The sequence below is a fragment of the Stenotrophomonas sp. 86156_Sma genome, assembly GCF_056481625.1.
Genome location: NZ_CM151157.1, coordinates 3956119 through 4069394, shown reverse-complemented (window position 1 = coordinate 4069394; position 113276 = coordinate 3956119). Strand labels below are relative to the sequence as shown.

101 protein-coding genes, 1 tRNA gene and 1 pseudogene (1 of these 103 running past the window's edge) are annotated in these 113276 nt (G+C 65.4%); 63 read left to right on the top strand and 40 right to left on the bottom strand.

The features are described from left to right. From tkt to ACZK33_RS18885, 3 genes are all read left to right on the top strand, one after another. Positions 1 to 807: the 3' end of a transketolase gene (gene tkt, locus ACZK33_RS18895; protein ID WP_423174853.1), read on the top strand. The gene continues 1191 nt to the left of window position 1, outside the view; only the last 807 of its 1998 coding nucleotides appear in the window; its start codon lies beyond the left edge, outside the window; it ends in the stop codon at positions 805 to 807. 306 nt (positions 808 to 1113) lie between these two features. Further along, a complete protein-coding gene (locus ACZK33_RS18890; RefSeq protein ID WP_423174852.1) occupies positions 1114 to 1392 on the top strand; it encodes a type II toxin-antitoxin system RelE/ParE family toxin in 279 nt (92 codons plus the stop codon). Between the two features lie 11 nt (positions 1393 to 1403). Continuing rightward, positions 1404 to 1709 carry a HigA family addiction module antitoxin gene (locus ACZK33_RS18885; protein ID WP_014038309.1) on the top strand — a complete coding sequence of 102 codons (306 nt, stop codon included), beginning with the start codon at positions 1404 to 1406 and terminating at the stop codon, positions 1707 to 1709. 88 nt (positions 1710 to 1797) lie between these two features. On the opposite strand, the gene ACZK33_RS18880 is transcribed toward ACZK33_RS18885, so the two are convergent. After that, the gene (locus ACZK33_RS18880) at positions 1798 to 3750 is read right to left on the bottom strand and encodes an acetyl-CoA hydrolase/transferase C-terminal domain-containing protein (protein ID WP_423174851.1); all 1953 of its coding nucleotides are present in this window, start codon (positions 3748 to 3750) and stop codon (positions 1798 to 1800) included. A 34-nt stretch (positions 3751 to 3784) separates the two neighbouring features. After that, the gene (locus ACZK33_RS18875; protein ID WP_285301627.1) at positions 3785 to 4342 is read right to left on the bottom strand and encodes a flavin reductase family protein; all 558 of its coding nucleotides are present in this window, start codon (positions 4340 to 4342) and stop codon (positions 3785 to 3787) included. Between the two features lie 118 nt (positions 4343 to 4460). On the opposite strand from ACZK33_RS18875, the gene ACZK33_RS18870 reads away from it, so the two are divergent. Genes ACZK33_RS18870 through ACZK33_RS18860 form a run of 3 tightly spaced genes read left to right on the top strand, consistent with a single transcriptional unit; the run spans position 4461 to position 6581 of the window. Further along, positions 4461 to 4826 carry a BlaI/MecI/CopY family transcriptional regulator gene (locus tag ACZK33_RS18870; protein WP_423174850.1) on the top strand — a complete coding sequence of 122 codons (366 nt, stop codon included), beginning with the start codon at positions 4461 to 4463 and terminating at the stop codon, positions 4824 to 4826. Beyond that, on the top strand, positions 4819 to 6021 hold the full coding sequence (locus tag ACZK33_RS18865) for a M56 family metallopeptidase (protein WP_423174849.1): 1203 nt from the start codon (positions 4819 to 4821) through the stop codon (positions 6019 to 6021). The genes ACZK33_RS18870 and ACZK33_RS18865 overlap by 8 nt, the downstream gene beginning before the upstream one ends. After that, positions 6018 to 6581, top strand: a complete 564-nt coding sequence (locus ACZK33_RS18860) for a hypothetical protein (protein ID WP_032127863.1) — start codon at positions 6018 to 6020, stop codon at positions 6579 to 6581. The genes ACZK33_RS18865 and ACZK33_RS18860 overlap by 4 nt, the downstream gene beginning before the upstream one ends. 57 nt (positions 6582 to 6638) lie before the next feature. On the opposite strand, the gene ACZK33_RS18855 is transcribed toward ACZK33_RS18860, so the two are convergent. The 4 genes from ACZK33_RS18855 to ACZK33_RS18840 all read right to left on the bottom strand — a co-directional run bounded on the left by ACZK33_RS18855 (position 6639) and on the right by ACZK33_RS18840 (position 10680). Further along, positions 6639 to 7439, bottom strand: coding sequence for an MBL fold metallo-hydrolase (locus ACZK33_RS18855; RefSeq protein ID WP_423174848.1), 801 nt, complete (start codon positions 7437 to 7439; stop codon positions 6639 to 6641). Positions 7440 to 7450: 11 nt separating this feature from the next. Next, positions 7451 to 8269 (bottom strand): S1/P1 nuclease, encoded by an 819-nt coding sequence (locus tag ACZK33_RS18850; RefSeq protein ID WP_329914732.1) that lies wholly within the window; start codon positions 8267 to 8269, stop codon positions 7451 to 7453. Between the two features lie 177 nt (positions 8270 to 8446). Continuing rightward, positions 8447 to 9856, bottom strand: a complete 1410-nt coding sequence (locus tag ACZK33_RS18845; protein WP_423174847.1) for a hypothetical protein — start codon at positions 9854 to 9856, stop codon at positions 8447 to 8449. Between the two features lie 194 nt (positions 9857 to 10050). After that, positions 10051 to 10680: an OmpW/AlkL family protein gene (locus ACZK33_RS18840; protein WP_019338734.1), complete on the bottom strand. Its 630-nt coding sequence runs from the start codon at positions 10678 to 10680 to the stop codon at positions 10051 to 10053. Between the two features lie 193 nt (positions 10681 to 10873). Here ACZK33_RS18840 and gap point away from each other — a divergent pair, with 193 nt between their 5' ends. The 8 genes and pseudogenes from gap to ACZK33_RS18800 all read left to right on the top strand — a co-directional run bounded on the left by gap (position 10874) and on the right by ACZK33_RS18800 (position 22697). Beyond that, positions 10874 to 11878: a type I glyceraldehyde-3-phosphate dehydrogenase gene (gene gap / locus ACZK33_RS18835; protein WP_032127866.1), complete on the top strand. Its 1005-nt coding sequence runs from the start codon at positions 10874 to 10876 to the stop codon at positions 11876 to 11878. 125 nt (positions 11879 to 12003) lie between these two features. Then, positions 12004 to 14678 (top strand): annotated as a pseudogene (locus ACZK33_RS18830) (DUF2339 domain-containing protein). Further along, a complete protein-coding gene (locus tag ACZK33_RS18825; protein WP_049422663.1) occupies positions 14675 to 16051 on the top strand; it encodes a DUF3999 domain-containing protein in 1377 nt (458 codons plus the stop codon). The pseudogene ACZK33_RS18830 and the gene ACZK33_RS18825 overlap by 4 nt, the downstream one beginning before the upstream one ends. Positions 16052 to 16711: 660 nt before the next feature. Further along, positions 16712 to 17887 carry a phosphoglycerate kinase gene (locus ACZK33_RS18820; protein ID WP_032127869.1) on the top strand — a complete coding sequence of 392 codons (1176 nt, stop codon included), beginning with the start codon at positions 16712 to 16714 and terminating at the stop codon, positions 17885 to 17887. Further along, complete coding sequence (locus tag ACZK33_RS18815; protein ID WP_049463104.1) at positions 17884 to 18537, top strand: HAD hydrolase-like protein; 654 nt, start codon at positions 17884 to 17886, stop codon at positions 18535 to 18537. Before ACZK33_RS18820 ends, ACZK33_RS18815 begins: the two co-directional genes overlap by 4 nt. A gap of 214 nt (positions 18538 to 18751) precedes the next feature. Continuing rightward, a complete protein-coding gene (pyk, locus tag ACZK33_RS18810; protein ID WP_423175819.1) occupies positions 18752 to 20218 on the top strand; it encodes a pyruvate kinase in 1467 nt (488 codons plus the stop codon). Positions 20219 to 20414: 196 nt separating this feature from the next. Beyond that, a complete protein-coding gene (locus ACZK33_RS18805; protein WP_010481439.1) occupies positions 20415 to 21419 on the top strand; it encodes a class I fructose-bisphosphate aldolase in 1005 nt (334 codons plus the stop codon). A gap of 129 nt (positions 21420 to 21548) precedes the next feature. Then, a complete protein-coding gene (locus ACZK33_RS18800; RefSeq protein WP_423175820.1) occupies positions 21549 to 22697 on the top strand; it encodes an ABC transporter substrate-binding protein in 1149 nt (382 codons plus the stop codon). A 91-nt stretch (positions 22698 to 22788) separates the two neighbouring features. On the opposite strand, the gene ACZK33_RS18795 is transcribed toward ACZK33_RS18800, so the two are convergent. Both ACZK33_RS18795 and cysK read right to left on the bottom strand, forming a co-directional pair. Further along, positions 22789 to 23388, bottom strand: a complete 600-nt coding sequence (locus ACZK33_RS18795; RefSeq protein ID WP_032127873.1) for an O-acetyl-ADP-ribose deacetylase — start codon at positions 23386 to 23388, stop codon at positions 22789 to 22791. Positions 23389 to 23680: 292 nt separating this feature from the next. After that, positions 23681 to 24640 (bottom strand): cysteine synthase A, encoded by a 960-nt coding sequence (cysK, locus tag ACZK33_RS18790; RefSeq protein WP_032127874.1) that lies wholly within the window; start codon positions 24638 to 24640, stop codon positions 23681 to 23683. A 207-nt stretch (positions 24641 to 24847) separates the two neighbouring features. On the opposite strand from cysK, the gene ACZK33_RS18785 reads away from it, so the two are divergent. The 10 genes from ACZK33_RS18785 (at position 24848) to ACZK33_RS18740 (ending at position 39251) form a co-directional block, all read left to right on the top strand. After that, positions 24848 to 25831, top strand: a complete 984-nt coding sequence (locus tag ACZK33_RS18785; RefSeq protein WP_043403003.1) for a LysR family transcriptional regulator — start codon at positions 24848 to 24850, stop codon at positions 25829 to 25831. 594 nt (positions 25832 to 26425) lie between these two features. Beyond that, positions 26426 to 26857 carry a DUF2946 family protein gene (locus ACZK33_RS18780; protein WP_423175758.1) on the top strand — a complete coding sequence of 144 codons (432 nt, stop codon included), beginning with the start codon at positions 26426 to 26428 and terminating at the stop codon, positions 26855 to 26857. 72 nt (positions 26858 to 26929) lie between these two features. After that, positions 26930 to 28993, top strand: a complete 2064-nt coding sequence (locus ACZK33_RS18775; RefSeq protein WP_423175757.1) for a TonB-dependent copper receptor — start codon at positions 26930 to 26932, stop codon at positions 28991 to 28993. A gap of 277 nt (positions 28994 to 29270) precedes the next feature. Continuing rightward, the gene (locus tag ACZK33_RS18770) at positions 29271 to 30377 is read left to right on the top strand and encodes an efflux RND transporter periplasmic adaptor subunit (RefSeq protein WP_423175755.1); all 1107 of its coding nucleotides are present in this window, start codon (positions 29271 to 29273) and stop codon (positions 30375 to 30377) included. After that, positions 30374 to 33499: an efflux RND transporter permease subunit gene (locus ACZK33_RS18765; RefSeq protein WP_423175753.1), complete on the top strand. Its 3126-nt coding sequence runs from the start codon at positions 30374 to 30376 to the stop codon at positions 33497 to 33499. The genes ACZK33_RS18770 and ACZK33_RS18765 overlap by 4 nt, the downstream gene beginning before the upstream one ends. Then, entirely contained in the window at positions 33492 to 34031 is a 540-nt protein-coding gene (locus ACZK33_RS18760) for a GNAT family N-acetyltransferase (RefSeq protein WP_107432154.1), read from the top strand. Before ACZK33_RS18765 ends, ACZK33_RS18760 begins: the two co-directional genes overlap by 8 nt. A gap of 178 nt (positions 34032 to 34209) precedes the next feature. Next, positions 34210 to 35730, top strand: coding sequence for an alanine/glycine:cation symporter family protein (locus ACZK33_RS18755; protein WP_071228526.1), 1521 nt, complete (start codon positions 34210 to 34212; stop codon positions 35728 to 35730). After that, positions 35723 to 36559 carry a TrmH family RNA methyltransferase gene (locus ACZK33_RS18750; protein WP_032130210.1) on the top strand — a complete coding sequence of 279 codons (837 nt, stop codon included), beginning with the start codon at positions 35723 to 35725 and terminating at the stop codon, positions 36557 to 36559. The genes ACZK33_RS18755 and ACZK33_RS18750 overlap by 8 nt, the downstream gene beginning before the upstream one ends. Before the next feature lie 237 nt (positions 36560 to 36796). Beyond that, entirely contained in the window at positions 36797 to 37789 is a 993-nt protein-coding gene (locus ACZK33_RS18745) for a hypothetical protein (protein WP_478453727.1), read from the top strand. A gap of 10 nt (positions 37790 to 37799) precedes the next feature. Continuing rightward, positions 37800 to 39251, top strand: a complete 1452-nt coding sequence (locus tag ACZK33_RS18740) for an alanine/glycine:cation symporter family protein (RefSeq protein ID WP_049399972.1) — start codon at positions 37800 to 37802, stop codon at positions 39249 to 39251. A 264-nt stretch (positions 39252 to 39515) separates the two neighbouring features. On the opposite strand, the gene ACZK33_RS18735 is transcribed toward ACZK33_RS18740, so the two are convergent. The 4 genes from ACZK33_RS18735 to ACZK33_RS18720 form a co-directional block, all read right to left on the bottom strand. Then, complete coding sequence (locus tag ACZK33_RS18735; protein WP_423175750.1) at positions 39516 to 40937, bottom strand: M28 family peptidase; 1422 nt, start codon at positions 40935 to 40937, stop codon at positions 39516 to 39518. 224 nt (positions 40938 to 41161) lie between these two features. Then, on the bottom strand, positions 41162 to 41566 hold the full coding sequence (gene mscL, locus ACZK33_RS18730; RefSeq protein WP_032130206.1) for a large-conductance mechanosensitive channel protein MscL: 405 nt from the start codon (positions 41564 to 41566) through the stop codon (positions 41162 to 41164). Positions 41567 to 41621: 55 nt separating this feature from the next. Beyond that, the gene (locus ACZK33_RS18725; RefSeq protein WP_006387611.1) at positions 41622 to 42338 is read right to left on the bottom strand and encodes a fumarylacetoacetate hydrolase family protein; all 717 of its coding nucleotides are present in this window, start codon (positions 42336 to 42338) and stop codon (positions 41622 to 41624) included. A gap of 75 nt (positions 42339 to 42413) precedes the next feature. Then, complete coding sequence (locus ACZK33_RS18720; protein WP_046985468.1) at positions 42414 to 42695, bottom strand: hypothetical protein; 282 nt, start codon at positions 42693 to 42695, stop codon at positions 42414 to 42416. A gap of 178 nt (positions 42696 to 42873) precedes the next feature. Here ACZK33_RS18720 and ACZK33_RS18715 point away from each other — a divergent pair, with 178 nt between their 5' ends. Continuing rightward, positions 42874 to 43209, top strand: coding sequence for a Rieske (2Fe-2S) protein (locus ACZK33_RS18715; RefSeq protein ID WP_012511947.1), 336 nt, complete (start codon positions 42874 to 42876; stop codon positions 43207 to 43209). A 408-nt stretch (positions 43210 to 43617) separates the two neighbouring features. On the opposite strand, the gene ACZK33_RS18710 is transcribed toward ACZK33_RS18715, so the two are convergent. The 4 genes from ACZK33_RS18710 to thiS form a co-directional block, all read right to left on the bottom strand. After that, the gene (locus ACZK33_RS18710; protein WP_010481466.1) at positions 43618 to 45465 is read right to left on the bottom strand and encodes an SLC13 family permease; all 1848 of its coding nucleotides are present in this window, start codon (positions 45463 to 45465) and stop codon (positions 43618 to 43620) included. A 27-nt stretch (positions 45466 to 45492) separates the two neighbouring features. Next, the gene (gene trmB / locus ACZK33_RS18705) at positions 45493 to 46227 is read right to left on the bottom strand and encodes a tRNA (guanosine(46)-N7)-methyltransferase TrmB (RefSeq protein ID WP_071229637.1); all 735 of its coding nucleotides are present in this window, start codon (positions 46225 to 46227) and stop codon (positions 45493 to 45495) included. Continuing rightward, on the bottom strand, positions 46227 to 47021 hold the full coding sequence (locus ACZK33_RS18700) for a thiazole synthase (protein WP_010481470.1): 795 nt from the start codon (positions 47019 to 47021) through the stop codon (positions 46227 to 46229). Before ACZK33_RS18700 ends, trmB begins: the two co-directional genes overlap by 1 nt. 153 nt (positions 47022 to 47174) lie before the next feature. Next, positions 47175 to 47375, bottom strand: a complete 201-nt coding sequence (gene thiS, locus ACZK33_RS18695) for a sulfur carrier protein ThiS (protein WP_008265079.1) — start codon at positions 47373 to 47375, stop codon at positions 47175 to 47177. Positions 47376 to 47582: 207 nt separating this feature from the next. Between thiS and ACZK33_RS18690 the strand changes: the two genes are divergently transcribed. Both ACZK33_RS18690 and ACZK33_RS18685 read left to right on the top strand, forming a co-directional pair. Further along, positions 47583 to 49436 carry an autotransporter domain-containing esterase gene (locus tag ACZK33_RS18690; protein WP_049401606.1) on the top strand — a complete coding sequence of 618 codons (1854 nt, stop codon included), beginning with the start codon at positions 47583 to 47585 and terminating at the stop codon, positions 49434 to 49436. 128 nt (positions 49437 to 49564) lie between these two features. Continuing rightward, positions 49565 to 49638, top strand: a tRNA-Gly gene (locus ACZK33_RS18685). A 137-nt stretch (positions 49639 to 49775) separates the two neighbouring features. Here ACZK33_RS18685 and ACZK33_RS18680 read toward each other — a convergent pair. Next, positions 49776 to 50513 carry a hypothetical protein gene (locus ACZK33_RS18680; protein WP_423175308.1) on the bottom strand — a complete coding sequence of 246 codons (738 nt, stop codon included), beginning with the start codon at positions 50511 to 50513 and terminating at the stop codon, positions 49776 to 49778. A gap of 296 nt (positions 50514 to 50809) precedes the next feature. Here ACZK33_RS18680 and ACZK33_RS18675 point away from each other — a divergent pair, with 296 nt between their 5' ends. Continuing rightward, positions 50810 to 51214 carry a DUF805 domain-containing protein gene (locus tag ACZK33_RS18675; protein ID WP_189719949.1) on the top strand — a complete coding sequence of 135 codons (405 nt, stop codon included), beginning with the start codon at positions 50810 to 50812 and terminating at the stop codon, positions 51212 to 51214. A 1-nt stretch (position 51215) separates the two neighbouring features. Here ACZK33_RS18675 and ACZK33_RS18670 read toward each other — a convergent pair whose 3' ends face one another. Beyond that, positions 51216 to 52190, bottom strand: a complete 975-nt coding sequence (locus tag ACZK33_RS18670; RefSeq protein WP_478453724.1) for a PoNe immunity protein domain-containing protein — start codon at positions 52188 to 52190, stop codon at positions 51216 to 51218. Between ACZK33_RS18670 and ACZK33_RS18665 the strand changes: the two genes are divergently transcribed. After that, complete coding sequence (locus ACZK33_RS18665; protein WP_423175306.1) at positions 52189 to 53370, top strand: hypothetical protein; 1182 nt, start codon at positions 52189 to 52191, stop codon at positions 53368 to 53370. The two genes, ACZK33_RS18670 and ACZK33_RS18665, sit on opposite strands and share 2 nt — an antisense overlap. Positions 53371 to 53495: 125 nt before the next feature. Here ACZK33_RS18665 and ACZK33_RS18660 read toward each other — a convergent pair whose 3' ends face one another. Together ACZK33_RS18660 and ACZK33_RS18655 are read right to left on the bottom strand one after the other, a co-directional pair. Further along, positions 53496 to 53918 (bottom strand): acyl-CoA thioesterase, encoded by a 423-nt coding sequence (locus ACZK33_RS18660; RefSeq protein ID WP_032128832.1) that lies wholly within the window; start codon positions 53916 to 53918, stop codon positions 53496 to 53498. 79 nt (positions 53919 to 53997) lie between these two features. Then, on the bottom strand, positions 53998 to 54363 hold the full coding sequence (locus ACZK33_RS18655) for a hypothetical protein (protein WP_223224661.1): 366 nt from the start codon (positions 54361 to 54363) through the stop codon (positions 53998 to 54000). A gap of 167 nt (positions 54364 to 54530) precedes the next feature. On the opposite strand from ACZK33_RS18655, the gene rimK reads away from it, so the two are divergent. The 5 genes from rimK to ACZK33_RS18630 all read left to right on the top strand — a co-directional run bounded on the left by rimK (position 54531) and on the right by ACZK33_RS18630 (position 58710). Continuing rightward, complete coding sequence (gene rimK, locus ACZK33_RS18650) at positions 54531 to 55409, top strand: 30S ribosomal protein S6--L-glutamate ligase (protein WP_005418651.1); 879 nt, start codon at positions 54531 to 54533, stop codon at positions 55407 to 55409. Positions 55410 to 55654: 245 nt separating this feature from the next. Continuing rightward, positions 55655 to 56131, top strand: coding sequence for a hypothetical protein (locus ACZK33_RS18645; protein ID WP_423175305.1), 477 nt, complete (start codon positions 55655 to 55657; stop codon positions 56129 to 56131). Between the two features lie 89 nt (positions 56132 to 56220). Then, positions 56221 to 56694: a hypothetical protein gene (locus tag ACZK33_RS18640; protein WP_071229642.1), complete on the top strand. Its 474-nt coding sequence runs from the start codon at positions 56221 to 56223 to the stop codon at positions 56692 to 56694. A gap of 8 nt (positions 56695 to 56702) precedes the next feature. Beyond that, the gene (locus ACZK33_RS18635) at positions 56703 to 57380 is read left to right on the top strand and encodes a response regulator transcription factor (protein WP_005410804.1); all 678 of its coding nucleotides are present in this window, start codon (positions 56703 to 56705) and stop codon (positions 57378 to 57380) included. Then, on the top strand, positions 57343 to 58710 hold the full coding sequence (locus ACZK33_RS18630; RefSeq protein ID WP_032128829.1) for a sensor histidine kinase: 1368 nt from the start codon (positions 57343 to 57345) through the stop codon (positions 58708 to 58710). Before ACZK33_RS18635 ends, ACZK33_RS18630 begins: the two co-directional genes overlap by 38 nt. Positions 58711 to 58883: 173 nt before the next feature. On the opposite strand, the gene coaE is transcribed toward ACZK33_RS18630, so the two are convergent. Genes coaE through ACZK33_RS18615 form a run of 3 tightly spaced genes read right to left on the bottom strand, consistent with a single transcriptional unit; the run spans position 58884 to position 61638 of the window. Continuing rightward, positions 58884 to 59495 (bottom strand): dephospho-CoA kinase, encoded by a 612-nt coding sequence (coaE, locus tag ACZK33_RS18625; protein WP_423175304.1) that lies wholly within the window; start codon positions 59493 to 59495, stop codon positions 58884 to 58886. Positions 59496 to 59506: 11 nt separating this feature from the next. After that, positions 59507 to 60370, bottom strand: a complete 864-nt coding sequence (locus ACZK33_RS18620; protein WP_032128827.1) for a prepilin peptidase — start codon at positions 60368 to 60370, stop codon at positions 59507 to 59509. Positions 60371 to 60378: 8 nt separating this feature from the next. After that, positions 60379 to 61638 (bottom strand): type II secretion system F family protein, encoded by a 1260-nt coding sequence (locus tag ACZK33_RS18615; RefSeq protein WP_049401613.1) that lies wholly within the window; start codon positions 61636 to 61638, stop codon positions 60379 to 60381. Between the two features lie 340 nt (positions 61639 to 61978). Here ACZK33_RS18615 and ACZK33_RS18610 point away from each other — a divergent pair, with 340 nt between their 5' ends. The 3 genes from ACZK33_RS18610 (at position 61979) to pilB (ending at position 64984) form a co-directional block, all read left to right on the top strand. Further along, the gene (locus ACZK33_RS18610; RefSeq protein ID WP_333581698.1) at positions 61979 to 62485 is read left to right on the top strand and encodes a pilin; all 507 of its coding nucleotides are present in this window, start codon (positions 61979 to 61981) and stop codon (positions 62483 to 62485) included. A 232-nt stretch (positions 62486 to 62717) separates the two neighbouring features. Further along, a complete protein-coding gene (locus ACZK33_RS18605; protein WP_080355120.1) occupies positions 62718 to 63128 on the top strand; it encodes a pilin in 411 nt (136 codons plus the stop codon). A gap of 128 nt (positions 63129 to 63256) precedes the next feature. Then, a complete protein-coding gene (pilB, locus tag ACZK33_RS18600; protein ID WP_279943325.1) occupies positions 63257 to 64984 on the top strand; it encodes a type IV-A pilus assembly ATPase PilB in 1728 nt (575 codons plus the stop codon). Between the two features lie 521 nt (positions 64985 to 65505). On the opposite strand, the gene ACZK33_RS18595 is transcribed toward pilB, so the two are convergent. Both ACZK33_RS18595 and ACZK33_RS18590 read right to left on the bottom strand, forming a co-directional pair. Further along, positions 65506 to 66879, bottom strand: coding sequence for a sigma-54-dependent transcriptional regulator (locus tag ACZK33_RS18595; protein ID WP_032128822.1), 1374 nt, complete (start codon positions 66877 to 66879; stop codon positions 65506 to 65508). Positions 66880 to 66939: 60 nt separating this feature from the next. After that, on the bottom strand, positions 66940 to 68553 hold the full coding sequence (locus tag ACZK33_RS18590; protein WP_049401617.1) for a sensor histidine kinase: 1614 nt from the start codon (positions 68551 to 68553) through the stop codon (positions 66940 to 66942). Between the two features lie 405 nt (positions 68554 to 68958). Between ACZK33_RS18590 and sucC the strand changes: the two genes are divergently transcribed. From sucC to ACZK33_RS18575, 3 genes are all read left to right on the top strand, one after another. After that, positions 68959 to 70128 (top strand): ADP-forming succinate--CoA ligase subunit beta, encoded by a 1170-nt coding sequence (sucC, locus tag ACZK33_RS18585; protein WP_004154430.1) that lies wholly within the window; start codon positions 68959 to 68961, stop codon positions 70126 to 70128. Positions 70129 to 70148: 20 nt separating this feature from the next. After that, a complete protein-coding gene (gene sucD, locus ACZK33_RS18580) occupies positions 70149 to 71024 on the top strand; it encodes a succinate--CoA ligase subunit alpha (protein WP_005410793.1) in 876 nt (291 codons plus the stop codon). 224 nt (positions 71025 to 71248) lie between these two features. Next, positions 71249 to 72883 (top strand): NAD+ synthase, encoded by a 1635-nt coding sequence (locus ACZK33_RS18575; protein WP_182266598.1) that lies wholly within the window; start codon positions 71249 to 71251, stop codon positions 72881 to 72883. A gap of 281 nt (positions 72884 to 73164) precedes the next feature. On the opposite strand, the gene ACZK33_RS18570 is transcribed toward ACZK33_RS18575, so the two are convergent. Next, entirely contained in the window at positions 73165 to 74367 is a 1203-nt protein-coding gene (locus tag ACZK33_RS18570) for a lipase family protein (RefSeq protein ID WP_423175303.1), read from the bottom strand. Between the two features lie 190 nt (positions 74368 to 74557). Then, positions 74558 to 75445: an outer membrane protein assembly factor BamD gene (locus ACZK33_RS18565; RefSeq protein WP_029379759.1), complete on the bottom strand. Its 888-nt coding sequence runs from the start codon at positions 75443 to 75445 to the stop codon at positions 74558 to 74560. Positions 75446 to 75558: 113 nt separating this feature from the next. On the opposite strand from ACZK33_RS18565, the gene rluD reads away from it, so the two are divergent. From rluD to ACZK33_RS18545, 4 genes are read left to right on the top strand one after another with little or no spacing between them, the layout of a single operon-like run. Next, a complete protein-coding gene (rluD, locus tag ACZK33_RS18560; protein ID WP_285302854.1) occupies positions 75559 to 76548 on the top strand; it encodes a 23S rRNA pseudouridine(1911/1915/1917) synthase RluD in 990 nt (329 codons plus the stop codon). Further along, complete coding sequence (pgeF, locus tag ACZK33_RS18555; RefSeq protein WP_032128817.1) at positions 76548 to 77318, top strand: peptidoglycan editing factor PgeF; 771 nt, start codon at positions 76548 to 76550, stop codon at positions 77316 to 77318. Before rluD ends, pgeF begins: the two co-directional genes overlap by 1 nt. Positions 77319 to 77332: 14 nt before the next feature. Then, entirely contained in the window at positions 77333 to 77845 is a 513-nt protein-coding gene (locus tag ACZK33_RS18550) for a DUF4166 domain-containing protein (RefSeq protein WP_423175302.1), read from the top strand. Then, positions 77820 to 78257 carry a thiol-disulfide oxidoreductase DCC family protein gene (locus tag ACZK33_RS18545; protein WP_423175301.1) on the top strand — a complete coding sequence of 146 codons (438 nt, stop codon included), beginning with the start codon at positions 77820 to 77822 and terminating at the stop codon, positions 78255 to 78257. The genes ACZK33_RS18550 and ACZK33_RS18545 overlap by 26 nt, the downstream gene beginning before the upstream one ends. 125 nt (positions 78258 to 78382) lie before the next feature. Here the strand turns inward: ACZK33_RS18545 and otsA are convergent, their stop codons facing one another. From otsA to ACZK33_RS18525, 4 genes are all read right to left on the bottom strand, one after another. Continuing rightward, positions 78383 to 79747: an alpha,alpha-trehalose-phosphate synthase (UDP-forming) gene (gene otsA, locus ACZK33_RS18540; RefSeq protein ID WP_032128815.1), complete on the bottom strand. Its 1365-nt coding sequence runs from the start codon at positions 79745 to 79747 to the stop codon at positions 78383 to 78385. Next, the gene (locus ACZK33_RS18535) at positions 79744 to 81525 is read right to left on the bottom strand and encodes a glycoside hydrolase family 15 protein (protein WP_423175300.1); all 1782 of its coding nucleotides are present in this window, start codon (positions 81523 to 81525) and stop codon (positions 79744 to 79746) included. The genes otsA and ACZK33_RS18535 overlap by 4 nt, the downstream gene beginning before the upstream one ends. Positions 81526 to 81564: 39 nt before the next feature. After that, positions 81565 to 82323 (bottom strand): trehalose-phosphatase, encoded by a 759-nt coding sequence (gene otsB, locus ACZK33_RS18530; RefSeq protein ID WP_154264247.1) that lies wholly within the window; start codon positions 82321 to 82323, stop codon positions 81565 to 81567. Positions 82324 to 82607: 284 nt separating this feature from the next. Further along, positions 82608 to 85043 carry a TonB-dependent receptor plug domain-containing protein gene (locus tag ACZK33_RS18525; protein WP_032128813.1) on the bottom strand — a complete coding sequence of 812 codons (2436 nt, stop codon included), beginning with the start codon at positions 85041 to 85043 and terminating at the stop codon, positions 82608 to 82610. 214 nt (positions 85044 to 85257) lie between these two features. Between ACZK33_RS18525 and ACZK33_RS18520 the strand changes: the two genes are divergently transcribed. From ACZK33_RS18520 to ACZK33_RS18505, 4 genes are all read left to right on the top strand, one after another. Further along, on the top strand, positions 85258 to 85740 hold the full coding sequence (locus ACZK33_RS18520) for a DUF3574 domain-containing protein (RefSeq protein WP_049463556.1): 483 nt from the start codon (positions 85258 to 85260) through the stop codon (positions 85738 to 85740). A gap of 36 nt (positions 85741 to 85776) precedes the next feature. Beyond that, positions 85777 to 86634 (top strand): XAC2610-related protein, encoded by an 858-nt coding sequence (locus ACZK33_RS18515; protein WP_423174894.1) that lies wholly within the window; start codon positions 85777 to 85779, stop codon positions 86632 to 86634. A 125-nt stretch (positions 86635 to 86759) separates the two neighbouring features. After that, entirely contained in the window at positions 86760 to 88478 is a 1719-nt protein-coding gene (locus ACZK33_RS18510) for a thiamine pyrophosphate-dependent enzyme (protein ID WP_423174893.1), read from the top strand. Between the two features lie 682 nt (positions 88479 to 89160). Then, complete coding sequence (locus ACZK33_RS18505) at positions 89161 to 90765, top strand: SulP family inorganic anion transporter (protein WP_423174892.1); 1605 nt, start codon at positions 89161 to 89163, stop codon at positions 90763 to 90765. A gap of 79 nt (positions 90766 to 90844) precedes the next feature. On the opposite strand, the gene ACZK33_RS18500 is transcribed toward ACZK33_RS18505, so the two are convergent. Together ACZK33_RS18500 and ACZK33_RS18495 are read right to left on the bottom strand one after the other, a co-directional pair. After that, complete coding sequence (locus tag ACZK33_RS18500) at positions 90845 to 91555, bottom strand: glutathione S-transferase (protein ID WP_423174891.1); 711 nt, start codon at positions 91553 to 91555, stop codon at positions 90845 to 90847. 95 nt (positions 91556 to 91650) lie between these two features. After that, positions 91651 to 92142, bottom strand: a complete 492-nt coding sequence (locus ACZK33_RS18495; protein WP_049422957.1) for a hypothetical protein — start codon at positions 92140 to 92142, stop codon at positions 91651 to 91653. A 154-nt stretch (positions 92143 to 92296) separates the two neighbouring features. Here ACZK33_RS18495 and ACZK33_RS18490 point away from each other — a divergent pair, with 154 nt between their 5' ends. Then, positions 92297 to 93118: a DUF3014 domain-containing protein gene (locus ACZK33_RS18490; RefSeq protein WP_423174890.1), complete on the top strand. Its 822-nt coding sequence runs from the start codon at positions 92297 to 92299 to the stop codon at positions 93116 to 93118. Between the two features lie 181 nt (positions 93119 to 93299). Next, entirely contained in the window at positions 93300 to 95885 is a 2586-nt protein-coding gene (gene clpB, locus ACZK33_RS18485) for an ATP-dependent chaperone ClpB (protein WP_110713319.1), read from the top strand. Positions 95886 to 95957: 72 nt separating this feature from the next. On the opposite strand, the gene ACZK33_RS18480 is transcribed toward clpB, so the two are convergent. From ACZK33_RS18480 to ACZK33_RS18470, 3 genes are all read right to left on the bottom strand, one after another. Next, positions 95958 to 96758, bottom strand: a complete 801-nt coding sequence (locus ACZK33_RS18480) for a MipA/OmpV family protein (RefSeq protein WP_423174889.1) — start codon at positions 96756 to 96758, stop codon at positions 95958 to 95960. 140 nt (positions 96759 to 96898) lie between these two features. Further along, complete coding sequence (locus tag ACZK33_RS18475; RefSeq protein WP_423174888.1) at positions 96899 to 98194, bottom strand: ATP-binding protein; 1296 nt, start codon at positions 98192 to 98194, stop codon at positions 96899 to 96901. Next, entirely contained in the window at positions 98191 to 98928 is a 738-nt protein-coding gene (locus ACZK33_RS18470; protein WP_032128544.1) for a winged helix-turn-helix domain-containing protein, read from the bottom strand. The genes ACZK33_RS18475 and ACZK33_RS18470 overlap by 4 nt, the downstream gene beginning before the upstream one ends. Positions 98929 to 99109: 181 nt before the next feature. On the opposite strand from ACZK33_RS18470, the gene ACZK33_RS18465 reads away from it, so the two are divergent. The 10 genes from ACZK33_RS18465 to ACZK33_RS18420 all read left to right on the top strand — a co-directional run bounded on the left by ACZK33_RS18465 (position 99110) and on the right by ACZK33_RS18420 (position 106036). Further along, entirely contained in the window at positions 99110 to 100396 is a 1287-nt protein-coding gene (locus ACZK33_RS18465; protein WP_423174887.1) for an O-acetylhomoserine aminocarboxypropyltransferase/cysteine synthase family protein, read from the top strand. 315 nt (positions 100397 to 100711) lie between these two features. After that, positions 100712 to 101911 carry a tyrosine-type recombinase/integrase gene (locus ACZK33_RS18460; protein WP_028240170.1) on the top strand — a complete coding sequence of 400 codons (1200 nt, stop codon included), beginning with the start codon at positions 100712 to 100714 and terminating at the stop codon, positions 101909 to 101911. Next, positions 101908 to 102207, top strand: a complete 300-nt coding sequence (locus ACZK33_RS18455) for a hypothetical protein (RefSeq protein ID WP_033045758.1) — start codon at positions 101908 to 101910, stop codon at positions 102205 to 102207. Before ACZK33_RS18460 ends, ACZK33_RS18455 begins: the two co-directional genes overlap by 4 nt. A 13-nt stretch (positions 102208 to 102220) precedes the next feature. Then, complete coding sequence (locus tag ACZK33_RS18450; protein WP_028240169.1) at positions 102221 to 102604, top strand: type II toxin-antitoxin system RelE/ParE family toxin; 384 nt, start codon at positions 102221 to 102223, stop codon at positions 102602 to 102604. Next, positions 102588 to 102890 carry a helix-turn-helix domain-containing protein gene (locus ACZK33_RS18445; RefSeq protein WP_028240168.1) on the top strand — a complete coding sequence of 101 codons (303 nt, stop codon included), beginning with the start codon at positions 102588 to 102590 and terminating at the stop codon, positions 102888 to 102890. The genes ACZK33_RS18450 and ACZK33_RS18445 overlap by 17 nt, the downstream gene beginning before the upstream one ends. Positions 102891 to 102969: 79 nt before the next feature. Then, positions 102970 to 103437: a TIR domain-containing protein gene (locus tag ACZK33_RS18440; protein WP_028240167.1), complete on the top strand. Its 468-nt coding sequence runs from the start codon at positions 102970 to 102972 to the stop codon at positions 103435 to 103437. Then, a complete protein-coding gene (locus tag ACZK33_RS18435; RefSeq protein WP_033045760.1) occupies positions 103437 to 104063 on the top strand; it encodes an Nmad2 family putative nucleotide modification protein in 627 nt (208 codons plus the stop codon). The genes ACZK33_RS18440 and ACZK33_RS18435 overlap by 1 nt, the downstream gene beginning before the upstream one ends. A gap of 3 nt (positions 104064 to 104066) precedes the next feature. Then, complete coding sequence (locus ACZK33_RS18430; RefSeq protein ID WP_028240166.1) at positions 104067 to 105197, top strand: nucleoside triphosphate pyrophosphohydrolase family protein; 1131 nt, start codon at positions 104067 to 104069, stop codon at positions 105195 to 105197. A 2-nt stretch (positions 105198 to 105199) separates the two neighbouring features. Then, complete coding sequence (locus ACZK33_RS18425; RefSeq protein ID WP_071534888.1) at positions 105200 to 105862, top strand: uracil-DNA glycosylase; 663 nt, start codon at positions 105200 to 105202, stop codon at positions 105860 to 105862. 66 nt (positions 105863 to 105928) lie between these two features. Continuing rightward, on the top strand, positions 105929 to 106036 hold the full coding sequence (locus ACZK33_RS18420) for a JAB domain-containing protein (protein ID WP_199770497.1): 108 nt from the start codon (positions 105929 to 105931) through the stop codon (positions 106034 to 106036). Positions 106037 to 106118: 82 nt separating this feature from the next. Here ACZK33_RS18420 and ACZK33_RS18415 read toward each other — a convergent pair whose 3' ends face one another. From ACZK33_RS18415 to ACZK33_RS18400, 4 genes are all read right to left on the bottom strand, one after another. After that, positions 106119 to 106688 carry an SLOG domain-containing protein gene (locus ACZK33_RS18415; RefSeq protein ID WP_033041349.1) on the bottom strand — a complete coding sequence of 190 codons (570 nt, stop codon included), beginning with the start codon at positions 106686 to 106688 and terminating at the stop codon, positions 106119 to 106121. Beyond that, entirely contained in the window at positions 106685 to 107872 is a 1188-nt protein-coding gene (locus ACZK33_RS18410) for a toll/interleukin-1 receptor domain-containing protein (RefSeq protein ID WP_033041350.1), read from the bottom strand. The genes ACZK33_RS18415 and ACZK33_RS18410 overlap by 4 nt, the downstream gene beginning before the upstream one ends. Beyond that, positions 107869 to 108471 (bottom strand): TIR domain-containing protein, encoded by a 603-nt coding sequence (locus ACZK33_RS18405; protein WP_033041352.1) that lies wholly within the window; start codon positions 108469 to 108471, stop codon positions 107869 to 107871. Before ACZK33_RS18405 ends, ACZK33_RS18410 begins: the two co-directional genes overlap by 4 nt. Before the next feature lie 105 nt (positions 108472 to 108576). Continuing rightward, positions 108577 to 109053 (bottom strand): TIR domain-containing protein, encoded by a 477-nt coding sequence (locus tag ACZK33_RS18400; protein WP_033041353.1) that lies wholly within the window; start codon positions 109051 to 109053, stop codon positions 108577 to 108579. A gap of 625 nt (positions 109054 to 109678) precedes the next feature. Here ACZK33_RS18400 and ACZK33_RS18395 point away from each other — a divergent pair. From ACZK33_RS18395 to ACZK33_RS18385, 3 genes are all read left to right on the top strand, one after another. Then, positions 109679 to 110506, top strand: a complete 828-nt coding sequence (locus tag ACZK33_RS18395) for a DUF932 domain-containing protein (RefSeq protein WP_028240164.1) — start codon at positions 109679 to 109681, stop codon at positions 110504 to 110506. A gap of 79 nt (positions 110507 to 110585) precedes the next feature. Next, complete coding sequence (locus ACZK33_RS18390; protein ID WP_028240163.1) at positions 110586 to 112649, top strand: ParB/RepB/Spo0J family partition protein; 2064 nt, start codon at positions 110586 to 110588, stop codon at positions 112647 to 112649. 61 nt (positions 112650 to 112710) lie between these two features. Then, complete coding sequence (locus ACZK33_RS18385) at positions 112711 to 112920, top strand: hypothetical protein (protein ID WP_028240162.1); 210 nt, start codon at positions 112711 to 112713, stop codon at positions 112918 to 112920. Positions 112921 to 113276: the final 356 nt, after the last annotated feature.

Below are 113276 nucleotides of genomic sequence, written 5' to 3'. Positions count from 1 at the left end.
GTTGCCAGCGACGACGCCAACGCCAACTACGTGTACTACGGCGTGCGCGAGTTCGGCATGACCGCCATTGCCAACGGCCTGGCCCTGCACGGCGGCTTCATTCCGTTCGACGCCACCTTCCTGGTGTTCAGCGATTACGCCCGCAACGGCGTGCGCATGAGCGCGCTGATTCCGGCCCACGCCATCCACGTCTACACCCACGATTCGATCGGCCTGGGCGAAGACGGCCCGACCCACCAGCCGGTGGAGCACCTGGCTTCGCTGCGTTACATCCCGAACAACGACGTGTGGCGTCCGTGCGATGCGGTCGAGTCGGCGGTGAGCTGGAAGGCCGCGATCACCCGTCAGGATGGTCCGAGCTGCCTGGTGTTCAGCCGCCAGAACCTGCCGCACCAGCCGCGCGACGCCGAGCAGATCGCCCAGATCGAGCGCGGTGGCTACGTGCTGGCCGATGCCGCCGGTACCCCGGACGTGATCCTGATCGCCACCGGTTCGGAAGTTTCGCTGGCGACCGAAGCCAAGGCCCAGCTTGACGCGGCCGGTATCAAGACCCGCGTGGTCTCGATGCCGTCCACCGACGTGTTCCTGCGCCAGGATGCGGCCTACCGTGAATCGGTGCTGCCGAACGCCGTGCGCAAGCGCGTGGCGGTGGAAGCCGGTGTCACCGGCTTCTGGCGCCAGTTTGTCGGCCTGGACGGTGCGGTGATCGGTATCGACACCTTCGGTGCCTCGGCCCCCGCCGACCAGCTGTACAAGCACTTCGGCATCACCACCGCCCACGTGGTGGAAGCGGCCAAGGCGCTGTAAGCAGCCTCGCGAAGCAGGAAGGGAAAGGCCGGCGCACGCCGGCCTTTTCTTTGCTCGAGAGAAAAGGGGACGGAGGGGATCAAGTCGTTTGTGCACAAACGACTTGATCCCCTCCGTCCCTTTTTTCGTCCGGCATGTTGCGCCCTGCGGCACCAGTGTCGCGTTGGCCTCTTCATCTAGCCTGCATTCCTTGCGAAAAGGAGGGCCTGCCGAGGTACCCCCGGAAGTAGTCATGGACAAGAAGAGCGGCGCAGAAACCCATGGTGGATTTGCGGGGTGTAAGGTGATGCCTTACACTGGCGCCGCATGATCGTCAGCTTCAGGCACAAGGGCCTGAAGGCGCTCTATGAGCGGGGCGACATGTCCGGAGTCCGTGCCGATCATGTGGCTCGGTTGCGGCGTTTGCTTCTGCAGCTGGATCAAGCCCGGCTGCCTGGAGACATGGGGCTGCCCGGAAATCGCCTGCACCCCCTGCGCGGGAGCTATAGCGGCTACTGGGCTGTAAGTGTCTCGGCAAGTTGGCGATTGGTGTTCCGCTTTCGTGGGCTGGACGTCGAACTGGTCGATTACCTTAATTACCACTAGGAGTCTGCTCGATGCCGTTGCATGATCCACCGCATCCCGGAGAGTCGCTGCGCGAAGACATCCTGCCGGCGATAAGCATGTCGATCAGTGCGCTGGCGCAGCATCTTGGCTATTCGCGCGGACAGCTGTCGACCATCATCAACGGGCACGCTGGCATCTCCGCGGAACTTGCATTCCGCCTTGAGCTTGCAGGTCTGGGCAATGCCCGCATGTGGCTGGCGATGCAGGCGGCATACGACCTGTGGCAGGTCGAGCATCGAGCGCATCCACCGATTGCCCGTCTGTATCTTGAGGATGCAGTGAGGATAGAGCGGTAGATCTACGCCATGCGTGGATGAGAAAAAGGGGACGGAGGGGATTAAGTCGTTTATGCACAAACGACTTAATCCCCTCCGTCCCCTTTTTTCAGGCGGTGCGTGCCAGTGCGAGGCGCAGCAGTCGCGCGTCCAGGCGTTCGGCGAAATCCTTCGGTGCCTGCAGGTCCATGCGCTGCAGGTACACCGCATCGCCGTCGCCAGCCGGTTGCCGCAGCGCTGCCCAGACGGTACGCAGCTTGTCGCCGCGGGTCTGCGTGTTGGCCTTCAGCCAGCCCAGCGCTTTCACCAGCACCTGCTCGATCTCGTTGAAGTCGCTGCCCAACGGATAGTCGGGCAGGCTGCCATCGACGCGGAACGGTGCCAGTGCCGCGGCCAGTGCCTGCGGCGTGTTGCGCTGCTGGCGCTCCGGATCCGGTTGCGTGGCCGCCAGCAGCTTGCGCGAGGCGTGTGCCTGCTGCAGCAGGCCGCCCTGGAACGGGGCCTCGGTGATTGCAGTCATCGCATGCACGCAGTCCTCGTCGGTCAGGCCGCGCAGGTCGGCGATGCCGTATTCGTTGAGGTAGATGTCGCGCAGGTGGCGTGGGATGGTGGTGTGCCCGTAGTTCCAGCGCACGTTGGATTCGCGCTGGCCCTTGTCATCGCGCGCGGCGCGGAACATCAGCACGCTGCGCGCTTCCGGCAGCGCATGTGCCATCGCCACGAAGTTGTACTGACCACCCACGCCGGACACCACACGTCCATCATCCAGCGCATCCGACACCGCTGCGCCCAGCGCGGTGGCCATCATGCAGGAGTTGAAGAAGCGCGCGTGCCGGCGCTGCAGGCGTTCCAGTGTCTCGTTGCCACCGTACAGCTGGTTGATCTCGCTGATGCGGCGCATGCCGATCGCACGGCATTCGTCTTCCGGCAGCGTGCGCAACCACTCGTAGAACTCCGGCGAGCCCAGGTAGAAGGCGCCATGCAGATACTCGCCCTCGGCAGCCAGGGTGGCGTGGTCGATGGACAGCGTGCTGCCGTTCTCGATGCGTTGCATCAGCGCCAGGTCATCGTGCACCTTGCGCTTGATCACGCCGGTCTGCACCAGCCGGCGGAAGCCCTCGTTGAGCATTTCGCTGCAGCCATACAGGCCGACCTCGAACGGATCCAGTCCGCCGATTTCCTGCACCAGCGGGTGGCTGGCCAGCTGCGGATCCAGCGCGTGCAGCACGCGGCGGTAGCGGGCGTTGTCGGTGTGGCGCAGCACCAGCGCATGGCTGAGCGCGTCGGCCAGCGTGCCGATGCCAATCTGCAGGGTGCCGCCGTCGCGCACCAGTGTGCTGGCATACAGGCCGATCGCGTAGTCGGCATCGCCGACCGGCTGCCGCGGCAGGCCGAACAACGCCGGGTACGGTGGTGGCGGGGTGATCACCAGATCGAAGAACGACACATCGACCGTGGCCGAGCCACCCAGGTAGGGTAGCTGCGGATCGATCTCGGCGATCAGCAGCGGGCGAGGCAGCCCGCGAGCGGTCATCGCATCCAGCGTGTCCTGGGTGATGTCGTTGTTGCACGACAGCGAGAGCCGGCGGTCGTTCGGCCGCATCGCCACCTTCTGCACGATCACCTGCGGCGCGCGCTGCGCCACCGCATCGGCGGCGTGGGTGTAGTTCAGGCTGGTATAGCTGGACTGCGCCTGCCGCGAGCCGAGCAGGGCGCCGGACTGCATGTAGAACTCTTCCACCTGCACATGTGCCGGCAACGCGTCGCGCGCGATCGCATCGGCATAGGCCAGGCGCGGGAAATCGTCGCCGAAATGGCGCTGCGCGAACGGCGCCATGAAGCGCGCTTCCAGGCCGTTGCCGCGCGCCTTCGGCGGGTTCAGCGACAGCGCGGTATACAGCTGCAGCGGCCGCGACGGATCGTGCTCGACGCGTGCGTAAAGGGCATTGAGCAGCCGATGCGGCTTGCCCAGTGCCAGCGGTGCCCCGATCCGCAGCGGCCCGTCCACGCGCGCAAACAACCAGTCGACGGCGGCGTCCAGGTCGGTGAGGTGTTCGGTCATGCGCGGCGGTCCTGCGTGTGGGGGAGTGCGGGCATTACAGCATGTCGGGCTTGAACCGCCGTCGACGGGAGACTTCGGCGCCAGACACCATGAACTGCCCATCGCCCCGGTAATGCATCGTGCGCGGTAGTTTCGGCCGGGGCGCAACATGGGCGCGTACGATTTCCCAGATGAACAGGTTGTTCGACGCCACCTGGCTGTCGTCGTACAAGCGGCATTCGAAGCACGAATGGCATTGCCCGACCAGCGGCGCGCCGACCTCGCGCGCGGGCAGCGCATCAAGCTCGAAACGGGTGAACTTGTCGACCTCGCGGCCGCTGCAGTTGCCGATGTCCACCACGGTATCGAGCAGTTCCACACCCGGCACATTGATCACGCACTCGCCGCTGCCACGCGCCAGCGCATGGCTGTGGTTTGCGTCCCACAGGTAGGTGGCGACCAGCGAAGGCGAGAAGCCCATCACCATGTGCCAGCCCATCGTCATCAGGTTGCGCTGGCCGCGCCAGGCGGTGCTGACCAGCACGACCGGCCCGGGTTCGAGGAAGCGGCGGGCCTGCTCGACCGGGAATTCCTTCTTGGGCAGCGCTTTCATCCGGGGCCTGGGGCGGGAGGAATCGATGCTGGCGCAGCCGGGATGAACCTGGAGTCGAGGGGCTTGACAGACGATTCGATTACGCGCGTAATCAGGTCGTCGATTACGGATGTAAACCATGACCCCGATCAGCGAAGCCGAAGCCGTTGTGATGGAGGTGCTATGGCAGCAGGCACCGCGTAGCGCCGATGACGTGGTCGCCGCACTGGCCCACCGCGACTGGGCCGAGCCGACCATCAAGACCCTGCTCAACCGCCTGCTGACCAAGGGCGCGATTACTGCCGAGCGCGATGGCCGGCGCTACCTGTACCGGCCGCTGCTGCAGCGGCAGGCCTGGGTGGAGGCGCAGAGCCAGGACTTCATTGGTCGTGTCTTCGAAGGGCGCGTTGCGCCGTTGGTTGCGCACTTCAGCGAACGCGGCCAGTTGAGTGCGCAGGACATCGCCGAACTGAAGAAACTGATCCAGGAGCTGGACCATGAGTGAGCTGCTCGATGGGCTGTGGCAGGCCAGCCTGTGGTTGGCGGTGGGCGTGGTCGTGCTGGCGGTGCTGCGACCCTTGCTGGTGCGGCTGGGGGGCGTGGCGTTGGCCTACCGCAGCTGGTGGCTGCTGCCGTTGCTGCTGCTGGCACTGATGCTGCCGTTGCCGCAGGTGGCACTTCTGGAGCATGTGCCAACGCTGCCGCTGAAAGTGGTACCCGGCGCCGTCGAAGGCATGGCAGGGCAGTCGTTGCCGTGGGCCGGGCTGTTGCTGCTGGCATGGATGCTGGGGGCGGTCCTTTGTCTGCTACGCGATCTACGTGCGCAGCGGCGCTTTGAACGTGGCATGGGCCAACTGTGTGCACGCGCCGATGGCAGCTGGCAGGCCAGCGCCGACCCGGGCCTGCCCGCGCTGGTCGGCCTGTGGCGTCCGCGCATTGTGGTAGGCCCGGATTTCGACCAGCAGTTCACCGCACAGGAGCAGGGCCTGATCCTGCAGCACGAGCGCAGCCACCGTCGCAATGGCGATCACTGGGCCAATGGGGCGCTGCTGATGGCACGCGCGGTGTTCTGGTTCCATCCGCTTCTGCCGTGGGCCTCCCGCCGATTCCTGCGTGACCAGGAGCTGGCCTGCGATGCCCGCACCATTGCCCCGCAGCCTGCGCTGCGCGGTCTCTACGCCAGCACGCTGCTGAAGGCGCAGCTGGTCCATCCGGTTGCGCCAGCGGTCTGCCATTGGCGCAGCCAACCCGTGTTGAAGGAGCGTATCGCCATGTTGAAGCAGTCCAAGCGGAAGGCATTGCCGTGGGTGTCGGGGCAGGTGCTGGTGGTCGGGTTGTGTCTGGGAATGGGTGCGGTGGCGTGGGCCAGCCAGGGCGGTGCAGCCGCAGACGGCCAGACAGGGGCCGCCATGGATCGGGAGATAGAGGTCGACAAGATGTCGCCGCCGACCTATCCGAAGTCCGCGTTCGAACAGCGACAGGTGGGCGTGGTGAACCTGCGCGTGGAAGTGGATGCCAAGGGCCATCCGACTGACGTCCAAGTGCTCAGCGCAACCAATCCGGGTGTGTTCGATGCGGTGTCGATCGCCGCTGCGCGGAGCTGGACCTATCGTCCGGCGATAAAGAACGGAAAGCCCGTTGCAGGGGCTGTGAAGATTCCGATCACCTATGCCATGGACAACACCGAGGACTCCCAGTGAAGACCGCGCCGCTGTTGATGATGGCGGCGCTGTTGGCAGGATGCGCGACCCAGGATCGCCTGACCACCGTTGATACCCGCAGCGAGAATGTCGGCCATCAGCGCCTGCAGCCGCAGGCCGGTGGCGGCAGCGGGCAAGTGCAGACGTATTCGCTGGGCGCGAGCGAGGGCTACCGGATGCCGCAGTTGTACGCGGCGCCGGATCCGGAGGTCGGTGATCGTGACCCGCGTGCGGAGCTGGCACCGACCACCATCTGCCTGCAGGTGGTGGTTGATGCACAGGGCAGTGTCGAACGCAGCGTGCCGCTGACCGATCGCCCTGAGTGCGCGGCAGGTGCTGCAGGCGAGAATGCGCCCCTGCTGCAGGCGGCGCAGGAAGCCGTGGCGATGTGGAAGTACTCGTCCGCAGCGGTCTGCCACTTCGCGGCTGGCAAGGTGCCTGCCGACCGTGGCGACTGTCGCGGCGCCGAGCGCGTCGAGCCGGTGGCGGTCACCCTGCAGTATGCCTTCACCTTCGAGATCGTGAAGGGACAGCACGTGGTGCGTACGCAGGGAAAATGACCGCTTGCGATGACCGGGGCAGCGCCGGGCCATGCCCGGCGAGCGCAGCGGCGTGGGTCAGGCCCCGCCCTGGATGTTGGCCTTCACCGCGGGCTGCATCAGCTTGGGTTCTTCCAGCGTAGCATCGCGTGCCTGGCGCACGCTTACGAACTCCGCCTCGGCCACGCCGTCATGCACGTGGATGTTGTGTGCGCGCTGTTCGCCGATGGTGGTTTCGTTGGCGAATGCACGACCACCCGGACCGTAGTCGTGGCAGACGAACACGCGGGTCGCATCGGGCAGGGCCAGCAGGCGCTGGATCGAACGGTACAACTGCGCGGCATCGCCACCCGGGAAGTCGCAGCGGGCGGTACCGCCGTCGGGCATGAACAGCGAGTCACCGGTGAACAGCGCATCGTCGATCAGGTAGGCGATGCTGTCGCTGGTATGGCCGGGCACGGCGATCACCTGACAGCGCAGTTCGCCCAGAGCAAAGGTTTCGCTATCGCTGAACAGGTGATCGAAGATGTCATCGGCCGCCGGAAGCTGCAGCCCATAGCGCGGTGCGAAGGTGGCCTGCACCGCGCGGATGCCTTCGCCGATGGCCAGCGTGGCCTCCGGGAAGCGCTCCTTCAGGCGGCGCCCGGCCGACACATGGTCGGCGTGGGCGTGGGTTTCCAGCAGCCAGCGCAGCTGCAGGTCCTGTTGTTCGATGGCCTGCAACGCGGCATGCAGCGGCGCTTCACTGCTGGCGTCGGTATCCGGGTCGTAGTCCAGGACCGGGTCGATCAGCGCTGCCTCGCCGCTGGCCGGGTCGCTGACCAGATAGCTGAAGGTGTTGCTGTCACGGTGGAAGAACGACTGCACCTGGACCGGCATCGGAACGCTCCTCAGCGCGTGCCGAGCACGCGGTTCAGCAACTGCGCCAGGTTCTCACCGGCCAGTCGCAGCTGCGCTTCGGCCAGCGGCCGGTAGCGCTCGGTGTATTCGTCACCGATTTTACGCGTGGCCGGATAAACGCCAGCTTGCATGGAAATGCGGCAGCTGGCTTCGGCCCACGTCTGCGGGTCGTGCTGCGGGTTGGACTGGCGCGCCAGCTTCGGCGCGCGCTGGCTCTGCAGCAGCGGGAGATAGCCGGCGTCGTCCAGCTTGCGGGTGTTGAGCATGCCGCTGTCCCACAGCGAGTGCAGGTTGGTACCGCGGTTGCCGAACTGCAGCTGGAAGTCGTTGCCGCCCTTGTCGTGGGCGTAACCGGCGTGCATCGGCTGGTGGATGTCGCCGACCAGGTGCACGACGAACTTCAGCGCCTGCAGGCGCTCGCCGTCGGTCAGGCTGCGGTCGCCGAGGATGGCGCTCTGTGCCTTCAGGGCCTCGACGATGCAGTTGCCGTTCTTGCAGTGCTTCGGTGCTTCGTAGTGGCAGTTGTCTTCGGCGATGTTGACGTAGTGCCAGCCGGCCGAGCGACGGCCCAGGCCCGGGTCTTTGGCGCGCAGCTGGTCGGCCCACGGCGCGATGCTGGCCAGCGTGGCATCCGGTTCGGTGGCCAGCAGGCGGTCCACTTCGGCGCGGGCGGTGGGGTTGAGGCGGGCGTCGGCGACTTCGGCGACCAGACGGTGGCCTTGCGCGCCCCAGGCATGGGCGGGGGCGGAGACGGACAGCAGGGCCGGCGCCAGGGCGGCGGCGAGGAACAGGGAGTGCAGGGCTTTCATGCGCACATTCTAGCGGGGCGCGAAGAGGAGGGGGCTGGCATGACGACCCATGGAGAGACAGTCACGTCCTCAGTGGCCTGTCTGGTCGAATTTGAGACTGGCACGGTCATCACTCTGTAAGCCGGGAGAGCGCTCCCACATGGCAAAGTTGACCATGCGGAAGGCGACGTTGAGGGATCAGTGCGTTAGTCGATAGAGCTCGAGAGGTATTGTGGTTATTTCGACGTCGACTTTGTTGGTCACGTTGCCAACGCGCTGCCATTTGCCGGTGTCAAAGTTCAGTTTCTCCACCTCCCGCCACCACTTGTTGAGGCCAATGATCCCGGATGCCGATTGCCGGGGGGCACGAGCAGTAACGACGAGATAGACCAGGGAACGATCGTCGCTGCCGTACTCGCCCACAAGGAATGATGAATTCGACAGCCAGCCTGAGACCTGGGCCGATGGAACGCCGAGATTGTTGTCGGCAAAACCCAGGTAGTTGACGTTTGCCAGTGCGGACTGGACCTGTCTCGTTACACCGAAAGTGCTTTGCTGATCCGAAGCCAGATTGCGAAGGTTGTTGCGTTTGTCGAGCAGTCCGAGCATGTCATTCCCATTCGGAACACTGGCGGCATTGCTGACATCGTGGGTAATGAAGTTCGCGAAGCCGTTGATGCCGAATGCAAAAGACCATCCGGCGAACCAGCGCAGATCATGGAAGTTGGCGTACTCGAAAGCGTCCTGGGCCAGCGAGGGATGTGCGGATTGCACATTCTGGAGGTAAGCGACGGCAGTTTGCCCCCTGGATCTGGCGAGATTCGAAATGATCGACATGTTCTCGGACATCAGAAGGTCCTTCGCCGTTGGACACTTCCTGAATGACGGGGTAAATGGATAAATGTCGAAGGCGAGGTAGTCAGGGCGCACCTCGTCAGATACCCGGCGCGCAAACGTCGAGTAGCGTGCCACCATCTGTGCGGTTCTTTCAGGTTGCGAAATACTCGCTTCCATGCAATCCACACCATAGTCAGTGGGTGACATGGCGCCGGCATGTTCAGTGCCCGCATAGGAGCCCGCGTTGGCATGCAATGGGAACAGGTTGATGAACACCTTCATGCCTGCGAGACGGTGGTCGCCTTTGACGCATCGGTTCATCTCTGCGAGTGGAGAAATGTCTTTTTCTGGTGGTTCATCCTTGAAATGAAGACCAGCAAAGCTCTTGCCAAACTCGGCACGGAGTTTGACTAGAACTGGATCAATCCGTTCCTGAGTGTAAGTCTGGCAGTTGAACTTCCCGGCTTGGGTTGCAGATTCGAACGTCCAACGTTCATACGTAAAGAACTCAAGCCCTCGCGTGCTGATCGGGGTCGCAATGGTACGCAGCTGACTCAACGTTGCCGATGGTACGAGAAAACGCGTGACGCCGATTGCCGCAAGTTGATCGACTACTTTCTCCGCGATGGCGGGATTGTCCAGATAGCAGTCCTGGGCAAAGTCATCGCAGGATCCTCCGGACATCATTGCGAACGTTCCATCTGCAACGTCAGTGGCATGTGCCGTCGGAGCTCCTAGAAGGAACGCGATTGTTAGCCAAGCCAACTTCATGGTTGAGCTCCTTCTCTTGTCGGTGGAGGCCTGAAGATTCTAGTCGTATCTGCGCTAGTGGTTTCTTAGCATGGCATGGTCGGGGTAGGGAAATTCAGAACAAAAAAGCCCCGGCAATCACCGGGGCAACATGCTGCGAGGGTTTTACGTGTAGCGGGGGAGCGGGGGCGAAGCCCCCGCGCTCAACACACCGCTTAGAACTTGAAGACGTACGAAGCGCCGTAGACCAGCGGATCGATGTTGACCGTGCCGATCTTCTCGCCATTCAACTTCACCTTGCTGTCGATGTCGATCCAGCGCATGTCCACGCGCAGTGCGCCCTTCTCGCCGATCGCGAAGTCCACGCCCGCATGCGCGGCCAGGCCCCACGAATCCTGCAGCTTCAGGCGGCTGTCCTTCAGCGCACCGGTGGTGTCTTCGCTGAAGAAGGTCGTGTAGTTCACGCCCGCACCGATGAACGGCGACACCTTGCCCTTGCTGTTGAAGTGGTACTGCACGGTCACCACCGGCGGCAGCTGCTTGGTGCTGCCCACGCGGCCCAGGCCGTTGATGTTGATGTCGTGCTTGAACGGCAGCGCGGCCAGCACTTCGATGCCCAGGTTGTCGGCAATGAAGTACTCACCGGTGATGGTCGGCTTGACGTCGTTGTCGACGTCGACCTTCAGGGTGTGGTTGGCCAGCCAGCCGTTGTTCGACTTCGGGGCCACCTGGTGCACGCCGGCGGAGAGGGTCCAGTCGCCCTTGGACTGGGCCATGGCCGGGGCGGCGGCGAGGGACAGGGCGGCGGCCAGGCTGGCCACGATCAGGGGGGAGGTCTTGCGCATGGGGGTGATCTCGTTGCTGGGTGGATGCAGCCAGTCTCGGCCTCACATCGCGCTAACGCTTTGATCCGGATCAAATCCTGTCCGCCGGCCTGCTGCCTGCCGGGGCTGGCCGGCGGTGGCCAGCCCCGGTTTGCTAGACTTGTGGGCCCTATCCATCCCGCCGCACCCGTCGCGGCCGCAGGAGCTTGAGAACATGGCAATCAAGGTTGGTATCAACGGTTTCGGTCGCATCGGGCGTAACGTCCTGCGCTCGGCGGTGCTGAACTTCGGCGACGACATCGAAATCGTGGCCATCAACGATCTGCTGGAGCCGGACTATCTGGCGTACATGCTCAAGTACGACTCCGTGCACGGCCGTTTCAAGGCTGACGTGGCGGTGCAGGGCAACGACCTGCTGGTCAACGGCAAGAAGATCCGCCTGACCCAGGAACGCGACCCGGCCAACCTGAAGTGGAACGAAGTGGACGTGGACGTGGTGATTGAATCCACCGGCCTGTTCCTGACCAAGGAAACCGCGCAGAAGCACATCGATGCCGGCGCCAAGAAGGTCATCATGTCGGCCCCGTCGAAGGACGACACGCCGATGTTCGTCTACGGCGTGAACGACAAGACCTACGCCGGCCAGGCGATCGTCTCCAACGCGTCGTGCACCACCAACTGCCTGGCCCCGCTGGCCAAGGTCATCAATGACAAGTGGGGCATCAAGCGTGGCCTGATGACCACCGTGCATGCGGCTACCGCTACCCAGAAGACCGTCGATGGCCCGTCCAACAAGGACTGGCGTGGTGGCCGCGGCATCCTGGAGAACATCATTCCGTCGTCCACCGGTGCGGCCAAGGCCGTCGGCGTGGTCATCCCGGAACTGAACAAGAAGCTGACCGGCATGAGCTTCCGTGTCCCGACCTCGGACGTGTCGGTGGTCGACCTGACCGTCGAGCTGGAAAAGGAAGCCACCTACGCCGAGATCTGCGCCGAAGTGAAGGCACAGAGCGAAGGCCCGCTGAAGGGCATCCTGGGCTACACCGAAGACAAGGTCGTGGCCACCGATTTCCGCGGCGAGACCTGCACCTCGGTGTTTGACGCCGAAGCCGGCATCGCCCTGGACGGCACCTTCGTCAAGCTGGTCACCTGGTACGACAACGAGTGGGGCTACTCGAACAAGTGCCTGGAAATGGCCAAGGTCGTCGCCGCCAAGTAAGGCTGGCCAAGATCGCACGCGGACCCCGGCCTGGCCGGGGTTCGTCGTTTATGGGGCCAGCCCTGTCGTAGCATGGGGCGGTCGACCGCTGCCGCTGGGGCGCGGGATTGCAATGGAAGCATGCAATGGAAGCATTGATAGCCCTGGTGGTACTGGTTCTGCTGGCCATCCCGCTGCTGCTGGTGGTAGCGCTGGTGATGATTGCCGGCCTGCGCCGCCGTGTGGCCGCGCTGGAAGGTGCCTTGGCCGCCGCGCCGGCCGCCCGCCCGGCTGCAGCCGAGCCTGCGCCGGAACGGGCTGCGCCCATGCCTGCGGCTGGCGCCGATCCGCCGTTCCTGCGGCCGGTGGCGGCTGCCGCGCCGCCTCCCCCCAGCCAACGCCGCCGCCGGTGCACGAACCGGTGCCTGCGGCAGTGGAGGCGCTGCGCCCGGTCACGCCACCGCCGGTGCCACCCGTGCCAGTGCAGCCGCCGTTGCCTTCCGAACCGACGCTGCCGAACTTCATCGAGCGCGGCATCGGAGCGGTCAAGCGCTGGTTCACCGAGGGCAACGTGCCGGTCAAGATCGGCATGCTGGTGCTGCTGGCAGGTGTTGCCGCGCTGTTGAAGTACGTCAGTGACCAGGGCTGGCTGGTGCTGCCGATCGAGCTGCGCCTGGCCGGTGTCACCGTGGGTGCGCTGGGCCTGCTGGCGTTCGGTTGGCATCAGCGCGAGCGCCGGCGCTTGTTCGCACTGGCGCTGCAGGGCGGTGCCATCGGCGTGCTGCTGCTGACCATCTTCGCCGCGTTCAAGCGGTTCGAGCTGCTCAACCCCGGGTTTGCCTTTGCCAGTTCGATCGCGCTGGTGGCCGGGCTGTGCGTGCTGGCGGTGGTGCAGAACTCGCGCACGCTGGCGGTGCTGGGCATCCTCGCAGGCTTCATGGCACCGCTGTGGCTGTCCACCGGCAGCGGCAACCACGTGGGGTTGTTCAGCTACTACGCGGTGCTCAACGCCGGCATCTTCGCCATTGCCTGGTTCCGGCCGTGGCGCGCGCTGAACCTGCTGGGCTTCGCCTTCACCTTCGGCATCGGTACGTTCTGGGGCGTGCTGCAGTACGCGCCGGACAAGTTCAGCAGCACCGAGCCGTTCCTGCTGCTGTTCTTCGCCTTCTACCTGCTGATCCCGCTGCTGTACGCACGCCGGCAGCCCGCCGGGCGGCGTGACCTGGTCGACGGCAGCCTGGTGTTCGGTACGCCCTTGGTCGCCTTCTCGCTGCAGGCCGGCATGCTGCACGAGCAGCCGATGACGCTGGCGCTGTGCGCACTGGGCCTGGCGGCGATCTACGCCGTACTGGCGCGGGCACTGATTGCGCGCGCGTCGTACACCGTGCTGGCGCAGTCGCATGCGGTGCTGGCGGTGGGCTTCGCCACGCTGGCGGTGCCGCTGGCCCTGTCGGCGCGTGCCACCGGCGCGGTGTTCGCGCTGGAAGGTGCAGGCCTGGCCTGGCTGGGCCTGCGCCAGAAACGCTGGCTGCCGCAGGTGTCCGGTGCGTTGTTGCAGATGGGCGCGGCGTTCGCTTTCGTGGCCGGTGGCGATCACTGGCATGAGGACCTGCGCTTCCTGCTCAACCCGACCGCGATCGGTGCACTGCTGCTGGCCGTTGCCGGCTTCGCGTCGGCCTGGAGCTACCAGCGCAGGCAGCGCCACGAGATTGCCCTGGTCTACTACCTGTGGGGCCTGCTGTGGTGGCTGGGTGGCCTGGTGCACGAGATCACCCGGTTCTTCCCGTACCGCACCGAAGTGGATGCACTGCTGGTGCTGGCTGCCGTTACCGCATGGCTGGCCGCCGAAGTACAGCGGCGCCAGCCGGCGCGCGCGCTGGGGATGACCGCGCTCGCGATGCTGGCGCTGGGCTTCCCACTGGCGCTGATACAGAGCGACGCGCACCATCAGCCGTTCGCCGGCTACGGCGCGCTGGCCTGGGCGGTGTTCGCGGTGCTGGGCGTGCGCACGCTGCTGTGCCTGCGCCAAGGCGGCAATACCGTGGCACGCATCGCGCAGTTCCTGTGGTGGCTGCTGTGGCCGTCGCTGCTTTCGCTGCTGGCCCTGTGGGGCGGTGGTGAAGCCGGGCTGGCACAGGGCTGGACCACGTTGCTGGTGACGCTGCCGTGGCTGTTGATGGCGGCGCTGTCGCTGTGGCGCTGGAATGCGCTGCGCTGGCCGCTGGGTGCAGCGTTCGACCGCGTGCGCCAGCCGCTGCAGTGCGTGCTGTTCGGCCTGTTGTCGATCGGCTGGCTGTCCGGCCAGCTGTTGCCGGGTGACGCAGCGCCGCTGCTGTGGCTGCCGGTGCTGAATCCGGCGGAGATCGGGCAGTGGCTGAGCCTGCTGCTGCTGGCGCGTTGGTTGTACAGCGATCAGGCGCCGCAGGCGCTGCTGGGTATCCGCATGCCGCTGCTGTCATTGGCAACCTTCGTCGCGCTGACCAGCGTTGTGCTGCATGGCGTGCATCAGTGGGGCGGCCTGTCGTGGAACGCGTCGATGATGCGCTTCAGCCTGGCGCAGACCAGCCTGACCGTGCTGTGGAGCGTGCTCGGCGTGATTGCCTGGGTGTGGGGCTCGCGCCGCGGCCAGCGCGTGTTGTGGATGGTCGGTGCCGTGCTGATGGGCGTGGTGCTGGCCAAGCTGGTCATCGTCGATCGCCAGCACCTGGGCAACCTGCTGGGCATCGCATCGTTCATCGCTTACGGCCTGCTGTGCACGGTCGTGGGTTATCTGGCACCGGCACCGCCGAGCGCGGCGCCGACCGTGGAGGAAAAACAATGAAGACGTGGAGCAGGGCGCTGCTGCCGGCGATGTTCGGCATGCTGGCCGCCGTCACCGCACAGGCCGCCGATTACCGTACCCAGTACGCCGAGCAGTGGCCGCTGACGTTGTCCAGCGCACAATCGGGCGCCTACCGTGTCGTGCTGGAACCGGCGATCTACCGTCGCGCCGGTAGTGCGGACCTGGGCGATGTGCAGGTGTTCAATGCCGCCGGCCAATCGTTGCCGTCGGCATTGCTGGCGCCGGACCAGCCGCTGGCACAGCCGCCGGTGCAGCGTGAGCTGCCGTGGTTCGCGTTGCCGCCGCTGGCCGAAGCGCAGCGCAACGACCTGCAGTTGCTGACCGAGCGCGATACCGATGGTCGCGTACGCCGGGTCGAGGCGCGTGTGGGTGGTGGTGCGGTAGCGAACGGGCAGGGCGGTTGGCTGATCGATGCCAGCGTGCTCGGCCAGCAACCATTGGCGGCACTGGTGCTGGATTGGGCGGACAGTGGCCAACCGTTGCAGGCACAGGTGCAGCTGGACGTCAGCGACGACCTGCAGCACTGGCGTGCGATTGGCCGCGACATTCCGCTGGTGGATCTGCAGCGCGCCGGCAAGCGCCTGCTGCAGCGCCGTCTGCAGGTGGATGGTGAAGCGCGCTATCTGCGTGTGCTGGCGCAGGGCGATGCCCGTCTGCCAACGTTGCGCAGCGTACTGGCCGAGCTGCCACCGGCACCGGCCACACTGCCGTGGGAGTGGTTGTCGCTGGAACCGACCTCGAAGCGCAAGGGCGAATACACCTTCGAGATGGATGGCCGCTTCCCGGCGGCGCGTGCTGACGTGGCCAGCACCGACAACAGCCTGGTGCAGTGGACATTGTTCAGCCGCGATGATGAGAGCGCGGAATGGCAGCGCCGTAGTGCACCGTGGATTGCCTATCAGCTGCAGCAGGGCGCGCAGGGCCAGCGTCAGCAATCGGCTGCGCAGCCGCTGGGCGGCGTGCATCGGGATCGTTACTGGAAGCTGGTAGCGAATCCGGCTGAAACGGCGACGGCTCCAACCCTGCGTCTGGGTTATCAGCCGGAAGTGCTGGTGTTCCTGAGCCAGGGCGCGGCGCCGTATGCCCTGGCGGTGGGCAGCTCGACTGCGCGCCGGATGGAGGCGCCGATCGGTGTGCTGATCGAGGAGCTGCGGCAGCGCAATGATCCGTCGTGGCAGCCGACGCTGGCGCGCCTGGAAGGCAGCCCGGAGCCGCTGGCCGGTGAGTCGGCACTGAAGCCGCAGCACGACTGGAAGTCGTGGCTGCTGTGGGCGTTGCTGGGGCTGGGTGTGTTGGTTGTTGGCGGCCTGGCGGTCAGCCTGCTTCGGCAGAAGCCGGCGCCTTCGGCGTAGGTTCCGGCGAACGGCGCAGCCCCTCGTGGGTGGGCGTAGCGTCGGTAGAGTCGAGCTTGCTCGACTGCAAAGCTGCGCTTGGCCGGGCGGGGTGGGTTCGCGGGGGACGCCGCAAGTACGTCCTTGTAGGCTTGGCAGCCGCATCCATGCGGCTGACACCCCCGCGAACCCACCCCGCCCGGCCTCTGACAGTTTCCGTGTGCGTCCACCCACGGAAGAGGAAAAAGAAAAGCAAGAGCGGAAGCGGGTCGCTTCGCTCGACGGCCATCGGGGTCAGATCCGTTTTCCGCAGGAAAACGGATCTGACCTCTTCGTTCTTCATCCGACACCACACACTGCTTGTGCCTTTGCCATCCGCTCCGCCTCATGAACCTTTCGAGGCCGGGTGGTGTGGGCTGGCAGGGGTATCCGCGCCATGGATGGCGCGGCTAAGCCCCCAAGGACGGGTTTACGGCGTCCCTTGCCAGCCCACACCACCCCGGCCCAGCCCCAGCATCACAAGGCGCCAGCGCTTTGGCTTCGGCCGTTGCTGTTGCCGTTGCCGTTGCCGTTGCTGTGCGCCTCTGCCTGCCGCAGGCATCGGCCCTCCCACCACCCGCACCCGATACAATGGCCGTCTGCCGTACCCCGGCATCCCGTCCCTGAGCCAAAGAGTTGCCCATGTCCATCGTCCGCATGACCGACCTCGACCTCTCCGGCAAGCGCGTGCTGATCCGCCAGGATCTGAACGTGCCGATCGAGAATGGCCGCATCACCTCCGAACAGCGCATCACCGCTTCGCTGCCGACGCTCAAGCGCGCGCTGGAGCAGGGCGCGGCGGTGATGGTCACCTCACACCTGGGGCGCCCGAAGGAAGGCGTGTGGAGCGAAGCCGATTCGCTGGCGCCGGTGGCCCAGCGCCTGTCCGAGCTGCTCGGTCGCGAGGTTCCGCTGGTGCGCGACTGGGTCGACGGTGTCGACGTGCAGCCGGGCCAGCTGGTGCTGCTGGAAAACTGCCGCATGAACGTCGGCGAGGGCAAGGACGATGAAGCCCTGTCGAAGAAGTACGCCGCCCTGTGCGATGTGTTCGTGATGGATGCCTTCGGCACTGCGCACCGTGCGCAGGCCTCGACCCATGGCGTCATCCGCTTCGCCCCGGTGGCGGCCGGTGGCCCGCTGCTGATGGCCGAACTGGACGCGCTGGCGCAGGCGCTGGATGCACCGGCCAAGCCGCTGCTGGCCATCGTCGCCGGCAGCAAGGTCAGCACCAAGCTGGAACTGCTGGCCAACCTGGTCGGCAAGGTCGATCAGCTGATCGTCGGTGGTGGCATCGCCAACACCTTCATCGCTGCCGCCGGCTACAACGTCGGCAAGTCGCTGTACGAGCCGGACCTGCTGGACACCGCGAAGAAGATCGTGGCCGATGCCAAGGCGCGTGGCGCCGATATCCCGCTGCCGGTGGACGTGGTCACCGCCAAGCAGTTCATGCCGGACGCGGTTGCCGAAGTGAAGGCGGTCGACGCCGTTGCCGAAGACGACCTGATCCTGGATATCGGCCCGCAGACCGCGGCGCAGTACGCGCAGCTGATCGGGAAGGCCGGTACCGTGGTCTGGAACGGTCCGGTCGGTGTGTTCGAATTCGAGGCCTTCAGCAAGGGCACCGAAGCGCTGGCCCGTGCCATCGCCAGTTCGCCGGCATTCTCCATCGCCGGTGGCGGCGACACCCTGGCCGCGGTCGACAAGTTCGATATCGCCCAGCAGGTCAGCTACATCTCCACCGGTGGCGGCGCGTTCCTGGAGTTCCTGGAAGGCAAGACCCTGCCGGCGGTGGCCGCACTCGACGCGCGCGGCGCATGAGTGCCGATCGCAGCAAGGATGTCCTGTTCTTCGACCTGGACGGCACGCTGATCGATTCGCAGGTGGGTATCACCGCCTGCATCGCCTATGCGCTGCAGAAGATGGACCATCCGGTGCCACCGCAGGAGACCCTGCTGGGCTGGATCGGTCCGTCGCTGCGCACCACCTTCGCGCCGCTGTTCGGTGAACCGGCGCGGGTGGAACAGGCGGTGGGCTACTACCGTGAGCGCTTCGACGTCGAGGGCTGGCGCGAGCACACGGTGTACCCGCAGGTGGAAGATACCCTTCGCACGCTGCATGGTCGTGGCCATCGCCTGGCGGTGGTCACTGCCAAGAATGAGCCGCACGCGCGCCGCATCCTTGCCCACCTGCCGTTCGGTGGGTTGTTCGAGGAGATCGTCGGCTCGACCCTGGATGGCTCGCGCAGCCACAAGCCGGAACTGGTCGGCGAGGCGCTGCGTCGGCTGCAGGTGCAGCCCGCGCAGTGCTGGATGATCGGCGACCGCCGCATGGACATTGAAGGCGCGCGTCACCATGGCCTGCGCAGCGTCGGTGTGTTGTGGGGCTTTGGCGGTGAGGCCGAACTCACCGAAGCCGGTGCCGGGCAGCTGGCCCGTGAACCGGCGCAGCTGGAAACGCTGCTGGCGTGATGCGCCGTTGATCGGTAACGCCGGGCCATGCCCGGCGGCTTAACCCAGCACCCGCCGGGCATGGCCCGGCGCTACCACCACCCTGCGCCAGCGTATGTCCGGGTGATGTCCGTTCCATGACCCGCGAAGTCAGGCGGCACAAGGCTGTAACCGTATACATGCGGCGTGAAGGATGTGCTAATTTCCGTTCTTTATCGGGAGAGGCCCATTCACCATGTTCGAGCGTCAGCGTCGCACCAAGATCCTTGCCACCCTCGGTCCGGCCACTGATCCGCCGGGCGTGCTGGAGGATCTGTTCCGCGCCGGCGTCAACGTGGTGCGCCTGAACTTCAGCCATGGCGATCCCTCCGGCCAGGCCAAGCGTGCTGCCGAAGTGCGCGCTGCCGCGGCCCGCGTGGGCGTGGAAGTCGGCATCCTGGCCGACCTGCCGGGCCCGAAGATCCGCATCGAGCGCTTCGCCGAAGGCAAGGTACAGCTGAAGGCGGGCAACCGCTTCGACCTGATCGCCAGCACCAGCGCCGGCCCGGGTGACGCCACCCAGGTGGGCGTGAGCTACCTCGGCCTGCCGCAGGACGTGGGTCCGGGCGATGTGCTGCTGCTCGACGACGGCCTGATGCAGCTGCAGGTGGTGGAAGTGCAGGGCGAACGCATCATCAACACCGTACTGAACGACGGTGTGCTGTCCGACCGCAAGGGCCTGAACAAGCAGGGCGGTGGCTTGTCGCTGGGCGCGCTGACCGAGCGCGACAAGGAACTGATCGGCATCGTCGCCAAGATCGGCGTCGACTTCATCGCCGTGTCGTTCTGCCGCAATGCGCAGGACATGAACGACGCGCGTGACATCGCCCGCTCGCACGGCTGCGATGCCGCGCTGGTGTCGAAGATCGAGCGCACCGAGGCGATCGAGAATCTTGAAGAGATCGTCGAGGCCAGCGACGTGGTGATGGTGGCCCGTGGCGACCTTGGCGTGGAAATCGGCGATGCCGAACTGCCGGGCCTGCAGAAGAAGATCATCAAGGCCTCGCTGGCGCAGAACAAGGTGGTGATCACCGCCACGCAGATGCTGCAGTCGATGGTCGAAAGCCCGATCCCGACCCGTGCCGAAGTGCTGGACGTGGCCAACTCGGTCATCGACGGTACCGACGCGGTGATGCTGTCGGCCGAGACCGCTGCCGGTGCCTGGCCGGTCAAGGCCGTGGAAGCGATGGCGCGCATCTGCCTGGGTGCAGAGCGCCAGTTCCAGACCGAGACCGACTTCAACGCTTCGCCGCGCAACCTGGAACGTGCCGACCAGGCCATTGCCATGGCCACCATGTTCCTGTCGCAGCACGTGGGCGTGCGCGCGATCGTGGCGATGACCGAATCCGGTGGCACTGCTCGCTACCTGTCGCGTTTCCGCGCCAAGGCGCCGGTGTTCGCGGTCACCCGCCACGACGGTGCACGCCGCCAGATGGCGCTGATGCGCGATGTCTACCCGATCAACTTCGACAGCCGTGGCCTGACCCCGCGTGAAGCCGCACGCGGCAGCATCCGTCTGCTGGTGGAAGCCGAACTGCTGCAGGCCGGTGACCGCGTCGTGTTCACCAGCGGTGAGCACATGGAAACCCTGGGCGCGACCAACACCCTGCGCCTGCTGGAAGTGGGCGAAGACGGCCGCGCCAGCGGCCTGGGCGATCTGTAAACCCAGTCGGCCTCGGGTCGGAGCCGCTGCGCGGGTCCGACCCGGAGTCAGATCCCCGAAGGGGTCGTGACCCGGCGCAACAGGACATCGCCTGTCCGGTGCGGACATTGGAATCGTTTCCAGACTGCCCTGCACGTCGGTGCAACGGGCGGCGGGGCTATACTTACGTTTTTCCCGCACCCGCCACAGGAAGTACATGAGCATCGAACAGCTGGCTGAAACCGCCCAGGCCATGGTTGCCCCGGGCAAGGGCATCATCGCGATCGACGAATCCACCGCTACCATCGCCAAGCGTTTCGCTGGCGTCGGTATCGAGAACACCGAGGAGAACCGTCGTGCCTACCGCGAACTGCTGCTGACCACGCCGAAGCTCAACGAGCACATTTCCGGCGCCATCCTGTTTGACGAAACCATCCGTCAGTCGACCAAGGACGGCGTGCCGTTCGCCAAGTACATGGCCGACCACGGCATGATTCCGGGCATCAAGGTGGACAAGGGTGCGCACCCGTTGGCCGGCTGCCCGGGCGAGCTGGTGACCGAAGGCCTGGACGGCCTGCGCGAGCGCCTGCAGGAGTACTACAAGCTGGGTGCGCGCTTCGCCAAGTGGCGTGCGGTGATCAACATCGGCGAAAGCATTCCGTCGGGCACCTGCATCGAGTCCAACGCCCACGCGCTGGCCCGCTATGCCGCCCTGTGCCAGGAATGCGGCCTGGTGCCGATGGTCGAGCCGGAAGTGATCATGGACGGCGACCACGACATCGAGACCTGCTACGAAGTCACCGAAGCCACCCTGCGTTCGCTGTTCGATGCCCTGTACCAGCAGAACGTGCTGCTGGAAGGCACCATCCTGAAGGCCTCGATGGTCATCTCGGGCAAGGGCTGCGATGAGCAGGCCGACGTCGAGGAAGTGGCCGAGTCGACCGTGATGTGCCTGAAGAGCACCGTGCCGGCCATCCTGCCGGGCGTGGTGTTCCTGTCCGGTGGCCAGAGCGACGAGCAGTCCACCGAGCATCTGAACGCGATGAACCAGCTGGGCAACCTGCCGTGGCCGCTGAGCTTCTCCTACGGCCGCGCCATGCAGCAGGCCGCGCTGAAGCTGTGGGCCAAGGACATGAAGGGCAACTACGCTGCCGCCCAGAAGACCGTGTACGAGCGCGCCAAGGACAACGGCCTGGCCGCGCTGGGCAAGTGGAACGGTTGATCCGTCCCATCGCAGGATGAACAGGGCAACGCCGGCATCACGCCGGCGTTTGCTTTTGCGGGTATCTTTTCCGCCCCCACGCACCGGGCCGGTGTGCGGGACATACATGGAAGGCCAAGGAGAAAAAACATGCGTTTGGCAGCAATCACACTGGCCGTCGCCACGGTCCTGATCGCCGGCGGTTGCAACCGCATCGGTGGCGGTGGTGACGCAGGCAAGGCCGCGTCGCTCGATTTCGACAAGCCGGTGTCCGGCGAGATCACCTCGCGCAGCGGCATCAACTTCAACGACGGCAGCCATCACCAGCTGTACCAGATCAAGCTGGAAGACAGGGAACTGGTCGGCCTGAAGCTCACCGGCGCACTGACCGGTTCGATCGCCGTGTTCAACAACGGCAGCCTGGTGTCCACCAGCAATACCGGTTACGAACGCGAAGGCGATGTCTCGCTGGCCTTCCGTGCCAACGGTAGCGGCACCTACCAGGTGGCGGTCAACGCCAACGGTCCCAGCGCCTTTGGTCCGTACCGCCTGCGCGCCGAGAAGCTGAAGCCGTACGACGGCAAGCCGCTGGTGGGCAGTGGTGAGATCGTCGATATGCTGGCCAGCAACTCGCAGGACTACACCCTGCAGGTGGAGAAGGCGGGCCTGTACGAGATCCGCCTCGTCTCGGATGTCTTCGATCCGGTGCTGAAGCTGTCCGGCCAGGGCGTGGATGCCGAGAACGATGATGGCGGCGACAGCACCAACTCGCGCCTGAACCTCTCGCTGAAGCCGGGCAAGTACACCCTGACTGCACGCGGCCTCGGCGACGGCGTCAATGGCATGTTCACCCTGTCGGCCACCCGCATTGAACTGCCAGGCAACCTGGTGGATCGCGATGGCACGGCACTGCCGAAGTCGGGCAGCGCGTACACCATGCTGGACAACGAAGGCCGCCGCCGCTTCCTGCTGACCCTGGATCGTCCGGCCGACGTGCGCCTGGATGCGATTTCCAGCCAGGTCGATACCGTGCTGCGCGTGGTCGGCGGCGCCGTCGAGCTGACCGACGACGACGGTGGCAATGGCACCAATGCACGCCTGGAAGAGACGCTGCCGGCCGGTCACTACACCGTCGACGTGTCCAGCCTGAACAACGGTGCGGGCCTGGTGGAAGTGCGCGTGCAGGTCGAAGGTGCCAGCGCCGACGGTGCTGCCGCCTCGGCCGCACGCGCCGCTGCGGATGCAGCTGCTGCCGTGGCCGATGACGCCGCTGCTGCGGTGGAAGCAGCCAGCCGTTGAGGTGATCCACACGTAGCGTGGATGACCTCAAGGCCGCAACGGGAAAGGCCGGGCAATGCCCGGCCTTTCCTTTTACCGGAAGCGCTGCGGTTCAGTGCGCAGCGGCGAAGCCCGCATCGCCCAGAGGCGGCAGCATCGACCCGCGCGGTTCGTTGTCCGTGCTTTGTCCCGCGGCGCTCAATGCCTGCTGGTAGGCCTTCGCCGTAGCAGTGTTGAACGCCACCAGCACGATGCGCATCGGCTGTGCATGGCTGCGCTGCCACGCCAGTGTTTCCGTCACTGCGATCTGCGCGGCCTGGTACAGCGGATAGCCATACACACCGCAGCTGATCGCCGGGAACGCGATCGACTTCACGCCCAGCGACTCGGCCAACTGCAGCGATTTCCAGTAGCAGTTGGCCAGCAATGCCGGTTCGTCGCGCTGGCCGTCGTGCCAGACCGGGCCCACCGTGTGCAGTACATGCCGCGCAGGCAATGCGTAAGCGTCGGTGGCGCGCACTTCGCCGGTCGGGCAACGCACGCCCGGACGCAGTTCCGGCAACTGCTCGCACTCGGCCAGCAATGCCGGCCCGGCCGCGCGATGGATCGCGCCGTCGACGCCGCCGCCGCCGAGCAGTGTTTCATTGGCCGCGTTGACGATCGCATCCACCGCCAGGGTCGTGATATCGCCCTGCCAAACTTCGATCTTCATGCGTCCGTCTCCTGCCTGTGAGGTGTTCCGCGCAGCATCTGCGCCGGCTGTTCCCACGGTAGGGGACAGGGCATCGATACTGCGTCATGACCGTCTCACGCGCTGCGATCCGACGGCCTTCACGCACGATGGCGGGCGACGCCTTCACGCAGGCTGAAGCAGAAAGGGGGAGGTGGCGAAACGGTAGCGCCGGGCCATGTCCGGCGGATGGTGAACGAAGCGAATGCCGGAAACAGCAACGCCGGGCATGGCCCGGCGCTACCTTGAACGAAAACGGGATCCGACCCTGAGCTCACGGCAGGCCGGCCAGCCAGTCGTCGTCGGAACCCTCATTCACATCGGCGAACAGCGGTGTGGAGAAATAGCGCTCGCCGGTATCGGGCAGCATTGCCAGGATCACCGAGCCCGGTTCAGCGCGGGCGGCCACGTCCAGCGCGCTGGCCACGGTGGCGCCGGCGGAGATGCCGACGAAGATGCCTTCCTCCGCAGCCAGGCGACGCGCGGTGGCGATCGCGCGGTCATCTTCGACCGAGACCAGTTCGTCCACCACATCGCGGTTGAGCACGTCCGGCACGAAGTCCGGGGTCCAGCCCTGGATCTTGTGCGGCTTCCAGTCATCGCCCTTCAGCAGCGCGGCACCGGCCGGTTCGGTGGCGATGATGCGGGTCTGCGGGCGCGCGACCTTCAGCACTTCGCCCACGCCGGTAAGCGTGCCACCCGTGCCCCAGCCACTGACGAAGTAGTCCAGCCGCTTGCCGGCGAAGTCGCGCAGGATCTCGGCGGCGGTGGTGTTGCGGTGGTAGGCCGGGTTGGCCGGGTTGGCGAACTGGCTGGCCAGGAACCAGCCGTGCTGCTCGGCCAGTTCGGCCGCCTTGCGCACCATGCCGCTGCCGCGCTCGGCGGCCGGGGTCAGGATCACCTTGGCACCATAGGCGCGCATCAGCTTGCGGCGCTCCACCGAGAAGGTCTCGACCATGGTGGCCACGAACTTGTAGCCGCGCGCGGCGGCGACCATCGCCAGTGCCACGCCAGTGTTGCCTGAAGTGGCTTCGACAATGGTGTCGCCCGGCTTGAGCAGGCCGCGTGCCTCGGCGTCGAGGATGATCGCCAGCGCCAGACGGTCCTTCACCGAACCGCCCGGGTTGAACGATTCGACCTTGGCGTAGACGCTGACCTGCGCGGGCGCCAGGCGCTGCAGCCTGACGATGGGGGTGTTGCCGACGGTATCGAGGATGGAGTCGTACAGGGCCATGGAAGCGCTCCGGAAACGGGGCCGCGCCGGGCTTCGGCGGGCGAAGGGGGAGGGCTGGCTGTTCAGGCCAGCGGCTGCCGGCTGACCGTAGCGCCGGCATATGACGCCCGGAAATGACCAGATACCTTTCTTAAACAACCTTTGGTTATAAGCTGGTGACGGCAATTGACCCTAGAGTGGACCTCCGCCCCACGCCGCCTGCCTCCCATGACGCTGACCCAGCTGCGCTACCTGGTTGCCATCGCCGACGCCGAGCTGAACATCACGCTGGCCGCCTCGCGCGTGCACGCCACCCAGCCCGGCCTGTCCAAGCAGCTCAAGCAGCTGGAGGACGAGCTGGGTTTCCTCTTGTTCGTGCGCAAGGGCCGCAGCCTGGAGTCGGTCACCCCGGCCGGCACCGAGGTGATCGCCCGCGCCCGCGCGGTGCTGGCCGAGGCCAACAACATCCGCACCTACGCGGCCAACCAGCGCCGCGAGAGCCAGGGCCAGCTGATCCTGACCACCACCCACACCCAGGCGCGCTTCGTGCTGCCGCCGGCGGTGGCAGCGATCAAGCAGGCCTACCCGCAGGTGAGCGTGCACCTGCAGCAGGCCGGCGAAGCCGACGCGCTTGACCGCTTGAACCAGGGTGATGCCGACATTGCGATCATCAGCACCGCTGGCGGTGAGCCCACCGATGGCATCGCGGTGCCGCTGTTCCGCTGGCGGCGCCTGGTGGTGGTACCGAAGGGCCACCCGCTGGACCGCGCCGGCCGCGCCCCAGACCTGGCCGCGCTGGCCCGGCAGCCATTGATCAGCTACGAATCCTCGACCCGGCCGAATTCCTCGTTGCAGCGCGCCTTCGCTGCGAACGGCCTGGTGCCGGATCTGGCGCTGACCGCGCTGGATGCCGACCTGATCAAGACCTACGTGCGTACCGGTCTGGGCGTGGGCCTGCTGGCGGAGATGGCGGTCAGTTCCAACGACGAAGACCTGAGGTCGTGGCCGGCCCCGGAGCCGATCACTGAGTGCATTGCCTGGGCGGTGCTGCCTCGCGATCGCGTGCTGCGTGATTACGCGCTGGAGCTGGTGCACGTGCTGGCACCGCAGATCGATCCGCGTGATCTGCGCAGGGTGCTGGATGGCAACCAGGCGGCGGCGTGGCCGGTGCCACCGACGTGGGAGTCACTGACCCAGACCATCACGGTGTGAGGTGGGTCGAGCAGGGCGTGCCGCCCTGCACCTGCTGTGGACAAAGGCAACAGCAACAGCAGAAGCGGCATTCCGTGGGTTGGCGGGGCGGTGTCGGAGTGCGGGGACGCTGCAAGTACGTCCCTGTAAGCTTGGCAGCCGCATCCATGCGGCTGACACCCCGCACTCCGACACCGCCCCACCTCTGACAGATTCCGGCGGCTGTTGGTAGGTGTCGACCTTGGTCGACACGGTAGATCCACGCCATGCGTGGATGCTTTTCGATTCGAGTTCGAAATGTTCGATTCCGATGGAGATTCATCCACGCATGGCGTGGATCTACTGCAGATCGCAGAAATCTGTCGAAGGCGGGGTGGGTCCGGTTGCGGGGGCGTGAGCCGCATGGATGCGGCGACCGAGCTTACATGGACGTACTTGCAGCGGCCCCCGCAACCGGACCCACCCCGCCTACCCACAGGAAGCCAGCTTTTGATGTTGCTTCGGCTCTTGCCGTGGACGTGGCCTCTGCGGGTGCAGGGCGCAGCCCTGCCGAAAAACCCCTCCTGCGACGGTTCGTCGCACGGACAACCCTGGACCCGGCTCTACACTAGCGGGGTGACCCGCCTGTCCCGCCCGCAGCGCCTTCTGCTCCAGCTCGCCGTCCTGGCGACGCTGTTGATGGTGCTTGCGCCGCTGGTCAGCCGCGCGCTGCAGGCGCAGCCGATGGAGCATGCCGCGATGGCAGGCATGGACCACGCCGCCATGGGCCATGACATGCACGACATGGCCATGGCCGGGCGCGATCAGCACGGCGCCGCGCCGGCCGCGCCCAGCCGTCCGCCCGACCCCCACGCCATGCACGGCGAAGCCTGCGAATACTGCGTGCTGGCCATGCGCCTGCTGCCGTGGCTGGCGGTGCTGGTGCTGCTGTTGCCGCTGCTGTGGCGGCCGCGGCTGGTGTTCCCGTGGTCGCAGCAGGTGCTGCCGGCGCTGCGTTGGCCGGCGCATGCCGCGCGCGGGCCGCCGCGCCTCTCCTTCGTCCGCTGATATCCCTATCGAATCTGCCGCACGACGCCTGACCCGGCGCCGTGCGCGCGTGCGTACTTTGGAGCTGTTCCGATGAAAATGACTTCCCGCCCCGCGGGCGCCTGCGCGCGCCTGCCGGTTGCCCTTGGCCTGGCCGTGGCCGCGTCACTGGCCCACGCTGCGCCTGCCGAAGAGGCACGTACCCTCGACACGATGGTGGTCACCGCCGCCGCACCGTCGTCCCCGTTGCACTGGGTGACCGATCCGCGCCTGCCGCGGCAGCCGGTGCCGGCCAGCGACGGTGCCGATTACCTGAAGACCGTTCCCGGTTTTTCGGCCATCCGCAACGGCGGCACCAACGGTGACCCGGTGCTGCGCGGCATGTTCGGTTCGCGCCTGAACCTCCTCAGCAACGATGGCAACCTGATCGGTGCCTGCCCGTCGCGCATGGACAATCCGCTGTCCTACATCGCGCCGGAAAGCTTCGACCGGCTGACCATCATCAAGGGCCCGCAGAGCGTGCGCTGGGGGGCGGGCGCGTCGGCCGGCACCGTGCGTTTCGAGCGCGATACGCCGCGCTTCGAGGAGCCGGGCCTGCGTGCCGATGCCAGTGCGCTGGTCGGTTCGCGCAACCGCAACGACCAGGTGCTGGACCTGACCCTGGGTAACCCGACCGGCTACGTACGCGCCAGCGGCAACCGTTCCGAAGCCGATGACTACAAGGACGGCCACGGTGACGTGGTGCCGTCGAAGTGGCGCAAGTGGAACGGTGACGTAGCCATCGGCTGGACGCCGGATGCCGACACGCTGCTGGAAATTTCCGCCGGTGCCGGTGATGCGATCGCGCGTTACGCGGGCCGTGGCATGGACGGTGCCGCGTTCGAACGCACCAGCTACGCGGCGCGTTTCGAGAAGCGCAACCTGCCGGGGGCATGGGACACGTTGCAGGCCAACGTGTACTACAACAACGCCGACCATGTGATGGACAACTACACGCTGCGCACGCCGAACCCGCACAGCATGATGCCGATGCCGATGGCGTCGAACGTGGATCGCCGTACCCAGGGCGGCCGGGTCAGTTCCGAGTGGCGCTGGCAGGATGTGCAGCTGGTGGCGGGTATGGATGGCGAAGACAGCCGCCATCGTGGGCGCATGGGCATGGGCCGCGACACCTACCGCCAGGCCGCCTGGGAAACCGATGCCAACTTCCGCCGCTATGGTGTGTTCACCGAGTTGACCCTCGGCGCCGGCACCGAGCAGCGCTGGATCAGCGGCCTGCGCATCGACCGCGCCAGCGTCCGCGATGAGCGGCAGTCGGTGCGCGGGATGATGGGCAACCGGCCGAACCCGACCGCTGGCCTGCAGCGCAAGGAATGGCTTGGCAGCGGCTTCCTGCGCTACGAGCAGGACCTGGCCGATGGCCTGACCTGGTACGCCGGCCTCGGCCACAGTGAACGCATGCCCGACTACTGGGAGCTGTTCTCGCCCAACCACGGCCCGGCCGGTGCGGTGAACGCGTTCAGCGGCGTGCAGCCCGAGCGCACCACCCAGCTTGATGTGGGCATGCAATACAAGGGGCCCCGTGTGCAGGCGTGGGTGTCGGCGTACGCCGGGCAGATCCAGGACTACATCCTGTTCACCTACCACGGCAGCGGCATGATGGGCATGAGCCAGGCCCGCAACGTTGATGCACGTATCGCTGGTGCCGAGGCGGGCCTGGAAGTGAGCGTGGCCGAGCAGTGGAAACTGGGCGGCACGCTGGCCTATGCCTGGGGCGAGAACCGCGACCAGCATCGCCCGTTGCCGCAGATGCCACCACTGGAAGCACGCCTGAGCGCGAACTGGGAAGGCCAGCGCTGGAGTGCCGGTGCGCTGCTGCGCGCTGTGACCCACCAGCATCGTGTCGCAAATGGCCAAGGCAATGTGGTCGCGCAGGACCTGGGGCCGAGTGCCGGCTTCGCCACCTTCGCGCTCAACGCTGCTTACCGCTTCAGTTCGCAGCTGCAGCTCAGCGCGGGCGTCGACAACCTGTTCGACCGTGTCTACAGCGAGCACCTGAATCTGGCCGGCAGCGCCGACTTCGGTTTTCCGGCTGACCCGGTGCGCATCAACGAGCCGGGCCGCAGCCTGTGGATGAAGGTGAACTACCGGTACTGATCCGCCGGGTGTAAAAAAAAAACCGGGGCCGGATCCCCGCCAGGATCCGCCCCCGCCCGACGCCCTCTGCCGGGCAGCTTCGACTCTACGATGGCAACGCCTGCGGTGCACGGCTGGATACACCTCGACACATGCCGACACCGCTGCGGTCAGCCTTGCACGGAACGGGTTCACGGCGCTATCGCGACGCCGGTTCCACGCCAGTAAACGCTTGGCACATATCGCTTCTGTGGGCGCTTGCCTACACTCGGCGGCCGTGGATCACTCAGGACCGTTCATGTTGGCTCGCATCGCTTCGACCCTGGCCCTTGGCCTCAGCCTGGCCGTGCTGGCCGGGTGCGCGGGCAAACAGGAGGCCGCCGCCCGTCGGCAGGGAGAAGCGGTGCCGGTCACCGCGCAGGTCGTGCAGTCCACGCAGTGGAATGACACGCTGCAGGCACTGGGTACGGCCAAGGCGCGCGAATCGATCAGCGTCACCGCCAAGGTCAGCGAGATCGTCGAGAAGGTGCACTTCGAAAGCGGCCAGCATGTTGCCGCTGGTGCACCGATCGTGACCCTGCGCGGGCAGGCCCAGGAGGCCGCGCTGGTGCAGGCGCAGGCCACCTTCCATGAGGCCGACCAGCTGTACAGGCGCCAGCGCGAGCTGGCCACGCAGCGGCTGGTGTCCAGCGCCACGCTGGATACGCAGAAATCGATCCGCGATGCCGCCGAGGCGCGTGTGGCGCAGATGCAGTCGGACATCGGTGACCGCCGCGTGCGTGCACCGTTCGCCGGTGTGCTCGGCATCCGCCAGGTCAGCCCGGGCACGTTGCTGACGCCGACCACGGTGATCGCCACGCTCGACGACATCGAACACATGCACATCGATTTCCAGGTGCCGGAAGTGGAACTGGCCGCGCTCGGCGTCGGTGACAAGGTCAGTGCCACCAGCGTGGCGTGGCCGGGCCGTACCTTCGAGGGCGTGGTCAGCACCATCGACGCACGCATCGATCCGGCCACCCGTGCGGTGACCGTACGTGCCGACTTCGCCAATGGTGACCATGCCCTGCGCCCGGGCATGCTGCTGGACGTGCGCCTGTTCCACCCCGAGCGCCCGGCGCTGGTGATTCCGGAAATCGCCGTGGTCCAGGTCGGTCGCGATACCTTCGTGTACCGCATCACCGCCGACGACAGCGTCGAGCGCGTGGATGTGGTCACCGGTGCGCGCCGTGCCGGCGTGGTCGAGATCAGGCAGGGGCTGGAAGCGGGCCAGCGCATCGTGGTCGATGGCACCGGCAAGCTGCGCCCGGGCCTGAAGGTCGCAGCCAAGGACGCGGCACCGGCCACGGGTGCCAAGTCGGCTGATGCACCGGCGCCGGTCGCGGCCGAGGGCCACGGCGGATGAAGCTGTCCGACATCTCCATCCAGCGGCCGGTGTTCGCCGTGGTGATGAGCCTGTTGCTGCTGGTGCTGGGCGTGATGTCCTTCACCCGCCTGACCCTGCGCGAACTGCCCGCCATCGATCCGCCGATCGTTTCGGTATCGGTGGACTACACCGGCGCTTCGGCCGCGGTCATCGAAAGCCGCATTACCCAGGTGCTGGAAGATGCGCTGGCCGGCATCGAAGGCATCGATACGATCAACGCGCGCAGCACCAACGGCCGCTCGCAGGTCAGCATCGAATTCACCTCCAACCGCGATATCGAAGCGGCGGCCAACGATGTGCGCGATGCGGTCAGCCGCGTCGCCGACCGCATGCCGGAGGAAGCGCGTCCGCCGGAGATCGCCAAGGTCGAGAGCGATGCCGACCCGATCATCTGGTTCAACATGGTCTCCTCGACCATGGACACGCTGGAGCTGAGCGACTACGCCGACCGCTACGTGGTCGATCGTTTCTCCAGTCTCGATGGCGTGGCCCAGGTCCGCATCGGCGGCCGCCAGCGCTATGCGATGCGGATCTGGCTGGACCGTGACCAGCTGGCGGCGCGCGGACTGACCACCGGCGACGTGGAAACCGCGCTGCGCAACGAGAACGTGGAACTGCCGGCCGGCCGCATCGAGTCGACCGACCGCGATTTCACCCTGCGCGTGGAGCGCAACTACATCAAGCCCGAAGACTTCGCGACCATCCCGCTGGGCAAGGGTCGCGATGGTTACGTGGTGCGCATGGGCGATGTGGCGAAGATCGAGCTGGCCTCGGCCGAGCGCCGCGCGTACTACCGCAGCAACGGCGAGCCGGGCATCGGCCTGGGCATCGTCAAGACCTCCACCGCCAACTCGCTGGACGTGGCGCGTACTGCGCGCGCTGAAGCCGAACGGGTCGCGCTGACCCTGCCCAAGGGCACGCAGATCTTCGTTGCCTTCGACAACACCACCTTCATCGAAGCCGCAGTGGACCGCGTCTACGCCACGCTGGTGGAGGCGATGATCCTGGTGCTGGCAGTGATCTGGCTGTTCCTCGGCAGCTTCCGCGCTGCGTTGATTCCGGCGGTGACGGTGCCGGTCTGCCTGGTCGCAGCGTTCATCGCACTGTACGCGTTCGACTTCTCGATCAACCTGCTGACCCTGCTTGCGCTGGTGCTGTGCATCGGCCTGGTGGTGGACGATGCGATCGTGGTGGTGGAGAACGTGCAGCGCCGCATCGACCTGGGCGAACCCCCGCTGGTGGCGTCCAAGCGCGGTACTGCGCAGGTCGCCTTCGCAGTGATCGCCACCACCGCGGTGCTGGTGGCGGTGTTCCTGCCGGTCGGGTTCCTGGAAGGCAATACCGGGCGCCTGTTCCGCGAACTGGCGGTGGCGCTGGCGGCGGCGGTGGCGTTGTCCGCCTTTGTGGCGCTGACGCTGACGCCGATGATGGCCTCCAAGCTGCTCAAGCCGCATACCGGGCGGGCACCGCGTGGCCTGCATGGCTTCATCAACCGCAACCTGGAACGCCTGGCCGGGGCCTATGGGCGGGTGCTCGACCACCACGTGGACCGCACCTGGATCTACCTGCTGGTGATGGTGGCCGCACTGGCCGCCAGCTGGGGCCTGCTCAAGCTGCTGCCGTCGGAACTGGCGCCGGCCGAAGACCGCGGTTCGTTCCAGATCATGATCGATGGCCCGGAAGGCGCCGGCTACGACTACACCGTGCAGCAGGTGCAGCAGGTGGAATCGCTGCTGGCACCGCATGTTGGCCCGGACAAACCGATCGTGCGCGCCAATCCACGCGTGCCCGGTGGTTGGGGTGCCAGCGAGGAAATGCACACCGGCCGCGTCAGCATCTTCCTGCAGCCGTGGCGCCAGCGCAGCGAAGGCACGCCGGAAGTGGCCAACGAACTGCAGAAGGAACTGGACACCATCCGCGGCGTGCGCGTGCGTACGCAGGTGGGCGGTGGCCTGGTGCGCAGCGGCGGGCAGCCGTTCCAGATCGTGCTGGGCGGCCCGGAATATGCCGAGATCGCGCAGTGGCGCGACCGTATCCTGCTGCGCATGGCCGACAACCCCGGCCTGGTCGGCCCGGACTCGGATTACAAGGAAACGCGGCCGCAGATGCGGGTCAACATCGACCGCCAGCGTGCGGCCGACCTCGGCGTGCCGGTCACCGCGATCGGTTCGGCACTGGAAACCATGATGGGCTCGCGCCGCGTCACCACCTTTGTCGACAACGGCGAAGAGTACGACGTGCTGGTGCAGGCCGGTCGCGATGGCCGTGCCAGCCCGGCCGACCTGGCCGCCATCCGCGTGCGCGCGACGTCCGGCGAACTGGTGCCGCTGTCCAACCTGGTCACGCTGACTGAGGTGGCCGAGGCCGGCACCCTGAACCGCTTCAACCGCCTGCGCTCGATCACCATCAATGCCGGCCTGGCGCCGGGCTATCCGCTGGGTGAGGCGATTGCCTGGGCGCAGCAGGTCACGCGCGAGGAGCTGCCGCAGTATGCGCAGGTGAACTGGAAGGGCGAATCGCGCGAATACCAGAGTGCCGGTGGCGCGGTGCTGCTGACCTTCGCCATGGCGCTGCTGGTGGTCTACCTGGTGTTGGCCGCGCAGTTCGAGAGCTTCATCCACCCGCTCACCATCATGCTGACCGTGCCGCTGGGCGTGCTCGGCGCGCTGGTCGGCCTGTGGGTGAGCGGTGGCACGGTGAACCTGTTCAGCCAGATCGGCATCGTCATGCTGGTCGGCCTGGCCGCGAAGAACGGCATCCTCATTGTTGAATTCGCCAACCAGCTGCGTGACGACGGAAGAACCGTGCGCGAGGCGATCATCGAATCGGCGATGGTGCGCCTGCGCCCGATCCTGATGACCTCGATCGCCACCGTGGTCGGTGCGATTCCGCTGGTGGTGGCCGGTGGCCCCGGTTCGGCCAGCCGTGGCACCATCGGCATCGTGATCATCTTCGGTGTGACCCTCTCGACGTTCCTGTCGCTGTTCGTGGTGCCGGCGTTCTACGCGCGGCTGGCGCCGTACACGCGCTCGCCGGAAGCGGTGAAGCGCGAGCTGGAGAAGCAGGAGGCGGAGTCGCCGTCGGTGGGTGGGCATGCCTGATCCGACCACCGTGCTGCGAGGCGACGGCTTCCAACTGCGCCCCTGGCGCCCGGATGATCTGGAATCGCTGCTGCGCCATGCCAACGACGCCGAGGTATCGCGGGGCCTGCGTGATCGTTTCCCGTACCCGTACACGCGCGAGGATGGCGAGGCCTTCCTCGCCGGTCGCGTGCTGGCCCCTGGCACCCTGAACCTGGCCATCGAGATCGACGGCCAGGCCTGCGGCAGCGTCGGGGCCCAGCAGGGCAGTGCCGAGCGCGGGCACATGGCGGAACTGGGCTACTGGCTGGGCCAGGCCTACTGGGGCCAGGGGCTGATGACCCGGGTGGTCGGCCTGTTCGCACCCTGGGTGATGGACGAGCTGCGCCTGTTCAGGCTGCAGGCCGGGGTGGTCGACTTCAACCTCGGCTCGGCCCGGGTGCTGGAAAAGAACGGTTTCCAGGAAGAAGGCGTGGACCGCTGCGCGGTCTACAAGCGCGGGGTGCTGCACGACCTGCGCCGCTTCGCCCGGGTGCGCACGCAGCTGCCCTGAACACGCGGGCCGGCCGCGGTAGAGCCGAGGCCGTGCCCGGCCGCCGTCATCACCACACCGAGCATGGGCTCGGCTCTACAACACAGCGCTACCGCAGCGGCCTTCGATCAGGGAGAATCGACCGGTCCCCTCCAGCCGACGGGACGTCCTCACAACCCGCCGACTGGAGAGAGCGCGCGTGGAAGCTACCGTACATTTCATCAACAGCATCATCTGGAGCAAGGCACTGATCTTCGTGTGCCTGGGCGCCGGCCTGTTCTTCAGCCTGCGCACGCGCTTCATGCAGATCCGCGGCTTCCTCGAGATGTGCCGCCTCACCGTCAAGGGTGAGAAATCCGACGCCGGTGTGTCGTCCTTCCAGGCCCTGGCCATGTCGATGGCCGGGCGCATGGGTATCGGCAACATCGCCGGCGTGGCCACCGCCATCGCCTTCGGCGGCCCCGGTGCGATCTTCTGGATGTGGGTGATGGGCTTCCTCGGCGCCTCCACCTCGTACGTGGAATGTACGCTGGCGCAGATCTACAAGACCAAGGATGCCGAAGGCCGTTACCGTGGCGGCCCGGCGTACTACATCGAAAAGGCCATGGGCCTGAAGTGGTACGCGCTGGTCTTCGCCATTGCCACGATCATTGCCGCCGGTTTCCTGATGCCGGGCGTGCAGGCCAACGCCATCGCCGACAGCATCATCAACGCCTGCCGTGGCACCGCGCTGTGTGGTCCGCTGGATGGCCAGACGATGGGCATGGAGTCGGTGCAGGCGCTGAAGCTGGGCATCGGCATCGTGGTGGCGCTGCTGCTGGGCGTGGTGATCTTCGGCGGCGTCAAGCGCATCGCCAACTTCGCCGAAGTGGTGGTGCCGTTCATGGCGGCAGCCTTCATCCTGACCGCCATCGTCATCATGATCATCAACTACGATCGCGTGCCGGAGATGTTCGGCATCATCTTCAGCAGCGCCTTCGGCACCCACGCCGCGTTCGGCGCGATGATGGGCCTGGCGGTGGAGTGGGGCATCAAGCGCGGCATCTACGCAAACGAAGCCGGCCAGGGCTCGGGCCCGCACGCGGCAGCCGCCTCGGAAGTCTCGCACCCGGCCAAGCAGGGCTACGTGCAGGCCTTCGCCATCTACTTCGACACCATGATGGTGTGCACCGCCACCGCGTTCCTGATCCTGGCCAGCGGCACCTACAACGTGTACTCGCCGGCAGGTGCCGGCGCCCCGCCGATCTTCCAGGGCCTGGCCGGCATTCCGGAAGGCGCGGGCTACGCCCAGGCGGGTGTGGAAGCCGTGCTGCCGGGCTGGGGCTCGGCGTTCGTGTCGATCGCGATCTTCTTCTTCGCCTTCACCACGATCATGGCCTATTACTACATGGCCGAAACCAACCTGACCTACGTCAACCACAACAAGAAGCGCCCGCTGACCGTGCTGGTGCTGCGCCTGGGCATCATCGGCATGGTGGTGTTCGGCGCGTTCCATAATGCAACCCTGGCCTGGGCGCTGGGTGACATCGGCGTGGGCCTGATGGCCTGGCTGAACATCATTGCCATCCTCATCATCCAGAAGCCGGCCATGCTGGCCCTGCGCGATTACGAGCGGCAGAAGAAGCTGGGCCTGGATCCGATTTTCGACCCCGATGCCCTGGGCATCAAGAACGCCGATTTCTGGCGTCAACGCAAGCTGGAGTTGTCCCGTAGTGAATGATCCCTGGAAGAATGCCCGCCGTCCGTCGTCGCGACCGCCGCGGGCCACCCCGCTGCCGCCGCGTGAGGGCGGCACCCCGCCACCGCCGGGGCGGGGCAACGACGAACTGCGCCTGTACGGCTGGAACGCCGTGCAGGCCCTGTTCGCCAAGCGCCCGCAGGCACTGCGCAAGCTGTACCTGGTGGATGCGCTGATTCCGCGCATGCAGCCTGTGTTGAAGTGGTGCGTGGCCAACCGTGTGGGCTACCGCGTGGTGGAGGAGGGCGACCTCAACAAGCTGGCCGCTACCACCCATCACGAAGGCCTGGTGGCCGACGTGCTGCGCGCGCCCGTCGTGCCGCTGGCGCAGTGGCTGGAGGATCTGGGCGAAGGCCCGGCGCTGGCGTTGTGGCTGGACGGTGTCGGTAATCCGCACAACTTCGGTGCGATCCTGCGCTCGGCCGCGCACTTCGGTGTCAAGGCGCTGCTGCTGCCGTCCGGCAGCACGCTGGCGCTGTCCGGTGCCGCCGCACGCGTGGCCGAAGGTGGCGCCGAATCGGTGCCGCTGGTGCAGTTGCCGGAGACCGCCCAGGCGATGGCGCAGCTGCGTGCAGCCGGCTTCGGGCTGGCTGCGACCCTCGTTGATGGTGGCGACGACGTGTTCCGTGCGTCGCTGCCGGAACGGTTGGTGTACGTGATGGGCGCCGAAGGCGAGGGCATGGACCGCGGGCTCGCCAGCGAATGCGACCTCCAGGTCTCGATTCCCGGCAGCGGCGCGGTGGAGAGCCTGAACGTGGCCTCGGCCACGGCCGTGTTGCTGGCACAGTGGGCGAGCCGCCGCCACGGATGATCCCGTCGTGCTGATGCTGTGTTGATCTCCTGACCCGGCCCTTGCGGCCGGGTTTTCTTTTGCGCGGCGCAAGAGCGCAAACGATGCACGCGCAGCAAACTGGGTCATCCGCGTCAGCTTGCGTTGCTTCAAACACGCTTGATGGACAGGTAAGCAATTTTAGTATTTGTCTCATTGCTGGGCCGTTTCCTGCATCGCACGGTGGAGTTCCTTCCGACGTCGTACAGGAGTGGTTCCATGCATCGAATCCAACGCCGCACACGTCGCACTTGCCTGGTGCTGGCACTCGCTGCGCTTGCCGCACCATCGCTACAGGCCGCGGAACGCAGTCTCGATGGTGTCAATTTCACCGGCCCATTGATCACGCCGAATCCGGCCGGCCTGCCGCAGGGCAACTGGTACATCGAGCCCTATCTGGTGCGGGTCGACAGCCGCGACCACTACGACAACAACGGTGATCGTCGCCGCAGTGCCGGGCACAGTGGCGCCTGGGCCACGGTGGTACCGATCATCTATGGCTTCAGTGACCGGGTGATGGGCCAGGTCAATCTCAGCGCCTCGCGCTCCGAATCCGGCAGTGCGCGCAGCAGCGGCTTCCGCGCCGGTGACACCACCGCACGCCTGCAGTACCTGCTGCAGGCGCCGAATGCCGATGGCACCCGTCCGGCCATCTCGGTCGCGCTGGTGCAGCGTTTCAGCACCGGCAGCCATGACCGTATCACCGGCAATCCGCTGGATGCACAGGGCGACGGCGTTCAGCGCACCACCGCGGCGCTGGGCGTGCAGCAGGTGGTGTGGCTGGGCAATGACCGCCCCGTGCGCTGGCGCGCCCAGCTCAGCGCCGGGCCGGCACCGTCGCGCACTGCCATTTCCGGCACCAGCGTGTACGGCACCGACGACAGCTTCCAGGGGCACATTTCGCGTGGCTCGGTACTGGGCCTGTCGGTCGGCGCCGAGTACAGCTTCAATTCGCGCTGGGTGGGGGTGATGGAAATCGCCGCCAGCCGCGAGACCGGCCAGCGTCTGAGCGGCTTCGCACGCAACGGCAGTGGTGCGATCGAGCGGATTGAAGAGCACCGTCCGGCCAGCCGCAACGTCAGCCTGGCGCCCGCGGTGGAGTATCACTTCAGCCCGTCGCTGGGCCTGATCGCCGGCGTCGAATTCACCGTGGCCGGGCGCAACACCGGCCGCATCATCAGCCCCCAGGTCGCCCTGGGCATGTTCTTCTGAGGGGCTGCCGATGAACATCGAATCCATCGTCAACACCATCCTCGGCATCGTCTGGAGCCCGTACCTGGTGGTGCTCTGCCTGCTCGCCGGCCTGTACTTCAGCGTGCGCACCCGCTTCATCCAGTTGCGCGCGCTGCCGGAGATGCTGCGCCTGATGTTCCGGCACGAGCGCTCCGAAGCCGGTGTGTCACCGTTCCAGGCCCTGTCGCTGTCGTTGTCCAGCCGCGTCGGCGTCGGCAACATCGCCGGCGTTGCCATGGCCATCGCCTTTGGTGGCCCGGGCGCGATCTTCTGGATGTGGATCGTCGCCTTCCTCGGCGCCTCCAGCGCCTTCATCGAATCCACGCTGGCACAGATCTATAAGGACCGCGATGCCAAGGGCCAGTACCGCGGTGGCCCCGCGTACTACATCGAAAAGGGCCTGGGCCAGCGCTGGTATGCAGTGCTGTTTGCGCTGGTCACCGTGCTGGCCGGTGCGATGCTGGCCGGCACCCAGTCCAATGCGATCACCAGTGCGGTGAACGAAGCCTGGGACGTGCCGGTGATGACCACCACGGCGGTTCTGCTGGTGGTGCTGGGCGCGATCCTGATCGGCGGTGTGCGCCGCATCGCGCGGGTTGCCGAGTGGGTCGTGCCGTTGATGGCCGTGGCGTATCTGCTGGTGGCGGCACTGGTGATGGTGCTCAATGCAGAGAAAGTGCCGGAGGTGATCATGCTGGTGCTGCGCAGTGCATTCGGTGTGGATGCAGCGTTCGGTGCAATGATCGGCACCGCCATCCAGTGGGGCGTGCGCCGTGGCGTGTTGTCCAACGAGGCCGGCATGGGCAGCGGTGCGCATCCAGCCGCCGCCGCCGAAGTCACTCATCCGGTCAAGCAGGGCCTGGTGCAGTCGTTCTCGGTCTACATCGACACGATGGTGGTGTGCAGCGCCACCGCGTTCCTGATCCTCTCCACCGGCCTGTACAACGTCTACGACCCGGCTGTGAACGGCATTCCGGATGAGGCGCGCCTGCTGCTGGGCAATCTGCCTGGCGTCGAAGCCGGGCCGCGCTTCGTGCAGCACGCGGTGGAGTCCGCGCTGCCGGGCTTCGGCCGCTCGTTCGTGGCGCTGGCGATCCTGCCGTTCGCGTTCACCACCATCCTGGCGCTGTACTACATGGCCGAGACCAATATCAGCTACCTGTGCCGTGATCGTCCCGCGCCGTGGGTGATGGGCGGGTTCCAGCTGCTGTTCCTGGCCGCGACCGGCTACTCAGCGGTGAACAGTGCAACGATCGCGTGGTCGCTGGGCGACATCGGCGTCGGCCTGATGAGCTGGCTGAACATCATCGCCATCCTGCTGCTGCAGAAGCCAGCGCTGGCGGCGCTGCGCGACTACGAACAGCATCGCCAGGCGGGCAAGGATCCGCTGTTCAACCCGAAGCTGCTGGGTGTGCGCAACACCAGCGTGTGGGAGGGCTGACAGGATCGGGGCAGATCCCTCGCCACGGCGAGGGCTCTGACCCACGCCATCGCCCGGTGGGTGCGCCACTACTCGGTGGATGCGCCCTTACCCGGTGGGGGCGCCCTTACCCGGTGGGTGCGAACCTTGGTTCGCACCGCCCTTCCCGCTGCTTTCGCCGGGCATGAACCCTTTTCAATGCCGAGCGGGAGGTTCCGCGCGCATTGCGATGCGCTCATTGCAATGGCGCCCACAGGTCATGGGGCGCGGCCCGGCGCTACCGCATCATTCGTTCGGCGGCGTGGTCGCCTTGGCCTCGCTGCCGAAGCTGCCATCGGCTTCCGCGGCCAGGTACGCGAACACGGTGTACGCGGCCACGTTCTGCGCCAGCGCCTTCGGGTCGATCTTGTCCAGCGTGTCGTCGGCGGTGTGGTGCAGGTGGAAGTAGTCCGAGCCGTCCTGCGCCAGCCATGCCCACGCGCCACCCTTGGCGGCCAACGGGCCGACGTCCGGGCCCGGGCCACCCTTGTCGGCCTGGTACTCGATGCCCAGCGGCTTCATCACTTCGGCAATCTGCTTCGTCGCTTCGCGCGAGCCTTCCGGGTTCGGCGAACCGGTATTGAAGGCATAGATGCGGCCGGCACCGAAGTCACTCTCGGCCGCCAGCTGGTGCAGGGCCACGTCCTTGGCATGCGCCTCGGCGTAGGCCTTGCCGCCATACAGGCCCTGTTCTTCGTTGGCGAAGGCGATCACGCGGATGGTGCGCTTCGGCGCCTGCTTGAGCTGGCCGATCAGATGGCCCGCAGCCATGGTGATGCCCACGCCCGCGCCGTCATCCACCGCGCCGGTGCCCAGATCCCATGAATCCAGGTGACCGCCGATCACCACCACTTCCTTCGGCAGGCTGCGGCCGGTGATCTCACCGATCACGTTGTACGAGGTGGCGGTGCCGTCCCAACCGCAGTCCAGCGCGACCTTCACCGTTGTCGCGCCGCGGGCCAGCAGGCGGGCCAGCTGGTCGGCGTCAGGCACCGACAGTGCTGCAGACGGCACCGGGGTCAGGCCGTCATCGAAACGGGTGATGCCGGTGTGCGGCACGCGGTGCGAGTCGGTACCGGCCGAGCGCATCAGGAAACCGACCGCGCCCTTGCGAATTGCTTCGGACGGGCCCTTGCTGCGGATCGCGCCACCACGGCCATAGTCGCGGCCATCGCGGAACGGCAGCATCTGGTAATCAACGAACGCGATCTTGCCCTTCAGCGAACCGACCGGTGCGGCCTGCAGTGCGGCCAGGTCGGCGAAGCGGACCACTTCGGCTTCAACGGTGCCGCCCGGGCTGCCACCCAGCGCCGTGATCTGCAGCGGCTGCGGGTTCCTGCCGGTCACCGCGGCGTGTTCACTGCGGCGCTCCCACTTCGGGAACGTCACTGGTTCCTTCCACACCTTGTCGAAGCCGAGGGCCTTGAACTTGGCTTCGGCCCAGGCCACGGCGCGGGCGTCGGCCTCGCTGCCGGCGATGCGCGGGCCGATTTCGGTGGTGAGCGATTCAACCACCTTCCAGCCGGTGTCATCGGCCAGCGCCTGGTCGCGCAGCTGCGCAGCGGTGGACAGCGACGCCGGGGGCAGGGTGGTGGTGTGCGGCGCCGCGAAGGCCGGGGCGGCCAGCAGGGCGAGGGAGGATGCGATGGCAAGGACGCGGCGACGCATGGACAGCTCCGGGAAGGGACCAAGCCTTGGAGCTTAACAGTCGTTCAGCCCGGCGCATGGGCGGGAGGTCATGGCTGCCGCGAACGCTGTTTTCCGCCACGTCCGGCAAAGCGAAAGCCCCGCCGGGGCGGGGCTTTCGTGCAGTCGCGGTAGTGCCGGCCGCTGGCCGGCTCCCGCATGTTCCGATGTTGCCGGCCAGCGGCCGGCACTACCGGTAGGCGGCCTTACTTCTTCAGGCTGTCGCGGATCTCGCGCAGCAGCACCACTTCCTCGGCCGGTGCGGCCGGGGCGGCTTCCTGCTTGCGCGACAGGCGGTTGATCGTCTTGACCACCAGGAAGATGGCGAAGGCCACGATCACGAACTGGATCAGCGTATTGATGAAGTCGCCGTAGCCGATCACCACGGCCGGGATTTCCTTGCCGTCGGCACCGATGCTGGCCGGTGACAACGTCCACGCCAACTGCGAGAAATCCACCTTGCCGATCAGCATGCCCAGCGGCGGCATGATGATCTTCTCGACCAGTGCGGTCACGATCTTGCCGAAGGCCGCGCCGATCACCACGCCGACGGCGAGGTCGATGACGTTGCCGCGCATCGCGAATTCCTTGAACTCGGTGAGCATTCCCATTGTTGTTTTTCTCCGGTGGGGGAAGTGGACAGCGCGCAGGGTAGCGCAGGTGATGTCAGCCGGCGATCACGCCGTGGCGCTCGGCCACGTTTTCCAGGCGGGCACTGAAGCGGTCGCCGGGCTTCAGCGCGGCCACTCCGGACGGGGTACCCATGAACACCAGGTCGCCGGCACGCAGCTGCCACAGCTTGGACAGCTCATGCAGGATCTCCGGCACGTTCCAGATCATCTGGTCCAGCAGCGCCTGCTGGCGCACCTCGCCGTTGACCTCCAGCGACAGGTTGAGCGCGGCCAGGTCGCCCACCTCAGCGGCATGGACGATCTCGCTGATCGGCGCCGAGGCATCGAAGCCCTTGGCCGCATCCCACGGATGGCCCTTGTCCTTGGCGGCGGCCTGCAGGTCGCGGCGGGTCAGATCCAGTCCCACCGCATAGCCGTAGACAAGCGCGTCGGCATCGGCGACGGCCAGTTCGCCGGCTGGCGCATCACGGCCGATCGCCACCACCAGCTCCACTTCGTGGTGCAGGTTGGCGGTTGCCGGGGGATAGGGGATGGCATCGTCGTGGCCGACCACGATCGCATCGGCCGGCTTGCTGAAGAACATCGGGCGGCCGCGATCGTCGGCCGCCGGCACTGCTGCGCCCATTTCGCGGGCATGGTCGGCGAAGTTGCGGCCGACGCAGTAGATGCGGTGCACGGGGAAGCTGCCGCCACCCACCACCGGCACACGCGGCAGGGCTACGGCAGGGATCACATCGGAGACATCGGACATGCGGGCATCCAGGAAGGGCGTGCCCGCAGTCTAGAACGCATGGCGCCCGCCGTCAGCGGGCGCGTAGGGCGTGGATCAACGCGAGGCCGGCAGCACCGGCTTGCGCACCACGCGGAACTCACCCTCGACCACGTTCGGGTCGAGCGGACGGGCAGTGCCCGGCTTGCGCGAAGCCAGCAGCTTCCACGCCAGGCCGACCAGGATCATCGCCGCACCGACGAACACGCCGATGAACACCATCGCGGCCAGGATCGCCAGGCCGAGCAGGCCCACGGCAACGCGCACCAGCGGGTGACGCGGCTTGCGCGGCGCGAACAGGGTGCGGAACTGGTTGAAGGCGGATGCGCGATTGAACATGGCGGCTCGATAGGCTGGGATCAGCGAAACCAGAGTATCGGGAGGTGCCACTGTCATTGAGTGAAAAACTCGTTAAATATAGCCTGTGCTTATTACGAATCAATGACTTGTGTTCATGTTGCAGCCAGTCACCTGAGCGGGCGTGCGACAATGCGCGTTTACTGTCCGAGCCTTCGCCATGACTGCCGCCGCTGCCCTGATCGCCCTTGATGCCATTGCCGATGGCGCGTTTGCCGAGGTCGAAGCGGTGGTTGATGGCGATGCCGAATCGCTGGTGCTGTACCGCGACGGCGCGCAGGTGCGTGCGTTCCTGAACATCTGCCCGCACGCCGGCCGTCGCCTGGACTGGGCGCCGGGCCAGTTCCTGAAGAGCCGCGAGGGCCACCTGGTGTGCGCCGCCCACGGTGCCTCGTTCGCGCTGGACAGCGGCGACTGCATCGCCGGCCCCTGCAAGGGCGACCGCCTGCGCGCCGTGCCGGTGGATGTGCGCGACGGGCAGGTTTATCTGGCCTGAGTCCAGGCCAGGGGCCGGATCCGTTTTCCGCAGGAAAGCGGCTCTGACCCCATCAGGCCAGAAGCAGTCGAGCATGGCTCGACTCTACAAAGGCATCCACGAGCATCCACGCATGGCGTGGATCTACTGTGTCGACCAAGGTCGACACCTACCAAAGCGGTGCACGACGCCAGCGGTGCACGACGCCGTTCCGACAGATCGCAGAAATCTGTCGAAGGCGGGGTGGGTCCGGTTGCGGGGGCGTGAGCCGCATGGATGCGGCGACCGAGCTTACAGGGACGTACTTGCAGCGTCCCCCGCAACCGGACCCACCCCGCCATCCCACGAAATGCACGCTTTTGCCGTTGCCGTTGCCGTTGCTTCGGCCTCTGCGGGTGCAGGGCGCAGCCCTGCCAACAAACCCAACCCTCAGAACATCAGGTTGATCATCAGCACCACCACGCAGGTGTAGATCAGCGACAGCGGGCCGCCGACCCGCCACATCTCGCGCGGGGTGTAGTTGGCCGGGCCGGTGATCATCGAAATTACCGGGTTGGAGGCCGTCATCAGATTGTTGGACGCCGACAGTGCCACGATCAGCGCGAACGCCGTCGGGTTGCCGCCCGCCGCCAGCGCAAGGTTCACCGCAATGGGCACCATCACGATGGTGGCGCCCACATGGCTGATCACCAGCGAGAACGCCGTGGTCAACAGCGCCAGCGCCACCTCCAGCACCCACACCGGGATGCCGGTGGGCAGCTTGTCGATGGTATGGCCGGCCACCCATGCCGCCGCACCACTGGAATCCATCGCCCAGCCGAGCGGGATCAGCCCGGCCATCATGAACACGGTCTTCCAGTTGATCGATGCATACGCCTCGTCCATGCGCAGCACGCCGGTCAGCAGCATGCCGGCCACGCCGGTCATCAGCGTCAGCGCCACCGGCAGCTTGCTGGTCAGCGCGATCAGGATGGTCAAGGCGAAGATCGCCATCGCGATCTTGAACTTGTGCGGGCGCTGCTCGCCGGTCGGGTAGTCGGTCACCACCACGAAGTCACGGCTGCGGGCGGCCTGCGCCAGGTCGGTCCAGATGCTGTGGAAGACCAGCATGTCGCCGGCACGCAGCTGCACGTCGCGCACGTCCTCGCGGATCACCTGCTTGTCGCGGTTGATCGCCAGCAGGCTGATGCCGCGCTCCTTGCGCAGGCGCAGATCGGCCGCGCTCTTGCCGATCACGTTCGAGGTAGGCGGCACCACCGCTTCGGAAATACCGGCACGGCTCGGGTTGAACAGGTCGCCCAGGTGCTTCAGTCGCGAAGACATGCGCAGGAACTGGTTCTGCGCGAAATCGTTGATCTGCTCACGCGGGCCCATCGCGCCGAGCACGCTGCCGACCCAGATGCGCATCTCCGCCGGTGGCGCCAGGCGGGTGTCATTGCCGGTTTTCAGGGCCAGCAGCAGCGGGGCATCGTGCAGGTTCTCGGCCTCGCCCAGGGTCATGCCCACCAGCGGGCTTTCGGCACTGACCACCAGCTCGAACACATCGCCTTCGATGCCATAGGTCTTGGCGAAGTAGCTCTCGGTGCGCGCGGGCGTGACCCCGTCGTTGACCAGGTTCTCTTCTTCGATCAGCTTGCGGTCGCCGTAGTAGCGGAAATACAGCAGCGAAGCGATCAGCAGCGCCACGCCGATCGGCAGCGGTGCGAACATGCGCAGCGGCTCGATGGTGGCCAGGCCGGAAGGCAGGTTGTTGTTGGCCGAGGCCAGCAGATCGTTCAGCAGGATCAGCGGTGAATTGCCGACCATGGTCAGCGCACCACCCATCACGATTGCCGCCGAAATGGGCAGCAGCAGGCGCTGCAGGGTCAACCCGGTGCGCGCGGCCAGTCGCGAGGCAACGGGCAGGTACAGCGCCATCACCGACGGGTTCTGCATGAAAGAGGAATTCAGGCCGGCAATGGCCGTGGTCATCATCAGCAGCCGCTGCTCGACACCATGGCCGCGCCGCAGCAGCCACGCGGCCAGCCGGTTCAGCGCCCCGGTGCGGTCCAGGCCCGCACCGAGGATGGTGGTGGCGATGATGCTCATCACCGCGTTACCGGAGAAGCCGCCGAAGATTTCCTCCGGCGCGATCAGCCCGGTGACACCGAGCACCACCAGGACCACCAGCGCGACCACGTCGGCGCGGATGCGCTCGAACAGGAACATCGCCATCGTGAAGCCGACCAGCCCGAGCACGAGCTTCATGTCGTTGGTCAGCGTCAGCGCGGTATCCATGTGGGGCGCGGTGTCCTCAGGCGATCGTCAGGTGCGGTCGTACAGCAGGTCCCAGACGCCGTGGCCGAGCTTCTGGCCGCGGGTCTCGAAGTGCGTCTGCGGCCGCCAGTCCGGGCGCGGCACGCTGCCACGCGGGCCGGCGCGGTTGACCAGGCCAGCGGTGGCGTCGAGCACGTCCCACATCTGCTCGGCGTAGTCTTCCCAGTCGGTGGCGCAGTGCAGGCGGCCGCCCGGGCGCAGCTTGCGCACCAGCAGCTCGGCAAATGCAGGCTGCAGCAGGCGGCGCTTGTTGTGGCGCTTCTTGTGCCACGGGTCCGGGAAGTAGATGCGCACTTCATCCAGCGCGCCATCGGCAATCTCGTTCTGCAGCACTTCCACCGCATCGTGGTGGTACAGGCGCACGTGGTCGGCGTTGTCGTCGGCCAGCGCGTTCAGCAGGCGACCCACGCCGGGCGCGTGCACTTCGATGCCGATGTAGTCACGCGACGGATCATGCTGGGCGGCGAAGCGCAGCGCGGCACCGTTGCCGAAGCCGATTTCCAGCACCTTGTGCGCCTGGCGGCCGAAGGTGGCGTCCAGATCACGCGGCTGGCCGTTGTAGTCGATGCCGAAGCGCGGCCAGCGCTCGTCGAACGCGCGCTGCTGGGCAGGCGTGAAGCGGCCCTGGCGCAACACGAAGCTGCGCACCTCGCGGCGGCCCTCGCTCACGGTGAAGGGCTTGGGCGGGGCCTTGGAACCGGCGCTGTCGAAGGGATTGGTCATCAGCCGATCAGCCCATCCACCGGGGAGGAGGCGCTGGCGTAGCGCTTGCGCGGGATGCGCCCGGCCAGGAAGGCCTCGCGGCCGGCCTCGACCGCCTTGCGCATGGCGCTGGCCATCAGCACCGGGCTGCGTGCACCGGCAATGGCGGTGTTCATCAGCACGCCGTCGCAGCCCAGCTCCATCGCGATCGCCGCATCCGACGCGGTGCCCACGCCGGCGTCGACGATGATCGGCACCTTGGCGTCTTCGATGATCTGCAGCAGGTTGTACTTGTTCTGGATGCCCAGGCCCGAACCGATCGGCGCAGCCAGCGGCATCACTGCAGCGCAGCCGATCTCTTCCAGGCGCTTGGCCAGGATCGGGTCGTCGGAGGTGTAGACCATCACCTCGAAGCCGTCCTTGACCAGCTGTTCGGCGGCCTTGAGGGTCTGCACCACGTCCGGGTACAGCGACTTCTGGTCGCCCAGCACTTCCAGCTTGGTCAGGTTGTGGCCGTCCAGCAGTTCGCGCGCCAGCCGGCAGGTGCGCACCGCGTCTTCGGCGGTGTAGCAGCCGGCGGTGTTGGGCAGGATGGTGTAGCGCTCCGGCGGCAGCACGTCGAGCAGGTTCGGCTCGCCCGGGTTCTGCCCGATGTTGGTGCGGCGGATGGCCACGGTGACGATCTGGGCGCCTGCAGCCTCGGTGGCCAGGCGGGTTTCTTCCAGATCCTTGAACTTGCCGGTGCCGGTGAGCAGCCGCGAGCCATAGGTCTTGCCGGCGATCACCAGCGAATCGGGGGAGACATGAACGTTCATGGCGCGATTATCGCTTATCCGCCTGAAGATGGGATCACGCAATGGCGTGCAGGCCGTGGATGGGTAGGGTTAGTGCCGGCCGCTGGCCGGCAGATGCAGGGTGCCTGACAGCGTCGGATTGCCGGCCAGCGGCCGGCACTACGCGGGACGGCCTCAGCCCCCACCCAGCGCGTGCACGATCTCCACGACGTCGCCTTCGGCCAGGACATGCTCGCCATGGCGGCTGCGGCTGACGATCTCGCCGTTGACCTCCACCGCCACCCGGCGCTGCAGCAGCTGCTCGGCCTCAAGCAGGTCGTGGAGGGTCGCCGAGGCGGGCAGGGTGCGGGGTTCGCCGTTGAGCTGGATGTTCATCCCTGCATTGTCGCTGATAGCCCGTCGGGATCGGAACGTTTGTAATTTGAACCGGGCGCCAGCTCCGGCACAGCAGGGTTCGACGTGGTCAGGCGACAATCCATGCGGCGGCGCAGCGTGAGCAAACGGCGGCGCGGTGAAACCATTGACCGTGCGCCGGCGTACGTGCGCCGGATTCCAACTTGTTTACCCCACAGGAGTTCCTAGATGCAGCTCAGCAAACACCCGATCCGCTCCCTCATGGCGGCTGCGATCGCACTGGCCGCGCTGCCGGCCATGGCAGGCGAAAATCCGTACTCCAAGGCAGTGTTCTTCGGTGACAGCCTCACCGACGCCGGCTACTTCCGCCCGCTGCTGCCCGAGGCCACGCAGGGGCTCTCCGGCCAGTTCACCACCAACCCGGGCTGGGTGTGGTCGCAGCAGGTCGCCAATTACTACGGCCTCAACAAGGACCCCAACGGCAACGGCCAGAACGGCGACAATTACGCTGTCGGCGGCGCCCGCGTGTCGGTCGAAGGCAGCGGTGCCCTCGGCGCGATCCCGTCGTTGAAGTCGCAGGCGGCCCGCTACCTGGCGGCAAACGGTGGCAAGGCTGACCGTAACGCCCTGTATACCGTCTGGGGTGGCGCAAACGACCTGTTTGCCGCCGCCGGCGCTGCCGGTGCGGGTGCGCCGCCGGCCCAGGTGCAGGGCATCATCGGCGCGGCGGTTACCGACCAGATCGCGCTGGTCGGTGCCCTGAAGCAGGCCGGTGCCCAGTACGTGCTGGTGCCGAACCTGCCGGACGTGGGCATCACCCCGCAGTTCCGCGGCCCCAATGCAGCGGCTGCCACCGCCATGTCGGTCGGCTACAACAAGGCGCTGTATGGCGGCCTGAAGCAGGCGGGCATCGAGTTCATTCCGCTCGATACCTTCAGCATCCTGCGTGAAGTGACCGCCAACCCGGGCATGTACGGCTTCACCAACGTCACCGGCACCGCCTGCAAGATCAACCCGGCCAACACCACGGGCAGCATCATCGGCTGCAACCCGACCACCTACGTCAGCCCCGATGCGTACCAGACCTATCTGTTCGCCGATGGCGTGCATCCGACCGTTACCGGTCACCAGCTGCTGGGCCAGTACGCCGTCTCGGTGCTGGAGGCTCCGCGCCTGCAGCAGGTGCTGAGCCACTCGGCACAGACCGTCGGCCGTTCGCGTGCCGACCAGGTCAGCAACCACCTGGGCGCCCGTCCGGCCGATGGCCTGTCGTGGTGGGGTGGCGTGCGCGGTGACCTGCAGCGCTATGACCACGCCGACCTGTACGACGGCGTGGCGCCGGCCGGCCTGTTCGGTGTCGACTGGGCACGCAACGGCGTGGTGGTCGGCGGCTTCGCCGGCTTCGGTCGCATGAGTGCCGACTTCGGCAACAGCCGTGGCGACTTCACCCAGAAGGACACCACCGCCGGCCTGTTCGCTGCCTGGTATGGCGACCGCGTCTGGGTCAACGGCCAGGTCAGCTACACCTGGTTGTCGTATGACGTGAACCGCAAGGTCCAGCTGGGCCCGGCTACCCGCGAACACGGTGGCTCGCCGGATGGCAGCAACCTGACCGCCGCACTGAATGCCGGTTACGAGTTCGGCACCGAGGGTGGCTTCCGCCACGGCCCGATCGCTGCGGTGATCTGGCAGAAGGTCAAGATCGACGGTTACAGCGAAAGCGCCGCTGCAGGCACGCTGGCCACCGCCCTGGGCTACGACCGCCAGAACGTCGACTCGACCGTTGGCCGCGTTGGCTGGCAGGCACGCTTCGATGGCGGCACCGTCAAGCCGTACGTGCAGGTGACCTACGACCACGAATTCGAGGACACCAAGCAGGCCAGCGCGTGGCTGCAGACCCTGCCGGAACTGGGCAGCTACCGCGTGCCGGGCCTGGACTTCGACAAGAACTACGCCACCGCTGTTCTGGGTGCGCGCATGGACCTGTTCGGCCTGCAGGGCAACGTTGGCCTGAGCACCACGGCCGCGCAGAAGCGTGCCCGTGACGCGACGATCTTCGCCACCGTGGGTGGCAGCTTCTGATGAATGCAACATCCCGGGCACCGCAAGGTGCCTGGGATGCCTGCACGGCAGCGCCGGGCCATGCCCGGCGGGTGCGGCGACCACCATTGCGCAACACCGGCCGCTCCGCATAGACTTTCACCCGCAATGCGGGCGTAGCTCAATGGTAGAGCTGTAGCTTCCCAAGCTACTGACGTGGGTTCGATTCCCATCGCCCGCTCCATGTCTCCAGGGTGTTCACCCCAGGCAGACGCGGCGCAATCGTTGAACCACACCCCAGTCCAGCGTGTGGCAACGGCGCCGGAACCTCATTCTTCAATGCGTCGGGCTGTGGCTCTTCCGAACCACAGCCCGGGTGGCTTATGCGCCCGCTTGCGCAGCCGCGTCCTTGGCCGCGGCAGTTACAGAGCTCCCGAAACCGGTATAGGTCGATCCGTTGCAGTGCAGGTATGCGCGGAAGACGACGCCATTCAACTCGGCGTTGTCAAAATAGCAGTGCGTACCGGTCTTGGATGATTTCTTCACAAGCCGCATTGCCATCGCGTTTGAATCGTCGACGCTGGAGCCAAGGCCGGCAACGCTCCAGGACTGGCCCGGGCGAGTGCAGCTGTAGGGATACTTATAGCCATGTGCCGACCCATAGTAGTAGTCGACATTGCACCGCGCCTGCGTCGCCGCCAGGGTGATGGCCAGCTCAAGCAGGTTCTGTCCCGCAGTGGTGGTCGTCATGCCATAGGCGGAAATCGGAGTGGAACTGCACTCTCCTTTGATGCCCACACCCGGTGCCGGGATGCTGACATAGGGATCGCGTGCGAAGACACTGCAGACGGGTCCTTCCTCGGCGACGGCAAGGAAGCCATTGGCGTTGGCCGTCGCAGCATCGATATTGCTGCCAACGCCAGCGACCGTTCCATTCGTGCCGCAGCGCCGGATCACCACCCCTCCGCCGTTCGGCAGCATGTCCATGCCGGGGTCGCAGATGCCAGGCCCGATCGAGGATGCCCCTGCCGGTCCGGTGTAATCACGTTCGGCGTTTGCGGCCATCGGGGCCTGCGCGGAAAGCAGTGCAAGCATCAGCGAAAAAGAAATCGCAGCCATTCAAAACCTCGAATCCATGAGTGAGCAGTGACGCTAGCAGAGGCGCCATTCTGGAAAACTGGAATTCGACCAATCCGCCACTGCTGCAAGCCAGTGATCCGATTCAGAATGCCCACGCCCATGGAAATGTGCGGTAGTTCGCGCTGCGTCTCCGGCTGCGCGGCTGCCGCGGCGGGCTCCTGCAACCTCCGCTGTCTGCCGGGCCCGCCGGGCCGCAGGGTTCAGTTGGTGCTGGGCTTGGGGATGCTAAAAGATTGTTAACCCTTGCCCCCCATCGTCCGCTGCCCGGAGCGCGAATGATCGCCGCACTTTTGCCCCTCAGGCGTTGCTTTGATTTTTCAGGGCGATCCAACCGGAAGGAGTTCTGGTCGTACTCCCTGTCTGCTGCCCTTGTGGTGGCAGTGGGCTACACCTTGATGGACGGCGGATACTGGCTGACGGGCACCGTGCTGCTCGATGGGGAGGCCTTCGAGCCATTCCGGACGCTGGGGTGGGTCATGACGGTCTGCGCGGTCATCGTCCTCCTTCCGCCGATGCTGGCCCTGGCCGTTCGACGACTGCACGACATCGACGAGTCCGGCTGGTACGTCGTGATCGCCTTCATCCCGTTGGGCGTGTTCGTCCTCTTCCCGGTCATGCTTCTGCCGGGCAACGAGGAAGAGAATCGATTCGGCGGTGTTTCCGGCCTGCCGGGTGCCTGACTCAACGCCGCGCGAAGTCCACCAGGTCGGAAGGGTAGTGGGGGCAGGTGCGTAGCGTGGCGTCGTCACCGCCATACAGCACCACCAGCGCAGCCACTTCAAATGCCCAGTAGCCCCACGCGTTCGGCCCGATCAGGCGCCGGGTCCGCTTCTGAGCCTTTGGCGGCAGCAGGAAGAAGTCGCGGTACTGCACCTGCAGGTAGCCGGCCAGCAGTGAAGGGTCGAACGCTTCACCGTCGCGCAGCGGCGCGAACAGCTCGGCGAACGGTCGCGGATGAAAGACCTCATCACTGGCTTCCACCAGGCCCAGCGCCGGCGCGCTGAGGTAGTCCAGCACGCGGTCGGTGTCGAAACAGAGCACCTTCTCCACCAGCGCCGGCAGGCGTTCCTGCGCATCCAGCAGCACGCCCAGTGACAACAGCTGCAGTGCGTACTCGTAGTGCTGCGTTGTACGTGATTGCAACGACGCCGCCAGCGCGATGTCGTGGCCTTGCTGTTGCAGGCTGTCCCGGGCAAGGGCCAGCAAACGCGCATGCTCGAGCCAGAGATCTGCTACGTCGGCATGCATCTGCTGCAATGCCGCGGGGGCGAAGCCGCGGTCGATGCCTTTCAGCAGCAGGTTGCTGCCGGTCTGTGCAACCGTCTCCCAGCCGTAGGCATGCTCCAGGGCTGCATGTCCCTGCAGCGTTTCCTCCACAGATTCACCGCCATTGCGCGCATGGCGTGCAAGCAAGGCCATGCCTGCGTTCCAGTCCGCCTGCCAATCCGGCAGGCGAAGCGTGCGGCGCGGCTGGCCCGGGGCCTTGGCCAGTGCTCTCCATCGCGGCAGCATGTCCTGCAGCAGATTCCGGTGATTCACGGCAGTCATCGATTCCATCATCAGCGAGAGTCTAGCGGCTTTGCCGGTTCGAACCCCATTGCCTGGCACAGCGTTGAAGGTTTGAATGGTGCACAGTCGCCGCCACCCAGCCTGCATGACCGTTGATCGAATCGCCCTCCGCCGTTTCACCCAGTGGCTGCCGTTCCTGATATGGGTAGCGATCTGCGTGGTGTGGTGGTCGCCTTGGGGCGTGGTCGTTGGCCTGGCCGCATGTCTTGCCCTGGGCGGCGTGCTGCAGCACTTCGATCTGGTCGGCGATGCTGTAGGGGGCGCACTGCTGCGCTCGCGGGCGAAGCTGCCCTTCGCCACCCGGCCGCCCACGCATGATGTGCTGTTGGATTGGGGCGAGCTGGGCATGGGCGGGCCGGCCTACGGCACCCTGATGCTGCGCGATGGCGCCATTGTCGAGGGCGTATCCACCGCAGGCAGCCACGATGCCAGCGGCGAGTGGCTGGCGCTGGCGGGCAGCGCGCTGCGTGTGGCCAGTGGCTACAGTGATCGCAGCGAAGCGGTGATCGTCTACGACGAAGTGGACAAGAGGGTGATGCACCTGCTGGCGATTGTTCCCAGCCTGTTCTGGCAGGAACTGCACGAGCGCCGGCAGCTTGGCGGGGATGCCGAAGCCGCGATGTGGTTGCGGGATATTCCCAGTCGATCGACCACGCTGCGCCCCTGCCGGGGTCTATGGCTGGAACAGGAGCATCCGGCGCTGGCCGCCGGGGTGCCGCAGGTGTTGCGGCATGTCCTGCCTGATGCCCGGGTGCTGCAGGCCATCCCGCTGCTTCCCGACGACCTGCGCCTGACTGCGCATCCGACCTTGTTCGCGCGCATCTGCCCGCACGCGCTCTGTCTTGATGGCGAGCCCAGTGACCGTCACGCCTGCGATCTGGAGACGGTCATTGCCAGCCCGTCCGGTCGATGCGTGGTGGTGGCGGGCAGCGTGCTTGATGGGGATCTGCGTCCCATCGAGGGCGTATGGCTCGTCCACTGGCAGGGGCGTTGGCAGGCCATTGGCCGCCGTGCGATGGGCGGCAGCGGCAAGACCCGGAGTGGGGCCTGGATCGATGTCATCGCGGTCGGCGATGACGGAACGCTTCGCTGCGAAGCCTATGAGGAACACTGGACGTTCGAGGCGATCACACGCATCCCCACGCCACATACGGCATTGGCGTTGCCTGTGGAATGGCGGGAAACCGCATTGGCCGTGCGTGTCCGCGATGGGGGCTTCTCGCTGCGCCTGCCCCGCGCGGATCAGCGGCCCTCAGTCACAGGTTAGACTGCGTCGAATCAAACAGGGAGGTTCCGGCATGCGTCGTCGATGCAGGCCGGGGAAGTGCTGGAAAAGCTGAAGAAATGGGCTGCGGGCAGTACCGGGTGCAGATGACCGGACTTCCGTATGGCTCATGCGCCTGCCGCCTGCACCTGTTGCGCATACTCCTCGGTAAACAGCCCTGACAACGCCCGGCGCTGCTCTGCATCGATGGCGCGCGAGGCGTTGGTTGTGTAGTCGAAATGCACCATCACGCAGCGCCCGCTGGCCACCAGGGCCTCGAACTGGAACGCCTGCTGCACGATCGACAGCGAGGAGCGGCCGATGTTTTCGATGCGGGTCTCGATGCGCACTTCGTGTCCCGGCTGTATCTGCTGCAGGAAGTCGATTTCGTAGCGGCGCAGGATCAGCGTCAGGTCGCGCATGCTGGCCTCGCGGCTGAAATGGCGGAAGATCTCCTGGCGACCTTCCTCGAACCAGACGGGCAGGGCGGTGTTGGTGACGTGGCCGAGTACATCCACTTCGGAGAAACGCGGAAGGATCGTCAACGGCATGAAGTCTCCGGGGTGTAGTGGGTGGGGTCTCCGGCGACGATGCTGCCATCGCCGGAGACAGTGCGGCGACTACCGGCTGTCAGTCTGAGTAGAAGCCGTTGCCGAGGGTGCCGGGCAGGCCGGGTTCCGGCCACGGCATCAGTGACGTGCAGGCGTCGTACAGCGTGCAGAAGTCCTGCCGCAGTTGTGCAGGCACCCAGCTGCCATAGGAAACGTCGGTCGAGTCGCCCTGGCAGGCGTAGGAAACATCGATCCAGCGGGTATTGGCGTGTGAGGCAACGCCCTGGTGCTGTGTCTTGCCCGTGCAGTAGCGCAGGCCCTGGCCGATCAGGGTGTTGTTGGCATCGAAGTAGAGCCGGGAGACTGCGTGGGTGGGCGCAGCCTGTACGTGTGCGGCGCTCCCCATCAGGCCAAACAGCAACAACAGCGGAATTCCCATTCGCATCTGTGGTTCTCCTTGGGTTGTGTAAGCCGGCCGTGTCCTGTCCTGTAGCCGGCAACAGCCATCTTCGCACAGCCCCGGCAGGCACGCAGATATGGCGGCCTGCAGGGCATCATCCACCCGCCACACGCCCGCGCTATGCTGCGCGCCTGCCGTCCGATCCTGCCGCGATGAAGCTCGCCATCCTGTCCCGCAACAGCTCCCTGTACTCCACCCGCCGGCTGGTCGAGGCGGCCCGCGCGCGCGGCCACACCGTTCGCATCCTCGACCCGCTGCGTTGCTACATGCGCATCGCCGCCGATGGTTTTTCGATGCACTACAAGGGCCGGCCGATGACCGGCGTGGACATGGTCATCCCGCGCATCGGCGCCTCGATCACCCGCTATGGCACCGCCGTGCTGCGCCAGTTCGAGCTGATGGGCGCGCGCACTCCCAACCCGTCCGATGCGATCCTGCGTTCGCGCGACAAGCTGCGCGCGCACCAGCTGCTGGCAGCCAAGGGCATCGACATGCCGGTCACCGTGTTCGGCGACAACCCCGATGACACCGTCGACCTGCTGTCGATGCTCGGTCCGCCGCCGCACGTGGTGAAGCTCAACGAGGGCACCCAGGGACGGGGCGTGATCCTCACCGAGAAGGCCAGCGCTTCGCGTGGCATCGTCGAGGCCCTGCGGGGCCTGTACGCCAACTTCCTGATGCAGGAGTTCATCGGCGAAGCCAAGGGCGCCGACCTGCGCTGCTTCGTGGTCGGTGACCAGGTGGTGGCGTCGATGCAGCGCCAGGCGCCGGAGGGTGACTTCCGCTCCAACCTGCATGCCGGCGGCACCGCGGTGGCGGCCAAGGCCAGCCGCGCCGAACAGCAGGTGGCGGTGCGTTCGGCCAAGGCGCTGGGCCTGTCGGTCTGTGGCGTGGACCTGATCCGCTCCGCGCGTGGCCCGCTGGTGCTGGAGGTCAACTCCACGCCAGGGTTGGAGGGCATCGAAGCCGCCTGCGGGGTGGATGTGGCTACGCGCATCATCGAGCACGTCGAGAAGATCAAAAAACCATGATTAATCAATGGCTTGAAATTCTCATGGGCAAATGAGGCCGGCTTTAACACGCCTTTAATCGGCGCCGGCGTAGCCTTCAGCGAACCGCAGCTCTGCCTCTCAGCAGGATCGGTATCGGGATACGACTTCAGACCCAGGCGGGGCACCGCCTGGGTCTTTTTTATGCCGCCGGAAGTCCCTTGTGGAGGCAGCGTGACGGCCGTAGAGTGGCGCCCATCGTTCCTGGATGGATCCGGAGGCTGGCGATGTACCGCATCACGATGATCGCGTTGTTGCTGGGGCTGTCTGGTGCTGCCTCCGCCAAGCAGGAGAAGACCGCCATACAGATGGATGGGCAGGCCCCGGTGGTCGAGCAGGTCCGGCGGGTTGAGAAGGCCCTCGATGACGGCGAGTACAGCGAGATTTCCGCCGATGACCGCGCCCAGGTGCAGCAGGCACTGGCGCGCATCACCCAGCGCATGGGCGACCACCGCACGCTTCGGGAGCTCCCGCCGCAGGTCCAGGCGGAGGTCTTCAACGACCAGGAGCGGATCAACACCGTTCTTGTCCGCGCCCACGAGGACAGCCGCCAGATCTGCCAGCACACCCGCACCACCGGCAGCAACATGCCTAAAAGCCGCTGCCTGACCGTGGCCGAGCGCCGCCGGATCGAGGAAAAGGGCAAGGCCCTGCTCAACGACCAGCGCACCTTCAACAACTTCAACCCCGCCACCAACCACTAGGCCGTCCGATGCCCCTGCGCATGGCACTTGCTGGCGTGAAGGTGGTGCGAATACAGTCAACACTCAACTCAAACAAGGATTCGTTTGTCATGAAGTCCCTCCTGATGTCGGCGGTCCTGATCTCGGGCCTGACCCTGGCCACCGCCGCCTCTGCATCGAACCAGTCCGGTGAGGTCTTTATCCCCGGCAAGCCGCTGCAGCAGCAGATCGAGCGCATCGAAATCGAACTCAACGATGGCGAGACCTACAGCGAACTGAAGCAGACCGACCGCAGCCGCGTACGCGAGGCGCTGGTGCGCATGCGCACGGCCGTCGAGCAGCATCCTGACCGCGATTCCATGCCTGAACAGGTACGAACCGATGTCTTCAACGACCAGCAGATCGTGAACACGGTTTTGACACAGGCACGTGAAGATAGTCGTCTAATATGCCAACGTGAAAAGGCCACGGGTTCGAACCGGTCCACGACGCAGTGCACTACCGTTGCCGAGCGCGCCCGGCGGAAGGACAAGGCACAGCGTGATATGGGCCAGGCCCAGCGCATCGGCAAATTCGTAAATTAGAGGTGACAGTGAGAATCCTGGTAATCGAAGACAACAGCGACATTGCGGCCAACCTGGGCGACTACCTGGAGGACCGGGGCCACACCGTGGACTTCGCGGCTGACGGGGTTACCGGTCTGCACCTGGCCGTGGTGCACGAGTTCGACGCGATCGTGCTGGATCTCAATCTGCCAGGCATGGACGGCATCGAGGTCTGCCGCAAGTTGCGCAATGAAGCGCGCAAGCAGACCCCGGTACTGATGCTCACCGCCCGCGATTCGCTGGACAACAAGCTGGCCGGCTTCGATTCCGGCGCGGACGACTACCTGATCAAGCCGTTCGCGCTGCAGGAAGTGGAAGTGCGACTGAACGCCCTGTCGCGACGCGGCAAGGGCGTGCAGACCCGCGTGCTGGAAACCGGCGATCTGGAATACAACCTGGATACGCTGGAAGTGCGCCGCCAGGGCAAGCTGCTGCAGCTCAACCCGACCGCGCTGAAGATCCTGCAGGCGCTGATGGAAGCGGCCCCGGCCGTGGTGACCCGCCAGGAGCTGGAAACCCGTGTGTGGGGTGAAGAATTGCCCGATTCGGATTCCCTGCGGGTGCACATCCATGGCCTGCGTGCGGTGGTCGACAAGCCGTTTGAAGTGCCGCTGATCCAGACCCGCCATGGCATCGGATACCGCATCGCCACCCCGGAAGCCTGATTCGGTGGCAACCAAGGGGGAGCGCCGGCGCACGCCTTATCGGCGGCGCCTGCGCAGCCGCATCATCGTTTCGTTCGTGTTGTTGGGCTTCTGCCTGACGACACTGTTTGCGTTCGCCACCAACTGGGCCCGCCTGCGCGTGGAAAACCAGCTGGTGGAAGAGCTGATGAACCGCAACATCGACGAGTATGCGCGCCGCTATTACGAGCACCCCGGGCATAACCCGGACGCACCGGTGCTGCAGATCAAGGCCTATGCCTATTCGAAGGACAAGTTCGACCGGGTGCGCGAAGAGCGCGCGCAGTGGGCGGGCTTTTCCGATGGCATCCACAGCGTCAGCGGCGATGAGCACGGCGAGCCGTACTCCTACAAGCTGGCCGTACGCAAGACGCCCGACGCCTGGTTCTTCCTCGCCTATGACATGACCGACAGCGTGCGCGGCGGCAAGCAGCTCAACCGCGCGCTGGTGCTGTCGGTGCTGGTGTTCAGCGTGCTGTCGCTGGTGCTGGGCTGGTGGTCGGCCTCGAAGGTGATGAAGCCGGTGTCGGATCTGGCCGCGCGGCTGCGTGCCTATCGCGGCGGCACCAGTGATCCCGAGCCGTTGGCGCCACGCTTCCCCGACGACGAAGTGGGGCAGCTGGCCCAGGCGCTGGACGACTATTCCTCGCGGCTGACCGAAGTGGTGCAGCGCGACCGTGAATTCAATGCAGACGTCAGCCATGAGCTGCGCACGCCGCTGGCAGTGATCCGTGGCGCCACCGAGCTGCTGCTGACCCGGCCCGGCCTGGACGAGAAGGTGCTGCAGCGCCTGCAGCGCATTCAGCGCGCCGAACAGCAGTGCAGCGATCTGATCGGCGCACTGCTGCTGCTGTCGCGCAACGAGCGCGGGCAGGGCACCAGCAACGTCGCCCGCGTGGCCGAGCAGCTGCTGGACGCACACCGTGCGCAGCTGGGGGGCAAGCCGCTGGAGCTGCTGCTGGAAGGTGAGCGCAATCTGGTGATCGACGCGCCCGAGGCGGCGCTGTCGGTGGCACTGGGCAACCTGATCGGCAACGCCGTGAAGTACTCGCAGGACGGCGAGGTGCGCGTGTTCGTCGGCACCAACTCGGTGTCGGTAACCGACAGTGGCCCGGGCCTGAGCGAGGAAGACGCGGCCAAGCTGTTCCAGCGTGGCTACCGCGGCACGCATGCCGGCCACTCGCAGGGCGGCGGTATCGGCCTGTCGATCGTCAGCCGCCTGTGCGACCTGTACGGCTGGCAGGTAAGCGTGCGCCCCGGCGGCCAGCGTGGCGTGATTGCCACCCTGACGTTCTCGCCGAAGCCGTTGTAAGGGCCCCTGCTTTGGTGGGTGCCGACCTTGGTCGGCACGAACCCCGCCGACCTTGCATCGCGCCCTGTGTCGCTTGTGCCACCACCGTGATCGCTGCCGCGCCCCGCGCGTGTAGATCCACGCCATGCGTGGATGCGCTTCGGTAGTGCCGGCCGCTGGCCGGCAACCAGGCCTCACCCCCCGGCCAACCCCAGATACCGCGCATGCAGCTGTTCCACCTGCACCTGCAGGTCCTCCGGCTGCCCATCATTGACCACCACGTCATCGGCCAGCGCCAACCGCTGCGCGCGGCTGGCCTGCGCAGCAATCATCCGGTCGGCCAGCGCGGCATCAATGCCATCGCGCTGCATCAGCCGCGCATGCTGCACGGCTTCGGGCGCATCCACCAGCAGCACCCGGTCCAGCCACGGGTAGGCTTTCCGCCCACCCACCTCGGTCAGCAGCGGAATCGCGGCAATCGCATAGGGGCTCTCAGCCTGCTCGCACTGCTGCTGCATCAGCCGACGGATGGCGGGGTGGGTGATGGCTTCCAGCGCCGTCCGCTCGGCGGGGTCGGCAAACACGTGGGCGCGTAGGCGCCCCCGGTCCAGGCCGCCATCGGCCAGCAGCATGTCGGCGCCGAAACGCTCGGCAATGCGGGCCAGCGCCGGGCTGCCGGCAGCCACCACGGCACGTGCGGCCAGATCAGCGTCGGCCACCACGATCCCCAGCGCCTCAAAGCGCCGGGTCACCTCGCTCTTGCCGGAGGCGATGCCTCCGGTCAGGCCAACCACATAGCGGCTCATGGGGACTCCCCTCAGCGCAGCCCGCTCATCACCAGGTACTGCTCCACCAGTGGCGCACCCCACATGAAGTACAGCCAGCCGGCGATGGCCAGATAGGGCCCGAACGGGATGGGCGTGGCGCGGTCACGGCCCCGGCTGTACAGCCAGATCGAACCGATGATGGCGCCCAGCACCGACGACAGCAGGATGATCGGCAGGATCCCCTTCAGGCCACACCAGGCGCCCAGGGCCGCCAGCAGCTTGAAGTCGCCGTGGCCCATGCCTTCCTTGCCGGTCAGCTGCTTGAACAGCCACCAGACCGTCCACAGCGACAGGTAGCCTACCGCCGCGCCCACCAGGGCGGGCTTGGCCGGCATGTAGAGGTTGTCGATGCTGCCTATCAGCCCCAGCCACATCAGCGGCAGGGTCAACTGGTCGGGCAGCAGCTGCGTTCGCAGGTCGATGCCGGACAGGGCGATCAGGAAGCAGGTCAGCACGATGGCGCCGAAGCCCTGCCAGCCGAAGCCGAACTGCCAGACGCAGGCCAGCACCAGCACCGAGGTCAGCGCCTCCACCAGCGGGTACTGCAGCGAGATCGGCGCCTTGCAGTGGCGGCACTTGCCCCCCTGGATGATCCAGCTGAACAGCGGGATGTTCTCGTACCAGCTCAGCTTGTGCTTGCAGTGCGGGCAATGCGACGGCTCCACCACGATCCCCGGTGGGGGCGGTTCATAGAAGTCCGGTTCCTCCAGGACTTCGCGCGCATCGCGCTTCCACTGCCACTCCAGCCGCTTGGGCAGCCGCAGGATGACCACGTTCAGGAAACTGCCCAGCAGCAGTCCCAGGGCGGCCGCGGCGGGATAGCCGAGGCCGGGGTGCTGGTCGAGAAATGCCATTGATACCTTTAGCCGACGACGGCGCCGAGTTTGAAGATGGGCAGGTACATGCCGATGACCATACCGCCGACAATGGTACCAATGAACACCATGATCATCGGTTCCAGCAGACTGCTCAAGGCATCCACGGCATTGTTCACTTCCTGCTCGTAGTATTCAGCCACCTTGAACAGCATGGCGTCCAGGGCGCCCGCCTCTTCGCCGATGCCGGTCATCTGGATGACCATGTGCGGGAACAGGTTCAGCTGCTTCATGGCCATGTTGACCGGGTAGCCCACCGAGACGTCGTCCCTCATTCGCAGTACGGCTTCCTCATAGACCTTGTTACCTGTGGCGCCAGCCACGATGCCCAGGGCCTCCACCAGCGGCACGCCAGCCTTGAATGTCACTGCCGTGGTGCGGGCGAAACGGGCGATCGAGCTGTTGTGCATGATCTGGCCGATCACCGGAACTTTGAGGATGGTACGGTCCAAGCCATGCTTCAGCTTTGGGGATCGCTTGTATGCCACGACAAACCCAATTACCGACCCGACGGTCAGGATTAACAACAGCCACCACCACGACAGCATCAGGCGGGAGGCAGCGACGATCATCTGAGTGAACGCCGGCAGCTCGGCACCAAATCCCTTGAAGACTTCTTCGAACTGGGGAACAACGAACATCAGCAGAATGGCAGATACTATGACTGCGACCGCCACAACCATCGCCGGATAGAACAAGGCTTTCTTTATCTTCCCCTTGAGGGCTTCGATGTTCTCTTTGTAAGTGGCAACCGTGTCGAGCACGGTCTCCAAGACACCTGCGCCTTCACCTGCTCTTACTAGGTTGCGGTAGAGTTCGTCAAATTGGACAGGGTGCTTGCTGATGGCCTCGTACAAAGAGGAGCCGCCTTCGATATCCGTGCGGATTGTGTCGACCATCTTTTTCATTCGCGGGTTCTTATGCCCGCTGCCGATGATCTCCAGTGCAGAAACGATCGGAACGCCCGACTTCATCATTGTCGCCATCTGACGACTGAAGAAGGATATGTCCTTTGCGCTGACGGCCTTGCCGGCACTGCCAAACAGAGGTTTGGGCTTTGGTTTTACTTGGCTTGGGTTGATTCCTTGACGCCGAAGCTCGGCACGTAGCAGGTTGGCATTCTTCGCCAGCTGCTCGCCCTTCATCTTGATACCCCGCTTGTCGGTCCCCTCCCAGACAAACGGCTGCAATTCCATGGCGCCTCGCGCCACAGACCCACTCTTGATCGCACTGCGACTGACAGACATGTTAGCTCCCCAAGGCCCGCCATCCCCAGGCGGGCACCATGGCTAGGGATGTTAGCGGGTTCGGAGCGATCAGGGGAGACTGCCAACGTGACGCAGCACAGGGTTCTTGGCACTCTGTGGCGGAAGGTGACGCAAAGCGTCACATTGTTGTGTCCATCGCAAAAACGACTGGGGGGGGGGTTCCCATCCGCAGAATTGCTGCCATCATTGCTTCGGGGAAATCCAGGGGGAGGCATGCCGGGAGTTGGCATGCAACCTGCGTTGCTCCACCCGCGGGACCGTCGGCCTGCTCGGCCGGGCACTCGAATCTAATCACCACTTATCTTGGGGATGTATCACCATGAAGAACCAAAAGGGCTTCACCCTGATTGAATTGATGATCGTTGTTGCGATCATCGCCATTCTTGCCGCGATTGCTCTGCCGGCATACCAGGACTACACCGTCCGTGCCCGCGTTTCAGAGGCGGCCGTGTTGGCATCCGGTGCAAAGACTACTGTTGCCGAAAACATTGCAAACAATGGCGGCGCGGTTCCTGCTGACGCATGCGTCGGCGTGGATACTGCTATCCCAGCAAACAATCCCAACGTTGCCTCAATGACCTGCACGCCCGCTTCTGGTGCCATTGCGGTGACCATGACCGCAGACAAGGGCAAGAGCACTGTGCTGACCTACACCCCGACTGCGCAGGCCGGTGCAGTTGGTACCACCTGGAAGTGTGTTGGTAGCGGTAGTGCAGCGAAGTACTACCCGGCTGAGTGCCGCGCTGCCGCTGCTGGTGGTGGCGGTTCGGGTGGCGGTTCGGGTGGCGGTTCGGGTGGCGGTTCGGGTGGCGGTTCGGGTGGCTGATATCGGCCTTGATGCCAGAGCTTGACTAAAAAGATGGGGGGCAGCTGCCCCCCATTTTCATTTCTTGGCTCGCAATGTGGAAGATGGCCAACAGGGGAGCTCCTTGGCCGGGAAAGCACCTTCCTACTACCTGTTCGTTGACTGCGTGTTCGCCCAATTCTGAGCGACGCTCACAGTCGAGAGTGGGTGGGGGCAGTATTTTTCTGTTTCGTGCCATGGGGAGGCACAGGGTATGAATGTTCAACGCGGCTTTACCCTCATTGAGTTGATGATAGTCGTCGCAATTCTTGCAATCCTAGCGGCGATTGCATTGCCGGCCTATCAGAACTACACCGTTAAGGCACGGGTTTCCGAGGCCATTGTTCTCGCCTCGTATGCCAAAGTCACCGTCACCGAAAATGTAAACAACAAGAACGCGCTGGATTCATCTGCTTGTCTCGGTGTCGATGCGCTTGCTTCTGGGACAGAGAATGTCGCCTCGATGAGCTGCTCAGGCAATGGGGTGCTTACGGTTAGAACCACCGTGAAAGCAGGCGCGATTACCTTGCAGCTTGCACCATCCTACAATCCCAATGAAGTGGTCCGCTGGCGGTGTAGCACAGTCGACGGGGAGAGGAAGTACATCCCGCCGGAGTGTCGTTGAGACATGTCTAGTGTCATGGTCCGTTGGCACCTGTGGGATCTTGGTTAAATTGTTTGATCCATTCGTTCGAGTGCTTTCAACCAGCTAGACGCTCCGGTAACCTCCGCTGGGGAGTAGGAGTAAAAGCGATGAACACAGTCACCACCCCAAACCTCGTCGGCATCACCGGCCTGGCCCGCCGCCTGGTCCAGGACGGCGCCTTGGACGAGGCCTCCGCCCGCGACGCCATGGCCAAGGCCACGGCCGCCCGTCAGCCGCTGCCTACGTGGTTCGCGCAGAACAAGCTGGTCAGCGCCTCGCAGCTCGCCGCCGCCAACGCGGTCGAGTTCGGCATGCCGCTGTTCGACGTGTCCACCTTCGACGCCAACCAGAACGCGATGAGCCTGGTCAGCGAGGAGCTGCTGCGCAAACACAACGTGCTGCCGCTGTTCAAGCGCGGTGGCAAGTTGTTTGTGGGTACCAGCAACCCGACCCATGCGCTGGACGAGATCAAGTTCCACACCAATCTGGTGGTGGAACCGATCCTGGTCGATGAAGACCAGATCCGCCGCACGCTGGAGCAGTGGCACGCCAGCCACGACACCATCGGCGATGCGCTGGGCGGCGACGACGAGGGCATGGCCAACCTCGACGTTGGACTGGGCGACGAAGACAACGCGGGGGGCGACTCCGGCATCGACGCCAAGGGCGACGACACCCCGGTGGTGAAGTTCGTCAACAAGGTGCTGGTCGATGCCATCCGCAAGGGCGCATCGGACATCCATTTCGAGCCTTACGAAGACGACTACCGCGTGCGCCTGCGCATCGACGGCCTGCTGAAGATGGTGGCGCGCGCGCCGGTGAAGTTGAACCAGCGCATCGCCGCGCGCCTGAAGGTGATGGCGCAGCTGGATATCGCCGAGAAGCGCGTGCCGCAGGACGGCCGCATCAAGCTCAACCTGTCCAAGAGCAAGCAGATCGACTTCCGCGTCAGCACGCTGCCGACCCTGTTCGGCGAGAAGGTGGTGCTGCGTATCCTCGATGGCAGCGCGGCCAAGCTGGGCATCGACAAGCTGGGCTACGAGCCGGACCAGCAGAAGCTGTTCCACGACGCCATCCACAAGCCGTACGGCATGGTGCTGGTGACCGGCCCGACCGGTTCGGGCAAGACGGTGTCGCTGTATACCGCGCTGGGCATCCTGAACGATGAGACGCGCAACATCTCCACCGCCGAAGACCCGGTGGAAATCCGCTTGCCCGGCGTCAACCAGGTGCAGCAGAACAACAAGCGCGGCATGACCTTCGCTGCAGCGCTGCGCTCGTTCCTGCGACAGGATCCGGACATCATCATGGTCGGCGAAATCCGCGACCTGGAGACGGCCGAGATTGCGATCAAGGCGGCGCAGACCGGCCACATGGTGCTGTCCACGCTGCATACCAACGATGCGCCGCAGACCATCGCGCGTCTGATGAACATGGGCATCGCGCCATACAACATCACCAGCTCGGTGACGCTGGTGATCGCCCAGCGCCTGGCGCGCCGGTTGTGCGGCAACTGCAAGCGACCGGCCAACCTGCCGGAGCACGCCCTGCTGGCCGAGGGCTTCACCCAGGCGCAGCTGGATGCGGGCATCCAGTTGTACGAGGCGGTGGGCTGCGATGAGTGCACCGAGGGCTACAAGGGCCGAACCGGTATCTACCAGGTGATGCCGATGACCGATGAGATCGCCACGATCGTGCTGGCCGGTGGCAACGCGCTGCAGATTGCCGAGGCGGCGCAGCAGATCGGGGTGAATGACCTGCGGCAGTCGGCGTTGAAGAAGGCGGCAGCGGGCGTGACCAGCCTGGCCGAGATCAATCGCGTTACCAAGGATTGAGGTAAATCCACGCCATGCGTGGATGACGCGATGCATGGGGTTGCCGGCCAGCGGCCGGCACTACCGCGTTGTGGGTAGATCCACGCCATGCGTGGATGACGCGATGCATTGGGTTGCCGGCCAGCGGCCGGCACTACCGCGTTGGTGGGTAGATCCACGCCATGCGTGGATGACGCGATGCATGGGGGTTGCCGGCCAGCGGCCGGCACTACCACGTTGGTGGGTGTATCCACGCCATGCGTGGATGACGCGATGCATGGGGGTTGCCGGCCAGCGGCCGGCACTACCGCGTTGTGGGTAGATCCACGCCATGCGTGGATGACGCGATGCATGAGGTTGCCGGCCAGCGGCCGGCACTACCACGTTGGAGGGTAGATCCACGCCATGCGTGGATGACGCGATGTATTGGGTTGCCGGCCAGCGGCCGGCACTACCGCGTTGGTGGGTGGATCCACGCCATGCGTGGATGGCGCGGCGGCGCACGCCAACCAAGGTTGGCGCCTACCAGGGCCGTTCGGCCCTTACTCCATCCCCAGCTTCTTCAGCTTGTAGCGCAGCGCGCGGAAGGTAATCCCCAGCTGCGCAGCCGTGCGGGTCTTGTTCCAGCGGTTCTCTTCCAGCGCGCGCTGGATGGCGCTGCGCTCCAGCTGCTCGATGTACGAGGGCAGGGCGGCACCGCCCGGCTGCAGGTCTGCCACGGCTTCTGCGGGTGCTGCGCCGCCGGGCGCACGCGGGGCGTGCTGCGGCAGGCGCAGGTCGTCGGCACCAATGCGGTCTTCTTCGGCCAGTGCCAGCGCGCGCTCCAGAATGTTCTCCAGCTCGCGCACGTTGCCCGGGAACGCGTAGTGGGCCAGCGCTTCCAGCGCGGACGGCGCCAGCAGCGGTGTGGCACGGCCGTGGCTTCGGGCCAGCCGCGCCAGCACGGCGGCAGCCAGTTCCGGCAGGTCCTGGCGGCGCTCGCGCAGCGGCGGCACCTTCAGTTCGATCACGTTGATGCGGTAGTACAGGTCGTGGCGGAAGCGCCCGTCCTCGACCAGTTCGGCCAGGTCACGGTGCGTGGCCGAGAGAATGCGCACGTCCACCGGTTCTTCGTTGGCTGCACCGACCGCACGCACCGACTTTTCCTGGATCGCGCGCAGCAGCTTCACCTGCATCTGCAGGGGCAGCTCGGCCACTTCGTCCAGGAACAGGGTGCCGCCGTGTGCAGCCTGGAACAGGCCCGGCTTGTCGGCATGGGCGCCGCTGAAGCTGCCTTTGCGGTGGCCGAAGAATTCGCTCTCCATCAGCTCGCCGGGAATGGCACCGCAGTTGACCGGCACGAACGGACCAGCCGCACGCGCGCCCTGGGCGTGGATGGTGCGCGCGACCAGTTCCTTGCCCACGCCCGATTCACCGAGGATGTAGACCGGTGCCTGGCTGCGCGCGACCTTGCCGATGGTGGTGCGCAGAACGTCCATGGCCGGCGAAGCGCCGAGCAGGCGTGCAGCCTGTTCGGTGGCGGGGCCGGGCGCAGGGCGTTCGGTGTTGTTGAGTTCCAGCGCGTGCTTGACCAGGCCGCGCAGCACCGAGATGTCCACCGGCTTGCTGACGAAGTCGAAGGCGCCGGCCTTCAGCGCTTCCACGGCCAGGTCCATGCTGCCGAATGCGGTGATCATCGCCACCGGTGTGCGCGGGTAGTGCTGGGCGATCTCGCTGACCAGCTCGATGCCGTTGCCATCGGGCAGGCGCATGTCGGTGATGCACAGGTCGTACGGATTGCTGGCCAGCAGCTCGCGCGCTTCGGCCAGGTTGGCGGCGGTACTGATGCGCAGCCCCATGCGGCCGAGGGTCAGTACCAGCAGTTCGCGGATGTCGCGTTCATCGTCGACGACGAGGGCGCTGCGGGTTTCGTTCATGGGCGTGAAAGATAAACGAGGGGGCTGGAAGCGACAAATGTTTGACGCACAGATTTGGAATCAGGTGGGCAACAGCGTGTGCGGGCCGGGCAGCACCAGGCGGAAGCACGAGCCTCCTGCCGGCACCGGGATGTAGTCGAGCCGTGCCTGGTTGGCGCGGCACAACTCGCGGGCGATATACAGGCCCAGCCCGGTGCCATGCTCGGAGGTGGTGAAGAACGGACGGAACAGCTGTGCGGCCACGCTCTCGGGAATGCCGGGGCCACGGTCCATCACGTCGATCACCGCGCTGCGCTCGTGCTGCGCCACGCGCAGGCGCACGCGTGCCGGCTGCTGGCCGATGCGGCCGTATTTCAGTGCGTTGTGAACCAGCACGGTGAGCACCTGGTACAGGTGTTTGCTGTCGACCTGCGCCATCACCGCCGTGTCGCTGATGATCGGTTCGATGCTGTCGGTTTCCAGCGTCTGGCCCTGCTTGTACTCCAGCACGAAGCGGCGCACGAAGGCGACCAGGTCGACGTTCTCGGGTGTGGCGCGCTCGCGCCGTGCCAGCCCCAGCACGCTCTCGACGATGCCGTTGGTGCGCTGGCATTGCTGGCGGATGATCTGCAGCAGGCGGCGGTCGCTTTCGTTGAAACCGGTGCCTTCCTCCAGCAGCTGCACGGCGTAGTTGATCGCCGCCAGCGGATTGCGGATTTCATGGGCGAGGCTGGCCGAGAAGCGGCCCATCGCCGACAGGGTGAGCGATTCGGCGCGCCGCGAGACCACGCTGGAGTCGTCCAGGAATACCAGCGCCAGTTCGCTGCCGGCCAGCAGGCGGGCGAAGCGCGGTTGCACTTCCGGCTGGTCGGGGTTGAGCTGCAGCGGCAGTTCGTCCTGCGCCCAGCCGTTGCGCCAGCGCTGCAGACGGCGCGCCAGTTCCGGCGCGGCACTGGCCAGATCCAGGCGTCCCGTCTCACCGATGCCGTCGTTGTCGCCGAGCAGCATCGAGGCCGCTTCGTTGGCCAGGGTGATGCGGTTGTCGGCATCCACCACCAGCACGCCGGTACGCATGCGGCGGATGATCAGTTCGTTGATCTGGAACAGGTTGGCTACTTCGTCGCCGCGCTGGTTGGCCAGCTGCTGGTTGCGGCGCGCGCGGTTGCCCACCTGGTAGCTGATGAAGGCCAGCGCCAGGTAGCTGGTGGCGAACATGGCCAGCTCGGCCAGCGTGCGGGTGGGGTCACCGCCTTCGAGCACCTTCCAGAGGTATTCGGTACCGGTGGCCAGGCTGGCTGCAACCGCCAGGCCCAGGCCCCAGCTCAGCGGCAGCAGGGTGGCGGCGGCGGCGATGTTGAACAGCAGCGACATCGAGATGCCGGCGCTGGCACCGGGCAGGGCATGCGCCAGCAAGGTGGCGGCGATGATGTCCACCAGCACGCTGCTGACCACGATCGGGCGCAGCCAGCGTTCGTTGCGGCCGATCGCCAGGGCCAGCAGCGACAGCAGCAGATAGATCGCCGCGACGGTATCGGCCAGACGCGGGTGATGGGCCTCGCCGACCATGCCGGACAGGGGGCTGTAGAGCAGGCCGGCGATGACCGCGGCGATCAGCACCCGGTACAGCGCGAAGAAGTACAGCTCACGCCGCGGAATCGATTCGATGCGGTCGATCAATGAAGCACTGGGTGACACGCCGGAACTCCCCTTCTGGCTGCCTGGGTCTGGAATCTGCGGCGGCCCTGCCTGGCATCCCCTGAAGCCGGGCGGGTTCGTCGCTTCTATGTGGCCTGCGGTGGAAGCCGCCGGGCAAGCCCGACACTACACACCTTGGTTGACCAGTATAGGGCCCCCGGCAGGACGCCGCCGGAGCCACCCGGATCGCGCATTTGGCCTGCCGTGGATACCGGTGGTCAGCGCCGGCCCGGGCGCAACTGCCTGAATGGCGGTGGAAATCTGGCCGGGTGCGGCGTTTTGTACAGACTTCTTTGCGCCCCGGCGCTGGCTCGGCCACAATAGTGGGCCCGCCGCGGTCCATGCCGGCGCCCCGCCGGGGCCCTGAGGAATTGCGTGCGGTCGTTCCTATTCCCACGGTGACGCATGAATTTCCACGAATACCAGTCAAAACAACTGCTTGCCGAGTACGGCATCCCGGTCCCGGCCGGCAAGGTCGCTGCGACCCCGGACGAAGCGGTTGCCGCTGCCAACTCCCTGGGCCAGGGCCCCTGGATGGTCAAGGCGCAGATCCACGCTGGCGGCCGCGGCAAGGCTGGCGGCGTCAAGTTCTGCAAGACCACCGACGACGTGAAGGCCGCTGCGGCCAAGATGCTCGGCACCAAGATGGCCACCTACCAGACCGCTGGCGTTGAACTGCCGGTCAACCTGGTGCTGGTGACCACCGCCGGCGAAATCGTCAAGGAACTGTACCTGTCGGTGCTGGTCGACCGTGGCACCAAGACCATCACCTACATCGCCTCTTCGGAAGGCGGCGTGGAGATCGAGCAGGTCGCCGCTGAAACCCCGGAGCTGATCCACTCGCTGAACGTCGACTTCGTCGAAGGCGTGCAGGGTTACCACGGCCGTGATTTCGGCTTCAAGCTGGGCCTGACCGCCAAGCAGGCCGGCCAGTTCGCCAGCATCATGGTGAACCTGTACCGCCTGTTCAACGAAAAGGACCTGGCGCTGGTTGAAATCAACCCGCTGGCCATCCTGGACGACGGCAACCTGTACGCGCTGGACGGCAAGTTCGACAGCGACGACAACGCCGCGTTCCGCCAGAAGGCTCTGGTCGCCATGCGCGACAAGACCCAGGAAGATCCGACCGAAGTGATCGCTTCGGAGCTGGACATCAACTACGTCACCATGGACGGCAACATCGGCTGCATGGTCAACGGCGCAGGCCTGGCCATGGCCACCATGGACGTCATCAAGCTCAACGGCGGCGAGCCGGCGAACTTCCTGGACGTGGGCGGCGGTGCCAACAAGCAGCGCGTCATTGAAGCGTTCAAACTGATCCTGTCCTCGGACAAGGTCGAAGGCATCTTCGTCAACATCTTCGGCGGCATCGTCCGCTGCGACATGATTGCCGAAGGCATCATCGCCGCCGTGAAGGAAGTGGGCGTCAAGGTTCCGGTCGTGGTGCGCCTGGAAGGCACCAACGTGGAAGAAGGCAAGCAGCTGCTGCGTGACAGCGGCATGGCCATCATCCCGGCTGACAACATCAACGATGGCGCCAAGAAGATCGTTGAAGCTGTCAAGAACGCTGCCTGATTCGACACCAAGGAATTCCCATGTCTGTTTTGATTAACAAGAACACCAAGGTGATCGTGCAGGGCTTCACCGGCCAGCAGGGCACCTTCCACGCCACTCAGATGATCGAGTACGGCACCCAGGTTGTTGGCGGCGTGACCCCGGGCAAGGGTGGCACCACCCACATCGACCTGCCGGTCTTCAACACCGTTGCCGACGCCGTGCAGAGCACCGGTGCCAACGCTTCGGTCATCTACGTGCCGCCGCCGTACGCGGCCGACGCGATCCTGGAAGCCGCTGCTGCCGGCATCAAGGTCATCGTCTGCATCACCGAAGGCATCCCGGTGCTGGACATGCTGCGCGTCAAGAACGTGCTGACCCGTTCGCATCCGGACACCGTGCTGATCGGGCCGAACTGCCCGGGCGTCATCACCCCGGGTGAGTGCAAGATCGGCATCATGCCGGGCCACATCCACCAGCCGGGCAAGATCGGCATCGTGTCGCGTTCGGGCACCCTGACCTATGAAGCGGTCAAGCAGACCACTGAAGTCGGCCTGGGCCAGTCCACCTGCATCGGCATCGGTGGTGACCCGATCAACGGCCTGAACTTCGTCGACTGCCTGAAGCTGTTCAACGAAGACCCGCAGACCGAAGGCATCATCATGGTTGGCGAAATCGGCGGTGACGCTGAAGAAGCCGGCGCCGAGTACATCAAGAACCACGTGAAGAAGCCGGTCGTCGGCTTCATCGCCGGTGCGTCGGCTCCGGCCGGCAAGCGCATGGGCCACGCCGGTGCGATCGCCTCGGGCGGCAAGGGCACTGCTGAAGGCAAGTTCGCCGCCATGGAAGCTGCCGGTGTTGTCACCGTCCGCTCGCCGGGCGACCTGGGCGCTGCCATCGCCAAGCTGGTGAAATAAGACCGCTTGTGTAGAGTCGAGCCATGCTCGACTGACGCTCTTGCTTCAAACAGAAAGGCCGCCTCCGGGCGGCCTTTCTGCGTCTGGTGCCCTGACCATCCCGGTAACCCCATCCACGCATGGCGTGGATCTACTGAGCCGGGGCTGTCCACGCAGTGAGCGCGCCCGGCGCGCGCATGGCGCAGCGCTACAATGGGCACATTGCAACCACAGGCTGGATTCCCATGGCTTCGATCCGCATCGCGATGGCGCAGTTCGACTTCCCGGTCGGCGATGTCGCCGGCAACACCGAGCGCATCATCGAGATGATCGGCCAGGCGCGCGACGAGTACGGCGCCGAGCTGGTGATGTTCCCCGAGCTGGCGGTGAGTGGTTATCCGCCGGAAGACCTGCTGCTGCGCCCGGGCTTCCTGTACGAGTGCGAGCAGGCGATGGCCCGCATCGCTGCTGCCTGCCGTGGCATCACCGCCGTGGTCGGTTGGCCGCAGGCGGCCGGTGCGGTGGTCTACAACGCCGCCAGCGTGCTGCGTGACGGCCTGGTCGAGCAGACCTACCGCAAGCGCGAGCTGCCCAACTATGCGGTGTTCGACGAGCGCCGCTACTTCGATGTCGATCCGGATGGCGGCAGCTGCGTGTTCGAGGTCAACGGCATTCCGGTCGGCCTGCTGATCTGCGAGGACCTGTGGTTCGCCGAGCCGCTGGCCGATACCGTGCGCGCCGGTGCGCAGCTGGTGGTGGTGCCGAATGCCTCGCCCTACGAGCGTGGCAAGCATGCCCAGCGCGATGCAGTGCTGGCCGCACGCACCCGTGAGAGCGGGGCGGCGATCGCCTACCTCAACGTGGTCGGTGGCCAGGACGCGCTGGTGTTCGACGGCGCCTCGGTGGTGGCCGATGGCGACGGCACCGTGCACCCGGCCGCCGCCGCCTTCGTCGACCAGTGGCTGGTGGTGGAGTACGAGGGTGAAACCCGCCGCTTCATGCCGCACGTGTGGATGGACGACGGCGACGAGAGCATGGACGCGCTGGCCTGGCGTGCTGTGACCCGTGGCATCCAGGACTACTGCCGCAAGAACGGCTTCAAGAAGGTGTGGTTGGGCCTGTCCGGCGGCATCGATTCGGCGCTGGTGCTGGCCATGGCCGTGGACGCGATGGGCGCGGAAAACGTCACCGCGGTGCGGTTGCCGTCGCGCTATACCGCGGGCCTGTCCAACGACCTGGCCGCCGAACAGTGCCAGGCACTGGGCGTGAAGCTGGAGGCGGTATCGATCGAGCCGGCGTTCAAGGGCCTGATGGAATCGCTGGCGCCGATGTTCGAAGGCACTGCGCCGGACGTGACCGAAGAGAACCTGCAGTCGCGCAGCCGTGGCGTGATCCTGATGGCGCTGGCCAACAAGTTCGGTGGCCTGCTGCTGACCACCGGCAACAAAAGCGAATACGCGGTGGGTTACGCCACCATCTACGGCGACATGTGCGGTGGCTATGCGCCGCTGAAGGACCTGTACAAGACCGAAGTGTTCGGGCTGTCCAAGTGGCGCAACACCGTGGGCGGCGCGCCGGTGATCCCGCCGGCGGTGATCAGCCGCCCGCCGTCGGCCGAGCTGCGCGAGAACCAGCTGGACCAGGATTCGCTGCCGGCCTATGACGTGCTGGACGGCATCCTGTACCGCTACATCGACCAGGAGCAGTCGCGCACGGAGATCGTTGCGGCCGGTTACGACGCGGCCGTGGTCGACCGGGTGCTGCGCCTGGTGCGCATCAGCGAGTGGAAGCGGCACCAGGCCGCGCCGGGGCCGAAGGTCTCGCGCCGGGCATTTGGCCGCGAGCGTCGTTACCCGATCAGCAACGGCTACAAGGGCTGAAGCTGCGGTTGGCGGGTAGTGCCGGCCACTGGCCGGCAACCCCGCATACCGCGCATCCACGCATGGCGTGGCTCTACTGCGTTCGGTAGTGCCGGCCGCTGGCTGGCAACCCGTATACCGCGCATCCACGCATGGTGTGGCTCTACTGCGTTCGGTAGTGCCGGCCGCTGGCCGGCAACCCGTGTACCGTGCATCCACGCATGGCGTGGATCTACTGCGTTCGGTAGTGCCGGCCGCTGGCCGGCAACCCCGCATACCGCGTATCCACGCATGACGTGGATCTACTGGGCGTCCTCAAGCAGCTGTTCGAGGCTGGCGGTTTCCGCAGCGTCGTTGAAGCGTCCGTCCCCCAGCCGTGCCCGCACAAACGCCAGGCCATCCGTCGCCGCCGCGTCCAGCGTGCCGCGGTGGTCGACCGGGTAACGCCGGAACGCGACCGGCTCGCCTCGCAGGGCCAGGCCTGCGGCATACAGCAGGGTGGTCAGATAGGGCACATCGCGGTCCTCGCTGCCGTGGCCCAGCATCAGCGGTTGGCTGAAGCCGCGGCGCGGTACGCCGAGATAGTCGTACAGCACCGCCCAGATGCCCGGCACGCTGGTCAGCGGTGCAGTGAACATGCTGCCGGTATCCGCACCGTCCAGCGTGGTGGCCAGTTCGCCCAGGCACTGCTCGCGTGCCACTGCCACGCGGGCGCGACCGGTGTCGCTGAGGACGCGGTCGATCTGTGGCGCAACCTGCAACAGACCGTCGAGCAGATACGCGTGATACGCGTTGAGCGCGCCAGGATTGGCGGTGCGGTTGTCCGGCTTCATCACCAGCGCGGTCAGCTCGACGGCGGTGGGCGTGCCGGTGGTGAAGCTGCCGCGGTAGTGCAGGGAAGGGCCACCATAGGTGGGCGCCAGATGCCCGGCTGTGAGGGCTGCAGCGCCACCCTGTGAATGACCAACCGATACCCAGCGCGGCGACAGCGTTGCGTTGCCCAGGTACTGGCGGCTGGCCTTGACCAGGTCGATGGCATTGCGCGCGGCCGTGCGCACATGCAGATAGGCATGCTCGCCGGGGCTGCCGAGCCCCTGGTAGTCCGCGGCGACCACCGCATAGCCCTGGGCCAGGAACTGATCGAGGAAGCGCCTGTCGCGTTCGGGTTGGTAGGGGCCGGACACCGAGGGCGCGCAGCGATCTGCGATGCCCTGGGTGCCATGTGCCCAGGACACCACCGGCCAGCCGCCCGCTGGAGCCGCGCCGGGGGGCAGGTACAGCAGGCCGGTGCCTTCGGCCAGCTGGCCGCGAAGATCCGGGGTGCGGTAGTGGAGCTTGTAGGCCTGCGCAGCCTTGGACGGCACCCATGACGCGCGATAGGGGGTAGCAGACAGCAGATCGCCCGGTGCACCCGGTGCGGCAGCCAGGGGGGCCGAGGACAGCGCCAGCAGGGCGGTGACGAAGAGGCAGGCGAGGGGGCGGAAACGGCGGGGCGGTAGGGTCATGGGGCGCTCCTTCACGACCGGGATGGCCGTTGCGCCGCAGTGTGGAGGGCGTCGCCGGAGCGGGATGCGACCGGCGTCGCATCCGCCGGGAATTCAAAGAATTCCTAGTGTCGTGGTCCATGGGCGTACGAACCATCCACGCATGGCGTGGATCTACCGACAAAGAAAAGGCCCCTTTCGGGGCCCTCTCTTACTTCTTTTCCAGTCGCGCGTTGCGCTGGCCGGTGCTGGCGGATTTCTCGCCGGCGAACGGGTTCAGCTTGCGGATCATCCACGGGTACTTCGGCCACTTGCCTTCCAGCCACGGGTGGTCCGGCTGGTTCAGCTGCAGGACGCGGCGGGCATCGTCGGCCAGGGTCTTGTTGCCCAGGTGGGTGTAGGAATCGGCCAGCACAGCCACGGCGTCGTACTGGAACGCGCTCTGCGGGTAGGTTTCCAGCAGGTAGTTGGCGCGGCCGGCGGCCGAGACCCAGGCGCCGCGGCGCATGTAGTACAGGGCGTTGTCCAGCTCATGCTGGGCGAACACGTCACGCAGCTCCAGCATGCGCTGGCGCGCATCGGCGGCGTAGCGGCTGTTGGGGTAGCGGTCCACCACGATGTTGAAGTCCGAATACGCCTGGTGCGGCGTGGACAGGTCGCGGCGGCTGGCATCCAGCGACCATACGCGGCGCAGGAAAACCGTACTGCGGTTGGAGTTGGCCAGGCCGCGCAGGTAGTACAGGTACGCGATGTTGCGATGGGTCGGGTAGGTACGGATGAAGCGGTCGATGCTGGACACCGCGTCATCGTGCTTGCCGGCCTTGTACTGGGCGTAGGCGGTCTCGATCATCGCCTGCTCGGTGTACGGACCGTACGGATACTGGGCCACCAGGCGGCGGAAGCTGGCTTCGGCGCCGCTCCAGTTGCCACCCTGCATCAGCTTGTGGCTCTTCTCGTACAACTGTTCGACCGGCGTCCCTTCATCGGGGCGATCGCCCTTCTTGGCACCACGGTGGCAGCCGGTGGCGGCGATGACCAGCACCAGCAGCAGGGCGGTGAGGCGGACGGGCGCGGAGAGCATGGCGGAGCGTCGGATCATGGGGTCGAGGCGGGACGCGGCTGGAATACGAAGGGTCGATGATAGCCTAGTGTCCTGTCCAGCGACTGAAACCGGCCGCCGGGACCCCAAAATTTCAAAGAATGCCCCCTGCCATGTCTGAACAACCCTCTGAATCGGCCCGCCAGGCCATCGTCCCCGACACCGCGGCCGGCCGTCGTTTCGACGCCGTGGTGGCCGAACTGTTCCCCGAATACTCGCGTTCGCGCCTGACCGAGTGGATCAAGGCCGGTGAGGTGCTGCTGGACGGCGCCCAGGTGCGCCCGCGCGATCCGCTGCGCGGCGGCGAGCTCGTGACCCTCAACGTGGTGCTCGAGACCCAGACCGACGCCCAGCCGGAGGACATCCCGCTGGACGTGCTGTTCGAGGACGAGCACCTGCTGGTGATCAACAAGCCGGTCGGCCTGGTGGTGCACCCGGGTGCGGGCAACCACAGCGGCACCCTGGTCAACGCCCTGCTGTTCCGCGACCCGTCGGTGGCGGTGCTGCCGCGCGCCGGCATCGTGCACCGCCTGGACAAGGACACCAGCGGCGTGATGGTGGTGGCCAAGACCCTGGAAGCGCAGACCGCGCTGGTCGAGCAGCTGGCCGCACGCGACGTGCACCGCCAGTACCTGGCCATCGTGATGGGCGCGCTGGTGGCCGGCGGTACCGCCGATGCCCCGATCGACCGCCACCCACGCGACCGCCTGAAGATGGCCGTGCGCGAGGATGGCAAGGAAGCGATCACCCATTACCGCCTGCGCGAGCGCTTCCGTGCGCACACTGCGCTGGAATGCCGCCTGGAAACCGGCCGTACCCATCAGATCCGCGTGCACATGGCGCATGTGCGCCATCCGATCATCGGTGACCCGCTGTACGGCGGTGCGCTGAAGCTGCCCAAGGGCGCCAGCGATGAGCTGGTAGCCGCGCTGCGCGGCTTCAAGCGCCAGGCCCTGCACGCCGAGACCCTGGAGTTCACGCACCCGATCACCGGTGAGCCGGTGCGCAACACCGCGCCGGTGCCGGACGACATGCTGCACCTGTTGAAGGTGCTGCGCGAAGACAGCGAAGCCTTCGCCGCACGCGAGCGGGACCGCTGGTGATGGCCGCCGCGTTGCCTTTGCTGCAGGCGGACTGGCCGGCGCCTCCGGGCGTCCATGCGCTGACCACGCGTCGGCACGGTGCGGGCATTTCGCCGGCGCCGTTCGCGCAGTTCAACCTGGGCAACCGGCACGCGGCCGATGGTGATACCCCGGCCAACGTGGAGCACAACCGCCAGCTGCTGCAGCAGGGGCTGGCGCTGCCCTCGGCACCGCACTGGCTGCGCCAGGTGCATAGCAGCACGGTGCTGCGCTTCACAACGCCGCCGGTGCCAGGCGCAAGCGAACCGGTGGCCGACGCTGCGGTGACCTCGGTGCCCGGCGTGGTGCTGGCGATCCTGACCGCCGACTGCCTGCCGGTGGTGTTCGCCGCTGCCGACGGTAGCGAGGTGGGCGCCGCTCACGCTGGATGGCGCGGGCTGGCCGACGGCATGCTGGAGGCCACCGTGGCCGCCATGCAGACCCCGCCCGCGCAGCTGCGCGCGTGGCTGGGCCCGGCGGCCGGGCCGGCCGACTACGAGATCGGCGAAGAGGTCTTCCACGCCTTCGTCGGCCATGATCCGGCGGCCGAGGCGGCGTTTGTGGCGACACGCCAGGGGCACTGGAAGGTGGACCTGTTCGCCCTGGCACGTCAGCGCCTGCAGGCGGCGGGCATGGACCCGGCGCAGGTGTATGGCGGCACGGTGTCGACGATGGCCGATCCCGACCTGTATTCGCACCGGCGCGACCGTCGCACCGGGCGCATGGCGACCCTGGCCTGGATCGCGCCCTGACCACGCCGTTGTTCATGCGCGTGCTGGGGCCGGCCTTCGCCACCCTGGCCACGCCGGTGCAGGCGCTGCATGCCGCGCCGTTGCCGTGCCGCTACGTGGGGCAGGCGCGCATCGTGAGAGGGCGGCACTGGCTGGTGCCGCTGCTGGCCGCGTTGGCGCAGCTGCCGAAGGACGGCGACGCGCTGCCCACCGAAGTGGCGTTCAGTGCCCACGGGCAGGGCGAGCAATGGGCGAGGCGGTTTGGCCGCTGGCCGATGGTGTCGCGGCTGTGGGCGCACGAGGGGTACCTGCGCGAGCAGTTGGGCGCGGTGCGCTTCGAATTTGATCTGCAGGCCCGCGACGGTGGCATCGACTGGTCGGTGCGGCGGGTCTGGGCGTTCGGGCTGCTGCCGCTGCCGAGGCGCTGGTTTGGTGGTGTGCGTTGCCGCGAAGCCTGGCAGGGTGAGCGTTACACTTTCCTGGTCGATGTGACCTTGCCCTGGGCCGGAGCCCTGATCCGCTATGAAGGCTGGCTCGAACCGCAGTGATTCCGCCGCCGAGGCCGGCAGCGCGGTGATCGTTTTCGATGGCGTATGCGCGCTGTGCAACCGGTGGGTGCGCTTCCTGCTGCGTTTCGATCGCAAGGGGCGCTACCGCTTTGCGGCGATGCAGGGCGCGCAGGGCAGCGCGATGTTGCGCGCGCATGGGCTGGACCCGCAGGACCCGATGTCGTTCCTGCTGCTGGACGCACAGGGCGCCTGGACCGATACCGATGCCATCCTGCGCGTACTGGCTGGGCTGGGTGGCGTCTGGCGCCTGACCGGCGTGCTGCGGACGGTGCCGCGCGGCTGGCGTGATGCGGCGTACCGCGCGCTGGCCCGCAACCGCTACCGCTGGTTCGGGCGGCATGATGCCTGTTACCTGCCCGCACCGGAGCAGGCCGCGCGGTTCCTGGATTGACCGCCGGCCTTCTGTAGAGTCGAGCCATGCTCGACTGGGTTTTTTTTCCCTGCCGATAGCAGTCGAGCATGGCTCGACTCTACAAGAGCCAGTCGAGCAGGCTCGACGCTACAGGCGCGGCCTCGTCAGCCTTCCAGCGCGTCCAGATAGCTGCGGCGCCAGTGGTTGATGTCGTAGGTGCGCAGGTGCTCCATCATCGCGTGCCAGCGTTCCTTGCGCCTGCGCAGCGACATGGTTGCCGCGGTGGCGATGGCGTCGGCCACGCCGTCCAGATCATGCGGGTTCACCAGCAGCGCCTGCTTGAGTTCGTCGGCGGCGCCGGCCAGCAGCGACAGCACCAGCACGCCGGGGTCTTCCGGGTCCTGCGACGCCACGTACTCCTTGGCTACCAGGTTCATGCCATCGCGCAGCGGCGTGACCAGGCCTACTGCCGCCGCCCGGTAGAAGCCGGTCAGCGTGGCATGGGTGAAGTTCTGGTTGACGTAGCGCAGCGGCGTCCAGTCCGGTTCGGCGTGTCCACCGTTGATGTGCCCGGCGATCTGTTCCAGCTGGCTGCGCAGCTGCCGGTACTCGGTGACATCGCCGCGCGAGACCGGGGCGATCTGCAGGTAGGTCAGCGAGCCGCGCTGATCCGGATGGCGCTCCAGATAGCGCTCGAAGCCGAGGAAGCGTTCGGGCAGGCCCTTGGAATAGTCCAGGCGATCCACGCCGATCGCCAGCTGGCGGTCACGCAGGCTGTTGCGCAGGTTCTTCACAGCGGCCTTGGTGGCGGCGGTGCCGGCCTGTCGCGCGATCAGCTCGGTGTCGATGCCGATCGGGAACGCCGCCGCACGGAAGCGGCGCCCGCCCGGTGCTTCCAGCTCGCCGTTGTCGAGCACGCGGCCGCCGCCGAACAGGCGCAGGTAGGTCTGGAAGCGATCGGCGTCGCGCTGGGTCTGGAAGCCGACCAGATCGTAGGCGTACAGCGCGGAGAACAACCGAAGGTGGTCGGGCATGGCCTGCAGCAGGTCGGCCGACGGCATCGGGATGTGCAGGAAGAAGCCGATGCGGCAGCCGATGCCACGCTCGCGCAGCAGCGCACCAAGCGGGATCAGGTGGTAGTCGTGGATCCAGACGATGTCGTCCTCGCGCAGCAGCGGCGCGAGCTTGTCGGCGAACAGTGCGTTGACCTTATGGTAGGTCTCGCGGGTGCCCCGGTCGTAGTCGACCAGATCCAGGCGGAAGTGCAGCAACGGCCAGAGGGTGCGATTGGCGAAACCGTTGTAGTAGCCATCCACCTCGCGCTTGCTCAGGTCGAGGGTGACGAATTCGATATCGCCATCCTTCTGCGTGTGCAGCGTGCCGCTGCCGTCGCGCACGCTCTTGCCGCTCCAGCCGAACCACATGCCGCCACGTTCCTTCAGCGCGGCCAGCAGGCCCACCGCCAGGCCGCCGGCGCGGTTCTCGCCCGGCACCGCCACGCGGTTTGAAACCACCACCAGACGACTCACGATGCCTCCTGCCAGGACCGCGACAGGCGCATTGCGGCGGTGATCAGGCCGACGTGCGAATAGGTCTGCGGGAAATTGCCCCAGGCCTCGCCGCTGTCGAAGGCCAGATCCTCCGACAGCAGGCCCAGGTGGTTGCGCTGTTTCAGCAGCAGCTCGAACATCCCGCGTGCTTCGTCCATGCGCCCAATCGCCGCCAGCGCATCGATGTACCAGAAGGTGCAGATGGTGAAGCTGGTTTCCGGCTCACCGAAGTCATCCGGTGCAACATAGCGGTACAGCGAGTTGCCATGCTTGAGGTCGCGCCCGATGGCGTCGACGGTGGCGATGAAGCGCGCATCCATCGCGTCGATGAAGCCGATGTCGGCCAGAAGCAGCAACGAGGCGTCCAGCCGATGGCCACCAAAGGTGTCGGTGAAGTGGCCCAGCTCCTCACTCCAGGATTCGGCCATGATGCGCGCGTGGATGGTGTCGGCACGCTCGCGCCAGTAATGGGCGCGGTCATCGCGCTTCAGGCGCACGGCGATTTTGCACAGGCGGTCGCACGCCGCCCAGCACATCGCGCTGGTGTAGGTATGTACTTCGGTGCGGCCGCGGAATTCCCACAGGCCGGCATCGGGTACGTCGTGCAGGGCGAACGCCTGTTCACCCAGGGGTTCCAGGCGGGCGAAGGTGTGCGCATCGCCCGGGTCCTGCAGGCGGCGGTCGAAGAACAACTGCGTGGACGCCAGCACCACGCTGCCGTAGACATCGTGCTGGCGCTGCACCCAGGCCAGGTTGCCGCGCCGCACCGGGCCCATGCCACGGTAGCCGGACAGGCTGGGTACTTCGTCCTCGTCCAGCTTGGCCTCGAAGCCGATGCCATACAGCGGCTGCAACGTGCCGTCGGTGGTGGCCAGGTTGAAGATATAGCCGAGGAACTGTTCCATCGTGCGCGTTGCGCCGAGGCGGTTCAGTGCGCGCACCACGAACGCGGCATCACGCAGCCAGCAGTAACGGTAGTCCCAGTTGCGCACGCTGCCGGGCGCTTCCGGAATGGAGGTGGTCATTGCCGCGATGATCGCGCCGCTGTCCTCGTACTGGCACAGCTTCAGGGTGATCGCACTGCGGATTACCGCGTCCTGCCATTCCAGCGGAATGGACAGGTAGCGCACCCATTCGCGCCAGTAGTCGCGGGTGCGCTGGAAGGCTTCCTGCACATAGCCACTGATCGAGCGGTTGAGCGATTCATCCACGCCCAGGATCAGGTGGATGGGATGGTTGAGCACGAACGGCAGGCCATCGCGGATGAAGCGCACCGGCACGTCGGTGGTCAGCCGCAGCACGTGTTCGGGCAGGATCCAGCGCACGTGGTTGCTGCCCCAGGTGGACTCGGGCACGCGTGCGCCCCAGTCGGCCAGTGGCCGTGCGTGCACGGTGATGCGTGGGCTGCCGGCCAGGGGTCGTACCTGGCGGATCAGGCTGACCGGTCGGTAGAAACGGTCGTTCTGGCGCCAGCGCGGGGCGAAATCAAGGATTTCCAGTTCACCACCGTGCACGTCGCGCAGCACGGTACGCAGGATCGCGGTGTTGGTCAGGTATTCCTGCTCGCTGCTGGCGAAGTCCTCTAGCTCGATGGCGAAGTCGCCACCCGTCTGCTGGTTGGGGCCGAGCAGGGCACAGAAGGTGGGGTCGCCGTCGAAGGTGGGCAGGCAGCTCCAGACAACGCGGGCACGTTTGTCGACCAGGGCGCCGAAGCTGCCGTTGCCGACCACGCCCAGATCAAGATCGGGTTGGGTCATCACGCGGTACATCTCGGTTGCGGCCGTGGGGTGGCCGGGTCAATAGGCATTCTCACGCAGCCAGGCGTGCACGCTGCGTATGTCGGGCAGCGCGAACACCGCCTTGCTGGGTTCACGTTCGCCCACCAGCACGCTCCAGCCATGCTGGCCATTGGCGGCGTCGAAGCCGAACTCATCGGTCAGGTCATCGCCGAGGAACACCGGCAGGCGGCCGCGGAACGGCAGGTACTGCATCATCCGGCGCACGGCACGGCCCTTGTCGGTGCCGACCGGAACGAACTCGACCACATGGTCACCGGGCTGCAGGCGATAGCTGGCACGGCCACGCACATGGCGGTCGGCGAAGGCGCGCACATCACTTGCCGCGTGCGGCGCACCGCGCCAATGCAGCGCCAGGCCGACGCCCTTGTCTTCCACCAGCACGCCGGGATGGCCATGGGCAAAGCGCATCGCCTGCTGGTGCAGCGCGTGCAGCCACTCGGCGGTGTCGTCGCCGTGTTCGTCGCGCAGGACGCGACCGTCTTCGCCGCGCAGTTCGTGGCCATGCAGGCCGGCGGCGGGCAATTTCAGGGGAGCGAACAGTTGATCCAGCTGCTCAAGCGGGCGACCACTGACCAGTGCCACGGCACCTTCCAGGCGGTCGCTGATGCGGCCGATGGCTTCACGCACATCCGGCAGCAACTGCACGGCATCCGGGCGTGCAGCGAATTCGATCAGGGTGCCGTCGACATCGAGGAACAACGCGCAGGCGTCATCCAGCAATGGCGGTGGCGGACGCAGGGGGAGCGGTTCAGCCATGACGCCCAGCTTGCCAGCGCGGGCGTGTACGTGGGGTCGAGGGCAGGCTACGGATTGGGTAGTGCCGGCCGCTGGCCGGCAACGTCATGGTCCCTGGATGCACCCTGAGGTTGCCGGCCAGCGGCCGGCACTACCGTGTCGTGCGGACCAACGGTCCGCACCCACCCAGCGCGATCACTCCGGTGGGTGCCGACCGTTGGTCGGCACGAAGGGGAAGCTTGCATGGAACCCAGGCCGTGCGGACCAACGGTCCGCACCCACCGGGAGTCATTGGTCCAATGCAATCAGAACGTATAGCGGACGCGGCCGTAGTAGTACGCGCCGTTGCTGCCGATTGGCGACAGCACGTCGTACGGCAGGTTGCCGAAGTAGTGGATATCGCTGTTGGATCGATCCGGGTAGTTGTCGGTCAGGTTCTGGCCGCCGATGGCCACGCTCCATTGCGGGGTGATGCGGTACTCCACTTCCGCATCCAGCTGCCATTCGGCCTGGTAGGTCTGGCGCGGGATGTAGCCATCACCGAAGTTGAACACGCGGGTGGCGCTGCCATAGCGGTTCACGCGGGTGCTCAGCGACCAGTGGTCGTTGCTCCATGCGGCCGAGAGACTGCCGCGCGTACGCGGGGTGGCATCGGTGAGGGTGTTGGTCTCTTCGATGCCGAACAGCACGTAGTCCGGGTTCAGCGCACGCAGCTGTGCCGGCGTGGCCAGCACGTTCTTCAGCGTGGTCTTGGTGTACGCATAGGTGCCGGTCAACAGCAGCTGGCCATCGCCCAGCGACTGGCGCCAGTTGCTCACCAGTTCGGCGCCGCGGGTGCGGGTGTCGGCGGCGTTGACGAAGAAACTGGCGCTCTGCAGGCCGCTGACGCCGTAGTTGGCCGCCACGTAGTCGGTCAATGCATCGCCGGTGATGCTCTCCGACAGCGCGATGCGGTCGTCGATGTCGATCTGGAAGAAGTCCAGCGACAGGTCGAAGTGCTCACCGATGCGGCTGGTGAAGCCCAGAGAGGTGTTGATCGATTTTTCCGGCTTCAGGTTCTGCGCACCCAGGCCACGGGCGATCGGATTGTTGACCGACAACAGGCGGCCCTGTACCAGCTGTCCGCCGGCGTTGTAGCCGGTGGAGGTGGATTCGTAGCCGATCTGCGCCAGCGACGGCGCGCGGAAATTGTTGGAAATGGCACCGCGCAGCGCGAACGCCGGGGTGAATTCATAGCGCAGGCCAAGCTTGCCGGTCAGTTCACCGCCGAAATCGTCGTTGTGCTCGTAGCGTGCGGCCAGATCGGAGGAGAACTTCTCGCCGAACTGGCTGGACAGGCTGGCGTAGGCGCTGGCCACGTCGCGCGACAGGCGCGCCGCATCCTGCGGGGTCAGGCCGCCACCGGCCTGCGAGCCGGTCGGGCGATCGGTGTAGGGGCCGGCGGCGTAGCTGGCCGGGTCCCCCGGGCGGGTCTGGTAGCGCTCGTGCCGTGCTTCCACGCCCAGGCCCAGGGTGTGGCTGATGCTGTCGCTCTGGGTGAACACACGACTCAGGTCGAGGTTGCCCACGGTCTGTGCGTATTCGTAGTCGGCGGTCTTGAAGCGGGTCGGGCTGGTCGGGCCCAGCGACGCGTTGAGCGAATCACGCAGGCGGTAGGTGAAGTCGTTCTGGCCGTAATCCAGGCTGCCGTCGTAGCTCCATTCACCCCACTGGCCGCGCACGCCGGCCACGGCCTGCACGTCGCGGTTCTCGCCTTCGGAGATCGGCCGGTAACCGTTCGGATAGACCTGCTTCCAGTTGGCATCGCCATCGGGGTAGCGGAAGTAGTTCGCGCCTTCGGTATCACGCTGGTTGAAGGTGCCGAACGCGTAGAACGTCGACGTCTGGCCCACCGGAATCTCGGTGTTCAGCCACAGGTTGATGTCCTTGCTCTTGCCATCGCCCAGCACGTAGTTGCGCTTGCCCTGCAGCGCCAGGTTGTCCGGCGTCTGGTCCCACGGCGGAATCTGGTCGAAGCCGGCGCGGTTGGTGCCGTTGCGGTGCTTGTACTCCAGGCCGACACGCAGGAAGCCGCCGTCCTCGCCCAGCGAGGTGCCGACCTTGGCGCTGATGTTGCCGGTCTGGCCGTCGGTGAGGGTGCGGCCGATCGGCTTGAGGTCGGTGTGGTTGGCGCCGTAGCTGGCCTCGATCTCGCCACCGTCGCCGCCGTTGTCGAGGATCACGTTGATCACGCCGGCCACGGCGTCAGAGCCGTACAGCGCACCGGCGCCGTCGCGCAGCACTTCGATGCGCTTGATCGCGCTGACCGGGATCGAATTGAAGTCGACCGGCGTGGTGCCCTTGCCGATCTTGCTGTCGGTGTTGACCAGCGCGGTGTGGTGGCGGCGCTTGCCATTGACCAGCACCAGCACCTGGTCCGGCGACAGGCCACGCAGCTGTGCGGCGCGCACGTGGTCGGCGCCGCCGGAGTTGGACTGGCGCGGGAAGTTGAACGACGGCAGCAGGGCCTGCAGCGCACTGCCCAGCTCACCGTTGACCACGCCGGCCTTGCGGATGTCCTCGGCGGTGAGCACGTCCACCGGCGAGGTGGATTCGAGCACGGTGCGGTCGGCGGCACGGGTGCCGGTGACGATCACGGTGTCGAGGTTGGTAGCGTCCTGGGCCAGAGCCGGGACGGCGGTGGAGGAAAGCGCGAGGGCGATGGCGAGGCCGAGCGGCGACGCGGGCAGGCGGATGGACATGGGGGCTCCAGCAACAACGACGACGGGGAAGGGGGAGATGGTTTCACTTACATCCATCCGGATGAAGCGATATATTATCTTCGCGTGATGGCCGGTGCCGATGCAAGCCCCTGCCGGTCCGGCATGAGTTGATGCCCCGTTGGCATCAGCACGCCGGACCGGTGGCGCTGTACGCTGCCGGCTCGCCTTGTCCCCCTTCCCCGGAGCTGTACCAATGAAACACCTTGGCCTCGTCTTCGCCGTGCTGCTGGCCACCAGTGGCTGCGCCAGCCTGTCCTCTCAGGCGCCCAGCGCCTATGCCACGGCCACCACCGCCGAACTGAAGGGTGATGCCGCACGCCCGTCCGCCGGCCACGGCTGGGTGCGCAGTGAGCTGTACTTCGGCGTGGGTGAAGAGCAGGGCGCTGGCAATCGCCCGCAGGCCGACACCATCAGCGATGCGCAGTGGCGCACTTTCCTGGACAAGGAAGTGACCCCGCGCTTCCCGGATGGCCTGACCGTGTTCGATGCCTATGGCCAGTGGCTGTTCCGCGGCGATGCCGCGCCCAACCGCCTGCGCACCAAGGTGCTGGTGGTGCTGCACGAGGACACCCCACAGCGCCGTGCCGATATCGAAGCCATCCGCCTGGCGTGGAAGCAGCAGACCAAGCATCAATCGGTGCTGTGGTCGCGGCAGGCGGTCGAGGTATCGTTCTGAGTTGAAGGTGCCGCCGCGGTGCCGCAGGGAGCGATGATGAACTACAGGGAATGCCTGCTGGGCCTGGTATTGGCAGGTGTGCTGGCGCCGACGGCGCAGGCGCGTGGGGACGATAGCGAAACGCTACGCTTCCAGGTGGCCGCGCATGTGCAGGCGCATGCCGATCCCCAGCAGGACGGCAGCATCGCAGTGCAGCTGTCACCGTCAGGCAAGCGCCAGACGCTGGCGGGTGCGGCGGATGCCGATGGCAATTCGCGCTGGTCGCTGGAAGACGTCGATTTCGATGGATACCCGGAACTGGTCGCGCGTGCATCGGTGGGCATGGTCAACGAGGCGGTGGCGGTGTACCGCTTCGACCCGGCCAGTGCCGGGTTCCGCGCGCTGCAGGCCGACACCCACGGCAACGACAGCTGCGGTGACCTGATGGGGTTGAGCGTGGATGCTGCCACTCGAACCCTGACCAGCAGCTGCCGCAGTGGCCCGATGTGGTACGCCGACCAGTACCGGTTTGCAGGTGCGAAGCTCTATCTCTACCGCAGCGAGAGCGTGCTGATGCTGGGCGACACGCTGAACGCCGCGTTGCATTGGGAACAGAGCGACGAGCAGGGCCCGTTGGCAGTCTGGCGTACCTATGATCCCGCCGGTCGTGTGCTGGAGACCGCCATCGCTGATGGCCTGGGCGCACCGCCGGATGGGCCGCTGCGTGGCCAGCAGGCCACCGTGGTGCCAGCGCGCCTGTTCCTGTTCGACCGACCCGGCGCATCCAGCACCAAGCGTTACCTGGTGCAGGGCGACCGTGTGGAAATGCTGGATGAACAGGATGGCTGGATGAAGCTGCGCTACCGCAACCCGAAGCAGGGCGCGGTGGTGGGCTGGATCAACGTCAACGATTGAAAAAAGGGGACGGAGGGAATTAAGTCGTATGTGCCGCAAACGACTTCCCTCCGTCCCCTTTTTTTGCGGAAGCATCACTTCATCAGGTCTAGCCTCGGACGTTCCCCCGTTCGAGGATGTATCCGATGAGCAAGCGCGTGGCCGAAATCGTGGTGGACGCCCTGCAGCAGGCCGGTGTCCGCCGTTGCTACGGCATCGTGGGCGATACGCTCAACCATGTGACCGATGCGATGCATGGCAGTGACATCGCCTGGGTGCATGTACGCCATGAAGAAGTGGCCGCATTCGCCGCAGGTGCGGATTCGCTGGTCAGCGGCCAGTTGACGGCGTGTGCTGGCTCCTGCGGCCCGGGAGGCCTGCATTTCATCAATGGCATCTTCGAGAGCAATCGCAATCGCGCGCCGATGGTGCTGATCGCCAGCCAGATCGTCACCAGCGAGCTGGGCATGGAGTTCCCGCAGGAAGTGGACTTCAAGGCGGTGTATGGCAGCTGCACGGTGTTCTGCGAGCAGGTGCACAGTGCCGAACAGGCGCGACGCGTGGTGGCGCTGGCCTGCCAGGCCGCGATCAGCCGTCGCGGCGTCGCCGTAGTGATCCTGCCGGCTGACATCAGCGAGGCCGAGGTGAAGCACGATGTGCCGTTCTCGGTGCACTACACCCAGCCGGTGCTGCGTCCCTCCGACGCGGAACTGCAGCGTATCGCCGAGTTGTTGGGGCAGGGCAAGCGCATTGGTGTCTACGCTGGTGCCGGTTGCCAGGGCGCGCAGGCGCAACTGCTGGAACTGGCCCGGCGCCTGCAGGCGCCGGTGGCGCACACCTCGCGCGCCAAGGATTTCGTCGAGCCGGACAACCCGTACAACATGGGCATGACCGGCATCTTCGGCATCGAATCCGGCTTCCACACGCTGATGGAGTGCGACACGCTGCTGCTGCTCGGCGCCGACTTCGCCTGGGGCCAGTTCTACCCGGACAAGGCCACGATCATCCAGGTCGACCGCGATGGTAGCCACCTCGGCCGCCGCCATCCGGTGAACCTCGGCGTGGTCGGCGATATCGCACCGACGCTGGATGCCCTGCTGCCGATGCTGCCGCCGCGCGAGGACAGCAGTTTCCTGGACGAGTGCCTCGAGCGCCGTGACAAGGCACTGAAGAAGCGCGAACAAGAAGAACAGCCGGGTGAAGGCGAATTGATCCATCCACAGCACCTGACCGCGCTGCTGTCGAAGCATGCCAGCGACGATGCGCTGTTCACCGCCGACGGCGGCTCGCCGATGGTGTGGGTGCTGCGGCATATCCGGGTGAATGGCCGCCGCCGCACGCTGACCAGCTTGCTGCACGGCACGATGGCCAACGCGATGCCGCAGGCGCTGGGCCTGCAGAAGGCGTTCCCCGGCCGGCAGGTGATCTCGCTGTCCGGCGATGGCGGTCTGGCAATGCTGTTGGGCGACCTGCTGACCGCAGTGCAGGAAAACCTGCCGATCAAGGTAGTGGTGTTCAACAACGGCTCGCTGAATTTCGTCGAGCTGGAGCAGAAGGTGGAGGGGCTGCTGGACAACTACACCGACCTGAAGAACCCGGACTTCGGCCGTCTGGCCGAAGTGATCGGCTTCCATGGCCGCACCGTCACCCGCAGCGAGGATCTGGAGGACGCGGTGCTGGACTTCCTATCCCAGCGGGGCCCGGCGTTGCTGGATGTGCACACCAGCCGCGCCGAGCTGGTGATGCCGCCGCAGATCGAGGCCAAGCAGGTGGCCGGTACCGCGTTGTATGCCGCCAAGGCGGTGTTGAACGGCCGCTTCGACGACGTGAAGCATCTGCTGGTGGACAACTTCCTGAAGAAGTAGGGGGTCGGTCGATGCAGGGCTGCGCCCTGCACCCGCGGTAGTGCCGGCCGCTGGCCGGCAACACCAACAGCAGGAGCAGGTTTCTGAGGGATGGCGGGGTGGGTCCGGTTGCGGGGGACGCCGTAAATCCGTCCATGGAGGCTCGGTCGCGCCATCCATGGCGCTCACGCCCCCGCAACCGGACCCACCCCGCCTTCGACAGATCATCGCTGCTGTTGGTAGGTGTCGACCTTGGTCGACACAGTAGATCCACGCCATGCGTGGATGAACGAAAGAATGATCGGAATGATCTTCGGTAGAGCCGAGCCATGCTCGGCTGAGAGGCTTCGCGTACAGCAGCCGAGCATGGGCTCGGCGCAACAACGAGCGCCTGCCTTTGCTTTTGATCTTTTGATTCTCTTCCGTGGCTGGCACGCGCAGGAAACTGTCAGGGGCCGTTCGGGATGGGCTGCGCAGGACCGTTGGCGCCATGGATGGCGCCATCGAGCCCCCAGGGATGGGTTTACGGCGTGTCCTGCGCAGCCCATCCCGACCGGCCCACTCCGATAAAGCTGCTTTTGACGACCCACCCCCAGCCACGAGGGGCCCCGCCGTTGGCTGGAACCCATCATTCCACGACGGAATTGGCGCCCGGGCCCCGCTGGGCCTACCATCGGCGGTCCCCACCCCCACCACCCCTTCCATGTCCGCTCCCGCTTCCGCCGCACCGCGTCGCTGGTTCGTCGCCGGCGACTTCAACGGCTTCTTCGGCCTGGTCGTCGACAACCTCTCCATCCTCGGCTTCATCGCCATGGCCCTGATCGGGATCTTCCAGTTCCCCGCCGACGTGGTGTTCGGCCGCATGTTCCCCGGCACCGCCTTCGGCGTGCTGGTCGGCAACCTGCTGTACACCCTGATGGCGCGCCGGCTGGCCGCGCGTACCGGCCGCGACGATGTCACCGCCATGCCGCTCGGCCTGGATGCACCGACCAGCATCGGCATGGCGCTGCTGGTGCTCGGCCCGGCCTTCATCGCCTTCAAGCAGCAGGGCATGGACCCGCACGCGGCGGGCATGGCCACCTGGCAGCTGGGCATGGCCGCGCTGGTCATCATGGGCGTGCTCAAGTTCGTGCTGTCGTTCTTCGGCGAAGCGGTTACCCGCGCGCTGCCGCGTGCCGCGCTGCTGGGCTCCATCGCCGGCATCGCGCTGGTGCTGATGGGCCTGCTGCCGTTGCTGGAAACGCTGCGCTCGCCGCTGGTTGGCTTCACCACGCTGGGCTTGCTGCTGTATGTGCTGATCGCCAAGGGCAAGCTGCCGGTGCGTGGCCCGGGCGTGCTGCTGGCCTTCGTGTTCGGCACCGTGCTGTATTACGGGCTGGGCCTGGCCGGGCTGGGCGCGCCGGGCTTCCATGTGCCGGAGTGGGTGCCGCCACAGGTGGTGCTGCCGCTGCCGACGCTGGGCTTCCTCGACGGCCTGCCCACCGCGATGACCTACCTGCCGCTGCTGCTGCCGTTCGGCCTGCTGATGGTGGTCGGTGGCATCAACGTGTCCGAAAGCGCACGCGCGGCCGGTGATGACTACCGCACCCGTGACATCCTGCTGGTGGAAGCGGTGGCTACGCTGGTGGCCGGTGTCTGCGGTGGCGTGGCGCAGACCACGCCGTACATCGGCCAGCCGGCCTACAAGCACATGGGCGCGCGCAGCGGCTACACGCTGCTGACCGGCCTGTTCGTCGGCATCGGCGGCATGCTCGGCATCATCTCCGGGCTGGTGCAGTGGCTGCCGCTGGCGGTGCTGGCACCGATCATCGTGTACGTGGCCATCGACATCACCACCCAGGCCTTCCAGGCCACGCCGCGCCACCACACCGGTGCGATGGTGTTCGGTTTCCTGCCGTCGGTAGCGTACCTGCTGGCGATCAAGGCGCCAGGTTGGATCGCGCCGGACCAGCTGCCGCAGCTGCTGACCAAGCTCGACGGCCACGGCCTGCCCGAGCTGGCGGTGATCTTCACCCTCGGCAATGGCTTCATCATCACCTCGATGCTGTGGATCTCTGCGGTGGCGGCCATGGTTGATGGCCGCCTGCGCCGCGCCTGCGGCTTCCTGCTGGTGGCGGCGGTGCTGACCCTGTTCGGCCTGATCCACTCGGTGGACCCGCGCGGTGGCATTTACCTGCCGTGGGATCTGGACGGCCTGGCGCGCATCATCAGCTGGCAGTTCGCAGGTGCCTACGTGGCTCTGGCAGTGCTGCTGGGCCTGCTGTCGCTGCAGAAGCAGGCGGTGAAGCCGCTGGGTGAAAACAGCTGACCCCATGGTAGTGCCGGCCGCCGGCCGGCATCCTCATGGACCTCGGACGCAGTGTGCAGCTGCCGGCCAGCGGCCGGCACTACCGCTCTCCATCCAGCTCCGGATAGTGGCGGAAGATGCCGTTGGTGTTGAACGGCAACCGCCGCTCCGAGCCCAGATAGGCGGCGATGTTCGGCCGCTTCGCCACCCGCTCCTGCAGCGCACGCAGCAGGGGCAGGGTCGGTTCCAGTGCCTGCATGCGGCGTGGGAACATGTAGTTCAGCCCGCTCAGCAGCTGGAACAGCGACAGATCCACATACGAGTGCTCGCGCAGTGCATGGCGGCCACCGTTGGCCGCCAGCACCTGCTCGAAGTAGCTGAGGAACTTCGGTAGCCGTTCGCTGCGCAGCGACGCGGCACGTGCCTTGGCCTCGGTCTTCTGCTCTTCGTAGTACTTCGATGCAGCGATCGGATGGTGGGTGTCATGCACCTCGGCCACCAGGTCGGCGATGGTCAGCTGCAACTGCAGTGCCTGCGTCCGCCGCGAGGCCGCCTGCGGCACCAGGTCCAGCGTCGGGCCCAGGAAATCCAGGATTGCCGCGACCTGCGCGATGACCTGGCGACCGGCCTTCAGGAACGGCGGCGCGAAGGGCTGCGCACCTTCACTGCTGCCATCGAGAAACGGCTGCATCACTGCATCGCCGTGCGCCCGCGCCATGTCGATGTAGTCGGCACCGGCATCCTCCAGCGCCAGGCGCACGAACTCGCCACGGCCCTGGATGCCGGTCCAGTAATACAGCGCGTACTGCATGGCTGTGTCTCCACGGGACAGGATGCATAGCGTCGCGCTGCTCGCGCAAAGCGGGCGTGAGTGCAATGCCTACCTGGCGTTGGATGTCGGAGTGTTCAGGCCGATGGCGCGACGGTGATGATGTCGTGTTCATTGACGCTGCCAGCCAGCGTGTAGCGATATCCCTTGGCCAGCACTTCAACGTAGCTGTCATGTGCGGCAAGGATGAAAAGCTGCAGGTCGTGGACATTGCGGGGATCGTAGTGCGCGAGCAGTGCCGCCAGGCCAGGATCGTGGATGACCCGGTAGAAGCCGGGGAAAGGGCAGAGACCGGTTTGCCGCCAGTGCGCGGTTTCATCGGCTGGTCCGGTTTCCTCGAAGATCTCGCCGTGGCGCATCTCGTGAAAATTTCCGCCCCGGCAACGCGCTTCATGGACAAGTTCGAAATCCACCTGCAGTGAGCGGTAACGCATGCCCGGCTGCGCTGCATAGTCCTCCAGCGTCTGTGCCTCCACGTTCACCTGTGCGCTCGCGTTCTGCTCTCGATACACCAGTGTCAGGTCGAGCGTGCTGATGCGGAAAGGCACCGGTTCCGGGCGAAGCTCCATGGGTCGTTCGTCGAAGGGGCTGGACTGCTCATTGGGCCGCCCGTCGCACTGCGCTGTCAACGCGTTTCCCGAACCTTACCGGAACGGGTGGGGAACCCACGGAAATCGGCCGGGTCACACCTTCTCCATGCGTGTGAGAACGAGGTGCTGCATCATGCAGAGTGGAAAAGCAGTTTGGCCCTGGGTGTTGGGCGTGGTGGTGATCGGTGGCGCGGGCGGTTGGCTGTTCCGCGACCAGCTGAAGAGCCTGGCGGACGGAGTTTCGGTGCCGGTGCAATCAACCCCTGCCAGTACCAGCGTACCGCCACAACCGCAGGCGGCCGCAGAACCCGCGCCAGCGTCGCCTCCGATCAAGCATCCGCTGGATACCGGGGCCGCGGCAGATCCGGCGCTGCCGAAGCTGGCTGACAGCGATGCCGCTGCCTGGGGCGCGCTGAGCCAGCTGTTCCAGGGCGAGGGTCCGCTGACCCTGCTGTTGCGCGACCATCTGATCCAGCGCCTGGTCACCCAGGTCGACAACCTGGACAAGCCCAGCGTGCCACCCACCGCGCTGGCCGCGCGGCCGCTGCCGGGCAACCTGCAAGTCGAGGCGGGTGAGGGCGGTGAACGCATCGCCGCAGCCAATGCGGCGCGCTATGCGCCCTACGTGCAGGCCTTCACCGCGCTGGACCCGGCGGCAACGGCCACGGCCTACAAGCGCTTCTATCCACTGATCCAGCAGGCCTATGTGGACCTGGGCCGGCCCGACGGGTACTTCAATGATCGCCTGGTCGCGGTGATCGACCACCTGCTGGACAGCCCGGAACTGGCCCAGCCGCCGCTGGTGCAGCGCGACGAACGGGGCCGCTATCGCTTCGTCGATCCCACCCTGCAGTCACGCTCGATCGGGCAGAAGGCCCTGCTGCGCATGGACCCGGCGCAGGCGCGGGCGGTCAAGCAGCAGCTGCGGGCGATCCGCAGCGCGATCACCCGCTGAGTCCCTCCACCGCGCGGAACTGATCGGGATCAACGCGCCGACCACACCCGTTCCGGCATGCTGGCCGCAGGCTGACTGGCCTCGGGGTGCAGTCGCAGTCACCCTTGAAACGGGGTGGGGCAACCGCATCTTTCCAGCATCGCCGGCGCGGGCCGGCCCTGATGACCGATGAGGTTTCGCAATGCGGATGGACAAGCTCACCTCGCGTTTCCAGCAGGCGCTGGCAGACGCACAGTCGCTGGCCGTAGGCCGCGACAACAGCATCATCGAACCGGTTCACCTGTTCAGCGCGTTGCTGGACCAGCAGGGCGGCAGCACGCGCCCGCTGCTGGCCCAGGCCGGGGTGAACGTGCCGGTGCTGCGCGAGCGCCTGACCGAGGCGCTGGATGCACTGCCGAAGGTGTCCGGCCAGGCCGGCAACGTCTCGATGGGCAATGACCTGGGGCGCCTGCTGAACCAGACCGACAAGCTGGCCCAGCAGAACGGCGATGCCTTCATTGCCAGCGAGTGGTTCGTGCTGGCGGCGCTGGAAGACAGTGGCACGCTGGGCATGGCGCTGCGCGCCGCCGGCGCCGACAAGACCCGCCTGCAGGCCGCCATCGACAAGCTGCGTGGCGGCGAGAACGTGCAGTCGGAGAATGCCGAGGAACAGCGGCAGGCGCTGGAAAAGTACACCATCGACCTGACCGCGCGTGCCGAGAGCGGCAAGCTCGATCCGGTGATCGGCCGTGACGAGGAAATCCGTCGCACCATCCAGGTGCTGCAGCGCCGGACCAAGAACAATCCGGTGCTGATCGGCGAACCCGGCGTGGGCAAGACCGCGATCGTGGAAGGTCTGGCCCAGCGCATCATCAACGACGAAGTGCCCGAGGGCCTGCGCGGCAAGCGTGTGCTGTCGCTGGACATGGGCGCGCTGATTGCCGGTGCCAAGTTCCGCGGTGAGTTCGAAGAGCGGTTGAAGGGCGTGCTCAACGACCTGGCCAAGAGCGAAGGGCAGATCATCCTGTTCATCGATGAGCTGCACACCATGGTCGGTGCGGGTAAGGCCGATGGCGCGATGGATGCCGGCAACATGCTCAAGCCGGCGCTGGCACGCGGCGAGCTGCACTGCGTCGGTGCCACCACGCTGGATGAGTACCGCAAGTACATCGAAAAGGATGCCGCGCTGGAGCGCCGCTTCCAGAAGGTCTTCGTGGGTGAGCCGTCGGTGGAAGACACCATTGCCATCCTGCGCGGGCTGAAGGAAAAGTACGCGGTGCACCACGGCGTGGAGATCACCGACCCGGCCATCGTCGCCGCTGCGACGCTGTCCAACCGCTACATCACCGACCGCCAGCTGCCGGACAAGGCCATCGATCTGATGGACGAGGCGGCCTCGCGCCTGCGCATGGAAATCGACTCCAAGCCGGAGGAGCTGGACCGCCTGGAACGCCGGGTGATCCAGCTGAAGATCCAGCGCGAGATGCTGAAGAAGGAAAAGGACGAAGCCTCGCGGCAGCGCCTGGCCGATCTGGAGAACGACATCGATGCGCTGGAGCGTGAGTTCTCCGACCTCAATGAAATCTGGAAGTCGGAGAAGGCAGCGCTGCAGGGTGCGACCAAGATCAAGGAGCAGGTCGAGCAGGCCAAGCTGGAGCTGGAAGCCGCGCAGCGCCGCCAGGATTTCGCCAAGATGAGCGAGATCCAGTACGGCCTGCTGCCGCAGCTGGAAAAGCAGCTGGCCGCTGCGCAGGAAGCCGAACACAGGGACTTCAAGCTGGTGCAGGACCGGGTCACCGACGAGGAGATCGCCGAGGTCGTGTCGCGCTGGACCGGCATCCCGGTCAACAAGATGCTCGAAGGTGAGCGCGACAAGCTGCTGCGCATGGAAGAGGTGCTGCACAACCGCGTGGTCGGCCAGGAGGAAGCGATCAAGGTCGTCTCCGATGCCGTGCGCCGTTCGCGTGCGGGCCTGTCCGATCCGAATCGCCCGGCCGGTTCGTTCCTGTTCCTCGGCCCGACCGGCGTCGGCAAGACCGAGCTGTGCAAGTCGCTGGCCGAGTTCCTGTTCGACAGTGCCGACGCGATGATCCGCATCGACATGAGCGAATTCATGGAGAAGCACAGCGTCGCCCGCCTGATCGGTGCGCCCCCGGGCTACGTCGGTTACGAAGAGGGTGGCTACCTGACAGAGGCCGTGCGTCGCCGTCCGTATTCGTTGATCCTGCTGGATGAAGTGGAGAAGGCGCATCCGGATGTGTTCAACATCCTGCTGCAGGTGCTGGACGATGGCCGCCTGACCGATGGCCAGGGCCGCACCGTGGACTTCCGCAACACCGTCATCGTGATGACCTCGAACCTGGGCTCGCACCAGATCCAGGACATGAGCGCTGATGACAGCCCGGAGGCCTACACGCAGATGAAGGCGGCGGTGATGGGCGTGGTGCAGGCGCACTTCCGCCCGGAGTTCATCAACCGCCTGGACGACATCGTGGTGTTCCACCCGCTGGACAAGCAGCAGATCAAGCAGATCGCGCGCATCCAGATGCGTGGGCTGGAAAAGCGCCTGGCCGAACGTGGTTTGAAGCTGCTGGTGTCCGATGCGGCGTTCGACCTGCTTGGCAACGTTGGTTTCGATCCGGTGTACGGCGCACGTCCGTTGAAGCGTGCGATCCAGGCGCAGCTGGAGAACCCGCTGGCGCAGAAGATCCTGTCCGGTGCCTTCGTCAACGGCGACACCATTGAAGTCGGCAACGACGGCGGACATCTGGTGTTCGCCAAGGCGTGATTCACACGGGGCGCTGCCTGATCGCGGCGCCCCGTTTCCTGCGGAGTACGCCGGGCCATGCCCGGCGCTCACTCAGAAGCGGTGCGTATAGCCGCTCATCAAGCCGAACTGGTTCGCCTTCTGCACGATCGGGCTGTCGGCCGCATCGCCGAGCAGGCGCGTGCCTTCGGCCGAGATGTACCAGTTGCCATTGCGGCCCAAGCGGTGGCTCCATTTCATGCCAAGACCGGCGCTGACCAGCCCAGCCTTCGGCGTGTGCTGGGCAAAGCCGGTGCGCGCCGCCTGTTCCGGGCTGACGCCGTACCAGGTCTGCATGTAACCGCGATTGCCATAGTCGGTGGAAACACTGCCGCTGACCACGCCACCGGCCAGGTCGAACAGCGGCATGCTCAGATTCAGATGGATCTGCTGGGTAGCCAGGCCGTTCTCGGCCTTGTCCTCGTCCTTGCGGGTGAACTGCCAGGAGCCGCTCAGCACGGCTTCGCCCAGCGTATAACCAGCGGTGAGACCGACCAGGGGACGGGTATCGATATCACCCATGCCGCGCAGGAAGTCCGAACCGCCGAGCAGGGAGTCCTTGTCGCGGCGGATGCCGCTGGCGCCGATGTAGGCACGCACGCGGGTGTGCTCGCCGATGGACGTGCCCCAACCGATGCCACTGGTGCCCAGAAACCATCCCCCCGGCGAGGTGACATCGAACGACAGCGACGGCGTCGCGCGGTATTCCTCGCTGCCGCTGTAGCGCGGCGTCACGCCACCACCAGCGGCGAGCTCGAAGGTCCAGTGGTCATCCTTGGCGTGGGCGATCGGCGTGGCGAACAGCGGCAGCAGGGCCAGGCAGAGCAGGGTGGGGGAACGGCGAAGCTGGGACATGGAATCTCTCGACAATGGGAGGAAAGCAGCGCGCGCATCCGGCGAGTGCTGCAGGGTCGCCAGCGTGGCGATATGCCGGCGACCGATCCCTCCGCAGTTGTGCGGGAGTTGTAATCAACTGTAATGGCGCCCGTGGGCGTTCAGCTGGCAGCCAGCGGCCAGTGCATTTCCAGGCGCGCGCCACCCAGCGTGGCGCGGCTGATGCGCAGCTCGCCACCGTGGCGGGCTGCAATGCGGCTGACGATGGCCAGGCCCAGCCCGAAGCCGCCGGTGTCGCGGCTGCGGCTGTCATCCAGGCGGGTGAACGGGCGCATCACTTTTTCATGGTCGGCCTCGGCGATGCCCGGGCCGTCGTCATCCACACGCAGGCACGCGCGGCCGCCGACACCGACCAGCGACACTTCCACCTGCGAACGCGCGTGGCGCAGCGCATTGCCCACCAGATTGCTCAACGCCAGCTGCAGCAGCCGCGGTTCGGCATCCACCCGCGGCAACGCACTGGGCTGCACGCGCAGGACCACGCCGGCTCGTTCGGCATCACGGCGTGCATCTGCCAGGCAGCCCTGCAGCCAGTCGTTGGCTTCAATGCGCTGCATCGGCTCGCCTTCGCCGGGATGCTCCAGACGCTCATAGGCCAGCAGTTCGCTGACCAGCCGGTTGAGTTCGGCCAGGTCGCCGTGCAGCCCCTGTGCCAGCCGTGTACGGCGTTCGTGATCGTCGCTGTCCTGCATCAGGTCCAGGCCGAAGGCCACGCGCGCGATGGGCGTGCGCAGTTCGTGCGATATGGCATGGGTGAGGTCGCGCTGGCGCTGGACCAGTTCGGCCACGCGTGCGGCCATGCGGTTGGAATGGTCGACGATGACGCGTATCTGCGAGCGTGGCGAAACCTGCGCGCGCGCCTGCAGATCGCCGGCACCGATGCGATCGGCGTGCACGCGCAGCGCGTCCAGATCGCGCCAGAGCAGGCGCACCCAGGCGTACAGGCACAGCCCGAACAGGGCCAGCATCACCGAATAGGCGATCAGGGTGAGATAGAGGGTCATCGACGGCTCGCCTGGCAGATGCAGGCGCAGCCAGGGGCCATCGGGATGCAGTGGATCAAGCGGCGCCAGTACGATCTCGAACTTCTGCCGGGAAATGAGCCCGTTGCGCTGCAGCTGTTCCTGTTCGCCGGCCGCGAGGGCCGGTGCTGACGGCAGCAGAGCCAATGCGATGCCATAGTGGGGTTGCCATTGCGCCAGCTGATCCTGCTGGGCGGCGGAGTCCTTTCCGTCCAACCCCTGCCGCAATGCATACAACTGGCCGCGCACCTGCTCTGCGAACACACGCTGCTGGAACGGCAGGTAGATGCGATCGAAGATCACGTTGATCAGCAGCAGGGTGATCAGGAAGCTCGCGCCGACCACCAGCCACAGGCGCAGAAACAGCCGCTTCATGCCGACCAGGACGAGGGATTGAACTGGTAGCCGCGGCCCCACACCGTCTTGATCCGCCGCGGTTCGCGCGCGTCGTCGCCCAGCTTGCGGCGCAGCTTGCCGATGCTGACATCGACACTGCGGTCCAGCCCGTCGAAGCCGATGCCGCGCACCGCCTGCAGGATCTGGTCACGCGAGAGAATCTGCCCCGGCTGGCTGGCCAGCAGCCACAGGATCTCGAATTCGGTGGTGCCCATGTCCACCGGCTGGCCGTGCAGATGCACCTCGCGCTGCATGCGGTCGATCAGCAGCTCGCCGTGCATCAGGCGGCAGGGGCTGCCGGTGTTGCTGCTGCCATGGCGGCGGCGCAGCAGGGCGCGCAGGCGAGCCAGCAGCAGGCGCGGCTCGATCGGCTTGTGCACATAGTCGTCGGCGCCCGATTCCAGGCCGAGCACCTGCTCGATGTCGTCCTCGCAGGCCGTCAGCATCAGGATCGGCACATCGGAGAAGCTGCGGATCTGCCGGCACACGTCGATGCCGCCCAGGCCGGGCAGCATCAGGTCCAGCACCACCAGTTCCGGCGCGTGCTGGCGGCAGGCGGCACCGGCGAGGTCGCCACGGGCCACATGCTGCACGGCGAAGCCATGTTCGTGCAGGTAGTCGCTGACCAGTTCGGCCAGGCGGCGGTCGTCCTCCACCAGCAGCACCGGGGTCGGCGAGCCGCTGGCGGCGGGTGTCCAGGGGGATGACTGCATGCGCTTGGGCCTCCGTGCCCGGGCAGGAGCGCCCGGCGGCGAAGCCTAGCAACGGCCCATGACGGCTGCCTGAATCGCGGCCAACCTGATAACCGGTGGTACTGGCGTCATCGCCAGCAGCTTTCAGCGCGTGGTTCTGGCTGGCCTATGGTGGCGGTTTCCCCGGATGGAGCCTGGCGCAATGAGCGACCCGCAGTGGCAACTGGAAACCCTGGCCGTGCATGGCGGCTACCGTCCCGACCCGACCACCCGCGCGGTGGCGGTGCCGATCTACCAGACGGTGGCGTATGCCTTCGATGACACCCAGCACGGCGCCGACCTGTTCGACCTGAAGGTGCCGGGGAATATCTACACGCGCATCATGAACCCCACCACCGATGTGCTGGAGCAGCGCCTGGCCGCGCTGGAAGGCGGCATCGGTGCGCTGGCACTGGCCTCGGGGCAGGCGGCGATCACCTATGCCATCCAGACCATTGCCGAGGCCGGTGACAACATCGTTGCCTCCAGTGCGCTGTATGGCGGCAGCCTCAACCTGCTGGCGCACACCTTGCCGCAGTACGGCATCCAGGCGCGCTTCGCCGACCCGGCCGATCCGTCCGCCTTCGCCGCGCTGATCGACGAACGCACCAAGGCGGTGTTCGTCGAATCGATCGGCAACCCGCGCGGCAACGTCACCGACATCGCGGCGATTGCCGAGGTCGCGCATGCCGCCGGCGTGCCGCTGATCGTCGACAACACCGTCGCCACGCCGTTCCTGCTGCGCCCGTTCGAGCATGGCGCCGACATCGTGGTGCATTCGCTGACCAAGTACCTGGGCGGCCACGGCAATAGTCTCGGCGGTGCGATCATCGACTCGGGCCGCTTCGACTGGGCCGCGCAGCCCCAGCGCTTCGCACGGCTCAACCAGCCCGACCCCAGTTATCACGGCGTGGTCTATACCGAAGCGCTGGGGCCGGCGGCCTACATCGGCCGCGCGCGGGTGGTGCCGCTGCGCAATACCGGCGCGGCGCTGTCACCGTTCAACGCGTTCCTGATCCTGCAGGGCATCGAGACCCTGGCGCTGCGCATGGAACGCATCAACGCCAACGCGCTGGCCGTCGCGCAGTTCCTGAAGTCACACGCAAAGGTGGCCTGGGTGCGCTACGCCGGGTTGGCCGACGACCCCGAGCACGCCGCCGCGCAGCGCTACCTGGGCGGGCACGGCTCGGGCGTACTGACCTTCGGCCTGCCGGGCGGCCGTGAAGCCGGCGCACGTTTCCTCGATGCGCTGAAGCTGTTTACCCGCCTGGTCAACCTGGGCGACGCGAAGTCACTGGCCACCCATCCCGCCTCGACTACCCATCGCCAGCTGGACGCCGCCGAACTGGCCAAGGCCGGTGTCAGCGAAGACACCGTGCGGCTGTCGATCGGCATCGAGCATATCGGCGACCTGCGTGCCGACCTGGAGCAGGCCCTGGCTGGCGCCTGATAGCCGCACGCTTGGTCGTCATCGCCACAGGCGATCACCACCGGCACCGCGATGCGCTACGGTGGAACTGCCTCTCCAAGGCATGGCAACGTGGCGATCCAGATCCCCGGTCGATGCGGGTCGACCGGGGATTTTTTTGTTTGACGATGACTCCAGCCCGGTACTTCGCTGGACTGCGCCGTAGCTCGATGAAGCAGGTTTATCAAGGACTTACGCGCGTCCATCATATGCCGGTGCTTTCTGAAACTTGACCCGGTTTTCCCTCGCGCCGCTCCTATCTGGCTCTTGGAATTCGGGTCGTTCCAAGGAGTCATCATGGCGAAGATCAAGCTCACCAAGACCGCCGTAGAGTCGGCGCAACCCCAGGCCAAGGACATCGAACTACGGGATACCGTGGTGCCGGGTTTCCTCTGCAAGATTACCCCGAAGGGCCGTCGGGTGTTCATGCTCCAGTACCGCACGAACTCCGGGCAGCCCCGCAAGCCCTCGCTGGGCCTGTTCGGGGAACTGACCGTGGAGCAGGCCCGCGTCATGGCGCAGGACTGGCTGGCCGAGGTTCGCCGAGGCGGCGACCCCGGCGGCGCCAAGGCCGAGGCGCGCAAGGCGCCCACGGTCGAAGCGCTGTGCAAGAAGTTCATGGAGGACTACTCCAAGAAGCGCAACAAGCCGAGCACGCAGCGCGGCTATCAGGCCGTCATCGACCGCTGCATCGTCCCGCTGATCGGCCGCAAGAAGGTGCAGGACGTGAAGCGGCCCGACATTGCCGGGCTGATGGAGAAACTGGCCTACAAGCCCGCCGAGGCGAACAACGCCTTCGGCGTGCTGCGCAAGATGTTCAACCTGGCCGAAGTGTGGGGCTACCGCCCGGACGGCACGAACCCGTGCCGCCACGTCCCGATGTACCCGCCCGGCGAGGAAACCCGGCTCATCGTGGACGACGAACTGGCGCTGATCTTCCGCCAGTTGGAGAAGCTGGAGGCGGAAGGACTGGAGAACTACGTCATCCCGCTGGCGATTCGCCTGCAATTCGAGTTCGCCGGCCGCCGCTCCGAAATCTGCATGCTTGAATGGGATTGGGTCGATCTGGAGAACCGGCGCGTGGTCTGGCCCGACAGCAAGACCGGCGGCCTCTCCAAGCCCATGAGCGCGGAAGCCTATCGACTGTTCTCGACGGCACCGCGCCGAGAAGGTTGCCCCTACGTCCTGCCTTCGCCCAACGACCCGACCAAGCACCTGACCTTTGGCGAGCACTATGGCGGATGGTGCCGGGTGCTCAAGGCAGCCGGCGTCCCACACGTCGGCACGCACGGCATCCGCCACCGCTCCACGACCGACATTGCCAATTCGGGAGTGCCGACCAAGGTAGGCATGAAGCTGACGGGCCACAAGACCGTGGCGATGTTCATGCACTACGTCCACACCGAGGACAAGCCGGTGCGGGATGCTGCCGAACTGGTGGCGAGTCGGCGGCAGGCCATCACGGGCGCGCGGCGCCCTGCGGAGGCCACGGCATGAGCAAGAGGACGCTTTCGGTGGCGCCCCCCGCTGCCTTGGCGGCCGACTATCCCCGTTCCGCAATTTCCGAGACAGTGTCTGGGAAATTCGGCCTCGCCGAGCTGGCCAAGGTCTTCACGCTGCCGTGGTCGGCCTATGCGCTGCTGATTTCGGTCAAGGATGCCCGCGGATCGGTGGCCGGCATCCCGTCCAGTCGGCTCCGATTGTCGTGCCGGCGTCACGACAATCGGGCGGGCCATCCCTTCTATCTAGGTGCTACACCGGAGACTGGAAAAGTATGCCCGTTTCGGGTATAGTTTGGAGGTCGAAATGACGGTCATCCTCAAGCGCAAGGACTTTGCACGCTGGCAGTCGGGCGAGAAGCTGTCCGATGCCGCGTTGTGCAAGGCGGTTCAGGAGATGGAAAGCGGTCTGATCGACGCGGACTTGGGCGGCTCCCTCTACAAGAAGCGGGTGGCCCGCCCCGGTGGTGGTAAAAGCGGCGGCTACCGCACACTGGTATCGGCCAGGATCGGCAGCCGCTACGTGTTCCTGCATGGGTTCCCGAAGAACGACAAGGCGAACATCACGCAGGACGAGAAGAAGGCGCTGCAATTCGCCGGCAAAGCGTTCTTGCAACTGTCCGGGGAAACGTTATCGAAGGCGTTGCAGTCGGGCGTGTTATTGGAGGTGCATTGTGAGCAAGATCATTGAATCCCTGCGTGACGACCTGGCCACGCTTCATGAAGTGGGTGCGATCAGCAAGGTGACGATGCGCGAGTTCGACGCGATCTGCCCGCCGCCAGTGCGGGAGTTTGGCGCCGAGGACATTAGGCGCCTACGGGAGACGCTGAAATTCAGCCAGCCGGTGTTCGCGCATCACCTGCACACCTCGGCCTCGACCGTGCGCAAGTGGGAGCAAGGTGAAACCCGACCCGCTGGCCCGGCGCTGAAGCTGCTCAACATCATCGCCGACAAGGGGCTCCGGGCGATCCTTTGATTGATCTGCGTTTTCTGCCATAACCACCTAATTTCAGTTACGATCTTTTACGCTATCAAAACGTCGATGGAGGTGACAGATGGCAGAGAAAAGGAACGTGTTTATCAGCCATGTCCATAAGGACGATCATGGGCTCCAAAAGCTCAAAGATCTGCTGGCTCCGAAAGGGATGGATGTAAGGGACTCCTCCATCCATACAGGAAAGTTCAACAACGCCACGGATGAGCATTACATCAAGACGCAGATTCTGGCCCCAGCGATAAACTGGGCGGGCGTATTTATTTGCTACGTCTCACCCCAGACGAAAGATAGCGACTGGGTGACCTGGGAAATCGAATATGCAGCCAAGCAAGGCAAACGTATTGTTGGCATCTGGGAGCATGGTGAGAAGGAATGCGACATTCCTGAGGCACTGAAAGAATACGCCGATGCCTTGGTCGGCTGGAATGGTGACTCAATCATTGATGCGATCAACGGAAAAGATACATGGGAAAAACCCGACGGTGGCGCCTGTGATCCGGTTCCTCTGAAAAGGCATCCCTGCTGATGGCACGTGTCCACTCCTACGTGGTGCGGTACGACAGTGGTTTCGCACCCAATCCCTTTTACGAATACTGCACGCTTGCAACCTGCAAGCCAAATATCCGCAAGGGCGCTGACATCGGTGATTGGGTGGTAGGCAGTGGCAGCAATGATCGAAGTGTTCGGCGAGGCGGGTATCTGGTTTATGCGATGCAAGTCACCGAAACGATGACATTTGATGAATATGGGGCAGATCCACGGTTTGAATCTAAAAAGCCCTATCGCAACGGTAGTCGGAAGCAAAGTTGCGGGGACAATATCTACTTCAGAGCCGCACCAGCGGCCGTCTGGCAGCAACGAGATTCCTTTCACTCTCGCCCCGATGGTTCACTTAATCCTGATCACGTCACTCGCGACACGGGTGTAAACAGGGTTCTCATCAGCAATGACTTCGTGTACTTCGGAGGAGAGGGGCCGGAGTTCCCGGAAGAGCTAAAAGACCAGCAAGGCCGGTCTCTATGCAAAACAGGAATAGGTCTAACTACTTTTGACGATCCAAAACTGATTGCGAACCTAGAGCAATGGGTTCGTAGCTTTGGGCTGAATGGATATCAGGGCGCTCCATTCGAATGGCTGACGCTTCGGAGGTAACCGATGCACAAGGAAGGTTCTCTGCTGCTTTCGGACTACGCTTCGGAAATTGCAGCTACGGATGTACTCAGTCCAACCGATTTCAATCCTGTCCTTCAAGGGCTTTATGGGGAAGTCGGTGGAATAATGTCTACTGTCAAAAAACATGTCCGGGAAAAATCTGCGTACCCTGGTTTCAGAAGGGCGGCGGAAGAAGAATTCGGTGATACGCTTTGGTATTTGGCTGCGATCTGCCGGCGCATGCAAGCTCCACTTGAAGATATCTTTGCCGAGGCGGCGAATCACGGGAACTTCAAGAACATAGGGGCAGCAAGCGACATAGCCGAAGGTGCATTCGCTTACATCGCCATGCCTGTGGCGGCCCCTGCGTCGTTGGACATTACCTTGGTACGCTTGGGGCAGGCGGCCGCAGCTCTGCTGGGAAGTGGGCCTGCGCGCAATGACGTGGTCACCTTCGCGCGAGCCTATCTCGATGCAATCCATGCCGCAGAGTTGGCGTTCTCGGACGTAGCGCGGGGGAACCTCCGGAAAGCTAGGGGTGCATTCTTGGAGCCACAGGCGGTTGACCTGATTGGCCTTGATTTCGATAGCGAGTTTGGAATAGAAGAGCAGCTCCCTAGAGAGTTCAAGATCCGAGTCAATCAACGCGGTAGCGGCAAAAGCTATCTCCAATGGAATGGCGTATTCATAGGTGATCCCCTGACCGACAACATCGCTGACCGAGATGGCTACCGATTTCATGATGTTTTCCATTTTGCATATGCAGCCATCTTGCATTGGTCACCTGTAATACGGGCATTGATCAAGCACAAGCGAAAGAGCCAGTCCAAATATGATGAAGAGCAAGACAGCGGCCGGGCAATCGTCGTTGAGGAAGGGCTTACGGCATGGATTTTCTCTAGAGCCAAGGAATTAAACTATTTTGAGAATCAAGAAAAGGTTTCCCTTGGGATTCTCAAAACCATTGAAGAGTTTGTGAGTGGCTATGAGGTTGAGAAGTGCCCGCTAAAGCTTTGGGAAAAAGCCATCATGGACGGATATTCCGTATTCCGTCAAATCAAGAAAAATCAAGGCGGCTGGATCATCGGCAACCGAAAAGAACGCACCCTACAATATATGCCGCTTGAGTCTTAAGAATGAAAATCCACCCCTTTGTTGAATCAGTTTCCTCGCTGCAATTTGAGGACTGCTTCAATCCTTATTCTGATCGCTGTGAAGTTCATGATCGTCGAGACGCGCCCCGCCGCCGCGCCGCCGCACTTTCCGCATTATTGCGTCGCGCTTCAGAGGAGCCTGTAGATGCGATTTGGATCGGTCGAGATTTGGGGTATCGCGGAGGCCGCCGAACTGGGTTGGCCCTGACTGACGATGTTCACATGAGCCAACATGCCAAACGTTGGAATGTCGATCTGGCTCCAGAACGGCCCACAGTCGGCAATGCCGTAGCCGAGCGAACCGCTGCGGTTATATGGGGAATGCTAGAGCACATTGATGCTCGCATCTTTCTCTGGAATGTTTTCCCACTTCACCCTCATGAATCAGGGGATCCGTTCACCAACCGGCAACACAACGCCCGTGAAAGGCGAGCCGGCGAAGAGCTACTACAACAGCTCATCGTTCTGCTTCGTCCCTCGCGCATCGTCGCCATCGGCAACGATGCTGCCGCAGCCGCTCATCGAATCACGGATAGCGTGCCTGTTATCTGCGTGAGGCATCCGAGCTATGGCGGACAGACGCAGTTTCAAGGGCAAATCTCTGAACTGTATGGACATCCAATGAAGACTGGATCGCTGTTCTGACGAATTGCTCCAGCATTTTAGCGAGCGGATACCGCCCCTTCTATCCAACTCGCCAGGTTTTCACTGATGCAGCGACTGAAAGAGGCTCTGACGCTGGTGGAGGTGCGCACACTGGATCACGTCGTTGTGGCCGGGCAGGAAACAACTTCATTTGCAGAGCGAGGGCTATTGTGAACCGAGGGGGCTGCACAGGCGGCCCCATTTTTTTATTCGCTCCATCAAGCTTACTGAACGCAGTTACTGCAAAATTTCCCGGCTAATCCACAGGCAGAAGCTTTCGACGAAATAAGCTGGAATAGGTTCGGTCGCGTGAAAAAATTGGATCATATTCTCCCTGTTGATAAATTATTTTGGCGGCGGCCCCTGTTGTTGAAAGCGGGAGCACTGTAGCTTTGGGATGGTGTTCGACGAACAATTTATGCTCCTCATAGATCCCCTCCATGCCGCCGACGAACACCGCTGCGCTGAAACGGCGGCTTTCGATCATTGCTTGCCTCATGGCCGTCAAACTGGCTTCTCTGTTGCCATCAACCGCTGGCACCATATGCACGTCGACGAACTCCGCTAGCTCAGGAGGCAATCGACCCTCAAAAAGCTTACTTTGGTAAATCGCCACCCTGTTGCGGTCAAGGTTTGCCTCGCGGGAAAAGAGAGCCAATAGCGGCGTTATCGCCGGATGGCCGCCGCACGTGATTCGTCCAATCGGCAACACTACTTCAACCAAAGCCTTGATTGCTTCCCGTATAGCAAGAACATCGGCGGTGTCGAAAAATACCCGATTGCGATCAGGCAAAGGCACGCTGGCAGATAGAAATATATCTATCATGCGGTGAGCTCCTTCAGAAGTTGTGGCGCCTTCGACATTTGCACGGCCCGGATCGGCAAATACGAGTCAAGCCAATCTAGGTGAGAGAGCCACGTTCTCAGTACACCTCTATTGTCGTAAATCACCCATATTTCTCTCGTCTCAACAGTGGGGTTGGTAATGGCTTCGAACACTTCGTTGATGCGATCAGCGGTTGGTATTCCCACTGCCGGTACGATCGCCAGCGTTCGATTGGACTCGGTTTTGAGAGAAATCCAGCCTTCAATCTGAACACTTGGATCAAGTCCCTCGTCGCGGGCGGCGTCGCAAAAGTTATCGACCAAATATCGGTGGCGGGCGGCAATTGCTGGTGCGCGTAGCCGTTCGACCTCGTCGCAAATTCTCGTCACCAATCCCTTCGTGGCCCAACGCCCCCGCATTGGAATAAATCCAAAGAAGTCCCGACGCCTAAGCTTCATGAAGTGGCTGAAGGACGATGCAGGGTCTTCCTTTTGCCCCGGCCATAGTAGGTGCAAGATTTGCACATTGGTCGCGTTTGCGCGCGCCAATTCTTCAGCCGTCCAACGACCTTCTCTGAAGCCAGGTGTGTCGATCAGCACCACGACATCGGAATCCGACATCCTGTGCCAGAGTTGTGATTGGAAATCTGCGGCTGGAGGCACTGACCTCACGTCGATGAAAACGTCAAAGCCACGAGCATCGAGCGCATCGTACAACCGATCGGCCAGCGGCTGAGACCCTGTTCGTTTGTAACTGATGAAAAGTCGTCGCTCACGTCGCAACAGCCTAAATGTCTCAAGGACTAGCGTAACGAGGCGGGTGATGCCTTCATCGTTGGTGCCCAATACAATAGCATTGACATGTCTGAGCTGCGGCGGAATTTCTGCATGAACCTGGGACAAATCCGAAACGACCGGAGCGATAACGATCGAGTCATCAATCAACTCCGTCACAAGTGCGGTATCGGCAGTGCTTTCCGACGAGCCGAAAAATACTGCCATCACCGGCGATTTTAAGCTGCGGTTAGAGGCGTTGGCATCGCTGAGAAACGTAATTGCGTTGCTCGGAATCCCGAGCCCCTGAAGCGCCAGATCAACGCTACGGCGGAGGCGAGTGTCATGCCCATGGACCGCACCCAGCAGGATAAGCTGGTAGGGTGATCTCATGCTTGAGTTCTCGCTCATCGGCCAGCCATTCCCGCAGCAGTTTCAATCCATCCGCCAATATTTTTCCTGCCATCCTGGCCTATGAAATCGTAACTCAGGCAGTGATTTGACAGTTGGACTACGCTATTCGTTTTTGGTGCTGTGAACCACAGATCACCCTCAGGAATCGCAAGCGTGTAATCTGCGTAGGCCACCCACTTTCCGTCCTTCCACTCGGCGAGATATATGCCGCGATCGGTTCTATAAAGTCCCATCTGCGCCAATGGATCAGCACCCTTTGTAGATGTCGCTTTGTCTTTATTCTGGACACCGTGAATGAAAACGGTTAGCAAGCCGTTTCCCTTGATAACACTGCGAGCAATTTCGTAGCGCACCCATCGCCGTGACCATGTATGGGTTCCAGCAAGGACACAAGTTACCGAAGTATTCTCCAACCCCTTGCGGAGAAAAGTCTTTAGTGCATCGTCACTCTCTTTTTTCGATGCCTCAAACACGCTGCTGTCAAAGAAGCCCCGGCTTTCCTCATCGGATTCCTTCACAACCCAACTGTTGCGGACATTCCAGGCGCGCCATACATCAGGCTCATAGTGAAAAGAAAAGAATGTTCTGCGTGGCATTTTGACTCCATCTATTACACTAAACCCAGGCAAATTTGGATGTAGGTGACCCGCATCCTCCACAGCAAACGACACCTCGCAGGATGCAATTCAGATATTGCCGGTTCATCGTGCCTTTATAGCGTCGCTGACCCAAGTTTCAATATTCGACTTGATGTAGTCATACACATTGGTGCTGGTGGTGTATGGCGGATCGTAGACTTTACCCGTGACAGCTTCTCCATCAACGGTGAGGCCTGTAAACGGATTAGATCCTTTCGACGACTGATTTCCGTCTGAGTCTTTCAGATTGTGGACATGGATGGCGAGTACACCCAGCCCGTCCTTCCAGGCTTTCTTTATCTCGTGTTTGACCCAGCGGCGGCTGGCAGTCTTCTCGCCCACAAGTACGACAAGGCATTCTTTGCCTTTCATGTTGTCGGCGATCCATTTTTTGATGGCATCATCGCCTGCTTTCTTGATTTCTTCCCATTTGTTCGAATCCAGTAGAGGCTGTTTTTCGATAGCTCCGATTTGCCGAACTTGCGACACGCGCCAACTATCCTGTTTATAGTGAAAGCTCAGAAAGCATTTATTCGCCATGACTTATCTCCATTTGTCGTTGGTGCTTCGATGAAGCAAATCTCGAATTGAGGATTGCGATAGTTATTTAACTGAAGTCGTAATTAATCGCTGGCTTGAAATACTTTCTTGTAAATTTCCTTACAAATGATAGCTGAAAGTGTGCGCCTGCGTCTCCGCTTCGCGGACCGCGCTGCTCCAGGTTCGCTATTCGCTCATCCCTGACGGGACTGGCATTCGCCAGCCTTCCACATCCCTGACGCCTCCGGCCCGGCTTCCAGCTTCGGGCCTGCGCGCTTCGCTTGCGTGCGGTCAGCACAAAGGGATGGCCGTTGCCTTGTCCAGCCGTCTCCCCTGACTTCATCACCTTACCCGCGACCGTAGCCCGCTCCCGTGTGCCGTCAAGGCGCGCAGGGCCGTGTCCTCGGCTGCGCCTGCGGGCCGCACCAACCCTGCGCTTGTCTCCTTGACGGCCCCCGTCCGCGCGCTCCTTTGGCCGCGGGCGATGAACTCAGGAAAGACGGTGGCAACAGGGCCAACCGGGTTCCTCGTGCCGACCGCACCGAACAGCCGAAAGGCTGGGCTCCGAATCTAGGAATCCGGTGTGCGGTTTGAACAGCAAACCCTTTTCGTCAGGAGAAATGCAATGCAACTCGCATCCCGATTCGCTTCCCGTTCCCCGTCGCTGCGCAGCGATTACCCGCTGTCCGATGACCAAATCCGCCGTGTGGCCCCGTCCATCTTCGCGGACGCGCCGCACGAAAGCCGTTCCGAACGGTACGCCTATATCCCCACCGCCGCCGTGCTGGCGGAACTACGCAAGGAAGGGTTTGAACCCTTCATGGCAGCGCAAACCCGCGTGCGCCACGACGACCGCCGCGACTACACCAAACACATGCTGCGCCTGCGCCACGCCAGCCAGATCAACGGCGCGGAGGCTAACGAAATCGTGCTGCTGAACTCGCATGACGGCACGAGCAGCTATCAGATGCTGGCCGGAATGTTCCGGTTCGTGTGCAGCAATGGCCTTGTCTGCGGCGACACGGTGGCGGACGTGCGCGTGCCCCACAAAGGCGACGTGGCCGGTTCCGTCATCGAAGGCGCTTACGAAGTCTTGCGCGGCTTCGACCGCGTGCAGGAATCCCGCGATTCCATGCGCGCCATCACCTTGAACGATGGCGAATCCGAAGTGTTCGCCCGCGCCGCGCTGGCCCTCAAGTACGACGACCCCGACAAGCCCGCGCCCATCACGGAATCGCAAATCCTGATGCCGCGCCGCTTTGATGACCGCCGCCCGGACTTGTGGAGCGTGTTCAACCGCACGCAAGAGAACCTGACCCAAGGCGGCCTGCGCGGGCGCAGCGCCAACGGACGCCGCCAGCAAACCCGCCCGGTACAGGGCATCGACCAGAACATCCGCCTCAACCGTGCGCTTTGGCTGCTGGCCGATGGCATGCGCCAGTTGAAAGCCTGAACCCCCACGCGGCAGGGGCAGGCAGCAGCCCTTGCCGCTTCTCTCGCTGCTGCATCCCTAACCGCAAGGAGTTATCACCATGAACGCCGTTACCCAAACCGAAACCCGCGCCATCGAAACTGCCGCGCCGCTGGAAGTGGCCGACCCGAGCAAGAACCTGATTTTGGTTCCACTCTCGCAGTTGCTGCCGCGCCGCTCCAAGCGCAACGCACGCAAGACCCCGCGCCTGTCCATTCCCGAACTGGCCGCGAGCATCGCCCGCATCGGCCTGCTGCAAAATCTCGTCGTCATCCTCGCCGCCGATGGCGAGCAGTACGAAGTGGTGGCCGGCGACCGCCGACTGACCGCGTTGAAGCTGCTGGCGAAGAAGAAGCGCATCCCTGCCGACTACGAAGTGGCGTGCCTGCTGGTGCCCGATGCTTCGGCCCGTACCGTCAGCCTCGCGGAAAACCTGCTGCGCGAGCAGATGCACCCGGCCGACCAGTTCGAGGCGTTCGCCGCACTGGTCAAGGAAGGCCGCCCCATCGAAGACATTGCCGCCGACTTCGGCGTGACCCCGCTGGTGGTGCAGCGCCGTCTCAAACTCGCCAACGTCTCGCCGCGCCTGCTGGCCGACTACCGCGCCGGAGCCGTCACCCTGGAACAGTTGATGGCCCTGACCATCACCGACGACCACGCCGCGCAGGAAAGCGCGTTCTACGGTGCGCCAGAATGGCAGCGTGGCGCGTCCGCGCTGCGCGAACGCCTGACCGAACGCGAAATCGACGCCACGCATCCGCTGGTGCGCTTCGCCGGGCTGGACGCCTACACGGCGGCGGGCGGCGGCATCCGCCGCGACCTGTTCGCGGAAGGCGATGCCGGAACCTACCTGACCGACGCCACGCTGCTGGAAACGCTGGTGCGCGGCAAGCTGGATGCGCTGGCTGGGGACGTGCGCGCCGAGGGTTGGGCGTGGGTCGAAGCCGTGCCGCACATGAGCTACGCCGAGCGGCAGGCGTTCCAGAACGCACCGCGCCAGCGCCGCGAACCGAGCGCCCGCGAAGCCCGCCGCATCGCCTCGCTGCAAACCCGCCTCGACAAGATCGACACCGAACTGGAAGAAGCCTACGACGCCGAGGACGAGGACAAGACCGAAGCGCTGGAACCGCGCCGCGAACAGGTTGCCGGGGAACTGCAAGCCGTGGAGGAAGCCTTGCAGGGCTACGCCCCGGATGTGCGCGCCGTGGCCGGCGCCATCGTCACCCTCGACCGCAGCGGCGAAGCCGTGATTCATCGCGGGCTGCTGCGCGAGGCAGAAGCCAAGGCGCTGCGCACGCTGGAACGCTTGCGGCAGGGTTTCGGCAGCGCGGAAGGCGAGGCCGGGAACGACGACGAAGGCGAGGACACCGAGCAGCCCAAGGCCGCGAGCCTGTCCGACCGGCTGGCGCAGCGGTTGAGCGCGCACCGCACCGCCGCGCTGCAAATCGAAGTCGCCCGGCATCCGCAAGTCGCGCTGGCCGCGCTGGTGCATGGCATGGTGCAGAGCGTCTTGCAGGACAACCACTACGGCCACGACTTGCCGCTGGGCGTGAGCCTGAAAGTGCAAGACCGGCTGGAAGGCATGGCCCCCGACTGGCCCGAGTCGCCCGCCGCCGTCGCCCAGCGCGAGTTGCAGCAGGTCGCGGGCGAAGCGCTGCCGCAGGACAGCGCCGAACTGTTCGTCGCGCTGCTGGCGATGGAGCAAGGCGAACTGGTGCGGCTGCTGGCGGTATGCGTAGCGGCGACCGTGGACGTGGTGACGCCTCGCGCCACTGCGCACCAGCCGGGCGCGGAACTGGCGCAGGCTGTGGGGCTGGACATGGCCGCATGGTGGCAGCCCACCGCAGACGGGTATTTCCAGCATGTGCCGAAGGCCGCGATTCTGGAAGCCGTGGGCGAGTTCGCACCGTCGCACGCTGCACGGCTGGCGAAGTTGAAGAAGGCCGACATTGCCAGCGAAGCGGAACGGCTGGCCGATGGTACGGGCTGGATGCCCGCCATCTTCCGCACCGAAAGCCCGCAACAGGACGCGCAGGCCGTGGCAGTGGATGCGGGCGCCGAAGCGCCGGAGGAAGTCGCCGCCGTGGCGGATGAGCTGCCGCAGGCCGAGGCACTGGCCGCGTGATCCTGCACCGCAGATAGCGCCCCGGTTCCGGCCGGGGCGCTTCACGCCAAGGATTCCTATCATGAGCCGCAACACCACGGACCGCCCGCGCATGGCGGCGATCTATGCCCCCGGTACGGTACGCGCCCGCCGCTGGCACGGCGATGGCGACGTGCGCGGCTACCGTCCGCCGCGTGGCTGGACGGCCCGCGCCGACCTGACCGACCTACATCCCATTACCGGCCACACCTTGCCGCGTGCCGCGTGGTGGATTGTCGAAACCAAGGAATAACGAGCAGCACCGGCCCCAAGCCGTTCCGCCTTGGGGCCGGTGGTCAAAAATCCGGGGCGTCGGTGGCCGCGCCCGGTTCCAACGTCGAAGTCAAAATCGCCCCGTTGCCGCCTTCGTCCAGGCGGCAACGGGGCGGACGTGCAAGTGCCTTGCACGCGACACGTCCATCGGTGCCCGCTGGCGCGGGCAAGGTTTCGATGGCGCCCCGCCGCAATGGGCGGGGCTTGTAGGGCTACGCCCCGGCTTGCTGCGGCAGGTTGTGCGATAGCGTGCCGTCCCCGACGCTGGCGATTCGCGCCTGTACGTCACGAAGGGCGATTCACCGACACGCCACCCGGCCTCGCTATGGAGCATCC

Bases quoted from the DNA above. Each gene is read 5' to 3' on its own strand.
- ACZK33_RS18690 (WP_049401606.1), top strand. From the start codon at position 47,583: ATGCAGCTCAGCAAACACCCGATCCGCTCCCTCATGGCGGCTGCGATC.
- ACZK33_RS18785 (WP_043403003.1), top strand. From the start codon at position 24,848: ATGACGCTGACCCAGCTGCGCTACCTGGTTGCCATCGCCGACGCCGAG.
- ACZK33_RS18435 (WP_033045760.1), top strand. From the start codon at position 103,437: ATGGCACGTGTCCACTCCTACGTGGTGCGGTACGACAGTGGTTTCGCA.
- ACZK33_RS18720 (WP_046985468.1), bottom strand. From the start codon at position 42,695: ATGTTCAATCGCGCATCCGCCTTCAACCAGTTCCGCACCCTGTTCGCG.
- ACZK33_RS18875 (WP_285301627.1), bottom strand. From the start codon at position 4,342: ATGAAAGCGCTGCCCAAGAAGGAATTCCCGGTCGAGCAGGCCCGCCGC.
- ACZK33_RS18500 (WP_423174891.1), bottom strand. From the start codon at position 91,555: ATGCAGTACGCGCTGTATTACTGGACCGGCATCCAGGGCCGTGGCGAG.
- coaE (WP_423175304.1), bottom strand. From the start codon at position 59,495: ATGAGCCGCTATGTGGTTGGCCTGACCGGAGGCATCGCCTCCGGCAAG.
- ACZK33_RS18425 (WP_071534888.1), top strand. From the start codon at position 105,200: ATGAAAATCCACCCCTTTGTTGAATCAGTTTCCTCGCTGCAATTTGAG.
- thiS (WP_008265079.1), bottom strand. From the start codon at position 47,375: ATGAACATCCAGCTCAACGGCGAACCCCGCACCCTGCCCGCCTCGGCG.
- pyk (WP_423175819.1), top strand. From the start codon at position 18,752: ATGTTCGAGCGTCAGCGTCGCACCAAGATCCTTGCCACCCTCGGTCCG.
- ACZK33_RS18805 (WP_010481439.1), top strand. From the start codon at position 20,415: ATGAGCATCGAACAGCTGGCTGAAACCGCCCAGGCCATGGTTGCCCCG.
- ACZK33_RS18575 (WP_182266598.1), top strand. From the start codon at position 71,249: ATGGCTTCGATCCGCATCGCGATGGCGCAGTTCGACTTCCCGGTCGGC.
- otsB (WP_154264247.1), bottom strand. From the start codon at position 82,323: ATGGCTGAACCGCTCCCCCTGCGTCCGCCACCGCCATTGCTGGATGAC.
- ACZK33_RS18510 (WP_423174893.1), top strand. From the start codon at position 86,760: ATGAGCAAGCGCGTGGCCGAAATCGTGGTGGACGCCCTGCAGCAGGCC.
- ACZK33_RS18890 (WP_423174852.1), top strand. From the start codon at position 1,114: ATGATCGTCAGCTTCAGGCACAAGGGCCTGAAGGCGCTCTATGAGCGG.
- ACZK33_RS18620 (WP_032128827.1), bottom strand. From the start codon at position 60,370: ATGGCATTTCTCGACCAGCACCCCGGCCTCGGCTATCCCGCCGCGGCC.
- ACZK33_RS18570 (WP_423175303.1), bottom strand. From the start codon at position 74,367: ATGACCCTACCGCCCCGCCGTTTCCGCCCCCTCGCCTGCCTCTTCGTC.
- ACZK33_RS18430 (WP_028240166.1), top strand. From the start codon at position 104,067: ATGCACAAGGAAGGTTCTCTGCTGCTTTCGGACTACGCTTCGGAAATT.
- ACZK33_RS18680 (WP_423175308.1), bottom strand. From the start codon at position 50,513: ATGGCTGCGATTTCTTTTTCGCTGATGCTTGCACTGCTTTCCGCGCAG.
- ACZK33_RS18565 (WP_029379759.1), bottom strand. From the start codon at position 75,445: ATGATCCGACGCTCCGCCATGCTCTCCGCGCCCGTCCGCCTCACCGCC.
- ACZK33_RS18855 (WP_423174848.1), bottom strand. From the start codon at position 7,439: ATGCCGGTCCAGGTGCAGTCGTTCTTCCACCGTGACAGCAACACCTTC.
- ACZK33_RS18870 (WP_423174850.1), top strand. From the start codon at position 4,461: ATGACCCCGATCAGCGAAGCCGAAGCCGTTGTGATGGAGGTGCTATGG.
- ACZK33_RS18775 (WP_423175757.1), top strand. From the start codon at position 26,930: ATGAAAATGACTTCCCGCCCCGCGGGCGCCTGCGCGCGCCTGCCGGTT.
- ACZK33_RS18825 (WP_049422663.1), top strand. From the start codon at position 14,675: ATGAAGACGTGGAGCAGGGCGCTGCTGCCGGCGATGTTCGGCATGCTG.
- ACZK33_RS18535 (WP_423175300.1), bottom strand. From the start codon at position 81,525: ATGACCCAACCCGATCTTGATCTGGGCGTGGTCGGCAACGGCAGCTTC.
- ACZK33_RS18410 (WP_033041350.1), bottom strand. From the start codon at position 107,872: ATGAGCGAGAACTCAAGCATGAGATCACCCTACCAGCTTATCCTGCTG.
- rluD (WP_285302854.1), top strand. From the start codon at position 75,559: ATGTCTGAACAACCCTCTGAATCGGCCCGCCAGGCCATCGTCCCCGAC.
- ACZK33_RS18795 (WP_032127873.1), bottom strand. From the start codon at position 23,388: ATGAAGATCGAAGTTTGGCAGGGCGATATCACGACCCTGGCGGTGGAT.
- ACZK33_RS18460 (WP_028240170.1), top strand. From the start codon at position 100,712: ATGGCGAAGATCAAGCTCACCAAGACCGCCGTAGAGTCGGCGCAACCC.
- ACZK33_RS18495 (WP_049422957.1), bottom strand. From the start codon at position 92,142: ATGGAGCTTCGCCCGGAACCGGTGCCTTTCCGCATCAGCACGCTCGAC.
- ACZK33_RS18490 (WP_423174890.1), top strand. From the start codon at position 92,297: ATGCAGAGTGGAAAAGCAGTTTGGCCCTGGGTGTTGGGCGTGGTGGTG.
- sucC (WP_004154430.1), top strand. From the start codon at position 68,959: ATGAATTTCCACGAATACCAGTCAAAACAACTGCTTGCCGAGTACGGC.
- ACZK33_RS18700 (WP_010481470.1), bottom strand. From the start codon at position 47,021: ATGAACGTTCATGTCTCCCCCGATTCGCTGGTGATCGCCGGCAAGACC.
- ACZK33_RS18820 (WP_032127869.1), top strand. From the start codon at position 16,712: ATGTCCATCGTCCGCATGACCGACCTCGACCTCTCCGGCAAGCGCGTG.
- ACZK33_RS18520 (WP_049463556.1), top strand. From the start codon at position 85,258: ATGAAACACCTTGGCCTCGTCTTCGCCGTGCTGCTGGCCACCAGTGGC.
- ACZK33_RS18450 (WP_028240169.1), top strand. From the start codon at position 102,221: ATGACGGTCATCCTCAAGCGCAAGGACTTTGCACGCTGGCAGTCGGGC.
- ACZK33_RS18885 (WP_014038309.1), top strand. From the start codon at position 1,404: ATGCCGTTGCATGATCCACCGCATCCCGGAGAGTCGCTGCGCGAAGAC.
- ACZK33_RS18480 (WP_423174889.1), bottom strand. From the start codon at position 96,758: ATGTCCCAGCTTCGCCGTTCCCCCACCCTGCTCTGCCTGGCCCTGCTG.
- ACZK33_RS18455 (WP_033045758.1), top strand. From the start codon at position 101,908: ATGAGCAAGAGGACGCTTTCGGTGGCGCCCCCCGCTGCCTTGGCGGCC.
- clpB (WP_110713319.1), top strand. From the start codon at position 93,300: ATGCGGATGGACAAGCTCACCTCGCGTTTCCAGCAGGCGCTGGCAGAC.
- ACZK33_RS18760 (WP_107432154.1), top strand. From the start codon at position 33,492: ATGCCTGATCCGACCACCGTGCTGCGAGGCGACGGCTTCCAACTGCGC.
- ACZK33_RS18715 (WP_012511947.1), top strand. From the start codon at position 42,874: ATGACTGCCGCCGCTGCCCTGATCGCCCTTGATGCCATTGCCGATGGC.
- pgeF (WP_032128817.1), top strand. From the start codon at position 76,548: ATGGCCGCCGCGTTGCCTTTGCTGCAGGCGGACTGGCCGGCGCCTCCG.
- ACZK33_RS18395 (WP_028240164.1), top strand. From the start codon at position 109,679: ATGCAACTCGCATCCCGATTCGCTTCCCGTTCCCCGTCGCTGCGCAGC.
- ACZK33_RS18665 (WP_423175306.1), top strand. From the start codon at position 52,189: ATGACCGTTGATCGAATCGCCCTCCGCCGTTTCACCCAGTGGCTGCCG.
- ACZK33_RS18710 (WP_010481466.1), bottom strand. From the start codon at position 45,465: ATGGATACCGCGCTGACGCTGACCAACGACATGAAGCTCGTGCTCGGG.
- ACZK33_RS18740 (WP_049399972.1), top strand. From the start codon at position 37,800: ATGAACATCGAATCCATCGTCAACACCATCCTCGGCATCGTCTGGAGC.
- ACZK33_RS18610 (WP_333581698.1), top strand. From the start codon at position 61,979: ATGAAGAACCAAAAGGGCTTCACCCTGATTGAATTGATGATCGTTGTT.
- ACZK33_RS18630 (WP_032128829.1), top strand. From the start codon at position 57,343: ATGGCATCGGATACCGCATCGCCACCCCGGAAGCCTGATTCGGTGGCA.
- ACZK33_RS18640 (WP_071229642.1), top strand. From the start codon at position 56,221: ATGAAGTCCCTCCTGATGTCGGCGGTCCTGATCTCGGGCCTGACCCTG.
- ACZK33_RS18765 (WP_423175753.1), top strand. From the start codon at position 30,374: ATGAAGCTGTCCGACATCTCCATCCAGCGGCCGGTGTTCGCCGTGGTG.
- ACZK33_RS18515 (WP_423174894.1), top strand. From the start codon at position 85,777: ATGAACTACAGGGAATGCCTGCTGGGCCTGGTATTGGCAGGTGTGCTG.
- ACZK33_RS18735 (WP_423175750.1), bottom strand. From the start codon at position 40,937: ATGCGTCGCCGCGTCCTTGCCATCGCATCCTCCCTCGCCCTGCTGGCC.
- ACZK33_RS18605 (WP_080355120.1), top strand. From the start codon at position 62,718: ATGAATGTTCAACGCGGCTTTACCCTCATTGAGTTGATGATAGTCGTC.
- ACZK33_RS18390 (WP_028240163.1), top strand. From the start codon at position 110,586: ATGAACGCCGTTACCCAAACCGAAACCCGCGCCATCGAAACTGCCGCG.
- ACZK33_RS18595 (WP_032128822.1), bottom strand. From the start codon at position 66,879: ATGAACGAAACCCGCAGCGCCCTCGTCGTCGACGATGAACGCGACATC.
- pilB (WP_279943325.1), top strand. From the start codon at position 63,257: ATGAACACAGTCACCACCCCAAACCTCGTCGGCATCACCGGCCTGGCC.
- ACZK33_RS18645 (WP_423175305.1), top strand. From the start codon at position 55,655: ATGTACCGCATCACGATGATCGCGTTGTTGCTGGGGCTGTCTGGTGCT.
- ACZK33_RS18845 (WP_423174847.1), bottom strand. From the start codon at position 9,856: ATGAAGTTGGCTTGGCTAACAATCGCGTTCCTTCTAGGAGCTCCGACG.
- ACZK33_RS18525 (WP_032128813.1), bottom strand. From the start codon at position 85,043: ATGTCCATCCGCCTGCCCGCGTCGCCGCTCGGCCTCGCCATCGCCCTC.
- ACZK33_RS18850 (WP_329914732.1), bottom strand. From the start codon at position 8,269: ATGAAAGCCCTGCACTCCCTGTTCCTCGCCGCCGCCCTGGCGCCGGCC.
- ACZK33_RS18465 (WP_423174887.1), top strand. From the start codon at position 99,110: ATGAGCGACCCGCAGTGGCAACTGGAAACCCTGGCCGTGCATGGCGGC.
- ACZK33_RS18800 (WP_423175820.1), top strand. From the start codon at position 21,549: ATGCGTTTGGCAGCAATCACACTGGCCGTCGCCACGGTCCTGATCGCC.
- ACZK33_RS18415 (WP_033041349.1), bottom strand. From the start codon at position 106,688: ATGATAGATATATTTCTATCTGCCAGCGTGCCTTTGCCTGATCGCAAT.
- ACZK33_RS18385 (WP_028240162.1), top strand. From the start codon at position 112,711: ATGAGCCGCAACACCACGGACCGCCCGCGCATGGCGGCGATCTATGCC.
- ACZK33_RS18815 (WP_049463104.1), top strand. From the start codon at position 17,884: ATGAGTGCCGATCGCAGCAAGGATGTCCTGTTCTTCGACCTGGACGGC.
- ACZK33_RS18725 (WP_006387611.1), bottom strand. From the start codon at position 42,338: ATGTCCGATGTCTCCGATGTGATCCCTGCCGTAGCCCTGCCGCGTGTG.
- ACZK33_RS18505 (WP_423174892.1), top strand. From the start codon at position 89,161: ATGTCCGCTCCCGCTTCCGCCGCACCGCGTCGCTGGTTCGTCGCCGGC.
- ACZK33_RS18470 (WP_032128544.1), bottom strand. From the start codon at position 98,928: ATGCAGTCATCCCCCTGGACACCCGCCGCCAGCGGCTCGCCGACCCCG.
- ACZK33_RS18660 (WP_032128832.1), bottom strand. From the start codon at position 53,918: ATGCCGTTGACGATCCTTCCGCGTTTCTCCGAAGTGGATGTACTCGGC.
- ACZK33_RS18615 (WP_049401613.1), bottom strand. From the start codon at position 61,638: ATGTCTGTCAGTCGCAGTGCGATCAAGAGTGGGTCTGTGGCGCGAGGC.
- ACZK33_RS18745 (WP_478453727.1), top strand. From the start codon at position 36,797: ATGCATCGAATCCAACGCCGCACACGTCGCACTTGCCTGGTGCTGGCA.
- ACZK33_RS18405 (WP_033041352.1), bottom strand. From the start codon at position 108,471: ATGCCACGCAGAACATTCTTTTCTTTTCACTATGAGCCTGATGTATGG.
- ACZK33_RS18840 (WP_019338734.1), bottom strand. From the start codon at position 10,680: ATGCGCAAGACCTCCCCCCTGATCGTGGCCAGCCTGGCCGCCGCCCTG.
- gap (WP_032127866.1), top strand. From the start codon at position 10,874: ATGGCAATCAAGGTTGGTATCAACGGTTTCGGTCGCATCGGGCGTAAC.
- ACZK33_RS18865 (WP_423174849.1), top strand. From the start codon at position 4,819: ATGAGTGAGCTGCTCGATGGGCTGTGGCAGGCCAGCCTGTGGTTGGCG.
- ACZK33_RS18400 (WP_033041353.1), bottom strand. From the start codon at position 109,053: ATGGCGAATAAATGCTTTCTGAGCTTTCACTATAAACAGGATAGTTGG.
- cysK (WP_032127874.1), bottom strand. From the start codon at position 24,640: ATGGCCCTGTACGACTCCATCCTCGATACCGTCGGCAACACCCCCATC.
- ACZK33_RS18770 (WP_423175755.1), top strand. From the start codon at position 29,271: ATGTTGGCTCGCATCGCTTCGACCCTGGCCCTTGGCCTCAGCCTGGCC.
- ACZK33_RS18420 (WP_199770497.1), top strand. From the start codon at position 105,929: ATGCAGCGACTGAAAGAGGCTCTGACGCTGGTGGAGGTGCGCACACTG.
- ACZK33_RS18550 (WP_423175302.1), top strand. From the start codon at position 77,333: ATGCGCGTGCTGGGGCCGGCCTTCGCCACCCTGGCCACGCCGGTGCAG.
- ACZK33_RS18655 (WP_223224661.1), bottom strand. From the start codon at position 54,363: ATGCGAATGGGAATTCCGCTGTTGTTGCTGTTTGGCCTGATGGGGAGC.
- ACZK33_RS18880 (WP_423174851.1), bottom strand. From the start codon at position 3,750: ATGACCGAACACCTCACCGACCTGGACGCCGCCGTCGACTGGTTGTTT.
- mscL (WP_032130206.1), bottom strand. From the start codon at position 41,566: ATGGGAATGCTCACCGAGTTCAAGGAATTCGCGATGCGCGGCAACGTC.
- ACZK33_RS18675 (WP_189719949.1), top strand. From the start codon at position 50,810: ATGATCGCCGCACTTTTGCCCCTCAGGCGTTGCTTTGATTTTTCAGGG.
- ACZK33_RS18475 (WP_423174888.1), bottom strand. From the start codon at position 98,194: ATGAAGCGGCTGTTTCTGCGCCTGTGGCTGGTGGTCGGCGCGAGCTTC.
- trmB (WP_071229637.1), bottom strand. From the start codon at position 46,227: ATGACCAATCCCTTCGACAGCGCCGGTTCCAAGGCCCCGCCCAAGCCC.
- sucD (WP_005410793.1), top strand. From the start codon at position 70,149: ATGTCTGTTTTGATTAACAAGAACACCAAGGTGATCGTGCAGGGCTTC.
- ACZK33_RS18440 (WP_028240167.1), top strand. From the start codon at position 102,970: ATGGCAGAGAAAAGGAACGTGTTTATCAGCCATGTCCATAAGGACGAT.
- rimK (WP_005418651.1), top strand. From the start codon at position 54,531: ATGAAGCTCGCCATCCTGTCCCGCAACAGCTCCCTGTACTCCACCCGC.
- ACZK33_RS18670 (WP_478453724.1), bottom strand. From the start codon at position 52,190: ATGCAGGCTGGGTGGCGGCGACTGTGCACCATTCAAACCTTCAACGCT.
- ACZK33_RS18545 (WP_423175301.1), top strand. From the start codon at position 77,820: ATGAAGGCTGGCTCGAACCGCAGTGATTCCGCCGCCGAGGCCGGCAGC.